Consider the following 115,343-nt stretch of genomic DNA (forward strand, 5'->3'; position numbering starts at 1 on the left):
GTAAAACTTTCGGTATCTCACAAGACGCTTGACGATATGCATCCCGCCGATATCGCAGACATTATCGAGCGTCTCGATCCACGCTTGCGTGGTCAAGTTTTTGCTCAGCTGGATGATGAGCAGGCCGCCGATGCAATGGCAGAAATTGATGAGGACAAGGCTGCTGAGATTATGGGGGACCTGGACGAACGTTCAGCATCTCGCATGCTATCCGAGATGGACCCTGATGACGCAGCTGAACTTGTAAGCGAACTTGATTACGATAAGGCAGAAAAACTTCTTGCCTTGATGGGCATCAAAGAACAAAAGGCGGTACGTCAGCTGTTGGGATATCGCGAGGATACCGCTGGACGTATCATGACCTCAGAGTTTCTCTCGCTGCCTGAGGATGCAACCGTTGCTGATGCAGTAGAGGCGATGCGCGGACTTGACGAGGACTTTGAAACCATTCGCTATCTTTATGTCGAGGATGAGGAAGGTTTGGTCACAGGCGCCATCTCGCTCAACGATCTCATTGTTGCAACAGAGGGTACTCATCTCAAAGATCTCGCTTCCGATGAGCTCATCACCGCCAACCCCGATGACGACCAGGAAGATGTTGCCGAAGGTATTGCCAAATATAATCTCCTTGCAATGCCTGTGGTGGATGACAAGGGTAAGATGTTAGGTGTTGTCACCGTTGACGATGCACTTGATGTTATGGAAGAGGAGCATGCCGAAGACCTGCAAATTGCTGGTGCTCCGCGTAGCGACACAAGCGACCGTCCGCAAGACCTCTTCATTATGCTTGTACGTAATCTTTGGCTTCCTTTTTGGATTGCAGGTATTGTCGCCTGTATTGCGCTTTTTGGTGAGAGCCTTGGCATGCCTGCTGCGCTTGCATCAACAACCGTCTTGCCCGCAGCGCTTATACTCGCCGACGCTGCAGCGAGCTACGCAACGAATTTCTTTCTTAAGTACAACTCTGATGACGAAGACAGCCCTTCTGTTGTGGGCTTCTTCCTTAAAGGAATCGGAATTGGATTGCTCTTTGGCTTGGTATTAATAATAACGAGCAAGCTTTTGCTGCCTGCACTTCATCTCACTCATGAGTTTGCAATTCTTGGTGATGCCGTTGGCTATAGTTTTGTTGCAGGTGCTGGCACGGTCATAGCATCTTTTGCACTTTCCCTCGTTTGGTTACTGATTTTGCGGCACCGCGATAACAAAAACGAAGAAACTTCGGGGCTCGCACTGAGCGTAGCTGCGCTGAGTGCGGCGCTCATTATGTTCCTTGCCCTCATCAATGTGTGCGGCGTAGGAATTGCGGGGTAGCGTATGACAGAAGCTATCAAGCAAAGAAAAAATTCACAGCACGATCTATCTGGCGAACATAGCGAGTCAAGCTCTAACAGCAATGCAGCAAGCACAAACAAGGCTAGTTTGGCAGCAATTCTTGCTGCCATGGGCCCCGGCATACTTACTTCACTTGCAGGTATGGATGCGGGTGGTATTGCAACTTTTTCGACTGAAGGTGCAAGTTATGGCTTTGGAATGCTTTGGTCGATTCCTATAACCTGTCTGTTGTTAATGGTGGTACAGGAGACCTCAGCACGTATGGCCTGCGTCACTGGCAAGGGTTTTGCAGCTCTGGTGCGTGAACGATTTGGTATCCGCATCTCTGCGGTCGCAATGGCAGCAACCATCATCTCTAATTTCGCCGTTACCCTATCCGAGTTTGCAGGAATTGCCTCGGGAATGCTGCTTTTTGGTGTGCCTCTGCAGTTGTCGGTACCGGTAGCCGCTATCGCTTCTTGGTTGCTTGCAATGTCAGGATCCTACCGTCGTATTGAAAAAATCTTACTAACTATTTCTTGCGTTTTTGTAACCTACATCATCGCTGGATCCATTGCCTGTAAGGACTGGGGCGGAGCACTTGTCAGTACCGTCATTCCGCAGATGTCAGGGGATCCCGCCTACATCTCACTATTAGTTGCCAGTATTGGTACTACTATCTCGCCCTATATGATCTTTATGGTCTCAAGCAACGTGGTCGAAAAAAACCTTGATGCGCGCGATATCCCCGGTCAGCGCGCTGATAATGTCTCTGGTGCTCTTGTTTCACAAATCATTGCATGGTTTATTGTGCTCACCACCGCAAGCGTTTTGCCTCTAGGTACGCCCGTTAATGACGCGGCAAGCGCCGCTGCGGCGCTGGTGCCTTTTGCTGGTCGCTATGCCATGATTATGTTTGCGGCTGGCCTTGTGGGGGCGTCATTTTTGGCAGCCTGTGTACTTCCTGGCATTACCGCAAGTGCTGTATGTGAGGCATTTGGCTGGGAGCGTGGAGCCGACCGTAGCTGGGCAGAAGCTCCCGCTTATCGCAGCATCATTACAACAATTACTCTCCTTTCTGCCGGCATTGTTTTGATTCCTGGTGTCAATCTCTTCGGCATCATGATGGCTGCACAGGTTATCAACGGCGTGCTATTGCCTGTTTTGCTTCTTTGCATGGTAAATATTGCAAGCGACCGTCACATTATGGGAAAACATGTCAGTGGCAAGGCATGGACACTCTTGACGTGGTTTACCATTATTACGGTCATAGTTTTGACAGCAATAATGTTTGCGCTGCAAGCGGCAGGTGTGTAGCGTCCCCACAAAGCTGGGACCGTAGGCTTTGTGCGGCAGAAAACTTTGTTTTTCTTTAGGATAGAAGCGCACGCAGCTCTTTGAGAGTCATCTTTATTTAGATGACTTTTTATATTCGTCCGCAAACGAGCCGAACATCGAGCCAAATTTGCCCAGTTGACGACCTACCGCACGAGCGGCTTTATCACTGGATTTCTTATCCGGCTTACGGGTATGAGAAGCCTTTTTTTCCTTAGAGGACTTTTCAGCAACAGCCAGTGAATCTTGCGCCGCACGCTTGGTTTGGCCAATCATCTTGCCTAAGGCATGCGAGCCTTTATCCACCGCCTGAGTTGCTTGTTGCCCTAGACGTTTACCCGCTTCCTGTGCCGCTAGACTTGCGCGAGCTGTCGCCTCACCTGCCTGGGCAGCAAGACCACCGTTAAGTCCTAAATGCGCTGCTTCCTCATCAACAATCATGAAACCTTTTTGATAACCGCAGAGCATCTCAAGAGGGATTTCGACCGACCCTACCAAAGAGCGTGCCGCGCCGCTATCACCTACAAAAAAAGTTTTAACCGCACCGGTGTGCTCATCAAAGGCGATATCGTTGGCATAGCCCAGCTCTCGACCCGTATTGGTCTTAACATCCATGCCTTCCCAGAGAATGCAGTTATCCCAATCAAGACCTAAGCGGCTCCGTGCCTTATCATCAAAACTTTCCATTACTCGCGTGACATAAATACCATCTGCGTAAAACTCACAGGAGTCCAGCGCCAAAAAGACGTCCTCACGTTTAAACATCATTGCCACATCGCGACGTTTAACCAAAAACCCCACCAAGCGCTTGCCACCAGGCGCAAATACCGCCATATGAACCTTGCCCATACGTAAAGGTTTTTTATCGGAGGCGTTTTCGGGCGTCGTCAATTTTCCACGCTCATCGCGAGGAATATAAACCGCTGTGTTATACAGCTTGTTTGCCTGAAGCATGGGGGCTCCGTTCAAAAGTACACATCAAAGTAAATGGAGAAAGGGACACCATCGCTCGATAGTGTCCCTCAGTTATTTATGAAGCAAAACGCAGGCTAAAATCCAGCTGTTTACTCGGCGTCATCCTCTTTGGAATCCTCATCCTCAGAAACTACCTCAACGTGAACGCCCTCGGCAGCAGCCTCAGCCTCAGCAGGCATATCCGCTGCGGCAGCAACCTTGTCCTGAACAGTGTGCATGACATCTTGAACCTGCTCAGAGGTGCTGCTTACGGCACTTGAGAGTGAATCGCGAATCTGGTCCATGCGCTGACGGGCCAAATCGACCTTAGCACGCAGCTCATCTGTCGCAGCTCCTGGATCAGCCTTGGTGCTTGCCATCTTCTCGTTGACAATACGAGCACCGCGCTCATAGGAATCAACAGCGGTATCCCACACGTCATTTACGGCATCGGCTGCCATGGCGCGGCTTTCAGCGCCCGTACGGGGAGCCAGCAATACACCAGCGGCAAAGCCAGCAGCAGCCCCAACGAGGGTTCCGCAGAGAAGACTTGCAACGTTTTTAGCACTCATGGAAGTTCCTCCTGTCAGTAAGCCCCCTCGGGACTTATTCTCAAACTCCAAAATAAGTATACCCACGTTGGAATAAATCAGTAGCCTTAACGTAAAATCCGAGGTTCAGGCATTGAGTCCAGCAGATCATCAGCAGAGGTATTTTTTTGCTCTGCAAGTTCTGCGTCCTCATCTTCCTCTGGCTCAGAATCCTCATCGTCCATCGCTTCGGGATTCGCGTCCTCATCTTCCTCTAGCTCAGGCTCCTCATCATCCATCGCTTCGGGCTCTTCTTCTACAGACTTCGACTCCTCCTCAACAACACTCTCGTCTTCATCTGTCGTATCGAGGCTTTCAACCATAGCAATCAGACCCTGAACAGTCGCCTTAACATCGGGCTTAGGATCTGAACCATCGGTGTATGCCCATTGCAATAACCAAGAAGCACTCACCAAAGCCCCTGCAACCAACACGTCATCTGTACAAACGAGCTCGATGTCCCAAGCACGCGGATCGTCAGGGACTGCAAACGTACGACCTGAGAGCGTGTCTCCTGCAATATCAGTCTGCGCAAGCAGCTCTACTGCTGTGTGCTCCAAAAGATGTGCAAGTTCGGTATTGCCCATCACATCCTTGAAAGTTTTGCTGCTATCACCCAAACATACATGATCAACAATGTGGGGAAGCAGGTAGTACACACGAGCAGTGCCTTCAAGGTCGTCGCTCGTCATCAGGGGGGCATCGTCAGCAAGATGCACACGCGCAGTAAGCTTGCGCGAACCCACCTCGACGCGCGTAATCTCAAAGAACTGTGACATATCGTCTCCTCGCTATTTTTGATAACTCTTCGCTACTGCTTCAGTGCACACCATCTATCTCTGTCGTTATTGTAGTGCTTGGGTTGCCTTCTCATCTGTTGAGCTTGCCATCTTGCCGTCAACGGAAGTGTCTTTTTGTGGAGCTTTCACGCGCAACATCGAGACACGGCGCCCGCGCGTAGATTGCACGCGGAAGACATAGCCTTCCAGCTCGAGTGTCTCGCCAGGATGAGGCAGGCGATCGAATTGCTCGATAACAAAACCTGCAACGGTCTCGTACTCCTCTGAGTCTTCAATAGGCCATCCCAAATCAGCGGCATCCTCAATGGAAAAACGACCATCTACCAGCCATTCATTTTCACTCAACTGCGTTAGATATTTGTTGTCGGGATCAAACTCATCTTCAATCTCACCAACAACTTCTTCCACTATGTCCTCAATAGTAATCACGCCCGCCGTGCCACCATATTCATCCACAACGATGACCATTTGATCGTGACTAGACTGCATTTCAGAAAGAAGCGGGATGATGTCTTTCGTATCGGGCACAAAATTAGCCGAACGAATAAAACCTGAGATGGATTCGTCTTCAGCAGACTCATCAATAATGGGCTCAATAATATCTTTGATGTGCGCAATGCCAACGATACGATCAACTGTGTCGTGATACACGGGAATGCGAGAATAGCCTGTACGGCGCATAACCTTAAGCACTTCGCGCAGGCTCGTAGTATCCTCAAGCGCTGTCATATCTACCCGCGGTACCATAACCTCACGAGCAATGGTGTCACCTAGATCGATTACCTCATGAATCATCGACTTTTCTTCTTCGGTGAGCTCATCGGAGTCGGTGACCATATAGCGAATCTCAGCTTCAGAAACATCAAGACGATCGTCAGCAGATTTGATGCCAAAAGCAGTTGCAAGCCCATTGGCAGAAGCCGAGGTAAACCATACGAGCGGTTTTACCAGCTTGGAAAACCCATTAAGAAAGCCAACCACACTTTTAGAAACCTCTACGGCATTTGCCATTGCCATGCGCTTGGGAACCAACTCACCAACAACAATGGAGAGATAAGAAACCACCAAGGTGATAAGAACGGGTGACAAAACCCTCGCGGTGGATGCCACAAGTCCACGATCTACCAACCAGGCTGCAAAGGGCGTCGACAGATTGGTTGCCGCAAAAGCAGAGCTTGCAAAACCCACCAGTGTAATTGCCACCTGAATAGCAGCCAAAAAATCGCCCGGATCTTCAATGGTTTTAGAAACCTCAGCCGCGCGTGTATCGCCCTCTTCTGCCTCATGGTCAAGCACGGCTTTTTTAGCAGTCGACAAGGCCATCTCTGACATCGAGAAAAACCCATTGACAAGCGTCAAAAGAATGGTGACAAAAATACTAAGCGCAATATCCATATAGGGGGCCTCTAGTTCAAGGGGACGATGTGGTCGGGGTCCTTAAAAATGTGGTTAGCAGGAACAAAGCCGCGCACGCGCGAGAGCGGATAAATACGCGAATGTGCACCAATAACCGTACCAGGATTGAGGACACTATTACATCCCACCTCAACCCAATCACCCAGCATGGCACCAAATTTGCGTAGGCCGGTTGCGATTTGCTCGTCATCCGCCTTGACTACCACGTTGCTGCGATCACTCTTAAGGTTGGAGGTAATGGCGCCTGCACCCATATGAGCATGCCAACCCAAGATGGAATCGCCCACATAGTTGTAATGAGGAACTTCTGCATTATCAAAAATGATGACGTTTTTAAGTTCGGAGGAATTGCCTGCTACAGAACCTTTACCCACAATGGCACTGGTTCTCACAAAAGCGCAGTGGCGCACTTGTGCCTCATGATCGATAATGGTCGGTCCCCCCAGAAAAGCGGAATCGAACACCTTGGCATCACGAGCAACCCATACGTGCTCTGTAATCTGCTCGTATTCACTGCTTGGCAATTTAGAGCCCAACTCAAGAATAAAGTCCTTGATACCTGCAAGAGCCTCCCAAGGACACTTAAACTTTGCCAGATAATCTCCCGCAATACTATGAGACAAATCAAATAGGTCCGAAATGCGAGCTTGCATTTTGGGTTCCTTCCCTTTTCCTTACCACTTACAAAGATCTACAGTGCTCAAAGCTTAAATAACGACTAATCCTCAGGCTTGATAACTTCAAGTCCACCCATATAGGGGCGCAGTGCCTCGGGAATCGTAATGGAGCCATCAGGGTTTTGGTAATTTTCCATAATGGCTGCCATCGTACGACCAACAGCAAGGCCGGAGCCGTTAAGGGTATGAACAAAACGCGTGCCCTTAAATTCCGCCGGATCCTTATAGCGAATGCCAGCGCGGCGAGCTTGGAAATCCCAGCAGTTAGAGCAGCTGGAAATCTCTTTATAGTTGTTGTAGCTCGGTAACCACACTTCAATGTCATAGCATTTACGAGCAGAAAATCCGATATCTCCCGTGCAGAGGGTTACTACGTGATAGGGCAAGCCTAGCAGCTGTAATATTTGCTCTGCTTCCTCGACCATAGATTCCAGCTGGTTCATAGAATCTTCGGGTCGAGCAAATTTGACCATCTCTACCTTGTCAAACTCATGCACACGAATGATGCCACGAGTGTCACGACCAGCAGAGCCCGCTTCTTCACGGAAGCAAGGAGTAAAGGCGGTGTACCACAGGGGTAATTTAGAACCATCCAAGATTTCACCACGGTGAATGTTGGTAAGCATGACCTCGGCCGTAGGAATCAGATACATTCCGCCTGAAACATGAAAAAGATCCTCATCAAATTTGGGTAGCTGACCGGTGCCAAAAAGCGAATCATAGTTGGTCAGAACAGGTGGCCACCACTCTTTAAAGCCTGCCTTTGCATGAGTTTCTAGCATGAAGTTGATTAACGCACGCTCCATGCGGGCGCCCATGCCACCCAGCAAATAAAAGCGCGAGCCAGCAATCTTGACGCCGCGATCAAAATCGATCATACCCAGCTCGGGACCTAAATCCCAGTGAGCTTTGGGGGTGAAGTCAAATTGCCTGGGCTCTCCCCATTTGCGGACCTCAGGATTGTCGGAGTCATCTTTACCATAGGGAACACTGGGGTCTGGAATATTGGGAATAGCAGCAACCAAGTCAAAGAGCTGCTTTTCCACGTCCCCACGATCTTCGTCAAGTTGTGCGATACGATCCTTGTTTGCAGCAACAGCTGCTTTCGCAGCTTCGGCCTCTTCGCGCTTTCCTTCACGCATAAGAAGGCCAATTTCTTTGGAACGAGCGTTGCGTTCGGCCTGTAAGCCTTCAACCTCAGAAATCAGCGAGCGGCGCTGCTCATCCAATTCAAAAAACTTTTCGCGGTCCCAGTGAGCATTCTGTCTATCTGCGCAAGACTTATCTACCGCGTCAGGATTTTCACGAACAAATTTGATGTCGAGCATCGCGTCCCTCTCGTCCTTCTTTTTCTTGCAAACTCAAAAACTGCAAGCTTATATCTCTCGTGCCACGTTACTGCCAACAATCTAGCGATAAAGCCGCACTATGCTGTCGTGGCATATTCTTTCCAAGTATATACTTGTAGGCGTCCAGTACGTCTATGGGCATATATGCTAACAACGACAACATGCGATTTATACGAGTAGATAACAGATTTTGAGCTGTGTTGACATAGGAGGTTATTCCATGGATGCCGTTTCTCAGTTTTTTACTTGGCTCTTTAACGACAAGGCTGGGGTAATCTGTCTGCTTTTGGGTGGCGTGGTGCTTTTCTTCATCATTGCGTGGTTCCTTGAATCTAAAACGCGCAAGCAGTACTTCAACCATGCAAAAAGCAAGGATGACTGGAATCTTTTTGACGGCGATGATGACTCCGAGAGCGGTTGGTCTGCTTTTGACGAGGATAATAAATAAACCTTCTAAATGCGTATATTCATTAATCTCGCAGCTAACAAGCAGGCCGTCTCATCTGAAACGATGTGTGACATTTGACACGCACTGTGCTGCGGAAGCAAGTCGATGCTACGCTGTCCATCAGTTCATTACATAGCAAAAGACCCCTCGAAAAAGGGGTCTTGATTATTCATGGTGCGGGCGAAAGGACTTGAACCTTCATGAGATTGCTCTCATACGGACCTGAACCGTACGCGTCTGCCAATTCCGCCACGCCCGCGTGCGTAGGGATAATACTACGAATACCAGCAGATGGCAAGAAACTATTTAGCGAAACTCCGGTCCTACAAGGGCGGTAATCTCACCTAACACGCTTTCAAAGCTCACACCACGTAGCTCAAAGTCTGGCTGATGGCGAGTCATACGCATGGCATCAACAACAAATTGACCCGCAAACTCAACTGCTGCACGTAAGGACTTATTACACATAATCGCAGCTAACAAGCTTGATGCATAAAGATCTCCCGTGCCATGAATCATAAAGGGCAGCAGCTCGCTCTCGAGCTCTTCGCCCTCAAAATCACGGCCACAAACAAAGTTGTAAATCTTTTTATCGCCACGCACAGCACCCTTTATAACCACATTTTTTGCACCCATCTCAAGCAGAGCGTCTGCCAGGCGGGAAGTGTAGCCAAGAGAAACATCCTGACCCTCATAGTCAATACCCGTTAATATAGACGCTTCCGTCAGGTTGGGAACAAGCAAATCAGCTCCATCAACCAAACTACGAGTGGCCTCGCACATTTCATCGGTATAGGTGGGATATTTCTCTCCTCCATCACCCATCACAGGATCGACAATACGCAAAGCACGAGGATATTCGCTATAAATACGCTGGATGGCGCTCACCTGCTCGGCAGAGCCCAAAAAACCCGAATACACTGCATCTAAATCAACGCCATGAATTTTCCAAGCATCAAGATAACCTTTAAGCATTGGGGTGGTGTCATACCTATAAAACTGAGAAAAACCCGTATGAGCTGAAAAAAGCGAGGTAGGCACTGAACATACATCACAGCCAGCCGCAGATAAAACAGGGATAGCTACCCCAAGTGAACATTTTCCATAACCACACAGGTCGTGGACGGCAGCTATGCGCGGAACGTAGTTTCCAGAACGCTGATACAAAATCAAATCATTTGCGTGTGCCATAAGATGCTTCCTTTCACGTGGACTGATGGACCTACGCTGCAGGACAGAATAACCCAATAGTAGAACCTGTCGCTAGTTTTGATGAGAAAATTTTTACTAACGATCAACGTCAGGGTTTTCGGCAGTAGCCGTATTCTGCTCATCGGTAGAATTGGCCGCACCATCTCCCTGTCCAAGGTGGGCAAAAGGTGTATAGCTCGAGGTAATCTTTTTACGCAGTGCTTCTTGAGTTTTGGAATCCATACCCTCAATCGTGCAGTTATAACGCACGCCGTTTGAGGTGTTTTCTTTGGTCCAGATAAACGTCATAAAAGGATGCGTCTCACCGGTTGGTTTGATAAAGTTAAAAAATTGCGAGGTGAGCAAGTTCCCCTTGTCATCCATATACACATTCACATGATAAATAACGGTATTAATATTGGGGTTCAACAACGCGTTAACCGAAAGTGCTGTAGCTTGAATCTGAGAACTAGAAAAGCAGGTCAAAACATTTTTTGATGTGGTGTCATGCACAGACACTTCAACGCGATGGGTATGCTGATCGGCTTCTTGAACGGTAAAGTCCTCAGGAAACTGCGTAAAGCCATTACCCCACTCAACGCCACCACGAAGTGCAGAGGCAACGGTTACCACGCTGACATCTTGAGAAAGATTGGCGGTATTGACACGCCTTATCACACCACAACTCACCTGCGCCAAAATAACTACCGCAAGCAACGTCATCACAAAACCGATGGCGGTTCTGCGAATACGCAGTTCAACATCAGAACCAGAAGGATCGGCATCTGATAGTGGGTCAATATCTACCCCATGACCTTTTTCGTGACGACGCTTGCGCTCACGAGCAGCACGCTCACGATTGCTATGGCCTGTTTCATCTACCGTTGAAAAAAGCTGCTCTGCCTCTTCATGGCCGAGGGTGCCTTTGGCCGGACGACGCCCCAAAATCGTACGTTGCCTTTGTGCCATAACACCCCCCCACTTCTTTGCCAAGCAAAACTTAGCAGCAATTTACGGAAATAACGACAGTTCAGCTTACTTAGCTTAGACGATGAGCTACCGCATCACAAACAAGGGTAGCAACTACCGTCTTTGCATCCTCAATGCGCCCATCCAGCACGGCATCAATAAGTTCTTGCAAAGGTACAAGATCAACGTTAATAAACTCATCAGCATCGGGGCTTGAGCCACACAGATGCAAACCTGTTGCCATATAGAGATGTATAAGCTCGTCAGCAAAACCACAGGATGTGGCAATAGTCGTCAAAAAGGCAATGTTATCCGCTTCATAGCCGGTCTCTTCCAAAAGCTCACGACGAGCACAATCCAGCGGATCCTCACCAGCATCCAACTTGCCAGCAGGCACCTCAACGGTCACACGATTAAGAGCGACACGATACTGTCTCACGAGGCAAATCCTACCATCATCCGTAAGGGCAACAACAGCAACCGCGCCGGGATGACGCACAACATCGCGAATAGCGTGACGCCCATCGGCAAGAGATACTTCCATGCGGTTGACATCAAAAATGCGCCCATGCCAAGCAACATCCTCTGAAAGAATGTGCTCCTCAAGAGCAGCATCACGTTGATCACTACCACCTAACACTAACTCACGCGCTTCGGGCAAACCAGAGCTATGAGCAGCTCCGCTACGATCGCCGTCATAGGTATATGCCTCGGCTGACTCTAACAAATCAGCAGCTCCATTGGTATTTGTCGTGGTAGCGTTTTTACTATCGTTGTGCTCGCTTGATGAACCCATGTTTAGTCCTTTGTTACGACAAACTTTCGAGAGCATGATGGCCAATATCACTACGGCACTGCTTACCCTCAAAGTGGATAAGATTGGCCGCTTGATAGGCAAGCTTACGTGCAGCGGCTAAGGTTGGTGCCACCGCCGTCACATTGAGCACGCGACCACCAGAAGTATAGGTACGTCCATCCGCACCAAGGCAAGTGCCTGCTTGATATACTGTCACGCCTTCAAGCTGTTCTGCTTCTTCAATGCCTTCTATGAGTTTGCCTTTTTCATAGGATCCAGGATAGCCCGCGCTGGCAAGCACAACGGTCATTGCCCAGTCGTCATTCCAGGAGACCATTGATGCGTCAAGTGTACCTTTGTCGCAGGCGAGAAAAACATCAACCACATCTGCCTGCATGCGCGGCAACACCACTTGAGTCTCGGGGTCGCCAAAACGAGCATTAAACTCCAATACTTTGGGACCTTCGGCGGTAAGCATAAAGCCACCATAGAGACAGCCTGAATAGCAGATCCCATCGCGACGTAGCTGATTGATGACCTTTTGTTCCATTTCGCACATTTGAGCAAGTTGCTCTGCAGTCACGCTTGGCACAGGAGAATAGGCACCCATACCACCTGTATTAGGTCCGAGATCGCCATCGTAGGCGCGCTTGTGATCTTGACTCGTGGCGAGCGGTACCAAGGTTGTACCATCGGTGAGAGCAAGCAAAGAGCATTCGGGGCCTTCGAGCATCTCTTCAACAACAACCGTTGTTCCCGCATCGCCAAACGCCCCATCAAAGCATTCTGCAACACCAGCAAGTGCTTCTTTGGTGCTTTGGGCAACAATAACCCCTTTACCTGCGGCAAGACCATCGGCTTTTACCACGACAGGACCTGCCACCTCACGCACATACGTCTCGCACTCAACACGATTCGTAAAGCTGCGGTACGCCGCAGTTGGCACACCAGCACGTGTCATAACATCTTTAGCAAAGCGCTTGGAGCCTTCCATTTGAGCTGCTTTTTTGCTGGGACCAAAACAAGCAATACCTACAGCTCGCACTGCATCAGCTACACCTGCTACTAACGGTGCTTCAGGTCCAATCACCACCAGACCAATCTCATGCTCCCGAGCAAAACGAGCCACATCCTCGGGACTATCTTGACTGCAATCAGCTAGCTCCGCTTCGACAAGCATGCCCCCGTTTCCTGGTGTCACCCATAATTTGCCCGCACGAGGAGACTCTGCAAGCTTGCGTAGCAAGGCGTGCTCACGACCGCCTGAACCCAACAGTAAAATGTCGATCGTTTTGGCTGCGCTCTCCATATTTTATCCTTTCAAAGGCAAATTCTGGCTTAACTACCTATCGGTCACTATCGCCCAAAAGATCGCTTACTTCCTCGGGCGTAATAAGCGACTGTGGAGCAAATGCAACACCTGCTGCAGAGGCACCCACCATAACCACAGAAGTGGGACGTATGGGTAAAATACCAGCGCTCACATGCTCAAACTCATTGGTATTGAGAGGACGCTGCAACTTGGATAGCGTAGTTGAATCTACTGACTTTGCCTCAAGAAGTGTCAGTGGACCCACCTGCTGAGAGTACGTACTCATCTCGCGGGCAAGAATGCCCGCAAGCAAATCAACGCTTTCACTGCGGCGTTCAACTCTGACAGTACCACCAGGATTAATGGAGGTATAAAGCCAGCCTCCTGACACACGCATGCCCAATGTCTTGAGAGAACGGCGAAGACCGCGAATATCACCTAATATACAAGCGCGATCGAGGTCAATGCCTGGGGGTAAGAGTGTCAAAAGACGTGTTTTGCTTGCCATCTCATCGGCACGTTTAATCGCTTCTTCTGCACTTAACCCTGCATTGCGATCGGCCACGAGGCGCAGTACCACCAAAGCCAACTGTACAGATACTGCTTTAGTATCAAGAACAGTGACTTTGGTATCTACATACTGAGTTGCTGCTTCGATAGCGGAATCATAGGATCCCACCAGCGCCGCTGAGGGCGCTGGTACCACAATCTCTTTAACGCCACGATCGACAAGCTCATCAAAAGTTGCCTCAAAACTATCGCGACCAGGAGCTGTAACGCGTGCGCGAGCACGTGCGGCCAATACGTCTAACGCATCGTCCATCGTCATATTGCGATCAAGCAACTCATCGCCAGACAACGATAGACGCTGCGATACGAGTTCTACTCCCAGTCTCCGACAAAGCTCTGGTGACAGGTCGCAAGAGCTGTCACAAACAATTGCAAAATCAGGCACACTACCCTACTTCCAGTAGCGGTCAATTGACTGATCGCGATCGGGACCGACTGTGATAATCGAAACGCGGACACCAGCAAGCTGCTCGAGAAAATCGATATAGTCCTTTGCTTCCCGGGGCAACTGATAGAAATTACGGACACCAGAAATATCACACTTCCAGCCAGGAAGTTCTTCGTAAACCGGAGTAGCGTGATAAAACACTGATTGGTGTTCGGGGACGGTGGTATAGCGGACACCGTCACACTCATAGGCAACGCACACCTTAATGCTGTCAAGGCAACCCAATACATCAAGCTTGGTAATAGCAAGATCAGTCAGACCGTTGATACGTGCAGCATAGTTCACAACCACTGCATCATACCAGCCACAACGACGTTTGCGACCTGTGGTTACCCCGTATTCATGACCAACTTCGCCCAGTAAATCGCCCGTCTCACCAAAGAGCTCTGTGGGGAAAGGACCAGAACCCACACGGGTAAGGTATGCTTTGGCCACACCGAGAACGCGGTTGATGTTAGTGGGGCCGACGCCAGAACCTGTTACCGCTCCGCCAGCTGTGCAGTTAGAAGAAGTAACAAAGGGATAGGTGCCGTGATCAATATCGAGCATGGTTGCCTGAGCGCCCTCAAAAAGAACGTTCTTACCGGCTTCAAGCTGTTCATTGAGATAAAGCGATGACTCAACGATATAAGGACGAATACGCGATGCCATCGGCAGGTAGGTCTCACAAATTTGGTCTACCGTATAGGTAGGCAGGTCATAGACTTTGGAGAGAATGGGGTTTGTGTAGGCAAGCGCTGCATCAAGCTTTTCGCGGAAAATCTTTTCGTCAAGCATATCTTGGATACGCAAGCCTGTACGGTTCATTTTATCCATGTAGCAAGGACCAACACCACGCTTGGTAGTACCAATGAGGTTCTTGCCTAACTTTTTTTCATGGGCGCCATCAAGATCTTTGTGATAGGGCATAACAATGTGTGCATTACCCGAAATCTTAAGGTCATCACAGCTAATTTCAGATTCAGCCAGCATATCAATCTCAGAGAGCAAAATCTCAGGATCGACAATGCAGCCATTACCAACAATTGGAGTTGTTCCTGGATACATAACGCCTGAGGGCACCTGATGTAAAGCAAGTTTTTTACCATCGGCAATTACTGTATGGCCAGCGTTTGCACCACCGGCATAGCGACAAACTACGTCAAAGTCACCTGCAATAAGATCGGTAACCTTGCCCTTACCCTCATCGCCCCACTGGGTTCCTACGAGCACTGATGCGGGCATATGCCCTCCCTCTTGTTAATGCCGCTGTTTATAGTGCGACGGCTTTCGGACCAACCTCTTTAGTATAAAGCAGGACAGGCCCAACCCCCTTGGAGTGCGCCTGTCTCACAGCAGCTGCAGATACGTGTGTAATACGACTCTTGTTAGTTTCCGCCACCTGCTGGGCGATACACCTCGACAAAGCGTGTTGAATTGGCGAGGAAGGTAAGGTCGACGGTAGTTAAAGGACCAGAACGGTTTTTCGCAATAATAAACTGTGTGACACCCCAGTCCGGACGGTCACTTCGCTCTGCTTCTTCTTGGGAAGTAGAGCGGTCAAGCAAAATAACCACGTCGGCATCCTGCTCGATAGCACCAGATTCACGTAAATCGGAAAGTTGCGGTCGTTTGCCTGTACGTCCTTCGACAGTACGGTTGAGCTGTGACAAAGCGATGACAGGAATGTGTAAGTCCTTTGCCATAACCTTGAGACCTCGGCTCATTTCGGAAACCTCAGTAGCACGACTATCCGCACGCATGCGTCCAGGTGGAGGTGAGACCAGCTGTAAGTAGTCGAGGATTACTATGCCTTTTTCTTTGTCATGCAAAAGGCGGCGCGCTTTGGCGCGAATCTCGGTGACCGTTGTACCTGCCGTATCGTCAATTTGTACATCAAGTTTTGAAAGCTGAGCGGTTGCTTCCAGCAGGGTTGGCCACTGGTTGTCTTGGATTCGCGCACCACGGATATCTGAAAGCGGAATGCCTGCCGTTGCCGAAAGCAAACGTTGAGCAATCTCTATTTTGCTCATCTCGAGTGAGAAAAAAACCACTGATGCACCATTTTTTGCTGCGTTTATGCAGAGATTAAGAGCAAATGACGTCTTACCAACGCCAGGGCGAGCACCAACAACAATCATCTGACCGGCACGCATGCCCTGTAATGCCCCGTCGATATCACGGAAGCCCGTCTTGACACCAATAGCTTCTTCATCAGCCGCAGCCATTTCACCAAGCTGTTCATAAAGCTCGCCCATTATTTGAGAAAGCGTTGCTGAGTTGTCGCGCACATCCTGACCAGTTACATCAAAGATTTGCTTCTCTGCATAATCAACAACATCACGCGAATCTTCAGGCGCATCAAATGCCATTGCCTGAATACGCGCTGAGGCAGAGATAAGACGTCGCAAAGTCGCATCGCGCTTGAGCATCTCAACATGATGTTGCCAACTAGCCAGTGCAAGAGAGTTTGATCCTAATTCCACCAAGTAAGAAGGACCGCCAATTTTTTCGAGTTCACCAGCGCTTTTTAGGTGGTCAGCTAAAGAGATTGGGTCTACTGGCTCACTATGGTCGAACATCTCGGCCATAGAAACAAAGATCTGCTTGTTAGCATGCAGATAAAAATCATCGGGTTCTAGACTAATCAGGCATTCCTGCAATACATTCTCAGAGAGAATCATTGCTGAGAGGACAGAACGTTCTGCAGCGACATCTTGCGGCATCGAAACATCGCCTGGAAGCGCAGTAAGTGAAAAATCACGTTCACTCTTAAGACGGCGTCCCCAAGACTGTGTTTTTTCCTTCTCGGGCACGGTGTTCTCCTCTCAAGTCCCACGTCCGATAAACGCAAGCGCAGTTGTAAATAAATTTACAGCTCAATTGCCTCAATGCCTGAGCAAAGCATAGTACCTCATGCACGTAAGCTTTGCAGAGTCAAAAGTTCGCAAATATTGTTATCGATATGCTGATGTAGAAACTAATTATCCTCAACCTGCAGTTTTGCAAGTTTTCTACGTTTTCAACAATTTTTGGACGTTTCGACGAACGGTGTTTTCAACATGTACAGAACTCATATGGATATGCTCTGAGCACAAATTCAATCCAGCAATTTTGCATATCTCACTCATTTAATTTCCTGTTTTCGCAGGTAGATTCAATTAAATATTCATTTAAATAAAAAATCCCTCCATTCCGCAGAGGGTTGGAGGGATGTATACGAACGTTCGTTGCATGTTGCATCTATATTAATTCTGAGTACTACCTGCAACTTTTGTTGAAACCTGCAGGTATTCCACTACGAACAAATAGACGCACATGATGAACTGGTAAAACTACTCAGCGGCCTCGAGCTCCGCTTCGGTTTCTGCCTCAGTCTCATCAGCTGCCTCTTCAACAGGCTCTTCAGCTGCTGTCTCAGCTTCGGGACCAACCTGAACGATAACCTTGGCATTAATCTCACGATAGAAATTAACCTCGATCTCGTGAGCACCGGCAGTCTTGATAGTGCCGCCGCGACTAATGCGCTTGCGATCGACCTCAACTGCCAGCTGGCTCTTGAGAGCCTCGACAATCTGAGCCGAGGTGACCGAACCAAAGAGCTGACCGTCCTCGCCAATGCGAGCATCAATGACAATCTTCTTGCCATTGAGTTGCTCTTTCAGCGCGTTAGCGTCAGCAACACGCTTCTCCTCGCGCTTCTCAATATTGTGCCTACGCTCTTCAAGCTGCTTAATGTTGCCAGGGGTTGCGGGCTGGGCAATCTTGTTGGGGAACAGGTAGTTCTCCGCATAGCCCTGGGCGACCTCAACGATGTCGCCTTCTCCGCCCTTGCCCCTGAGCTCACCCATAAGGATGACTTTCATGGGACGCTCCTTTTCGTTGAATGCTTCCGTCCGCTTAGCCGCGGTTGCGACCACCACGGTTGGAAACCACGGGCACAGCGTACGGGAGCAGAGCCATTACGCGGGCGCGCTTGATTGCCACCGCGATATCGTGCTGATGCTGCGTGCAAGCGCCAGTAACGCGACGGGGCTTAATCTTGCCACGATCAGTCGTAAATTTGCGGAGAAGCTGCGTGTCCTTATAGTCGATAAAATCGACATTTTCCTTGCAGAACTGGCAGTACTTGCGATGCATGGGGCGCTGCTCTTCGCGGCGCTGCCTCTGCCTCTGCTTTGCCATTAGATACCTCTTTTCAATTCCTAGAACGGTATATCCTCGTCATAAACGTCGCTGGGAGGCGGCGCCTGGACGGGAGTCGTTTGGGGTGTAGCTGCGGGGGCGGCATAACTCGCTTGGTTATACGTCGGCTGAGGAGCCGAGTACTGCGGCGCTGGCTGAGATTGAGCTTGGGGCTGCTGCTGTTGGTAGCCACCCTGCTGCTGAGTATTCTGGCGAGAGGAAAGGAATTCCAACTCGTCTACGATAACCTCCAGCTTGCTGCGACGCTGACCATTGGACTCCCAGGAGCTGTAGCTAAGCCTGCCTTCAATAGCAACCTTCATGCCCTTGTAGAGGTAGTGTGAAAGCGACTGGGCACGATTACCAAACATAACACAGTCGACAAAGTTGGCTTTATCTTCCCACTCGCCTTGTGCATTACGACGGCGGTCGTTGACAGCTACGCCAAAGGTCAAAACCTGCGTGCCACCATTAGTGCTACGCAGCTCAGGATCACGCGTTAAGTTGCCAGTAATAATTACCCTGTTAATGCTCATAGTTCCCACCTCTCTTGCGAGTCTCCTCGTCCTTCCATATGTGGTCGGTACTTAGTCCTTGTCGGGACGACGCACGACCATGTGACGCTTCACGTTGTCGTTAATACGCAGAACTCGATCGAGCTCGGTAATCTGCGTGGGGTCAGCATGGAAATTGATAAGGATGTAATCGCCCTCGGTGAGGCCGTCGATCTCATAGGCAAGCTTGCGCTTACCCCAGTCTTCGACGCTGTCGATCACGCCGCCATCAGTAGTAACAGCCACCTCGATACGCTTCGAGACGCCTGCGCGAATCTCCTCAGTTGCTGTGGGATCGACAAAATACAGTAGTTCATAAGCCTTCATCTCTTCACCTCCTCTGGACATATGGCCTTGGCAAATGAAGGTGCAGCCAAGGCAGGAAAGGCTAAGGAATGATAATATCACAGCTTTAGATGCTTTTATAGGACAATTATGACAAAACGCATCCCACACCTTCCCCACACGCAAAAAAATAAACCCATCAACTTGGATTTAGCTTGGAAGGTCTCTGCCCTATAGCTGCCTTATACTGCTGCTTTCTTTAAATTATGTCTGTTTATCCAGCTAGATCACTATGTTTTGCCGCGGTAAGTGTGGTTGACCCAATCCAGGGGAGATAAAATAATTTTTTAGCTTTTTCACACTCATAAAAGCTTCATAAGCTTTAGCATACAGAGGCACAATACCGTTACGTTATGGGCTTTTATGCCACTACTTTTTCTCTTCAAAAATCTTGTTACTCTCTTGCCAAGTGGGTACATCAAACTGACGCAACCAAAGTCCCGTCGCACACATTTGAATCATCTGAACGAACGAAAGGCCAAGACTGCTAATAAAAGCTGCAATCGCGCAAGGCAGAGCATTTGCGGCAACAAGCCGAAGAAGGTCAGCTGTAGCGTACATAACATAGGAGGCAGTAACATCCTGCAACACATCACTATACGCCAGCATGAGATAACTATCGCTTAGCTGACTTGCAATTAGGATAAAAATTGCCATCCATACAAGAGAAAGTATCAGGCCAACCACCAGTTGAAGCACAATGGAAAGACGAAAAAGACGCCAGGCGCTTTTATGGTCTGCTTTAATTAACGACCAAATCCTTTTGATTTGCCATCCTGCCTTAAAATCGTGATAGATGGTGGCATGTAAGGCTGCAACAGGAATCAAAAAAGGTGCGATAAAACTTAAAAGTAAGCTAAAGGTGCTGGTAACAGCTCCTTCTTTAAGCACTAAGGTAAAGAGCAGATTGAGCACATATACCGCAAGCCCTACCCATAAAGCCCCAATAAAGGCACGCCAGCCTGCAGAAATACACCCACCTATACGGACGTTCCGCTGTTTTGGCGCAGCATCTACTCCCCACGCAATCAAACGAGCCCATTCAACAGCATAGCCATTACAGCCTAAAGGCCCTGCAATAGGGACAAGATTTGCGGCTGCCATTACTAATAAAGGTTTAACCCATCCATGGTCATGGCGAAGTAATGCGAGTGACTTTTTATAGTAGTGTCCATCGTCTAACATTTTCTTCTCCTTGACTCAAAATAAAAAAGTCGGTCGCAGCTGCGGCCGACCTGACTCATCTGGCGGAGAGGGTGAGATTCGAACTCACGTACCCCAAAGGGTAAACGGTTTTCGAGACCGCCGCATTCGGCCACTCTGCCACCTCTCCAGATATAGACGTGGCACCCTCAGGTGCCACGAAGAATACTCTGGCGGAGAGTCAGGGATTTGAACCCTGGAGACGCTTTAGGCGCCTACACGATTTCCAATCGTGCTCCTTCGGCCACTCGGACAACTCTCCAGAAATTGTGCAACGGAAAGTATACAAGAAAGCGTTAGTTTACGCTATCTGTATTTTTTATTTTTGCAGATAGTTTGAGTAACGCACAACAAAGTCTTGAAAAACGTAGGCTTTCTTGTAGCTTTTCTCCATTTGTACTGCTACTTTATGAGCTTGATATCTCACAAGAAAAGCTTTGTTTTCCCTGGTATTTTTGTGACCAAGCCTGATAAAGTTTTTAGGCCAGATGTGAGGGGAGGTCGCAGTGCATAATTTTTTCTTTACACCTTATGGTGGCATGGACATCACAGGGCTACCTTTGCCAACATGGCTGGATCTCTCTGCGGTTATCGTGGGCGCTCTTGCAGGTGTTTTTGCTGCGCGCCAACGCAAGCTTGACCTCGTAGGCTATGTCGGTCTCGCTATGATTTGCGGTCTTGGCGGAGGATTAATCCGTGACACCATCCTCCAAAAGGGTAGCGTCTACATGATGGATTCCCCTTACGCTATCCCTATGGCAGTACTAACTGGATTGATTGGGTTTTTCTTCCCTGGGGCTACCAAGCGTTTTTCTCGCTTTTACGAATGGGTCGATATTGTGTCGGTATCCCTCTTTGCAGTTGCTGGCGCTGACAAGGCAATTATGTTTCACACAAGCGGCGCTGCCGTTATCTTGCTCAGTACTATCACGGCTGTAGGCGGCGGCATGCTACGAGATGTCTTTTTGGGGGAAGTGCCTCAAATTTTCCGCCGCTCTAACCTCTATGCAATCTGCTCGGTTGTAGGAGGAGCACTCTACTACAGCACGGTTTGTATGTTTGGGGTACGCAAACTCTGGGCATTGATTATTTGCGTCTTTGCCATGGTTGCCATGCGTCGTTGGTCTCTCAAATATAACGTTTTATCCCCTGACAGCATCGACCTCAGTCCTCGGGCAAGCAAAGCTATTCGTGTGGTCTATACCGCTGCTAGAAATGAAGGGCGTCGCCGCGGTGAAACCATTATCAAAAAACCCGGCAGCCATAGACAGTGAGCTGGGCTTGTAGTGTCTCAACCCTCCACAGCTGGTTCGAAAGCGCCTCTCCTCATGAATAAGTCAAACAAAATACGGTTTATTTCTTGACCATGCCATGACGAACAGCCCATTTACGACGATCCGTATCGTTGAGAATGCGTTTACGCATACGAATATGCTTGGGCGTCACCTCAACAAGTTCGTCATCCATGATGTACTCCAACGCTTCTTCCAAAGAGAAGGTTTTGGGAGGAGTGAGCTGTACGGAAATATCTGCTGTCGAAGAGCGTTGGTTACCAAGGTTTTTGGTGCGTGCAATATTGACTACCATATCGCCTGGACGGCTGCGCTCCCCCACCAACATGCCTTCATAGCACTCGGTACCCGGCTCAACGAAAAGACTGCCGCGTTCCTGCAAGGTACCCAAAGCATATGCCACAGCTTTTTCGGTCGACATTGAAATCATGGCACCGTTGTCGCGGCTGCCAATGTTACCAGCAAAGGGTCCATACTCGAGGAAGGTATGATAAAAGACCGCATCACCATGGGTGACATTCATAATTTTGTTTTTAAGACCCATAATGCCGCGCGTAGGAATAGTGAACTCTAAATGCGTCTGGGTATTACCAGCCTCCATACTGCTCATCGTGCCGCCGCTGTTGCCAAACACCTCAATAACCTTGCCAGAAAACTCACCGGGGCATTCAACAACCGCCTGCTCAATAGGCTCGAGGCGCTCACCATCAGCAGCCTTTTTAAACAAAACACGCGGACGACCCACCTGAAACTCAAAACCCTCACGACGCATTGACTCCATGAGCACCGAAAGGTGCAGGATACCGCGTCCCGCAACCTCAACACCGGTTTTATCGGGCAACTCCTCAATACGCATGGTGACATTGTTCTCAGCTTCTGTCATCAAGCGTTCTTTAAGCTGACGACCACCAACGATATCGCCATCGCGACCCACTAAAGGTGAGGTAGATGCTTCAAATACAATGGAAAGCGTAGGAGGATCAATTTCAATGGGATCAAGTTCAACAGGATTTTCGGGGTCGGTATACACATCACCAATATCAGTCGAATCAATACCCACTACAGCAGCGATATCGCCTGCGACAACTTCTTTACATTCTTTGCGGCCAAGGTAATCAAAGGTAAACAACTGCTTGATTTGAGCCATAGCTCGCGAGCCATCATTTTTGACGACAAGTATCTTGTCCCCGTTGTGAATGGTTCCAGCATACACACGACCAATGCCAATACGACCGACATACTCAGAGTGATCGATGGTGACGCATTGCATCGCAAGCGAGCCAGTAGGATCGACGTCGGGTGCAGGTAGAGAATCAACAATCATGTCTAACAACGGCAACATATCATCATTGCCATCATCAGGATCTAGACGAGCAAAGCCATTCACTGCCGAGCAATACACCACGTGCTCCATTGCAAACTCAAGCTGATCATCGCTTGCGCCCAAATCCATCATCAAATCGAGGCACGCATTTAAGGCGTTTTCAGGATTTGCTCCATCACGGTCGATCTTATTGATAACAACCATCACCGCAAGGCCTGCATCAATAGCATGGCGAAGTACGAAGCGTGTCTGCGGCATAGGGCCTTCTGCGGCATCAACAAGCAAGAGAGCTCCATCTGCCATCTTGAGTACACGCTCTACTTCACCGCCAAAGTCAGCGTGCCCTGGAGTATCAATGACATTGATTTTGACGTTTTTATAATCAATAGAAATATTTTTGGCCAATATAGTGATGCCACGTTCGCGCTCCTGATCATTGGAGTCAAGAATTCTCTCTTCTACCTGTTGGTTTTCACGAAATGCACCACTTGCCTTGAGTAGCTGATCGACCAAGGTGGTTTTGCCGTGGTCAACGTGGGCAATAATTGCAATATTACGGATGGATTCTTGAAGCATACGTATCCCATCTATCAAGACGGCCGCAAAACGGCACATAACGTTGGAATGTCGGGCAGGCGCCCAAATAAAAGCTAGAGCAGGGGCTCAACTTCACCAGCAGCAGCAGGCTCGGTCCACTGAAATTTATCGCCTGTTCCCCGCCCTTTTACGTAGCTATAAGCCGAATAACTTTTATAGCCTTTTTCACCAAATTCTAGAAGTAACGCATCCTGATAGCTGCCATCATCAGCTGCAATTGCGCCTTCATAGGCGATAGCATAACGGACGGGCATACCAAGGCCAGCTTCTTTGTCTCCCCTGTGGTGATTGATTTCTTTAACACGCGTATAAGCCTCATCAATCAAAGCTTCTGGGCCGTCGTCGCAAAGTTCATAGCTCGCAGTATTGCCTTGGTCATCTTCTATGACAAGCAGAACGCCCATTTGCGCACTTGTGGCAAGAAGGTCTAACGCATCTCCAAAAAGCTCAGACGAAAGCTGGTCTGTCTCAGCTGAGATGCCATCGCGGCGATTGTTATGGTTAAAACGAGTCATGCACATCTTTTCTTTGAATCTAAAGTTTCTTTGCGATGGTAGCGCACTTGAACAATGTGCGTATGGCTCTAGACAACATGCACTTCTTGACCACAAAAAATCGCCAGATGACTCTGGTAGCTAATCTTTTGACTGAGATTGGTTTTGAAGCACAGTAAGGTGCTGAACAGCTAGCGTGAAAGGAAGCGCGACTTCTACGGTAGATGATGGCTCGTCTATCACTCCAAGTAAGAAAGACAAAAAAGGCCAGAGCCGAAGCTCTGACCTGTTAGTTTTGGTGGAGACAATGGGGTTCGAACCCACGACCTCAGGCTTGCAAAGCCCGCGCTCTCCCAGCTGAGCTATGTCCCCGGCTAATAATCGCCCCAACGGCGACTCGGCTATCATTGGGGCGATTATTGACGAATGTGTGGTGGGCCCGACAAGGTTCGAACTTGTGACCTCCCGGTTATCAGCCGGACGCTCTGACCAACTGAGCTACGGGCCCAACGCAAGAATGTATCCTATTACAGCTACAGGCCTCTGTCAACAAGAATTCACATTTCGCCTGAGATTAATTTTGAATATGAACTATTTTTGAACTTCGTCACATGGGGTACCATAACCGGTCAATAGAAGGGAATTCGCGTGTTAATTCGTATGGACATAAAGGCAATTGTTGTCGGCGGTGGCCCCATCGCTTCGTTGGTAACTCTCACACCACGCAAACCCTCTGAGGGTCTTGCTACCGAGCTACCTATACGTATTGGGGTGGTTGAAGCTACCTCTATCTCTATGGGTATTGCAGCCCACGAAATACGCCCCAAGACTCATGATCTTATGCTTTCGGTACTTGATCGCCTAGAAGCAGAGCTGGTAGGGGTCGCTATTGTTGCTGTTCATGGGACTACTTTCTTTGCAAATCTCATGTTGCGTGACTATAACGGCCAAACTTTTGATGTGGACAGTCGTCCTTCTGATGCAATCGCTTTGGCTGTACGTGCTGGGGTGCCTATCTATGCGGATGATTCGGTGCTTGCTACCGCAACAATGCCTAACTTTGACGCCGTAGAAAAAGAAGAAAAATCTCGAGAGCTTGAAGAATTCCACGATTTTGTTGAAAGTCTCTCTGCTGACGATTTTAATGAATAAATACTTCTTTGCTTAGTAAAAAAGACGCAGAAAAAGGCGTTTTTATCCCTTTGTGGCTGAGCGTTTTAAATTGGATATCTTAAACGTCAATTTTTCAAAGAACCCGCCTGACGTCGCTCGTGCCCGAAAGGCGGGTTCTACCCTATATAGTACAAACAATATGCGCAATAAAAAAGGGTGCCAAATAGACACCCTTAATGTTTATTCTTCGTCGTCAAGAAGATCCTCGTTAAGCTGCTCTTCACCACCAACGTCAACTGGTTCTTCATCGTCAGCATCACGCGCACCAGCCGCTGCTAAATCGAGTGTTGCCTGTCCGACCACCCCTGCGCGAGCTGCCTTTTTCTTATGAGCAACCATGCGGGCTACCGCAGAAATACGATCGCCGTCAGCAAGGTTCATAACCTTAACGCCAGTGGTTGCACGACCCAGTCGAGAAACATCAGTTGCCTTGACGCGAATCATCACGCCGGCCTCTGTCACAATCATCAGTTCATGCTGAGGGCCTACTACGCGACAACCCACAAGGGCGCCCTTCTTTGCATTCATTGAGATGGTAAAGACGCCCTGACCACCACGGTTGTGGAGTGGGTACTCCTTAATCGGCGTGCGTTTACCATAACCCTTCTCGGTGATAACAAAGAGGTCTCCTTGGCCGTTGGAAATTTCCATGCCTAAGACCTTGGCTTCTCCACGCAGCGTAATACCCTTTACACCAGCGCTTGCACGACCAGTAGGACGCACAACCTCCTCATCAAAAACAATGGTCTTGCCCAAATCAGAGGTTAAAATGACCAACTCACCCTTACGAACACGACGGACGCTCACAAGTTCGTCGCCAGCCTTTAGGTTAATAGCAATCAGCCCATCACGTCGACTGTTATCGTAAGCACTCATGGCCGTCTTTTTGACCATGCCTGACTGCGTTGCAAACATCAGATACTCATCAGAGGGAAATGCGCGACAGACCATAACAGCTGACAGGCGTTCGTCCTCAGACAATGTCTTAATAACATTTGCCAAAGCAGAGCCGCGCGACTGACGCGAGCCAATCGGCAGTTCATGCACCTTAAAGCGATACACCTTACCTTTGTTGGTAAAGAACATCACATAATCATGGGTCGAGGCAACAAACAAATCCTCAACGAAGTCGCTTTCTTTGAGCGACAAACCCTGAATACCCTTACCGCCACGCTTTTGACTACGATAGGTTGCTACAGGCAAACGCTTGATATAGCTACCGTGAGTAACGGTCACAACCATATCTTCTTCGGCAATGAGGTCCTCAACATCAAGATCTTGAGCGCCAACCTGAGAAATCTGAGTACGACGCTTATCAGAGAAGCGATCGGAAATCTGACGGAGCTCGTCTTTGATAACGCTCAAAATCTTGTCATGGTGAGCAAGCAAATCTTCAAAGTAGGCAATACGGCTACGGAGCTCCTCAATCTGTGCCACAAGCTCCTCGCGTGCAAGACCGGTCAAACGGCGTAGACGCATTTGAAGAATTGCTTCTGCTTGGATTTCATCAATGCCAAAACGCTCGTGCATACGAGACTTTGCTTCAGTATCGTCATGAGAGCTGCGGATGATATGAACAATTTCATCGATATTATCGACCGCAATAAGCAGACCCTCACGAATATGCAAATCTTTGCGCGCTTTTGCAAGGTCATACTCAGTTCTGCGTGTCACCACATCAACTTGATGGTCAATATAGTGACCAATAATCTGACGCAGGGTCAGTGTGCGAGGTACACCATCTACCAGCGCGATATTGATGACATTGAAGTTTGACTGCAGCTGAGTGCGCTTGTAAAGGTTATTGAGAACAACCTGAGGCACAGCACCGTTTTTGAGATCAAGAACAATACGCATACCCTTGCGGTTGGATTCATCGCGCATATCAGAAATGCCCTCGATGCGCTTTTCGTTCACCTGCTGGGCAATACGCTCCTGAAGTGTGCCCTTATTTACCTGGTAGGGAATCTCAGTTACTACTAGGCGCTGGCGACCGTTTTTTCGTTGCTCAACATGAACCTTGGCGCGCACCGTAATTGTTCCTCGACCAGTTTCATACGCATCATGAATCCCGTCAGTGCCCATGATGGTGCCACCTGTGGGGAAGTCAGGACCTGGCAACACTGTCATAAGCTCTTCCGTGCTTACCTCAGGGTTGTCAATCATCGTGCAGACAGCATTGGTCACCTCTGCAAGATTATGAGGAGGAACGTTGGTTGCCATACCAACAGCAATACCTTGGCTACCGTTTACCAAGAGGTTAGGAAAACGAGCAGGTAAAACCGCAGGCTCTTGCAATGACTCGTCATAGTTTGGCTGAGAGTCAACTGTTTCTTTATCCATGTCGCGCAGCATTTCCATTGCGGCATACGTAAGGCGGCTCTCGGTATAACGCATTGCTGCGGGAGGATCACCATCGATAGAACCAAAGTTACCGTGACCATCTACCAACTGCAGACGCATAGAAAAGTCTTGAGCAAGACGCACCATTGCATCGTAAATGGACAAGTCTCCATGGGGGTGGTATTTGCCCATAACTTCGCCAACAGTCCAAGCGGACTTTTTGTGAGGACGGGAAGGCACAATATGTGCCTCGTTCATCGCATAAAGAATACGACGCTGAACGGGCTTTAAGCCATCTCTTACATCAGGAAGAGCACGAGCAACGATAACTGACATCGAATACTCAAGAAACGATGCTTTCATTTCGGTAGCCATATCAGCGGGTTTGAGTGTACCACCATGAATATCTACCAAAGAAAGACGTGTACCCGCCTCATCAGAGATGGTGGGATCAAGACCTGCTCCTCCACCAAGCGTTGGTGTCACCGGTGGATTGTCTTCGTCATAATCCTCTACGAGATCAACATCCTCATCGTTTTCTTCTGTCTCATCAATATTTTCATCCTCATAAGCATCATCGTTAGTCAAATCGACAAAGTCATCCTCAGGAGGAGTGTTGTGATCATCTGCCATAAAACCTAGGCCTTTCTATCAGACGTGTATGGATGCTTAAGTTCTATCAACGATTCGTGCATTAGATGTCGAGGAACCTGACGTCCTTTGCATGCGTCTGGATAAAGTCCTTACGCTTTTCTACTTGTGTGCCCATAAGATCAGCAACTGCACGCTCGGCTGCCATGCCATCTTCAATAGTTACCTTAAGCAAAATACGGTTTTTGGGATCCATAGTGGTTGTCCAAAGTTGCTCGGGATCCATCTCACCTAAGCCCTTGTAACGCTGAACTGTATATTTGCTCGCGTCCTCAAACTTACTGGCTTCAAGTGCTAATTCCTCATCCGTATAAATATACTTTCCGTGCTTTTTACCCTTAGGTTTTAGCTGGTAGAGAGGCGGCTGAGCAACATAGATATAACCCGCATCAATCATAGGTCGCATAAAGCGATAGAAGAAGGTAAGCAGCAAAATACGAATATGTGCACCGTCAACATCAGCGTCTGTCATGATGACAATCTTGTGGTAACGCGCCTTAGAAACATCAAACTCGGGGGGTACACCTGTACCAATGGCAGTAATCAAAGACTGAATTGTCTCAGAGCTCAGTGCACGATGCTCTTGTACGCGTTCAACGTTCAAAATCTTTCCGCGCAGAGGAAGAACTGCTTGAATGGAGCGATCACGTGCCGATTTGGCAGAGCCTCCTGCAGAGTCACCCTCAACAATGAAAAGTTCTGTCATCTCAGCATCACGCACAGAACAGTCGGCAAGTTTACCGGGAAGACTTGCGCTTTCAAGCAGTCCTTTACGACGTGTTGCTTGCCGTGCCTTTTGAGCAGCCATACGACCTTTAGCCGCCGAACTGGCTTTTTTAAAGATTTCTTTTGCTTGATTTGGATGTTCTTCAAGATAGTCGGTCATGCCTTGAGAGACTACCCTGTTGGTCAGGGTGCGCATGTAAGAACTACCAAGCTTTGCCTTGGTTTGACCTTCAAACTGTGGGTCGGGAAGTTTAACTGAAATAATAGCCGTTAAGCCTTCGCGAAGGTCGTTACCTTGGAGGTTGGGATCTTTATCTTTAAGTAGTTTATGAGAACGAGCATAGTCATTTACTACCTTAGTGAGAGCAGTTCTAAAGCCCTCAAGATGCATACCACCCTCTTCAGTAAAAATGTCATTTGCAAAACTCATCACGTGCTCAGAATAACCTTGATTCCACTGAATTGCAACTTCTACCTCGCCTTTTTGACTAAAGGGGGCATCCGGGTCAGATGTACCCTCGATATAAATAGGAGTTGCACATCTTTCAAGGACTTTTTGCTCGTTATTGAGATATTTAACAAAGTCTACAATGCCGCCGGCATAGCAGAATTCAACAGTACGCGGCGTTAATTCACGCTCATCTATCAAAATAATTTTAAGATTTTTATTTAAAAAAGCCGTTTCTTGGAGACGATCACGCAAGGTGTCAAAATCATACGTTGTCGTCTCAAAAATCATGTCATCGGGCCAAAAAGTAATAGTGGTACCTGTGGCTTTGGACTTAGCTATTTTTTCCATCTTTTTGGTGGTTTTACCACGAGAAAATTCCATCTCAAAGATGCCACCATCGCGCTTAACCTGTGCAACAAGGCGCTTGGAAAGAGCATTGACAACAGATATACCTACACCATGCAAGCCACCGGAAACTTTATAGGCGTTGTTATCAAATTTGCCGCCTGCATGCAAAATAGTCAGAACGACCTCAAGAGTTGGCATACGTTTTTTGGGATGATTGGCGACAGGGATACCACGGCCGTTATCTTCAACCGAAATTGAATTATCGGGATGAATGGTAACTTTAATTTTATTACAAAAACCAGCCATCGCCTCGTCTACAGCGTTATCAACAATCTCCCAGACGAGATGATGAAGGCCAGCTGAACTTGTCGTACCAATATACATACCCGGACGCTTGCGAACAGCTTCAAGACCTTCAAGAATTTTGATGTCTGTTGCTTCGTAGTTGTTAGTGGTATCGTTTTTTTTGCTCGTGGGCACAAGTCCCCCTTCCAGGGTCGAAACATCCCTTTTATTTTACTCCATTACTGTATATTTTCTTTCAGGCTGGAAAGAAAATATACTTATTTCTACTTTTACATAGTTCTTTTAGGCACTCAGATACTCAATACTGCCGTGTAATTATTTTGTAAGGGTAAAATATCATAAATGGGCAATATCTATCCTAAATCTAGCTAACAGCTCACTCATTATGTTCTATTTTTTATCAGGAAGGCAAGCATTGCTTGCTGTACTTGTTCTTTTAACTCAGGAGGAACCTCAGATGTCGCTTCTTCTACATATGCAAGCTCAGAAGAAGTAGGTTTACTAGCTGATTTATCACTATACACACTCTTATTCTCTCGAAAAAATTCAGTTTCCGCCGAAGCTCTTCCTGCTGCTCTTGAAAGACGAAAATCTATATGAGAGACTTCAAATCCCCAATTAGCGAGGCGCGCCAGATAAAGTTCAGTATTAGTTTTGAAATCCGCAAGCAAAACATTTGAGTCAACATATACGACGAGTCTTGGTGTACATCCATGAGCACGGGGTGGGGCTAAAAATACTGCTTTTGTATGAGCACGTTCACGGTCACCGTTTGCTTCATTCCAAGCCTGAGTCGCTCTCTTCAACTGATTTGCACGAGAAAATACACTCGTACCGAGTACTTGCTCAAGGAGATGACTAACTTCGGTAGGTTGAAACTGTGGATCTTCAAGACGAGCATATTCTTCATAGTTGGGGCTCAAAATGAATAACCTCCGCTTGCTCAAGTAACTCGTCGCTAAAATATCCCAGATTCGTCGTCGTTACTACTGTTTGAATATCCTTTTTAACAAAGTTCACCACCGCTAGACGGCGCGTTTCATCGAGTTCACTCATCACATCATCAAGAAGTAAAAGGGGTGTCGATCCGACGATCTCTTTTGCCACTTCCACTTCAGCCATTTTCCACGCAAGTACGACCGAACGTTGTTGACCTTGTGATCCAAAGTTACGTGCTGAGCGTCCACTTATTTCAAACAATACATCATCACGATGAGGACCAATAAGTGTCTGTTGACGCCGAAGATCATCTTCTCGTGATTGTTGAAGCGCACGCGTGAGCTTGTCCACAAGTTCGTTTTTTGTCAACTCTTCCACTTTCACGTCATTATCGTCATTTTGGGAAAGTGAAGAAATATAGTGACAACTGAGTTCTTCTCCATCAGATATTTTTTGGTAGATAGGAATCATTTTCTTACAAAGACGTTGAAACATGCGGAGCCGCGCATAAAGAAGGGATGCACCACCAAGGGCAAGTGAAGCATCCCAAGCTTCTAAAAGCGAAAAATTTGGATATGTATCTTTGAGGAGGCGATTTCTCTGCTCAACTGTACGTTGATAGGCACTCAATAAATTGGCATATCCTACTGCTGCTTGCTTACCGAAATCATCCAATTCATCACGGCGTAATCGAGCAGAGCCTTTGACTAAAGATAAATCGTCAGGATTAAAAAGAATAGACATAAGAGAGCGGGGCATATCTCCTGCTTTACAAGTCTTATTGTTAGTAAAAAAACTCCGCCTATTTCCTTTGACCTGACACACTACATCGATAAGGCGTCCATCTCCTGTAAGCTCTGCAGCAATTTGTGCACTGTCCGTATCTTGTTTAATTAATTGCGCAGGCGTAGGTTTACGAAAAGAATATCCCGCTGTGAGCAGCTGTAAGGCCTCAATAGTGTTGGTTTTTCCTACGGCATTCGGTCCCACAAGAACCGTTACCCCAGGAGAGAAAATAAACTCTTTTTCTTTAAAACTACGCCAGTCTTGCAGTTTTAACCTATGTACCTTGAGTCCCACGCGTATCCCTTAGAGTCTGACAGGCATCAAGAGATAGAGGTAGTTAATAGTGCCATAACTCTTAAAGACACCAGGACGCATGGACCCTTCAAGCTCTAAAGATAAGGCATCATCATCACCTACCGCACTCACGCAATCAGAAATAAAGCGATGATTCAGGGCTATAGCAACATCTTCTCCTTCAGCTTCAATAGGAAGGGTCTCATGAGCTTCACCTTGATCAGGCGTAGATGCAGTCAATTGTAAAATACCTGCGGCAACATCGACGTCAAAGCGCACAGAAGGATTAGTAAGAGCAACAACTGATACCCTTCGAAGAGCTGCATTGAGGCGTTGAGTTGAAAGTTTAAGTTTGGTGGTACAAGACGATGAGATTAACTGTTTATAGTTGGGAAAATTACCCTCAATTCTACGAGAAATAAAGGTAGTATCGCCAAAAATAAAAACTACTTGATTTTCAGTAGTGCCAATCATCAACTTATCAGTCATCGAGGGTAAACTTAATACCTCATGGAAGGTAGCTCCAGGAACGATTGCAGAAAATTTTTCTTCACCTGTTTCGGTGTGAGTATCACAAACCGCCAAACGATATGAGTCAGTAGCTACCAAACGAATAGTGTTGTTATCAACGGTGAGTTGAATACCTTGCAAGATTGCACGAGACGTATCTCTTGAAGCCACACGATAGACTTTGTTAACCATTTGCCCCAAGGTATCACTGGGCAACTCAAGAGACTTTTGAAGTTCAAATTCAGGAAATTCCGGAAAATCTGCAGGCTCAAGCGCATAAAGATTAAAATTTGAACGATTACAACTGATAGTCAAACCATGAGGTGTTGCTTCAAAATTTACCGCTGCATCGGGAAGATTTTTCACAATGCTCGCGAGCATTTTTCCTGAAACAACCGTTTCTCCTGGTTCTTCAACATTAGCCGGAATATTATGACGTATTGAAATAGTAAGATCCGTTGTCTGAAGAGTTAAGGTGCCTTCATCAGCTTTAAGATATATTCCCACAAGTATAGGAAGAGTTGAATTTGTCGCTAAGCCTTTTGAAACTACTGAGAGAGCTACATCTAATGCAGACTGACTAACCGAGAACCTCATGTCAAACCTCCCACACCTGAGTACTTATATATATCTATATAAATAAAAACTAATAGAATTAGTAATGCCTGTAGAAAAGTAGAAAACCTTACAAACTACCAGTACAAAGCTAATTTTTTTAGTTACAAATCCTTACAATCTTTCTTCATCATCAACAAAAAAATACCCTGTAGTAAAAATGAGGGAAATTTTTTACTTCTTCAAACCTTCCTTTAACGTAGTTTTTTACAAACCGCCTTTATGAGCTTTTATGCCTTGTCGCTAATGTCATTTTGAAGTGAGTCAACACGGTCATGGAAAAGGCGATCTTTTGTTTTTATATCTTCAACCCACGCTATGGAGTGTTTAACAGTTGCATGAGTGCGATTGCCAAATTTCTTGCCAATATCTGCAAGCGTGTTGTCTGTCATCTCCCTTGTGAGCCAAATAGCTACATGCCGTGGTTCCATCAACTCTTTATTTCGCTTTGAACCAACTAAATCTTCGTGAGAAATATCGTAATAGTTTTCCACAGCTTTTTGAATGTGACTGACGGTGACAATCTTTTGCCCTGTCGGCCATTTTTGTTGAGAGGCACGAATAACATCTTCACGACTGAGCGCTCCCCCACGACTCTCTTTTTGATGTGCAAGCATAAGAAGCGACTGTACGAAACCTTTAATGAGTCGAATAGAAGTTCCAGCACGATCAGCCATTAAACGACGAAGGTCTTCAGAGATTGTTCCATCCATCCCCTGAATATGTTCTTCAGACGCATCTGAGCGCATACTCTCATAAAACGCGTTAACGAGGTTTAATTTGAGCTCATAATCTGGCACCTGAATAGATACAGTGACACCTGAATCCATACGGCTCGTGTCGCGCTCGTCAAATTTACTTTCACCCATACCTAATTGCGAGGGGCTGCGGTCAGCTGCTAATACAATTTGCTTACCGTGGCTTACCAATGCATTAAAGGTTTCAAAGAAAAATCTAATAGTGCCTGCAGCGGTCTGCATATTTTGAATATCGTCAATAATCAACACATCGACGTCTTGATAACTACGCGCCAAAGCAGATCGAGGGGGCGCAGAAGGATCATTCATTGAAGTGCGATAATCTTCAACAAACTGTGATGCTGAGCGATAAACGCAAAGTCGCGTGGAATCATTAGCAGCAATATAATTTTGGATCGCACGGAGTAAGTGAGTTTTTCCTAAGCCGCTCTTCCCGTAAATAAAAAGAGGGTTATAGCTCTTATTAATGCCATTTGCGACTTGTTTTGCCGCCTCAAATGCCAAAATATTTTCTTCGCCAGCGACAAAACGATCGAAGGTGAGTTTTGAATCAGTTTCAGGTATGTCCTCCGCCAAGAAATTACTTGGTCGTGTTTTTTGATTTGCCATATCCGGAACATATTCGGGTTGGTTTGAGGTGATAAGAATAACAGTAGGTTCCGATTGAGACTCAGAAAGATTAAGAGCAGAACTTTGTTGCGAATTATTGTGACCCAAACGTACAGTGAGTGTTAAAGGTTGAAAAGCAGCAGCACTTAAGCATTCTTCAATTAGTGGTTGTTCACGCTCGATTTTGCGGCGTGCAAAAGAAAGCTCAGTTTCGATGATAAGAGAGTCTTCAGTGAGATCTGCTGGGGTGCAACTGCGTAACATAGCAAGAGTGGCTGCATTCATATCACGCTCTTTAAGGAGCGTAATGACATCAGCCCATAATGCCTCAGCATCAGTCATTTTTTCCTCACTCATGGGTCCCCTGTCTAAAAAATTTGTTGAAAAGTACCGCTAGTATAGGCTAAAAAGGACGGTTAACCCTCAAAATTGTTGAGAAGTCGGTGAGCTGTTGCAGTTAATAGTCGTTTTTGTCCACCTCGCTGTTTATAGGTCAAACCACTTTCATCAAGGGTTTGTAATTCGCGCGACCAGGTAGATACTGAACGACCATAAGCGTTTACCAAATCAGTAGGACCGACGCTTTCATGAGTTTTAAGATATGTCAAGATGAGTTGTCCTCGATCCGAGATACGAGGACGAGGGGATGTACTGTCTGGTGCAACGTCCTGAACATACGCTTGTGTATGGTTAGGATTTATTGGCATTGGTACTTGGCGCGGTTGTGGGCGAGAAAGATCTTCTTTACTGATAGCAGTACCCATAGAGATGGTAACTATAGTGCCACGGCCCATATTATCTTCTATAAGAAGAGAACCACCTTTATCCAAGAGATATTGTTGAACATAAGGCAAGCCGGAACCAACACCACGAATATATTTTTTCATCTCATCAGTAGCTGATGTGGTGCCGTACTCCATAGCCCTTTCTTTTTCTTTAATGCCAGGCCCCTGATCAGAAAAGCGAATGGTATTACCACCAGGCAAAATAGAGATTGCAGGTTCAATGAAGTAAGCATGAATAAGGTTTTCAACAACTTCACGTATAACCATAAACGGGATACTGCCACCTTGTTGATGGGAAAGCTGTGTCACCTCTTTTGTTATCTCTTCAAGATAGACACGTACATCGGCAGGTTCAATAATCACTACACGTGGTGCTGCTGCTGCATCGTCATATACGGCTATTCGTGCAGGAAAATGTACTTCAGAAAAACTCAATACATCTTTTTCTTCAAGGTTTTGCTGGGATGGATTCGCAGAAGACTCCACGTTCTCCACGAATGGGTAGAACGCGTGTGACATATGCTCTCCAATCCTTATAGGTAATAATCAACATTTTTTCTTCCATGGTTGAAAAGTTTCATTCAAGAAAAAATATGAAAGAAAGTTTTCATCAATTAAGAAACTCTGTTGATAACCTCTTGTAATAAAAGTAATAAGTGCTGAAAAATCATATCATTTTGCAGATAAATTTTCACCTTTTAGCACGTATTTGGAACTTTTCTTGCAGGGCATAAAAAAATTTTTCTTGAAAAGAAGTGCGTAATGCAAGGAATACTTGTGGTTTGTTTGACACACGTGCAGGTAGACCCTACAATTTGAAAGCTCATTTAGTTTTGTCGATTTGGCCGCTTGGCCTTGGAAGGAACATCATGAAGCGTACGTATCAGCCCAACAAGCGCAAGCGCGCCAAGACTCATGGTTTTCGTGCTCGTATGGCTACTAAGGGTGGCCGTGCCGTACTTGCTCGTCGTCGTCTCAAGGGACGCAAGAAGCTCACTGTCTAATTACTGATGGATACCATCAAATCCAAGCAGGAATTTAGTACGGTGTTTTCTTCAGGTCGTCGTTATACTGGCAGACTTGTGAGAATTACCGTCTTAAAAGGAGATGAAGGCGACCCATCTAAGGTCGCCTTTGTTGCAGCAAAACGGCTAGGAAACGCTGTTCATCGCAATAGATGTAAACGTGTATTACGAGAAGCAGCAAGGCTTTGTGGCCTGCCTCGCGCAGGTGCTAGAGTAATTCTATTTGCTACTGACGCTACTGCCGATTCTCATCCTGCAGATATATCTCACGAGCTCACGGGTCTACTTCGTAAGTCTGGAATATAGGGGATACCCACAATGAAAAGAGCATTTCTTTTTATCATTGGTTTTTATAGGCGTTTTATCTCTCCCCTTCTTCCAGATGCATGTATATATAGCCCAAGCTGCTCTGAATATGCGATGGTTGCTATTGAACGTTATGGAGTTCTCAAAGGCGGATGGCTTGCACTGCGGCGTATTCTTCGTTGTAACCCCTTTTATAAAGGTGGATTTGATCCTGTGCCCTAAGCGATGCTCGGAGGAAATATGTGGGATTGGTTCGTTAGATTTTTATACCAAATCTTAGACTCACTTGCCGGACTTACTGGTGACTGGGGTATTGCAGTAATCGTCTTAACGGTCATTATTCGTATTATTTTGGTACCACTGATGACCAAATCGACCGCATCTTCTGCAAAGATGCAAGCTCTCCAGCCGCTCATGAAGGATATTCAGGAGCGTTATGCTGATGACCCCGAGCGCCAGGCAAAGGAAATGCAGAAGTTTTATGCCGACAACAAGTTTAATCCGCTTGGAGGCTGCCTTCCTATTCTTTTGCAGATGCCGGTATTTTTTGCTTTATTTACGGTAGCGAGACAGGTACCTAAGACAGCTCACTTCTTAAGTATTTTGCCGTCGCTTTCTGCGTCTGCAGCTTCCACCTTAGCCTCGGGCGGTTCTTCGGCTGCAGCTATCTATATCTTTTTAGTACTACTTTTTGGTGTACTAACACTTGTACCGATGTTGATGAATGCGGGTAATACTCCCGAAGAACAACGCAATCAGATGATCATCATGGGGGTTGGTATGGCACTCATGATGGTATGGGTTGGTTGGGGTCTGCCTGCTGCAGTTATTTTGTACTATGACACATCTGCTATTTGGCAAGTTATCCAGCAGAAACTCGTGATGCAGCGAGTAATGGATCAGGTTAAAGCAGACATGCAAGCAAAACTCGAAGCCCAAGGTATTCAAAATAATATCTCAGTTGTACGCCGCGAATACAAACCCCGTCAACATAAAAAATCTTAGTAATTTCTCGTATATGCGTTTTTATTTTTAAGTATAGATTGCTGTTAATCCAGGTTTTTATCCTGGGTTTTTGCAGGAGGATTCAATGGAAGAAGAACTTGTGCAGAGCTCAGATACTGTTGATCAGTATGCAAGTCTTAAAGAGCATTATGAAAGCGGAAGTGCTCTAACTGAGTCTGATCTAGATACTATTGCCGATATCGCAGTTTCATATGTGCGCAGTCTTCTTTCTTTCTTTGGTGAAGACCATATTGCCATTGATGAATATGAAGGTGCTGAAGGTGAGCTAATTCTAGATGTCAGCGGTGGCGACCTGGCAGTATTGATTGGGCGTCATGGTAGGACGCTTGAAGCCCTACAATCCCTGCTTACCGCATACCTCAGCAATATTTTGCATTTTCATTATCCCGTAGTTGTTGATATCGAGGGCTATAAGTCTCGCCGTCGTGCAAAACTGCAATCTCTTGCTCATAATGCTGCCGCTCGTGCTAAGCGTCAGCATGGACGCGCCTCTCTACCTCCTATGTCTGCGTATGAGCGTCGTATCATACATCTTGCGCTTGTTGCCGATTCTGAGATTGCTACTCATTCTGAAGGTGACGATTTTGATCGCCATGTAGTTGTTACCTATGTAAAAAACGGGATATAAATCCAGTACATACATACAAGTAAAAAAAGACCCTTCTTTTGGAAGGGTCTTTTTTTGTGGCACAATAATTTTATTTACAAACGATTTGATGTTTTGACAATAATCCTTGTTGTACAGATTTTTGTCATGAGATATGAGGTTTCAAATGACAGAGCAGGATATTCAAACGCTTATACAAGAGGCACAACAGTATGAGATAGAGTTGAGTAATGAGGAAGCTAAAAAGCTCCTGAAACATCTTGAGTGCGTTATTGAGAGAAATCAGTTTGTAAATCTCACACGTATAGTGGGCTGGCAGGATGGTATTGATAAGCACATTTTGGATTCTTTAACATCCCTAACCACACTCCAAAAGCTAGGATTAGCTAAAAAATCTCATTGTTTAGATATTGGTACGGGAGCTGGTTTTCCTGGTATTCCTCTTTCTATCTGCACGGAATCCCAGTTTATGCTCATTGATTCCACAGCAAAAAAAATCAAAGAAGTACAACACTTTATTGATAAGCTCGAACTGAATAATTGTTCTGCTCAGGCAATACGTGCTGAGGAATTGGCAAAAATACAGCCACAAAGTTTTAATTTCATTTTAGCCCGGGCAGTATCTCAGCTCAGCACCCTTATTGAATACGCTTCGCCCTTACTTTCTTCATCTGGCTATCTTGTTGTTATGAAAGCGGTACCCTCTGAAGAGGAATGCAAGGCATCACTCTATGCAGCCGATCTATGTGGGATGACGTATGTTTCACGTGAAACACTTGCACTTCCACATAATGCAGGATTTCGTAGTATTTTTATCTATCAAAAGACAGGAAAAGCAAAAATAAAATTACCAAGAAACGTGGGAGTTGCTCAACATCATCCTTTATGTCCAAAAGAATAAAAAGTAAACGTTTCACGTGAAACAATTAAACAAAAAAGTTCAGGTATCTATTACTATAGTGAGAGAAATATGTTTCACGTGAAACAGTATTACTTTAAACGAGCACTAAATACAGATTAAAGGAGGAAAGGTGCCTTTTAAAGATGTAAAAAGAGCTTTTCCTGATAGAGCCGCCAAGGTCCTAGCGATTATCAACCAAAAAGGCGGCGTGGGAAAATCCACAACTGCAGTCAATCTAGCAGCGTCTCTTGGGGAACAAGGAAAAAAAGTATTACTTCTTGACCTAGATCCTCAAGGAAATACCACGAGCGGCTATGGTATTGAAAAAGATGACCTTACAGAAGATATTTATGACGCACTTTTACAAGATTTCCCTATTGAAAAGCTTATACACGATACAGTTGAGCCAAAAGTGTTTCTCATTCCCTCAACAATTCAACTCGCTGGTGCTGAAATCGAACTTGTTTCAGCTATTGCACGTGAATCTATTCTCAAAATGATACTTTCTGAGATAAAAGATGAGTTTGATTACGTGTTTATCGATTGTCCTCCTTCACTTGGTTTGTTAACCATCAATGCATTAGTTGCTTGTGATTCATTACTCATACCTATTCAGTGCGAGTTTTACGCACTTGAGGGTGTTACAAAGCTTCTCGAGTCGATGAAGATGGTAAAAAATCGTCTTAATCCCAATCTCGATGTTTTTGGTGTTGTAATGACGATGTATGACCGCCGAACAACCCTTTCCAATCAGGTAGTTGAAGAGGTACGAAAATATTTCGGGAATAAAGTATTCAAAACCATTATTCCGCGAAACGTTAAGCTTTCCGAAGCCCCTAGTCATGGACTTCCCGTATCTATGTATGCTCATCTGAGCACTGGTTCCCTTGCATATTCAAAATTGGCACGAGAGGTGGTGCGCCGTGGCTAGAAAGTCAGGACTCGGTAGAGGTTTAGAATCACTTATGGGAGAAGCAAATGCAGAAGTTGGTACTATTCCTACAACTGAACTCCCATTAAAAGATATAAAACCCAATAAGAATCAACCAAGAAAGAACTTTGATGAATCTGCATTGCAGGAGCTCGCCGATTCGATTGAAAAAAATGGTATTTTACAGCCGCTTTTAGTACGTAAAAAAGGAACTTACTATGAGATCGTTGCTGGTGAACGCCGTTATCAGGCTGCAAAACGCATCGGTCTTAAAGACCTACCTGTAGTTATCCGCGAAATTAGCGATGATGAGGTATTTAAATTAGCACTCATCGAAAATTTACAGCGCTCTGATTTAAACCCTATGGAAGAAGCGCAGGGATATCGGAAACTTATAGATAAAGATGGATTAACACAAGAAGAATTAGGAAACATCCTTTCTAAATCACGTTCTGCCATTGCTAATACCTTGCGTCTTCTTGATTTACCAAAAGAAGTACAGGACATGATGGCAGAAGGATCGTTAACCGCAGGGCATGCTCGTGCAATTCTTGCAGTTCCTAATGAAGATGGCAGGATTAGGCTTGCTGAAAAAATCATAAAAGATAATTTGACGGTCCGTCAGACAGAAAGACTTGCACCGCTTTTTTCCGGCAATACTGAAGCAAACGTTGTGCATCGCCAACCGACACCCCAATCTTTTAAACGTGCAGCGCGCCAATTACGATTAGCACTTGATATGAGCGTTAAAGTAAAGCGTGTTCGAAATAAAAATAAGATTGAGATAGAGTTTGCCTCCGAGGATGATCTGGCGCGTATTGTAGAACAGCTAAGTCGCAGTGCCATGGTGGGGGAGAATCATGAGGAAAACTAAACTGAGAATTTGGACCCTAGTTATTTTTGGAGCATCTACATTTGCTGCTTATCAGTTGCTCCTAACACCTGAAGCAAAAGAGCAGGCAAAAAAAACAGCGAAAACAGTAGCTGAGAGCCTTGCGGAAATAAAAAACTCAATAGAAGAGCGACAGGGAATTGTCGTCGAGGAATCAGATCCTGAAAATATAAAAAGAACCCAAGCTCAATGGGAAAAGCTCGGGTTCTAAATAACAGAACATATGTTTGTATTAACGGTCTATGGAGTGACTCTCTACAGACCGTTATTTATCGTAATTTTGACGTAGTTGTCCACATGCTGCATCAATATCAGCACCTCTGGAATTACGGATAGTCGCTTCAACACCAACCTTGTTGAGAGCACGAACAAATTCTTGCGCACGAGCCTCGGATACAGGAGCAAAACGAGAACCCTTAACTGCATTGAGTTGAATAATATTGACGTGTGCTAGATTATCGCGACAAAAATCGCAAAGCGCACCTAATTCACCATCGCTATCGTTAATGCCCTTAATAAGAGCGTACTCATAGGTAGGACGGCGACCAGTGCGGTCAACATACTCACCCATAGCATCATAGAGACGCAGAAGTGAGTATCGTTTTACATGAGGCATCAACATGTTGCGCGTACTTTGGACTGCAGAGTGTAGGGAAACAGCCAAGGTAAACTGCTCAGGCTCTTTAGAAAACCTGATAATGTTGGGAATAATTCCGCAGGTAGATACCGTTAAATGACGCGCTCCTATACCAGCACCATCAGGGGAGTTAAGCTTGCGTAAAGCAGCAAGGGTTGCGTCGTAGTTTGCAAACGGTTCACCCTGGCCCATCATAACTACACTGGTGACGCGGCTGCCAAAATCATCGCGAACATGCATAACCTGCTCATAAATCTCAGATGAGCTCAAGGAGCGCGTAAGGCCTGCTGCTCCTGTTGCACAAAAGGCGCAACCCATACCACAGCCCGCCTGTGTAGAAGCACAAACAGTAAGACGGCCGCGAGAAGGCATGCCTACACACTCGACGGAGACTCCGTCGGAAAAACGTAGTAGATATTTACGGCTACCATCACCGGAAAGCTGACGCGCTATCACAGAAACACCGCCAAGAGTGCAACGCTCTTTCAACGCCTCGCGTAAAGTCTTTGGCAGGTTGGTCATTTCATCAAAATCATGAGCGTTTTTCTCCCAAAGCCACTCTTCAATTTGTTTTACTCGAAAAGAAGGTTGACCTAGGTCTGTAAGTAATTTCTGCAACTCACTATGGTCTAAGGAACGAATATTCGTCTTTGTTATGGGGTCTTGCATGTTTTCTTGCCTCACAGCTTCGCTTGGCACCGGTCGCTGGCTTGACAGGAGTATGCTCTAACATTAACTGCCCGTCCGCAGCGCTTGCGTACGATGGCAGTCTAATGCAAGCTGGGTAGCGTGAGGGTATATGAGGAGTTATCTTCATGGATAAGAGAGATGTTTTGGATAGTCGAGTAGCAGTTCTTGCTGGTGGCTGGTCAGACGAACGAGAGATTTCTCTTGATTCGGGTCGTGCTTGTGCACAGGCTTTGCAACAAGCAGGCTTTGCCCGGGTTGAACTGTTGGATGTTGCTGAAGATGGCTTCGTAGAGCGTCTATCACGCGGTGGTTTTGACGTTGCGTTCATTGCTATGCATGGTCATTTTGGCGAGGATGGCTGCATTCAGGGGTTGTTAGAGATTCTTCATATGCCTTATACCTTCTCAGGTGTGCTTGCATCTGCAGTAGGTACCGAGAAAGACATGGCAAAAGACGTATATCGCTCAGCCCATATCCCTTGCCCCGAAGGTGTAGCTCTTGCACATAAGCTCATTCCCACAGAAGAACAACTAAATCAGCTGGTAGAAAAGCTGGGCTTGCCACTTTTTGTCAAACCAGCAGCAAATGGTTCGAGCTACGGCATAACTCGCGTCACAGCCGCCAACCAGCTTGCTGCAGCTATTGAGCTTGCTGGCAAACAAGGCGATCGCGTATTGGTTGAGCAATGCATCGAAGGTATAGAGATTACCGTGCCTGTCATTGGCAATGCTCAAGCTCGTGCGCTGCCTGTAGTCGAAATCGTCACCGGTGCTGAATTTTATGATCTCAAAGTCAAATATGAGCCATCCTCAATGCACCATGTGATTCCTGCTCGTCTTGAAGCTGCTGTCTACGCACGTGCTCAAGAGTTGGCCGTTGCTGCTCATAAAGCGCTCGGTTGTCTAGGTGCGTCGCGTAGTGACTTTATTGTGCGTGCAGATGGCACCCCAGTCATCCTTGAGACCAATACAATTCCTGGTATGACACAGACGAGTCTTCTGCCTGATTCCGCACGTCATGGCGGAATTGAATTTCCGGATTTGTGCCGCTACTTTGTTGAGTTAGCCTTTGAGGCGCACGCAGATATGACAAGCAGAGCGCAAGCGTAAGCAAGATACCAAAACTTGTAATAGAGCTGGAGCATAGAGTGCCACAACCCCACGAAGAGCGTGTGCGAGACCTGTTAATCCCAGGTACCCCTGAGCGTATCGCACAGAAATACCTTAGTCTTGAAACGCGCGCCAAAAAGGCAAGCTTTGGTCTGCTCGAAGAGGATATGGTTGTACTCGATACTGAGACAACAGGGTTGTCTTTTCGTGATTGTGAGCTTATCCAGATTTCTGCCGCACGCATCTCGGGGCGTGAGATAGTAGAGCGCTTTGATACCTTTGTGCATCCCAAAAAGCCCATCCCACCTGAAATTGTTAAGCTTACACATATCACAGCGGCTGATGTTGCTGATGCTCCTCATGCAAAACAAGCAGTAGCAGAGCTCGCGCGCTTTGTTGCGGGGCAGCCTGTGCTGGCACACAATGCCGTTTTTGACCGAACCTTTATCGAGAAGGTTCAAGGCGGCTATCAGGTAAGTAATAACTGGATTGATACGCTTGCGTTATCAAGAATTGCACTGCCACGTCTCAAGTCGCATCGTTTACAAGAAATGGCAAAAATATTTGGTTGTGATGCGGTAACGCATAGGGCAACCGACGATGTTGATGCTCTTTGTGGGCTTTGGCGTATCTTGCTTTTGGCATTATGTGATTTACCAAAAGGCCTCTTAGCGCTTTTTGCAGACATGCATGAAGAGGTGGATTGGCAATACAGACCAATCGTAAGGCACCTAGCCCTTGAGCAGGAACAGTCCTCCTTTCATCTTAAAACTGCACGCATGGATTTGCTTGATAGTGAGTATATGCAGCTACATGAAGATGCAGCAGAGCTGCTCGAGCTGCATCCTCTTAATGAGGGCGAGGTAGAGGCTGCCTTTACTAAAGATGGTATTGTGCCACGGATGTATGACAGCTATGAGCAGCGACCCGAGCAAATAATTATGGCAAAAGAGCTGGCAGCAGCTCTGTCAAGCTCTACTCACCGAGCCATTGAGGCTGGTACAGGTGTAGGTAAGTCCATTGCCTATCTCTTGCCTGAAGCACTTTTTGCACAGCGTAACCATATCAGCATGGGTGTTGCTACCAAAACAAACGCCCTTACCGACCAGCTGATTTCTCACGAACTACCAGCTCTTGCAAAGGCTTTACCCAATGGTTTGAACTACACAAGCCTCAAAGGTTACGAACACTATCCTTGTTTGTTGTGTCTTGAGCGAGCTACAGGAGGTAATTTGCCCGTAGATGCCGTTGTTCAAGCTAACAAATCTACGCAGACAAGCGCTTCAGAGATGCTGACAGCGCTTGCAGTGACCTATAGCTACTCTTGTCAATCTCCTGAAGGAGACCTGGACTCTCTTGGTATACGCTGGCGTCTTGTTCCACGGCAAATGCTTACAACGAGCTCATCGCGTTGTTTGCGCAATCGCTGTCCATACTACCCCCACGAGTGTTTTGTTTTTGGCGCTCGGCGTCGTGCTGCGGCGGCAGATATCGTGGTAACTAATCATTCGTTGTTGTTGCGTGACGTAGAGGCAGAAGGGCATATTTTACCTCCTATTCGCCACTGGGTTATTGATGAGGCACACGGTTTTGTAGATGAAGCCCGTAAGCAATGGGCAAAGGAAGCCTCTTACGAGGAGATACGTACTTCGTTTGAATTGTTGGGCAGCTCACGTACAGGGGTTATCAAAGCCTTATTGGCCAAGGCGGGACAAATCGAAGACCCCGCTTTGTCTATTCGCCTGCTTACAAAACTGTCAGCCATCGCAGCTCGTTGTGCAGTAACGATATCGGCACTTTTTGAGGCAGTCGGCGCGCTGAGCCGTTCGGGAAATTCTACCGAAAGTATGTATGAGCGCACAAACGTTTGGATTGATGAAAAACTCCGCGCGGGTAAGCTTTGGAAAGAGATTGATGCGACAGGCACTATAGCCATCGACACGCTTGACGAATGCACGCGTGCAGCAAAAGCAACTGTAGATGCACTAATAGCATCCGACGCTAAGGCAGGAGCTGAACTTGCTGAGGCAGTGCGCTTTATTCCCGAGTTGTTTGAAACGCTCAAGCTCATTTTGGCGGGGACAGATACCAGCTATGTCTATTCTGCCGATCTGCCTAGTCGTAAGCGTGATGCAGGAACCGAGCGTCTACGTGCAGAAAAACTTGATATCGGTGCAGATTTAGCAACGAGATGGCTACCCGAGATGAGCTCCGTGAGCTTTACTTCTGCAACAATGACCATCGGCTCTTCTTTTGAGCATTTTGATTGTTCAGTAGGGCTCGATTGTATTCCCAAAACCGCTCATCACAATGTCCAAATGCACTCAAGCTTTGATTTTGATCGCAACATGGCTGTTGTGGTAGCACAAGACATGCCCGCACCAAACGATCTCGGCTATATCGACCGTCTTTGTGATTTGCTTTTTGATGTCCACATAGCCATGCGTGGTTCGACACTTACCCTTTTTACCAATCGTCGCGATATGGAGGCTGTTTTTGACAAACTCAAACCCCGTTTGGCGTCTGAGGGTTTGGATTTGCGCTGCCAAGAGCGAGGAACTTCAGCCAGGCTTTTACGGGATAACTTCCTTGCCAATAAGCAGCAATCATTACTTGCCCTCAGGTCCTTTTGGGAGGGGTTTGATGCGGCGGGAGACACTTTGCGTTGTGTCGTTATCCCTAAATTACCTTTTGCCAATCCACGCGACCCATTAGTGCAAGAGCGTGACCTTCGAGAAGAACGCAGTTGGTGGCGACACTCTCTTCCCGAAGCAGTGTTGACCGTCAAGCAAGCGGCAGGACGACTTATACGTACAAAGAGTGATACAGGAGTGCTGGTATTAGCGGACTCGCGCCTTGTGAGTAAGCGTTATGGCAAGCAATTTATAAACTCTTTGCCTTCTCATAACGTGCAACAGCTTTCGACTGACAATGTGGGACGCTTTATTAAAACATGGTGCAAAACTCATGAGGACAACTGAGAGTTTGCTTGCGCAAGCAGTTCTTTAGCACAATGTCTCATCGCAGCGTTGAGCTGGGCATTATCTGTCTTAACCTGCTTTTTGCAGGCAAGAAGCCTTCGGGGAAGCCAATTTGAATTTTTATACCAAGGAATACTTGCTCTTATTCGCGATCCACGACGAGACTTAATCTTGAGTCCTGGCCAGGTAAACAGGTTGAGACAGGTCTGGTCGGTAAAGACGAGTTCAACCTGTTGAGGTGTAGTTGTAGGAATAAATTTTTTGTTCCAGCTGCCTTCAGTAGTGACCGGCATACTCATTCGGTCAACTCTAAACGAGCGTTGAGCTGCTCTATCTAAGTCAAACGCATCAAGGTACCAACGTTGTTGGTTATAACGCAAGGCAAGCGGGCCAACGCGGCGCGTATTATCTGTGATGGTAGAACCATGTACTGCTCGGTAGTTAAATTCCAAGGCAACCTGAGCAACGATGGCCTCAGAAATAGCGTCAAGACGCTCAGATAGATCATCTTTCAGGTAGATTGTTGTAGGAGCGCTGCTTGTTTGGGTAATCGCTTGAGGGTAGAAAGCCTCAGTAATTTCTTTACGTATAAAATCTTGCTCACTAAGCCCAATAAGTTCAAAAGCAGCATCTAACGCGTGTGCCTCATGCTGAGTGAGACGTAAAGGACGGCCATGGACCGCACCAGACAGAGGACTAAAAAGCTCAACTTCTCCTGCTTTGGTGCTGACAAGGGGAAGTATCGTTTGAGAGTTCTCTCCACCAGCCAACATGAGCAGTTTAAAAAGCCCCTGAACTTGTGCAATTGATAGCCCCAAGCGTGAAGCAACTACTTGAGCATTGAGACTGTCGCCATGGTTTTTTAGCGCTCCTGCAAGCGCTACCAGTGAGCGAGTTTGTTCCAAGGCTCCTTGGTGTTGTACAGAAGCCATTATGCGAGCGCCTCCTCAAGTAGTGCTTTCCAACAGGATACGAGTTCGGAGGGCTGTTGAGGGATAAGGCCCTCGGCTATACTCCAGCGCGCTGCTGCCTCAAGGTCAGCTGCATCTATCGTCCAGACAAGGCCTCGTTCAGTGGAGGTGTATGTTCCGTAGTTTTGAGCAGCGTGCAATGCCTCTTCTCCCGCACCAGGCCCAAGGAGCAGCTGGACCTCAAAGCTTTTGTTGCCAATTTGAAAGGGGAGTTTGCGCCATTTGACTATATTAAAGTCGCGAGGGATGTCATACGTTTTACTACGTAGCTCACGAACCTTTAAAAAACGATCATCCCGGAAGGTATGTGGTTGTGCTTCGGTTGGTGTTAAGTCTTCATCGAGGTCAGCGGCTACAAAATAGACATGACCCCGCAAGCCAAATTCGCCATAAATTGCAAGAAGACGTTCAGTTTTTTCACCTAAAGCTGATACATAGCTCACCTGAACTGGATGACGTTGAGTTGCGGCATGCAAAAGTATATTGAGCTGCTTGTTTTGCTTGGCAGCAGTAAAAGAAAAACGAGCTACAGAAAATTTCGAATAATCCGAGTCTATCTTTGCTAACGCATACCGGAGATCGTTGCTTTGAGGAAACTCTGAATCATCAGTGAGCTGTGACAACGTTAAATCCAGAGCCAATAGTTCATCCGGATACAAGCTGACTTCTGTTGCAAATGAAGTTTCATCTGCAACCCACCAACCCTTTTTAGCCTCGTGGAGCAGTAGCCCACATGCAAGCAGACGCTCGCGATCCCTATGAAACTGTCGTCTAAAACTTTCAGTCGAAAGTGTTGGGTAATACTCTTTTTGCACATAAGCGGAGCTGAGAGGGGACGTCGCATTGGAAAAAGCAAGAACAAGCGAGAGCAGGCGCCGTGCCAGCTCCTCATCCGCACTTAGTTCATACGAGACGTTTTGCTCGTCCTGCTTTTGACTATCATCAACTTTCTTCATAGGTATGCCTCCTCTCATATAAGCACCCTACCATGAGTGGAAAAGCAAATTTGGTAGAGACGTAAGAAAAGCCACTTGTTGTTTCTTTAGGACATTTATTCCCATAGCTTACATTTATCAAATGCGAGGGGAGGTTTTCCTGCGTAAGACGTATAATTTAGGAATCAGTGTCTATTCGTCACCCACAAAGGATGAGCAGTATGTCAACTTCGCGCGATTATCTGGAGTATCTAAACCAAAAGGTCGATATCGCCCCAGTAAACAGTGAAGAAGAATATCAGGCTGCGAGTACCATTGAGTCGTTGATGCAAAGCCACGGCCTTGAGACACGTATGCAGGATTTTGTGGCGCCTGGTCTCGGAAAACTGCCATACCGCATCGTGGGTATCTTGCTGTTTGTCGGTGTCTTTTTGTCGGGCTTGTTGGGTACGCCAGCAATGGTTGCGGGTATCCTTTTAACACTCGCTACGTTTGTCCTGCTTGCCCTGCATCATGCAGGTGTAGTTGACTTACTGGGTGGCTTGGGTAGAAAGATTCAAAGTCAAAACGTCATTGGTATCCACCGTGCTACAGGTCCGCTGGTGGTCAAAGGCAATCGCCCCATTGTGATTGTTGCCCACTACGATACGCCTCGTGAGAATCTGCTGTGCAATGAGCCCTTTGCGCGTTGGCAGCCCTTACTGCGCAAGTATTCTCCTCAAGCAAGTTGTCTTGCGGTGTTTTTTAGCGTTGTGCAATCCTTTGCTTTTATTCCTTCTGCCGCACGTCACATTATGTGGGTCGTTGCAATTATATGTGCGTTGCCCCTGTTGATGATTGGCGTTGCCGATTTGCAGCAGCGCTTTGCTCCTTGTACAGAAGGCAGCAATGATAACAAGTCCGGTGTGGCCGCCCTTCTTGGCGTGATGTCTATGGTGCATCCTGGCGATGATGAGGCAACAGGTTATGGCGAGCAGCGCGAGCGTCGCGATCGCGATGCTGCTGAGCGCGCACGAATTGCAGAGAGGGAGGCTGCTGCCGCAGAAGAAGCTGCCCGCAAGGCAGCTGAAGAAGAGGCACAGCGCTTGCAAGCAGAGGCTGAGCTTACAGACGCTGAAGAAACGCCTACCGATGAAGAACGTACAACCGCCGCTCAAGAAGAAGCAGTCCAAGACACCGCTGGTGTCGCTGACGAAGATGCTGAATACGATGACGACTACGATGAAGACGAGTATCTCGATGCTGAACCCGTAGAGGGTGAGGAGCTCGAAGACGAACCTGAATATGTCGATGAGCTTGAAGAGCAGGAACCTGAAGAAGAGCCTGTGGATGTTGAGACGGAAACCGATGAAGATGACGAAAAGTTATCCATGGAGACTTCAGAAGAACCTGCAGCTGCAAACCCCGCGGCTCCTATTGAGCATCTCTATGAAGAACCGATTTCAGCTGCTCGAGTTGTGACCCGCGAAGCAAAGGGCGAAGAAGTTCTTGGAGTCCGCCACGGTCAAGAGACTCTCGAAGCATTGCACATTCTTCCTGAGGGTTGCGAGATTATTTATAAGCTGTCCGAGGTGGCAGAGACTAACAACGATGAGGATATGCAGGAGAATGAAGCTACCTCTGACGCACAGTCTTATCAAGATGCAGAAGAGCCCTACGAAGAATCAGAATTTGATACTGAAGAATATGACGAAGAGTATGACGACGAAGAAGACGAGGGGTATCTTGTGCCCGATGAGGTCCAGCCGCAAGGTGTGGCCGCTCGCATTCAGGGATTCTTTGCGCATATAAAGGATAGTATTTCTGCGCACAAAGCTGTTGAACCCGAGCAATATGAAGAAGACTTGGGCTACGAAGATGCTTCTATAGATGAGCAAGGCGAGATTCAGGATAGTAATGTGGCTGCTGAGGATGAGTACGCCGAAGATGCCTACCCCGATGAAGATCTTGGATCAGAGGAAGATTTTGATTCAAGCAATTATGACTATGCTGATGCCGAACAACCTGAACCTGCGACTCGCCAGCGTGAAGAGAACGATGACGAATATCAATATCTTGACGCCATTATCGAGGAAGAAATTCCCGAAGACGAAGGCATTATGGAAGAAGCAGCGTCTGAACAAGCTGCTGAGGCTTCCGATGACGTTGTTGACGCGAGCGACGAAGTCGAGGAAAGAGCTACCGACGAGACAAGTGCTGCAGTTATAGAGGACTCAAGCGCTGCAGTTGCAGATGAGGCAATCGACGAAGTTACAGACGAGAAAGTCGACGATGCCACAGATGAGGCAAGCGATGAAAATGCTGCTGAGGAAGAGCCTAAAGAGGCCTCTATGACCACTCGCGTGATGCCACGTATCCAGGAAGATGTTGATGGTACTCTGCCGTTTGTTCCTTTAGGTCAACTGGCAGATGGCCAAGAAGTTGATGAGCACGCTGACACTAAAGATTCGTCGGGTTTGGACACCTTAGCTCCGGACGTGACAGTTATTTCTTCCAGGCTGCCTGACGAACATGCCGAACCCGCAACCCTCGATGATCCCGACTGGGGTAAGTCTAATTTCAGACCACCCGTAAGCAGCGTTGCCCGACGCGCTATACTTTTTGATTTGCCTGATCCTTTAGGGGATGAGGACGAAGTCGATCCTTTAAGTGATGAGCTTGAATCAACCGCAAAGACATCTCGTCGTCGTATGAGTGAGGCTGGTCAGCAGGCTCGCGCAGCGATAGATGCTGCTGTTCAACGTACAAGCGAAGCGCATGTAGACGCGCAGGAGCAGGACGTCGTACCTCAATCACTAACGACCCTGCACACTCCAGCTCCTCAGGATGAGAAGCCTAAAAACAAGCGTCGACGTGGCCTATTCCACCGCACCAAGAAAACCGAAGAGGAGCCTGAATCTTTGGGTGACTGGCTAGGCGTTGGTGATGATTACGATGCTAAAAAGGATGGTCGCGCCATCGGTAGCTGGGAAAACTTTGATGATGACGAGGGCGGCAAACCTCACCCCAACAATAGTTGGAAGGGTGGCGCCACAAGGCGTGACGGCAAACGTGCCAACGAAGATGATGTGCGGGTACAAGAAGAGCTCCGCGATAGCATTTTGGCTATGGGTGATGACGAACTGCTTGCCCATGACATCTGGTTTGTGGCACTAGGTGGCTCGTATGCAGACCATGCGGGTATGAAAGCTTTCCTTGCAGAAAATCGTCGCAATGCGCGTGGTTCCTTTGTAATAAATCTCTCTTGCGTTGGTGATGGAGAGTTGACACTGTTGACTGAAGAGGGTCAGGCAAATTCTCGCAAAGCCGACCGTCGTCTTACTCGTCTCATAGGTCAGATCGCCGATGATCTTCACATTGAGCTTGGTCGCAGCAGGCACAATTGGGAGGATACTGACGCCACACCTGCCATGCGTGCGAGAATGCGTGCCGCAACCATTTGTGGTCTTACCCCTGATGGTATTTTGGCGCTTTCTCAGGTGCCCGACGATGATCCTGATGAGGTGGATCCCGCACAAGTCAATTCGGTTGCCGAACTTGTCGCAGAAGTTATTCGCAGATCATAGCGCTGCGCAGCTGTGAGTGTTTAACTTCTCTATTGTTAGTACGCTTTGACCTCCAAGCTCTTTGTTTGAGAGCTTGGAGGTTTATTAATAGCACCAAACAATAGGCTGTGCGCTCGACCAGCGTGTCCCACCCCTAGATGTATGGCAGACCTACAAGGATCCCCACCACGCAAGCTCGATTTATAAAAAGGTAGGCGAACTGTATTACGCCTGTGTTTTTGTAGGCTTGCCTTTTTTCTTCCACACTCGATAGCAATAAACATAGCTATTCTCCTTTTGTTGGAAAGATGACTCTACACCCTCCAACTTGGATTTAGCTTGGATGATAGCTGCCTTTAACTGCACAAACGCTGGATAATTGCTGGTGGTAGTCTGCAAACATCCAGTATCTCATCCCTGCAATTGGCGTGGCAATCACGTGCGTTTGGCCGAAAACTTACGCGAGCTCCTCTCCTTGTGATAAAATTTCCACGCAATGCGGGCATCGCCAAGTGGTAAGGCAATGGCTTCCCAAGCCATCATCCGCGGGTTCGAATCCCGTTGCCCGCTCCATACATGTTATCGGGCCCTTCGGGGCTTGTTTTGTGTCTACGGTAGTTCGGTAAGGCGTCTAAGTTTTGAGGCACACGAGTAATGGGAAAAGAACCATCGGAACGAAAGGTTAAGAGGGGAGAAGGAGATGCCTGATATCCCTATGACCTCGCAAGAGTGCAGGCGAGCAATCGAGGGTCTTTCGCAGCAAATTGAAAACTATGCAAAGCTTTTGGTTCGTGTAGGCTGTGCGATTAGGCCAGGCCAAGAGTTTGTGGTTTCTACTCCTGTTGAGTGTGCTGACTTTGCTCGTCGTGTAGTTAAAGCGGGTTATGAGGCCGGCGCTGGTCACGTTACAGTGATTTGGGCTGATGATGTGATTGCGCGTATGGAGTACGAAAACGTCGATATCTCCTGGTTTGAGCGTACACCAAGCTGGAAACGCGAGCAGCTCAATAGTCTTGCTGAAGCGGGCGCAGCATTTCTTTTTCTTGAAGGCTCCGATCCTGCAATACTAGCAGGTATAGATCCTGCGAAACCAGCTGCTGCGCACCGTTCACGCAACCTCGAATGCAAAGCATTCCGCGATGGTATGGACTTTGGGCGCAACGTGTGGTGTATCGCGGGTGTACCTGTTGCGGCATGGGCAAAGAAAGTCTTTCCTGGGGTTTCTGCTGAAGAGGCAGTCTATCATCTGTGGGTAGCAATTCTATCCGTTGCTCGCTCCGATGGCAGTGACCCTCAGGGTGCTTGGGAAACGCACAACGCCACCTTTGAAAAGAACAAGCGTCTGCTTAACGCCGCAAAATACGACCGGCTGCGTTATCGTTCTTCAAACGGAACCAATTTAATTGTGGGCCTGAATCCAAATGGGATTTGGGAGGGCGGTGCAGGTCGCACCAAGGACGGTACGGTTTTCTTTCCTAATATTCCTACCGAGGAAGTCTTTACGACGCCTGATCGCATGCGTGTTGATGGTATCGTCTACTCTGCCTTGCCACTGGTTCATGCGGGCCAAATTGTGCGTGATTTCTGGTTGCGTTTTGAGGCCGGTCGTGTTGTTGAGTTTGATGCTGCTGAAGGCAGAGAGGTGCTTGAGCACATCATCAAAACGGATGAAAATGCCTGCCGACTAGGGGAGTGCGCATTAATTTCTAAGAGCACGCCCATCAGGCAGTCAGGCCTGCTTTTCTATGACACGCTTTACGATGAGAATGCTAGCTGTCACCTTGCGCTGGGTATGGGCTTCCCCGAGTGTATTGAAGGTGGTCTTGAAATGGACAAAGAACAACTTCTCGCTGCAGGGGTAAATCAAAGTGCAACTCACGTAGACTTTATGATTGGCTCTGACGACATGGATATTTGGGGCGTGAGTAAAGATGGCTCTGAAACCCCCATTTTTGTTTATGGTCAATGGTCTTGGGAAAGTTAGAGTTACCACAACACCACGGAGGTGCGTCATGCGTGCTTATGAAAGGCTATTAAAATACGTAAGCTACTCAACTGGATCTAATCCTGAAGCAACCGAAGTACCAAGCAACCCCGACGAGTTTATTTTTGCTCGTGATTTAGCTGCCGAGATGGAAACTTTGGGTTTTGTGGATGTTCATGTCGATGAGCACTGTTACATACGAGGCACCATCCCTGCAAATATTGAGAATTACGATGGCCCCGTCCTTGGCCTCATTGCTCATATCGATGTATCGAGCGCAGCTGCTTATACCGATATTAAACCTCAGGTGATTCACTATACCGGCGGCGATCTCGTACAAGATGCGGAAAAAGGCTATGTGGTAAGTCGCGATGACTACCCCTTTTTAACTCGCTATGAAGGGATGGATATTGTAACCTCCGATGGCACTACCTTACTTGGCGCTGACGATAAAGCAGGCGTGTCGGAGATTATGACTCTGGCCGAACAGTTACAGGCTGATCCTGCCATTAAGCACGGCACTATTGAGGTGTGCTTTACTCCCGATGAAGAAATCGGTCGAGGTAGTGATTTCTTTGATATTGACGGATTTAATGCTGATGTGGCTTATACCGTTGATGGAGAAGCGTTTGGTGAGGTGCAGGGCGAGACCTTCAATGCATTGAGCGCGACTGTGCGTATCAATGGCTTTAGCATCCATCCTGGGTCAGCAAAAAACATGATGAAGAATGCTTGCCGTATTGCCTGCGAGTTTGATGGTCTGATTCCTGACAGTGAAACCCCTGAGCATACCGAGGGCTACGAGGGCTTCTATCACCTGATCGAAATGAAGGGCGATGTTGAGCGGATGGATTTGGACTACATCATCCGTGATCATGACTTTGCTTTAGCACAAAGTCGCGCCGAGCATATGCATAGAATCGCTGAGTTCCTCAACAGTAAGTATGGCGACGGCACCGTTGAGGTCGATATTGAAGAATCCTACAGAAATATGATTGAAATTATCAACGAACATCCCCGCCTCCTAGAACTACCTATTGAGATTTTGAAGGAAATGGACGTTGAGGCAGATACCAGCCCTATTCGCGGTGGTACTGATGGCGCAACTCTTTCCTTTAAGGGCTTGCCGTGTCCCAACATCGGCGTTGGTGGCCACAACTTCCATGGGCGCAAAGAGTTTGCGGTTGTTCAGTCAATGGACTCTGTTGTTGAATTGCTTATCCGCTTGGTTCAAGCAATTGCCAAGGAACCCAAGACTTTGTAGTAGGTTTACACGAAAAAAATTCATATCAAGCTAGTTGTTCGTATCATAAAAGTCTTCGGCGTGGTAAAATCGCCACGCGTGACAAAACGCAAGGGTCGTTAGCTCAGTTGGTAGAGCAGGGGACTTTTAATCCCAAGGTCGTGGGTTCGATTCCCACACGACCCACCAGAAAGTACAAGGTCAGGGTTTCGACTCTGACCTTTTTCTTTAGCGAAGTGACATAGAGTGACAAAAAAGTGACACATAGCAGTAGAGAGGGAAAATGTGTGGTCCCCTCCAGACGCACTGCCTCATCAATGGCGAGCGGGTGAAAACTACTCAAAAGTGAACTAGGCCTTTAGTCATTTCCCCCGTAAAAGGCTGACTACTCATCATCTGCTCCTGAAAAATTTCTCACTCGATCGGTGCAACGAAAATGTCGAATAAACATCCACACTATTATTGATGTATCTGGTATTTCACCAGTTGGTAAAATAAATTAGTAAATTATATAGTTAATAGTGTGTATGTTTTTACGATCAAAAACAAAAAATAAATTTCTCAAGACAGCTACTCGTGCAGGTCAGAGGTGTAAGAATTAAAGCATTTTTTAATCCTGTAAGTAGAAGCACTCATAAACCTGCAGATAAAAGGGGTGTTATAAAGTCAGATTTCTCTATCGTGGAGATAGGGCATTTTTTCGTATTTCGGTATTTAGGTACGAGATGTCGCAGCGGGTGCTTTGTGCCCCTCAAACGCGCTCTGAGCGCTTGGTTTTGTGCGGGAGCATCGCCGTATACGTGAGATATGTGTCGCCATCATATTCATGCTGGGCTTTGCATATAGGATGTGCCGCTTTGTCTCGACTTTCCGTTTGCTGCGCTAGAATTAATACGCGGAACACCTCGGTGAAAGGATGCACATGATTGGTCGCTATACTCGCCCTGAGATGGGGGACATCTTTGAGCTTGAGAACAAGTATGCCATCTGGCAAGAAATCGAAGTGTTGGCCTGCGAAGCTCAGGCTGAGCTGGGGGAGACGGGTATTACACCCGAAGAGGCTGCCTATATCCGCGCTCATGCAAAATTTAATCGCGAAGAAGTAGATGCAATTGAGGCTGTTACCAACCACGATGTCATTGCATTTTTAACCAATATGGGATCCTATATTGATAGAGATGTTCCCAACGGCGAGCCAAAGCCAAGTCGTTGGGTTCACTTTGGAATGACGAGCTCCGATCTTGGTGATACTGCGCTTTGTTATCAGCTAACCCAAGCCACTGACCTGCTCATTGAAGATGTGCGTCAGCTGGGTGAGATTTGCCGTCGCCGCGCTTTTGAAGAGCGAAACACTCTTTGCGCTGGGCGCACTCATGGCATCCATGCCGAACCAATGACGTTTGGTATGAAGTTTGGTAGCTGGGCGTGGGAACTTTATCGCGATTTACAGCGCTTGCAAGACGCGCGCGCCAATGTTGCCTTTGGTGCAATTAGCGGCGCTGTGGGTACATATTCTTCCATTGATCCTTTCGTAGAGCAGTATGTCTGTGAGCATCTTGGTCTTACTGCAGACCCTCTATCCACTCAGGTGGTTAGCCGCGACCACCATGCATATCTTGCTGGTGTTCTTGCGACTACCGCAGCTACTTGCGAGCGTATTGCTACTGAGGTTCGAAATCTTCAAAAAACCGATACGCTGGAAGCAGAAGAGCCTTTCCGCAAGGGACAAAAAGGTAGCTCAGCAATGCCACACAAACGCAATCCTATTACGGTTGAGAAGGTGTGCGGTCTTAGTCGCGTTGTCAAAGCAAATGCTCAAGTCGCTTTTGATAATGTGGCACTTTGGCACGAACGCGATATATCACATAGTTCTGCTGAACGTGTCGCAATGGCGGACTCTTTTATTGCGCTTGACCATATGTTTCAGTGCCTCATTCGCATCATCGATGGCTTGATTTTGTATCCAGAGCAAATGAAGGCAAATCTCAACAAAACACGCGGACTCATCTATTCTTCCAAAGTTCTGCTTGCTTTGGTGGAGACGGGTATTACGCGCGAAGCTGCCTATGCGATCGTTCAGCGTAATGCTATGGATACCTGGCATGATGTACAGCAGGTGCGCCATGGCCCTAGTTTTCGTGAACGCCTTGCGGCTGATTCTGAGTGCACACTGAGCGCAGAGCAGCTTGATGCCATCTTTGATCCAAGAGCATTTCTTAAGCGCTCTGACATCCTATTTGACCGTCTGGAAGATTTGAGCTTTTAGTTTTTTTGGTAAAAGGGGAGAGACATGCCTTTCAAAAAATGGCCCGGCATTACCCGCCGCGGCCTATTTAAAGCAACTGCGGTTACAGGCGTGACCGCAGGAGCCATAAGCATTCTTGCTGGCTGTTCTCATCCCGGCGATGAGGATGCCGAAGCTCCTGTCATCGTAGATAAAAATAAAGCTCACTATGTTATCAATCCTGAAACGAATGAAAGCGTCTATTCTGTTACTGACCTGCCTATTAGCGAGGATAAAACCTATAACCTACCTCTTGGTAGCGTGCTGCGTCCAGGCGATGGCGATTGGCTTGCGATGACTTCGGTGGGCACTACGTCAAAGCCCGCAATTTTAGGTGCAGCCCTCAGTGTATCTGCAGGCACTGTGTCCAACGTAGTCACCTCTACCGTAACAGACGATACGCCAAGTATTGCAATTTTTGATGTGCGCTGTTCTGATTCGACGTATGCCTGGGTCGAGATGGATTTGCTTACCAAGTCCTGGGCGCTCTATGCGGCACCTTTTTCTAACGGAGAGCTTACCGGTAAGAGTACAACCTTATGGAAGGTAAACTCAAACTGGGACCCTCCTCGTATGGCGGTCGTTGGGGATAAGGTTATTTGGCAGGTTATGCCGTCCAAGACTGGCAAAAAAACAACAGAGAATTCTCGCTGCTACTTATGGAAGCTCGGCTCATCAGAAGCCCGCGTGGTGGTTGAGTCCCCTGGCCGTTTTGCAACAGGCCCTGAGGTTTCAGGCAATACCGTTACCATGTCGCCGCGTGTGCATGCATCCAAGGGAGTTTTTTATGGCATCACGGCATATTCCCTCGAAGACAATCTCAAAACTGTCGTAGATCAGCTAGTTCTCCCCCAAAGCGTAAATCCTATGTTTGCGGTACGTATAGGCGAGAAATTCGTTTTCTCCATTGAGGCAAGCTATGCTGCAGGCGGTCTTCTTGCATCAATGGGTACCTATATTGGTTCAAGCGATGGATCTTTTGTCGTATTGCCACGCGAGCCTGCTGCGGAGGTTGCGGGAAAAGATGGCCTCTACATTGTGAAGAGTCGTTCTTCTTACTTTGTTATTGATACGGAGAAAGAGCGCTACTCAACACTATCAGCAGCGGATCGCACGGTAGACTACGGTGATTTTCCTGCCCGCGATGGAGAGTGTAAGACCTTCGTAAGTTTCGCGACGGTCAAAGATGCCACAACAGGGTATCCCGCTTCGGTGGCAGTGCGGACTTTTCAGCTTTAAATTCAGTTAGCTTAAGCTATCGCTTAGAAAAATTTGTAGGATTATCACGAGGTGTGTCTTTCCAGGGATGCTGAGGCGTGCTAAGATATGTGGTAATTATGTGGGTGTTTTGCGAAGATTGGTGCCTGGGACGTGTTTACATCAACCAAGGCTTAACAAATTGAAACTGAGGGGAGCAACATGGCAGCTGACGAAAAGAGGATTCTACTCGTTGAGGACGAGAAAACCATTCGTGACGCTGTTGCGGCATACCTTGAGCGCGAAGGCTATGCTGTACGCGGTGTGGGCGATGGTCAAAGTGCCCTTGAGGAATTTGAGAAGCATTCCTTTGATTTGATTGTGCTCGACTTGATGTTGCCCAAACTTTCAGGCGAACGTGTTTGCCGTACCGTCCGTGAGACCTCCAATGTGCCCATCATTATGTTGACGGCAAAAGGTGAGGTAGAGGACCGTATTATTGGTCTTGAGCTCGGCGCGGATGACTATCTGATTAAGCCCTTCTCACCGCGTGAGCTCGTTGCTCGCGTGCGTGCCTTATTGCGCCGTGCGCATGCCGAAAATGAGCCTGCGCTTGAGGTGCTTGACTTTGGAGATTTGATTATTGATATCACGGGCCACAAGGTGCTTATTGAAAATCAAGAGGTGGACCTGACGGCCTCTGAGTTTAAGTTGCTCACCACGCTTGCTCGCTTCCCTGGACGTGTATATACGCGTATGGAATTAGTCGAGAAGGTTCTAGGTTACGATTTCGAGGGTTACGAGCGCACCATCGATTCTCATGTCAAGAACCTTCGTGCCAAGTTGGGTGACGACCCTCGTCATCCTCGTTGGCTCTATACCGTTCATGGTGTTGGCTATAGGTTCGAAGCGCCAAGCAAGCCTAGTGACGAGGCGGCGAACTAAGCTTTGTCAGACCTCTTTGACGTAGGCAGAGGTAATGAAAGCAGGTCCCACGATGATTCACGTCATGGGACCTACAATACAATGCGCCCCGAACCACAATCGCGTCCTTCGGGGTCATTTCAACTACGTACTGCAGTACTCTTCGCTGTTACTGCCATCATGACGGCGGTTGTGCTTTCTATGGTGCTTGCCTATGTATGGGAGGATCAGTTCCAAGGTTACGCACGTAGTAATATGGAGCGCATTGTGCGTTCTACAGCAGATACGCTTGGTGCTCACTATGATCAAGTGGGTGGCTGGAGTGCCGATTCAGAGAGCTTTATCAAAACCATCGTTGGTGAATACGGACAGATTGGCATTTTGGTACAAGATTCTACAGGGCGTAAAATTTATGACAGCGTCGACAAAAGCAACAGCAAAATAAAGAATGAAAAAGTCACCAAATCTTTGAGCACTGTGACTGCAAAAGTAAAAGCCAGCAGCGGTCGCGAGGTGGGCACTGTTCATATGTGGGCAAGAGACTCAAGCTCTTTGCTTACCGAGACCGATGCACGATTTCGTACGGATTCCTATAACGCAATTGTTTGGGCAGCACTGATTGCTGTGGGAATTGCCTTGGTTATGGGTGTGTTTTTCTCACGTTCGCTCGTGCGACCGATTAACCGCATTACTTCGACAGCACGCCAAATTCGCAACGGCGATCTTACTGCACGTACTAAGCTTTCAGGGGACGACGAGATTGGCCGCCTCGGTGAAACTTTTGATGAGATGGCAACAGGTCTCGAGCGTGACATCAAGCACGAGCGTCGTCTTACGGGAGATGTTGCCCACGAGCTGCGTACGCCTTTGATGGCAATTCAGGCTACGGTGGAGGCGATGCAAGACGGTGTGTTGCCTGCTGATGAAGAACATTTACAGACGGTGGATGATGAGGTGTGCCGGCTGTCTCGACTAGTTGATGCTATGCTGCATCTTTCGCGTCTTGAAAACGGCAAAACACGATTCCATCCTAAACATACTGATATTGTTTATCTGGTACGTAGTTTGATATCGATGCAGGAGCGTCTCTTTGCTGGTAAAGGCCTGCGTCTTGCTTTTGACGACAAGACAGCACACCACGAGCTTTATGCCGATGTAGATCCTGATGGTATCCGCGAGGCGATTACCAACCTTATGTCCAATGCTATGCGCTATACGCCTGAGGGCGGTTGGGTGCTGGTGACAGTGGAATCCGACCGCGATGACGTGCTGATTTCTGTGCGTGATACCGGTATTGGTATTGCTAAAGAAGAGATACCTAAGATCTTCTCACGCTTTTGGCGTTCAGCCGCGGGACGTGAGCGCGCCTCAGGAGGCCTTGGTGTTGGGCTTGCTATCACCAAAGGCATCATTGACCTACACAACGGCACTATTTCTGTAAAATCCGAGCTGGGGCATGGCACCACCTTTACCATGCGTATTCCCACTGATCAGTCTCGCCATGGTCGCAAGCAGGATTCTACTGAGGAATAGGAACACTTCACTAAGAAATAGGAAAGCTGCAAAAAAAGCTGCGTTGCAAGCTGTTTGCAGAGTAAGAGTGCATACAAAAAAGCAGGTCAGACGTATTGCCTGACCTGCTGTATATGCTGGTGACCCCGGGCGGATTCGAACCGTCGACACCAGGTTTAGGAAACCTGTGCTCTATCCCCTGAGCTACGGGGCCGTGCGTAAGGGTCATTTTATCACCTGTTGGCAAGCAATACCGCCACGGCTTTGACCCAAATGAGAACTACTTCGTGCCTTTATCCTTTTTGTCACGCGTCGACTTCTTGGGAGCATCCTCATCAAGGTGTGTCGCAGCATACTGCAAAATACGCTTGTCTGACATACGCGCAACTTCAGCATCGGCGGCATTGCGCATGGGACGTACAGAGCGCCAGTCAAAGACAAAACCAGCAATAATCAGCGCATAAGCAGCTACCAGCGTAATTACGCTTAATGTGGCACCAAAGCTACTTTTTTCGGCAGGGAAGAAGCGACCCAACACTAAAGACAGTACCGTCATGCCCATGCCGCCACCAAGCAAGACCCACCAAATATGCTGACTACGCTTATAAGAAGCGTGGCCATTCAAAATGGATCGAGCGACGCGCGTGCGAGCGTCAGCGATGTTGCGCTGACGGCGACGTTCAGCCTTTTGTTCTTCTTTGGTCATTTCAGACTGAGCTTTCCCCGTCTTGCCGAGTTTGTAATCTTCAGAAGATACAACACGGACAGCGGCGGCAGCCTCGCGACTGGGCTTCGCACGAGCAGCAGAACTCTTGTATTGACCAAAACTGCTTTTCTTTGCCGCGGAATTGTCTTCTTGTTGATCTGCTGTTGTGTCGGTTGCGCTCTTAGCGAAGGGATTGCCATTGAGTGCGGCTTCTTCGCGCGCGCCAGCTAACGTATCACGCAGTGACATGAGTCTCCTTCATGGGGATAAAACTTTCTCCAGTAATAATTTGGTATGCCTCTTGATAACGCTTGGAGGTACCCTCAATCACCTTGGCGGGGAGGTGAGGAGGCTCACCAGTCATATCCCAGTTGGCACGCAGCCAATCACGGACGTATTGCTTGTCATAGCTTGGTTGAACGCTACCAGCAGCATAACCCTCAGCAGGCCAGAAGCGACTGGAGTCAGGGGTAAGGCATTCATCAATTAAGGTCAGCTCGCCATCAACCAAACCAAACTCAAACTTGGTATCAGCAATAATGATGCCACGCGTTGAAGCATATTCGGCAGCAGCACGATACAGTTCCAATGAAGCATCGCGAAGTTGGGCTGCCATGCTTTCGCCGACAATTTCTGCACAGCGCTCAAATGAGATATTTTCATCATGGTCGCCGATAGCTGCCTTGGTCGAGGGTGTAAAGATGGGCTCGGGCAGCTGAGAAGCTTCGACAAGACCTTCGGGTAGCTTGATACCGCAAACCGTGCAGTCCTGATCGTAGGTCTTTTTACCGGATCCTGTGAGATAGCCGCGCACAATGCACTCAATAGGCAAAGGCTGCGCTTTACGAACAAGCATAGAGCGTCCAGCGAGATAATCCGTATATCCTGCATATTCATCGGGCAGGGCAGCAGGATCAATTGAAACCATGTGATTGGGAATCAAATCCTGGAAACGCTTAAACCAAAATGCCGAAATGCGGGTAAGAATTTCACCTTTGTAAGGAATCTCGTCAGGCAAAATAAAGTCATAAGCGCTGATGCGGTCACTTGCGACCATAAGCAACGTATCACCGCAATCATAGATGTCACGCACTTTACCTTGGGAGTCAGGGCGCATATCCATCGATTCCATGTGAAAATCTCCTTAATACTCAAGCGTAAATCATCGTCATTTACGCACCGCATATCGTACAAACGCGCTGATTATACGAGAAATGAGCGCAGAGTTTGTGAGTCTTTTATCTAGTGTTAAGAGTTATCACCTTGAGCGGATCCAGTCGAAACAGTAATGGTAATAGTGGAGCCCACAGAGGCGCTACGGCCACCGCCTGGACTCTGTGAGATAACCTTACCCTTCTCCACGCTTGAGCTAGATGCGGTCTCTACACTGACCTCAAAACCCACATCGCCCAGAGCGCTCTGAGCTTCTTCTTGAGTAAAGCCTACGACAGATGGAACATCAATAGAAGAAGGACCAGAGGAGACGGTGATGACAATCGTGGAGCCTTTATCGGCCTTTTCCGTGGCAGACTGACGGAACACAACGCCTTTGGCAACCTCGTCAGAAGCCTCCTTGCGGACATCCACCTTAAAGCCAGCATTGCTTAAAGTCGCAGTTGCATCGTCTTGACCCATACCAGTGACGTCAGGGACTTTGACCGATTCAACACCCAAAGAAAGCTGGTAGGTAACACTGTCGCCAGCTTTTGCTGCAGTGCCTGGTTTGGGATCTTGAGAGACAACTTTGCCCGCTTCTACATCGGGGGAGTATACACCGTCGCCAGCCTTTGAAACGAGCCCCCTACTCAGCAGAGCATCCTCGGCTTCTTTGGCTGTCATATTGGTGAGATCGGGAACAGAGACATCTTCAGCTGGCTTTTCGCCCTTAGAGATAGTGATATTAATTTCGGTATCTTTGGCAAATTGCTTGTTTGCGGCAGGATCTTGGCTCATGACACAACCAGACTCTACCGTGTCGCTGTAGCCCTCACGAACCTCACCCACTTTAAACCAATTTGTGGACTCGATGGCCTCAATGGCATCTTCGCGTGAGAGGTTTGAGAGGTTGGGTACCGCCTTGGTGCCACCGCCAGCAAAGATCGTGGTCCAAAGAATCGCAATAACGGTAATAACAAGCGCAATAGCCCCCAGTACACCAAGAATAGTGCGACGACCCTTTCGGCGCTCTTCAGTTTCTTGCCGTTCGCGTGCGAGCTCGGTAGCTGAAGTCTGGCGTGCACGTGCAGATGTGGTGCGTACAGGTGTTACACGTTGGGTGGCAGTAGTAGATGGGGCGCCAATTTGTGCAGTAGCTGTAGTGAGTGGTAATACGGCGGTTGCATTGTTGACTTCCTGAAGCCTACCCGCGAGATAGTCGTGCAACACGCGCACCAACTCGTCGGCGCTCTGGAAACGCGCATCAGGGTTTTTTTGCATGCATTTGAGAATAATGCCCTCAAGCGAAGGGTCAATCGCAGGATTGCGTTGGCTTGGCGGCTGCGGAGTTTCATTGACCTGCTTGAGTGCAACAGATATTGCATCATCTCCATCAAAGGGCACGCTACCTGTTGCAGCTTCGTACATAACGACACCAAGTGAGTAGATATCCGTGGTGGGACCCAAAGGCTTGCCCTGAGTTTGTTCCGGAGATACGTAGTGAGCTGTACCTAGAACAGAATTATCAGTTGTCAGATGGCTGTTTTTTGCACGCGCAATGCCAAAGTCCATGACCTTGATATTGCCGTCAGGCTGCACCATGATATTTTGCGGCTTAATGTCGCGATGAATGATGTCATGACGATGGGCTACGGAGAGAGCCTGTGCAATCTGTGAGCCAATCTGAGCAACTTTCTTGCCATCAAGCGCACCATGTCTCCGGATGCCGCTCTTGAGGTCGGTACCGCGTAAATACTCCATCACGATGTAATAGGTATCGTTATCTTTACCCCAGTCGTAGACCGAGACGATATAGGGACTCTGCAAAGCCGCCGCCGCCTGAGCTTCCTGCTTAAAGCGAGCAGCAAAAGATGGGTCGTTAGCATACTGCGGCAGCATTGTCTTGATAGCGACCGTACGGCCTAACACACGGTCGAGACCGCGGTAGACAACCGCCATTCCACCTGCCCCGACCTTATCTTGAACTTCATATCGTCCGCCGAGTGTCCTACCTGGCATTTGCAGCTCCTATCTTGCTCGCAGCACGCTTACTGCGCTCTTACATAATCTCATAAGCTTCGCTCTTTGGGCGCGAAGCTACGCTACTCACACAGATCAACTAGCACCTGCCGCCTGTACATTGAGACAAGCGGCGAGTACTTCTCCTGCCACAGTAGTGGCAACGCCGTGAACAGAATTATCATCGACCTGCTCAATGACTACCGAAATAGCCACAGTAGGATTTTTATAAGGAGCAAAACCGATAAACAGTGAGTTAGACCATTTGCCATTATTAGTTTCGGCGGTACCTGTTTTGCCGGTTACTTGGACTCCACGGATGGCAGCGCCGCCGCCCGTACCTGATTCAACTACGCTGAGCATTGCTTCTTTGAGCTGGTCTGCGGTAGAAGCAGAAAAGACCTTACCTAGGGAAACTGGTTTAGTCTCAGAGGTAGTCGTACCCTCATGAGAAACAATGTGGTCAATAACATAGGGTTGCATGGCTTCGCCACCATTTGCAACCGCTGCCGCAAGCACCGCGTTTTGCATCACAGTGGTATAGGGACCATTGTTGCCCTTATGTTGTCCCACAGGTTGGCCTGCTGCCGCCCAAGCGGTTTCCCATTCGGACATCTCGTCGGCCGCAGGCATTGTAGAGGGCAGAGTTGAGAAGTCCTGACCAATAGAGCTGCCATAGCCAGCTGCTTGAGCATAAGAAATGAGATTTTTGGCCCCAACTTGACTACCTATCTGTGCAAAGACGGTGTTGGCAGAGTTTGCAAACGCATCCTTGGCGCTGAGAGATTCCCAGGAATTGTTTTCAAAGTTAGTGACCGCAGCTCCGCCAAAATCCATTGAAGCGGGAGCGGGATAGGAGGTTTCAAGCGTTGTGCGCTTGAGGTCAAGAGCGGCTCCTAGAGTGAGCGTTTTGAAAGTGGATCCTGGTGCATAGAGTGCGCGAGTGGTCCTGTCAACAAGGGGCGAGTTCTTATCGTCGGCTACGATATAGCCGCTTTGATCATAAGAATAGGTGGGTGAAGAGGCCTTTGCTAATACAGCACCTGTTGAAGGGTCGAGAACAGTAATAGCTCCCACATATCCTTCGAGTGCACGTTCAGCAGCACGCTGCATTTGTGAATTAAGGGTAAGCACAACAGACGAGCCCGCGTTGGGTACTCCTGCTAGCGAAAGCAGAGCGTTATGCAGATTAGAAAAGTCTGCGTCACCCTTGAGCGCATCATTTGCTGCGAGTTCGACTCCGGTAATCTCTCCGGTAGAAACAAAGCCAACGGTATGTACCGCTAAAGAACCCTGGGGATGGTTGCGCTGATAGCTACCATCAGCTTGCAAGACCGACTCTGCGAGCGTGACCTCATCGGAAGTCACAATTGAGCCACGTTGGACACGACGAGCTTTGAGTGCGGTATGGGTGTTGTATTGGTCGTGCTGTAGGGTTTCGGCATGAATGACCTGCACATAAGTGAGGTTTGCAATGAGCGCGGCAAACATGAGGGAAAACACGGAGACAATCACAGTAAGTCGCTTACCCAGAGCAACACGGCCAAGTACGCCAGATTCAGGTGTGAGCATGCTATAGCGTCCACGGGCGTGTGCACCATGCACTACTGAAGAAGCAGTGCGCGCACCGCTGAGGGCAGGATTTTGGGTGGTATTAAATTTAATTGAGTCAGAAGTTTCTACCTGGACGCCATGTCCTGTACCTTCATCACCCGCACGTAGCAAAAGACCAATAATGATAAAGCTTGCCAGTAAAGAGCTGCCACCCTGACTCATAAAAGGCAAGGTGACACCTGTAAGCGGCAACATTTTGGTGACACCGCCCACAATAACAAAGGCCTGAACGGCAATAGCGGCGGTCAGTCCTGCTGCGGTAAATGCGGAGACATCAGAACGTGCACGTGCCGCAGTAGCAAGGCCACGCACCGCTAGGAGCAAATAACAAATCAGTACAGCGGAGGCGCCCAGAAGCCCCAGCTCTTCTCCGATAGCAGCAAAAATAAAGTCAGATTGAACAAAAGTAACAGTCTGGGCTGCCAGACCCTTACCAATGCCTGTACCTGCCATGCCACCGTCTGCCAACGAGTAGAGCGATTGCAAAATTTGCATACCGCTACCCCAGCGATCTTGGGTGGGGTCAAGCCACATATGTACACGAGTTTGTACGTGACCAAAAAACTTAAAGCAAAAAACGCCACCAATAGCGAGTAACAAAAAGAAAAAAATGACATAGCTTGGACGTCCTGTGCAAACAAAAAGCATGAGCACAAAGAAACTAAAGAAAAGCAAAGCGCTGCCTAGATCACGTTCAAAGACCACTACCAAAAGCGAAATGCCCCACATGACCAACATAGGCGCCAGCATGCGCGGGCGGGGGAGAGCAAGGGGTCCGATATGGCGCATGGAAGCAGAGAGCATTTCTCGATTTTCTGCGAGATACGCGGCAAGGAATAAGATAATGAGAATTTTTGCAAGCTCACCTGGTTGGAAAGAGAGAGGCCCCAAACGTAGCCAGAGGCGTGAGCCGTTGATTTCAGTACCAAAAATCATTGGAATAAGGAGCAGCACAATACCTGCAATACCTAGGGTAAATTTGTATTCTGCCAGCTGGTCGAGGCTGGGTACAAAATAGAGTGTGGCTACCATTGCAGCAACCGAGACAAAGAGCCATATGACTTGGCTGTTTGTCTGTCCTCCCGTGAGACGTGATACAAAGGTAATACCAATGCCTGAGAGCACAAATACCAAAGGTAAAATTACAGGATCTGCTGCAGGGGCAAGCCTGCGAACAGCAAGATGTGCGCCGGTAAAAGCAACAAGAAGACCTAGCGGTACAGCAAACGCTGAGATACTCAAAGCAACCTTGTCAGAGACCAAATACATGGCATAAAGCAGGCCTACCGGTACGGCAGCAAGTAGCAGTAAGAGCAACTCTGTATTGCGTCTACCGTTGATTTGTTGTTCCCGCATCCTTATTCACCTGCCCCAGAAGTATTTGTGTTGCTTTCTTTATTTTCCTCACCCAGAGGCACCGCGGGATTGTTGGGAGAAATGCCCTCTTGTTCGACTTTCTCCTTGGTTTTCGCCGTTTGGTCAAGAGTTTTTGTGGTGCTTTCCATATAAGCATTTATCTTCGCGTAGGCATCTTTGTAGCTTTCTGCTGCAACGCCCTCATGCTCTAAGCGAGTGCGCGTTGCTTCATCAGTAATTTCGGAGGTCTGTACATCTGATGTTTCCACCCATTCATTAAGGGGAAGGCCAAAAACGCGGTCATTCCAACCTCGGTAAATAGCAATGCGTCCGTTATGATCTTTGAGAAAGTAAGACGAACGGATTATCAAAGTCATTGACGCCAACATCAACAGTACGAAGCCAAGAATACAAGCGGTTACCCGTAAGATATGGCGTTTCTTTTTTGTCCAGCGCTCCTCTTCCAAACCATCATCTTCGATATCTACTACCAAAACAGTAACGTTGTCATGACCACCCGCAGAAAGTGCTTCGGCAACCAAGCTATCTGCGGCAGACTGAGGGGTGGTACAGGATACGGCAATTGATTCAATTTTTGAATCTTCAATCATGGATGAGAGACCATCAGAACACAAAATTAGACGATCTCCGGTAGAAACATTGATGGTGAAGTGGTCGGCATACATTTCGGGGTCAGAACCCAAAGCGCGTGTGATAACCGAGCGCGAGGGGTGAACCCGTGCCTCGTCAGCGGTAATCTCACCCGCATCGACTAACTCCTCCACGTAGGAGTGATCATGTGTGAGACGTACGAGTGTACCCGCATGCAAAAGATAGAGGCGCGAATCTCCCACATGCGCGATTGCCATTTTGTCGCCAATAATAATGACAGAAGTGCAGGTAGAACCCATGCCGGGTTTACCTTTACCCTCTTTAGTACCGTTGATAACAGCAAGATTTGCTGCTTCAACGGCAGCACCTAAGTACACATCATCCGCTTCATGAGGAGCTTGTTCAGCAAGCGTCTGAGCAGCAATAGAACTAGCTACTTCACCCGCAGCATGTCCGCCCATACCATCACAAACAGCAAACAATGGTGCACGAACAAGAAAAGAATCCTCGTTATGCTCACGTACGAGACCCACGTCAGATCGTACACCCCAAGACAGACGCGTGGTCGAGCCGGTGGTAGTTTGAGAATCTTCCCGTGAATCCAGGCAAAGCATATCGTGCCCTGGACTCGTCACCGGAGCTTTTTTCTCTTGGGCGCTCCGATGGAGTGAGGGTCGCTTTACCGAATTTTTTAGCATGGATAGATTCATATGGACATCTCGCTAGCGTCGGCTAATACGCATGATGGCATCGCCTACCTGTACCTCATCTTCGTCCCTCAGCGTCACTGGCTGGTCGATGGGGTGTCCATTTACAAGAGTGCCATTGGTTGATTGCAAATCCTCAAGCACCAAGGCAGGGCCCTGAAGGGTATAGCGTGCATGCGTAGCTGAAACAAAGGGTTCATCAATAACGATATCGGATGAAGGTGAGCGTCCCATTACGACTGGTCCTAAGATATCCACACGAAGGCCGCGTAGATTGGAAGGCCCTTTCTCAACACTCACGGTCCAAATCGCAGCATCCTTGCGCTGTCCGCGCACAAGACCAATACCTGTCTTCATTGTGGTAAAGAGGAACAGGTAAAGGAAAGCGACAAGCAAAAGTCTACCGACGAAAAGGACAAGATCAATCATCTTTAGTTCTCCCGAAACTCGAGATTCATCAAGCCAACGGTAATAAGGTCACCGTCGTGCAGAGCGCATTCTGTAATGTCTACATCATTTACCAGCGTGCCGTTGGTAGAGTGTAAATCTTTAATACGCCAGCCGCGACCATCCCAAGAAATCTGGGCATGGCGGCGAGAAACGTTGGGATCACGCAACACCACAGCGCCTTCACTACGTTCACGACCAATGATGGCGCTGGGAGCAGAGGCAATATAGCTACGTCCCGATTGATGGTCAATGAGCGTGCAGGTGTAGTTCTGCTCGGATTGAGAAACTGGTGCAGTTGCGGGTGTTGCTGCGGGAGCGGGTTGTGCCTGAGGACGCCTTTGAGTCACTGGTATAGACACGGGCCGTGCTGTGGGTGCAGGGCTGGGGGCTAGTGCATCGGCGTACTGACTATCGACATAGTCTGTAGGGATAACACCTAAGCCAATGGAGTCGTCAGTCAAAGGAGATCCTGATATGGGGATTGCTACAGGGTCAGGCACAGGAATAGCGCGCATATGCTCGGAGGCAATGCCAGGCACACGAGAGACGAGCGGCGAAGCAGGCTCTGCTGCAGGCTCAGGCTCGGATAGCGCAACCGGTACAGGAGCAGCAACGGGAGTAGGTATTACTACTGGAGCAGGTTTAACTGCGGGAGCCGGCGTAATGGCATCATCTTCGTGCGTCTGAGGCTCAGGAACAGCCATCGGAGCCTCTACGGGCTGCTTGAGAATAGCGCGCTTTTGGCGCTTTTTGCTACGAGGAATCTCGACAGCCGATGCAGCCGCAGAAGCAGCTCCACCTAAGGTAGAAGCACCAGAAAGAAAAGCCTCTTCCTCAATACGTAAACGATTGAGCGTGCGTACATCAACGTTTTCTGCAAAGACGGCAAACCTACCGCTGCGTAGGGAGGGATCAACCATAAATCGAGCAAGTGGCTTACCAACAAATACATAATTGTGCCGCTTGCCTTCCTGTTCGACCAAATCAGACAGCTCCGCGGTGAACTGAGGATACAAAGCTCGCATTGTTGCATCGTCGGCAGAGGATACAAGGATGGTATAGAGAGCAGGGGCAGTATTGACCCCGTCAACTACGAAAGTCTCTGCTTCCATCTCACGGGCAGCACGGCGGGCGAGCTTGCGAAGAGATATAGGAGCTGTAAAGCCCTGAGGAGCAGCGCCAAAAATACTGTTCATGCGCTGCTCGAAAGTTTTGAAGACGTTCATCTGGACTCCTCGTCCTCGAAATGTCGTGACTCTTGCAAAGCACTGATAAGAGACACAAATATAGTTAAGAGTACCGCAACACCTACCGTTTCCCACGTGGGGGCCGGCCATATGCCGCCATTCTCCATTCGAGCCGCTACAAGCTGGGAAAAACATACTATGCCACAGCAGCTAATTTGGCCAATTATAAAGCGCGTTCGAGAGGCTTCGGGACGTCCGATAATACTTGCAAGACAGGCTGCAAGTATGCAGCCGCCAAGACGAATGAGTGAGGGGAAAGAAATGAGCAGCGGTAGCTTTGTGCTGGCTTTTGCAAGTTGAAAACCTACAGGTATTAATAGGAGTTTGAGCTGAGTGAGCAGCCAAGCAAAACCAGCACTAATAGCTGCCCTGGGGACATCTGAGTTACAACCTGCAACTGCAGCAGCAGCAGCGTTTTGGCCTAAAGCAGGAGCGACGAGTAGTGCAAGCGACGCTGTCTGAGTATGGATTTGCTTGAACCACAGCGTGCCAAAACAGGCAATGATTGCGACGGCTAATAAAATAGACGGCCCGTTGCCTGCAGGCAAAAGAGCAAGCGCAAAGAGCAGGGGTATAAGGAGCCCTGCAAGTGGAGTCCAGCATGCTACTGCAGCAGCTACCGCCAAAACTCCTGGCACTATAGGAACGCTTTGAGTGAGGGGGATATGAGGTAGAAGCTCAGCGGTAAGCAGCGACGCTGCGATTGCCGTGAGTCCACGTACGACTGCCGATGCCAACCAAGGAAACCGCACTGCTAGTGGAATGCGTTCACCTTCCCACTCGTCATCATCTAGCCCGTCTTCCTGAGAGGTAAGAGAGGAGATAGATGCAGCACCTTCCTCAGGATCACCTAGGCCAAAGGCCATATCGTCGGCTACCTGATCGGCGTTTGTGGGACGAAGGGCGGGGTCTGCATCAAGACAGGCCATAATGGTCTGCTCGGTAATTCCCGCAAGGGTAGGATCTTTTTTGGAGAGACGGGGACGAATGCCGCGGCGAATGGCAAGAGCAGATTGCTCAGCAGTATCCGCGGCAAAAGGATTGGTGCCGGTAAGTGCCTGCACCAAGACAACTACCATCGAAAAAATATCAGCTCGTTCATCGACCGTACCACCCTCAATCTGCTCGGGTGGCATATAGCCTACGGTTCCACCGCGCGCATCTGCAAAACCTGCGGCAGAAGAAAGAGCGGCCATACCAAAGTCACAAAGTTTAATTTTGCCTTCGTGAGTCAGCATGATATTAGACGGTTTTATGTCGAGGTGAAGCACCCCCGCGTGATGCGCAAACGCCAGCGCTGCACCAAGTTCTTGTGCAAGGTAAGCCACTTCATCATGGGTGAGTGTGCCGCCCTCAACGCGGGAAAGCAACTCGGATAAAGTCATACCATCAACGTATTCCATAACGAGATAAGCAATTTGATTTTCAACTGCGAAATCATGTACCGCAACGATGCCGGGATGTTCGAGGCGGCTTGCAGTACGCGCTTCAGAAAGTGCTTCTTCTATGGTGGCATCAGCCTGCGCAATTGTGGCATCAGGAATTTGAGCGGTCTGATTGATGAGCGGTGCCAAACGCATTCGCTTGATTGCCACGCGACGTTGCAGGCGAGTATCCCAACAGGCAAGAACCGTGCCAAAACCACCAGTACCACAGCTACCCATCACACGATAGCGGCGCAAGATCATGGTCTCGGGCATATCGTTTTGTTCGACAACTTTTTGAGCTGCTGGATAACGTACATGTGTATGGGCATCAGCTATAGGCACGTTCGCGCAGTCCTTTCTATGTTTGAGCTTCATTTGAATAAGGCGCGTGTATGTGTCATGAGTATACTGTAAGGCGTAAATGACCATGAAAGGAGACCAGTTCACATGACTCAGACAGAAAAGCCTCTGGTGGGCATCATTATGGGTTCGAAATCTGATATGGCCGTAATGGAGGGCTGCACCAAGCAGCTTGAAGAGCTCGGAGTACCTTATGAGCTCATTATTGCTTCGGCGCACCGTACCCCTGCAAAAGTGCATGAATGGGCATCTACCGCAGCTGATCGTGGTATTCGTGTCATCATTGCAGCAGCTGGTAAAGCTGCTCATCTTGGTGGTGTTGTTGCAGCATATACGCCGCTACCCGTGGTTGGCGTACCGATGAAGACGTCTGATCTGGGCGGCATGGACTCCTTGCTGTCTATGGTACAGATGCCAACTGGTGTACCTGTGGCTTGTGTGGCAATCGGTGGAGCCAAAAATGCTGCTATCTATGCAACGCAAATCCTTGGTGCCGCTATGCCTGAATGGCGTGAAAAAATAGCGGCATTCAAGACAGCGATGGCAGAGGCATAGCGTGGCGCGTCATATGGGCAGCTCGTCTTCTGCCAGCAACAAAACAGTGCATATGGCTGCGTCGGTGGAGGAGCCATTGAGTAACCACGCGGTAAATCCCCTGCCTTCTCATGCAGGCGGTGTAAATGGTTTACCTTCACAAAAGCCAAACCGCGGATCTAAAGGTCGGCGCATTTTCTCAACCCTGTTGCTTGCGGTGGGTATTGTCTTGCTGCTGGTAGCGGGTGGCATGTTTGCTGTGCAGCAATGGGGCTACTACCAACAAGATAAGGTGAACAGCGATCTTGCTGCGCACGTCAAGATTGATGATGCGCCCAGTCAGGGTTCCGAGGTGGAAAAATGTCCCGTGACGGTAGACTGGGCCGCTCTCAAGAAGGTTAACGATGAGGTTGTCGGCTGGCTTTATGTGCCCGGCACCACCATCAATTATCCCATCTATCAGCACTCTGATAACGAGTATTACTTACACAATAATGCCGAGGGTACCTGGACTGTTGGCGGCCAGCTCTTTATGGATTATGAAAACACCAAGCCAGGTCTTGTGGACAATCAAAGTCTGATTTATGGCCATCACCTGCTTAACGGCACTATGTTTGAGCAAATTGCAGCCCTTGATGACCAAAAGAAGTTTGATGAGATGGGCACCATTTGGTATGTCACCGAGCAAGGCGCACATCGTTTGAAGCCCGTCTTTATGTATGACACGGCGCGTGAAGATATGGATGCGCGTACGACTAATTTTGCCAGCGCTGATGAGCTGCATAAGTTTTTAGCAAAGCGTCTTGATAAGGCGTTGACGCGTCGTGCTGATGCAGACAAGATTGTCTCCAAGGTAGATCATGTGATGACTTTATCTACCTGCATCTATTACTCCAAGTACGAAAAGGGACAAGGCCGCGGCTTGCTGGTGTGTGCTCCTGTAGAAGAAATCGATGCAGCGCTTGCTGCAACGAAATAAGGACTAGCAAACTAAGGCAGACGGTCACAGTTTCCAAACGGAAGGGTCTCGACATGAGCGATGAGAAGCACATCACCTACGCAGATGCCGGAGTCGATGTCGATGAGGGAGCGCGGGCGGTTGAGCTTATAAAACCTGCAGTTGCAGCGACCATGCGCCCCGAAGTGATTGGCGGGCTTGGCGGATTTGGCTCATTGTTTTCTATGGCAGGTTTTAAGGATATGCAAGACCCTGTGCTGGTTTCTGGTACCGATGGTGTGGGTACCAAACTTGCTATTGCGCAGTTGCTAGGGCGCCATAATACGGTGGGCCAAGATTTGGTTGCAATGTGCGCTGATGACGTGGTGGTTGCTGGTGCTGAGCCACTTTTCTTCCTAGATTATGTCAGCGTAGGCAAGCTGAGTGCCGAGTCCATGGCTGAGGTTGTAGGTGGAATTGCTGAGGGATGCCGTTTAGCAGGTTGCGCCCTAGTGGGTGGCGAGATGGCCGAGCATCCCGGTGTTATGGATCCTGATGACTACGATCTTGCTGGGTTTGTTGTGGGTGTGGTCGATCGCCCCCACATGCTTGGTCCCGACCGCGTAAAAGAAGGCGATGTTATTATCGGTTTGCCTTCCAGCGGTATTCACTCAAATGGCTATTCTTTGGTGCGCAAGGTTGTTATCGAAGGCAAGACAGTCGATGAGCTGAATACGCCGCTTGATGAGTTGGGTGGCAGGAGTTTAGCTGATGTTGTGATGGAGCCTACAACCATTTATGCAGGTTCTCTTACACGCATTCTTAAGGCAGGCGCGCCCATACATGCTATGGCCCATATTACCGGTGGAGGCATTACCGAAAACCTTAATCGCGCTCTGCCCAGCAATATCGATGCCTTAGTTGATCGCGGAGCTGATTACGGTTGCAGTTGGGAAGAGATGGGCGAAGGTCCCGCTTGGAACGTCCCTGCTGTTATTGATTATGTAGTCCGTGAAGCAGGACTTACTCCTGATGAAGCCTACAAAACGTTCAACATGGGTGTAGGAATGTCACTCATTTGCGACCCCAATGATGTGGATGAGCTTTGTGAGGCATTGGTTTGTGAGGGCTTTGAGTCTTTTGTGATGGGTGAGTGCATTGCTGGTACGGGAAAGGTTGCTTACCGATGACCATCAAAATTGGCGTTCTTATTAGTGGCTCGGGCACCAATCTGCAAGCAATTATTGACCGCATCGCAGCAGGTGCACTCGATGCGGAAATTGTGCTTGTGGTGTCTTCTCGCCCCTCTGCATTGGGTCTCAAACGCGCTGAGGCTGCAGGTATCCAAACGCTTACCCTTAGTAAGGATATCTATGCTGAACCCATTGTTGCAGATGAGGTGATTGCTTCTAGCCTTAAAAAAGCAGGAGCAGAGTATGTGGTCATGGCGGGTTATATGCGCAGGGTACATGGCCCCATTCTGGCATCGTTTCCCAATCGCGTTATCAATTTGCACCCAGCGCTGCTCCCCAGCTTTCCTGGCGCACATGCAATTCAAGATGCTTATGAGCGCGGGGTAAAAGTTACAGGCGTAACCGTACATTTTGCTAATGAGGATTACGATGCTGGTCCTATCATTGCTCAGCACGCGCTTGCCATAGAGGAAAGTTGGGGCGTCGATGAACTTGAAGAGCATATTCACGAGATTGAGCACGAGCTTTATCCCGATGTGCTGCAGATGATTGCCGAAGATCGCATAAGAGTACGTTCTAACCTAACGGTGGAGGTTGCTGCTGCAAACTAGATGCGTTTGTGTCGCTAACGTTTGCGTTGGCGACACAACATTGATGGCATCGTGCGACGTGGCAAAACACTTCAGAATCAATGCTCGATTGCTGAAGCTTTGAGAGACGGCGCTTCGCTAGTTGCTTTCATAGGTCTTTAGTTCCATCAATACGTCCGTATGAGGTAGATAAGTGATATCAGCCGATATATTGTCTTGGGGTTTCCACTTTTCTTTTTCTGTATCGTAGGTGTGAGAATCAATCTCGAACACCTTGATATCATTGCTTGCCGTGTAGCCTTGCACTTTGTACAAGATGGCATATTCATGATTAATGTCCTTTTCAAAGGTCACATAATCAAGATTCAAAGAGGCAGGATGAGCTATATACGGTAAATCAAGGACTGGAGCTTTTAATAAGAAAAAACCCCCCGCGCAAGCAATCACGAGGCAGATCCACCAAATGACGGTGTGTTGCCATTTTTCCTTATAAAAATAGCCAAAAGCCAGTAATACGCCGACTATTACAACGACAAAAAATCGCCAACTAATATCAGAGACATATCCGATTATGCCCTCATGAAAATAGCCAATACCAGCAGGAACAATGATAAATACTAAGCTTGCCATAAAGAGAATAAATAATATAAAAATACTGCCATAGGCAATTCTTCTTCTGAGGGGCATAGTTCCTTTATTGATTGCCATTGTCTCCATCGCACTTCCACCTCTTGATACAAAATTTTATATCCATACCTTTGACAAGAGATAAGCCTCAATCGGCTTCTCATTCAATTGAGTAACAAACAGCGAAGAGTACAATTTTGTATCCCTCAATATGAATTTTATTTACGAGTCTATTGTTTTCTAGCAGCGCTCATTCATCAATGCGGCAATTGCGGAGCTATCCTTGCCCTTACAGTGTTTTACCAACAGCTGTTTGAACCCTTACACACCCTTTTCAGGGATTGCCAGAAATCCGGCGCTGCGTGAAGTAAAATAGTAGCTTGTTGAGATATGCCTGCCGCTCCGTCACGGAATCGGCGAAGTCACGGAAAGTGGCGAGGACTGCGCGCCCGCCCCCATCTGCGTCGAGCGTCACCACATGGGGAAGTTGGGAAAGCTCCGCCCTCTTCGGGTTGATGATTGTTACGCGAGAACCATGGTCATCGGGCCCGACAAGAAGGGCTTGGAGAAGGAGTGCGATGATGCCTGTGGTCTTCCCACTCCTTGTCTTGCCTGCGACCAGCATGGACCCGGACGTCGAGAGATCGATGGAAGCACCCTTTTTGACGACGAGGATATGAGGTCTACCGGAGCGAAGTTCTTCCACGCTATCGCAATACAAGCTCCGGTCGATAGTCACGTCCTCAACGGTGAATGTTACAGAGTTGAACGCAACGTCGATGTCCGTCTGTGTAACGGCAAAGCTCCCGAAGCGTTTGGAGAGGCTTGCGCTGATGCTCGAAGAAATACTCGAGATATCTTTGACCCGCGCGGCAGCAATTCCGATAACAATCTCATATGATCCTTGCCCCGTCCCTCTGCAGTGAACGGGGGGGGGTAAAAGCTCCCCATCCTTTAGATGAAGCGGATTACCCATTGAGTAGTCAAAGAGACCCCTGCGCACCATGATTTGGATTCGCTGGGCATCGGTCAGCCTCCAGCGGATGACAGGCGCGAGCACAGCAGCCAAGAGCGCAGGCGTCAAAAGAACGTCCCCAACACCGTGAAATTTCCTCAGAGAACAGCAAAAATCTCAAAACTCGACAAGTCGCTCGGATCCGGCATCTCTATTGCCATGAGCGACAAATGATTATTTGCTGGACTATGCTTCTGCACTATTCGAGAAGGAAGTAAGTGAGAATTCACATATTTTCAAGTTCGGGGACCTTGTGCAGCTCGAAGATTCCGAGAGGGTGCCGCTGAATAGCCGAGATCGTGCTGCAAGACAGGGACCGTACCCTTACTACGGAGCCACGGGCATCATGGACCATGTAGATGATTACCTGTTTGATGGCATTCACATACTACTGGGAGAAGATGGTACGGTAATCACAGGCGACGGCTTGCCAATTCTGCAATATGTTTGGGGTAAGTGCTGGGTGAACAATCACGCACATATACTCAGCCCTAAAGCCGATTACTCATTGGAGATGTTGTATCTGGCGCTGCGAAAGACTAACATTACGCACATCGTAACCGGCGCGGTACAGATGAAGATAAGTCAAAAGAATCTTAACAAGTTGGAGCTAGTGCTGCCATCGCCCGATGCAATACCGTTGGTGGACGCCATATTCGAGGCATACAGAAACAGTGTTGAGGAGTCGGCGCATTTGTCCACACTTCGAGACAATCTGCTACCAAAGCTTATGTCAGGTGAGATTGATGTCTCGGAGGTGGAACTGCCCTAAGCCGCCGCTAAATAATCATTTACCGGAACGTAGGCCTGCACTTCAGAATTGTTTCCATCGAACCAGGAGGAAAGGAGCCCCCGATGGAAGCGATGATCAATATGGTCCTAGCTCAGATGCAGCCGGTTCTAGACTATCTGCAGTTAAAGCAATTAAAAACAGTGCTCGAAAGCACTCTGTACAGTCATGCCGAAAGCAGCGTGCCCAGCAACTCGAGTCTGCTCGGTCTCTTCCTTACCGCCAAGGAAGTCGAGGGGTGCTCTCCGAGAACAATCGCGTACTACGAAAGCACCCTCAAGCACATGGACAGCTCAATCGGGCAGCCATATACTCAAATCTGTAGCGACGATCTGCGCAAATACCTTAGTGACTACGAATCGAATCGTAGCGCGGGCAAGGTGACCATCGATAACATTCGACGCATCATGTCTAGCTTCTTTTCGTGGCTTGAAGACGAGGATTACATCGTTAAGAGTCCCGTCCGACGAATCCGCAGGGTCAAAACGGCAACGACGGCAAAAGAGATTCTAAGTGATGAAGACCTGGAGACCCTTAGGGACAACTGCTCGTTCCTGCGTGACCTCGCCATCGTCGACATGCTCGCATCAACCGGCATGCGTGTTGGAGAGCTGGTCGGCCTCAATATCTCAGACGTTAATCTGCAAGAACGGGAATGCGTGGTCACCGGCAAGGGCAACAAGCAGCGCCCTGTCTACTTCGACGCGCGGACCAAGTTGCATCTAACGGAATACCTACGCTCCAGGAATGACGACAGCCCCGCCCTTTTTGTGGCCCTGAGGGGAGGCGGGCAACGGATGAGTATCGGCGGCGTGGAGTCGCGCCTACGGAGTCTCGGCAAGCAATCGAGAATCGATAGGGTATATCCACACAAGTTCCGGAGAACGCTCGCAACGCACGCCATCGACAAGGGCATGCCTATCGAGCAGGTGCAAAAGCTCCTCGGCCATGCGAGAATAGACACCACCATGCACTACGCCATGGTGAATCAAAGCAACGTGAAGGCCTCGCATAGGAAGTATCTGGAATGATTAAGCGAGAACTCGGCAGTGTCTGCTCCCGTCTTAGCAGCGGGAAATCGATTTGCGCTGAGAATATAAACCCGATTGGGTCCTACCCGGTTATTGGCGGTAATGGACTCCGCGGATATACCGACAGCTACAACTTCGATGGAGAATGCGCAGTCATAGGACGCCAGGGCGCAGCCTGCGGAAACGTGAGGTATCACTCGGGCAAAGCATATATGACTGAACATGCAGTCGTCGTTTGCGCAAACGACGACAACGACACCCGCTACCTTTCCTACCTCCTTTCAATCCAAAATCTTGGGCGTCTGTCTGCGCAATCCGCCCAACCTGGCATTTCGGTAAAAACCCTTTCCAAACAGGAAGTCTGCCTGCCGCCTCTCGACGAACAGAAGCGAGTCTCCCAGCTACTTGGAACTATTGACTCAAAAATCAACGCCAACACTAAACTAAATGATTATTTAGCTGAGCTCCTCGACGCATTGTTCATGGATATGCTCAACAATGTCGACGCAAGCTGGGAACAACTCTCGCTCTTAGATATCGCAAGCTATAAAAACGGCCTCGCGATGCAGAAGTTCCGCCCTGCTCCGGACGACCCCGGCTTGCCTGTGCTCAAAATCAAGGAACTTGGACAGGGAGTTTGCACGCCGGATTCCGAACGCTGCACGAGTACGATAGACGAGAGCGTCAGAATTCATGACGGCAATCTCGTCTTCTCGTGGTCAGGAACGCTCTTACTAGATTTTTGGGCAGGAGGCAACGCCGGACTCAACCAGCATCTATTCAAGGTCGCCTCGGATAGGTATCCGAGCTGGCTCTACTATCTTTGGACAAAGCACCATATGGACAGATTTATCATGCTGGCAAAAGATCGCGCCACGACCATGGGACACATCAAACGCAGCGCGCTGGCAGAATCCGAAGTCCTCATTCCACCTGCAGAACAGCTAGAAGTTCTTACGCAGAAAATGCAGCCCATCGTTGACGAGCTAATCGTAAACAAAGTTCAGTCGCACAAGCTGGCAGACCTTCGCGACACCCTACTCCCTAGACTCATGTCGGGTGAAATTGACGTCTCAAGCGTCAAGCTTCCTACGCCGCCAAATAATCATTTAGGCGACTGTTAATGGCAATTTTTGAATCAAGATTTAACCCGATACTAGCAATTGCCCGCTGGAAGGACAGGTCTTCCGGATATGTAACCATAATTTCGTCTTGAAGCCGATTGCGATTCATCTCCGTTTGGCCCGTTGACCCTTCGGCCATCTGCTCAATCATAGCCTGTTTAGATTTGAGGAAGTAACCCAGATAATATGGATCGATTCCTTCACTTGCTCTTAGGGTTATCACGTGTCCATCGGTTGTGCAGAGTTGGCCGGGCTGTTCTACAACCTGTGCAACGCGGCCAGCGCTCCCAACACCAGTCGCGTTGATGAGTATGTCTCCTTGCTGAACAAGTTTTTCATTTTTAACGTGTTTAGCTGCTCCATCATGCAAACGCGCTTGCCCATAGTCAACGGTTTGATTGCGAACGCATCGCTGGCCGAGGACGACCATACTTCCACGCTGCTCGCTCTCAACATATTTCGGGATAATACCTTTCCCGATATAAGAGACGAGGCTCCTTAGAGATGCTGACAACCATCTAGAGCTCATATCCGATTGCCCCCAGATTCTTCTTGATCTGCTCCTGCAGTCGGTTGGACTCTTCGAAGCACTTGGCGATCTCACCGGTCAGCTGTGCCATCTTCTCCTCGAAGGGTTCGCCGTCGTCCTCGGCATCGGGAATACCAACGTAGCGACCGGGCGTGATGATGTAGTCCTGCTCCTTGATGTCCTCGACGGAGGCAATAGCGGAGAAGCCCTTCTCCTCTTCGAGTGTTCCCTCGCGAAACGCGTCGAACGCCCCGGCGACCTTGGCGATGTCCTCCTTGGTAAACTCGCGGAGCTTGCGTGACACCATGGTGCCCATGTTGCGGGCATCGATGAACAGGGTCTTTCCGGGCTGGGCTTTCTTCTTGGTGATGATCCATAGACTCACCGGGATACCCGTACTGTAGAAGAGCTTGTCGGGCATGGCGATGATGCCCTCGATCAGGTCTGCCTCGATGAGTCGTGCTCTGATCTCGCCCTCGTTGTTTGTCTGGCTGGAGAGCGAACCGTTGGCGAGCACCATGCCCATGCGGCCTGCGTGGTTGAGGTGGTGCACCATGTGCTGGACCCAGGCGAAGTTCGCGTTGCCCTCGGGCGGAACGCCATACTCCCAGCGCGGGTCCTCCTTGAGCTTGTCGCCTCCCCAGTCAGAGAGGTTGAAGGGCGGGTTGGCGAGGATGAAGTCGAACTTCTCCGTGCGGTGCAGGTCGTTGAAGAACGTGTCGGCGTTCCGCTTGCCCAGGTCCGCGTCGATGCCCCTGATGGCGAGGTTCATGGTCGCCATCTTCCACGTGGTGGGGTTGCTCTCCTGGCCGTAGATCGACAGGTCGTCGATGTTGCCCTGATGGCGCTTCACGAATTCCGCCGACTGAACGAACATGCCGCCCGAGCCGCAGCAGGGATCGTAGACGCGCCCATGGTAGGGCTCGATGACCTCGACGAGCGTCCTGACAATGCAGGCGGGCGTGTAGAACTCGCCCGCGTTCTTGCCCTCCGCCTCCGCGAACTTGGAGAGGCAGTACTCGTAGGTGCGTCCCAGGATGTCGCGCGTGTCGCCCTTCTCCGCCATCTGCACGTTGGTAAAGAGGTCCACGACCTCGCCCAGGCGGCGCTTGTCCAGCTCCTGGCGGGCGAAGTTCTTGGGGAGGATGTTCTTGAGCTTGTCGTTCTCCGCCTCGATCTGGCGCATGGCCTCGTCGATGACCTTGCCCACCTCGGGGGTGTGCGCAGCAGCAGCAATGGTCTTCCAGCGGGCGTTCTCCGGCACAAAGAAGATATTCTCCGCCGTATACTCATCGCGATCCTCCTCGAAGCCCTCTCCCTCGTCGACAAGCTCCTGGTGGCGTTGGTCGAACTTGTCGGAGATGTACTTGAGAAAGATGAGCCCAAGCACGACGTTCTTGTACTCGGAGGCATCGATGTTGCCGCGTAGCTTGTCAGCAGCGCTCCAAATCTGCTGCTCGAAGCCGATCTCGGCGGTGTTGTCCTTCTTCTTGCGTGCCATTTTCGGCTCCTATTCGTAGATCTTCGTGTCGGCCCAGAGCTCGCACTGCTCCATGACCGTCTCCATGGCGTCGTCGACGCCCTCGGGCGGGTACTTGTACTTGCGTAGGAGGCGCTTGATCGCGCGGCGCATGCCCGCCCGGGCACTCTCCTTCTTCTGCCAATCTATCGTGGCACTCCTCTGCAGGGTCTCGGTGAGCTCCCGCGTGATGGACACGAGCTGGTCGTTGTCGTAGAAATCCTTGACCGCCTCGGGCTTGGTTATGGCATCGTAAAAAGCCATCTCCTCGTCGTTCAGCCCGAGCTTCTCGGCGTCGGTCCTGTCCCTCATCATGTCCTTGGCCATCTTGACGAGCTCCTCGATGACTTCGGCGTTGGTGAGCATGCCATTGAGGTAGGAGTTGAGCGTGCCCTGGAGCATGTCGCTGAACTTTTGCGCCTTGACTACGCTCGTGCGCTGGTAGGCCCGCACACGCTCCTTGATGAGACGTTTTAGGCTCTCGACGGCGACGTTCTTCTCCTTCATATTGGCGACCTCGGTGAGGAACGCCTCATCGAAGAGGGAGATTTCGACGTCCTGGCTGTCGAAGAGGTTGAGGACCCCGTCCGCATGGACGGTCTGTTGCAGGATCTCGGTCACCTGCTTGTTGAACTCCGCGTAGGTCATGCCTCCCGAACCCCCGGATTTGCGCCCCGTGAGCCTAAGCACCTGGACGCGCAGGACCGAGAGGTATGCCGCCTCGTGCTGGTCCTCGTGCGAGACCAGGCTCTTGCACAGGCTGAGGGCCTGGTTCATGAGCTGGCATTGCTTGAGGAACTCCTCTGCGTCGTCATGCCGCTTGGGTTCGAGCAACCAGTCGACGCCCTCCGCGATCGCGCTCGCGAGCTCGGCCTTCTTGTCTGTGAAGATAAGCTTGCGGTAGTCGAAGCCATACATGAGGTCGCGGCACACGTCGAGCTTCTCCAGGAACTTGGGGTATGCCGTCGCGGCGACGTCCATGTTGCCGTAGTTTGACTGGTCGCGGTTGCTATAGTCCTTCATGGCCTGTTTGAGGGCACGGGCGATGCCGATGTAATCGACGACCAGGCCGCCCTCCTTATCCCGGCAGACGCGGTTCACACGAGCTATGGCCTGCATGAGGTTGTAGCCCTTCATGGGCTTAAAGACGTACATGGTGGACAGGCTCGGCACGTCGAAGCCCGTGAGCCACATGTCCACGACGATGGCGATCTTGAGCGGGTCGTCATCGTTCTTGAAGCGCTGCTCCATGTCCTTCTTGTGCTTGGAGCCGCCGCAAACCTCGAACCACTCCTCGGGGTCCTGGTTGGACATCGTCATCACGACGCCGACTTTGTCCTTCCAACTGGGGCGCAGCTCCATGATTTGCTTGTAAATCTTCATCGCGATGGGACGGCTGTACGCCACGATGAGCGCCTTGCCCGCAAGTACGTCGGCGCGGTTCTCCTCGTAGTGCTCGACGATGTCCCTGCACAGAGCGTCGATGGTCTCCGGAGTATCAAAGATGGCGTCCAGCCCGCCCAGGTCGCGCTTGGACTTTTGCACGGTTGCCTCGTCGGCCTGATCGGCGAACTCACGGTACGCGTCATCGATGCGCCCGAGCGCGTTCTCGTCGAGGCGGAGCGCCATCACGCGACTCTCGTAGTAAACGGGCTTCGTCGACTCATCCTCGACCGACTGTGTCATGTCATAGACGTCGATGTAGTCACCGAATATCTCCCTGGTGTTACGGTCCTCCAGCGCGATGGGCGTACCGGTGAAACCGATGTAGGAGGCATTGGGCAGCGCCTTGCGCACCACGCGGGCCGCGCCCACGCTGACCTTGCCGGAGGCGTCCATCCTCTCGGTGAGGCCGTACTGGCCGCGATGGGCCTCGTCGACCATAACGACGACGTTGCTGCGGTCGCACAGGGGCTCATCGCCGTCGGTGAACTTCTGCATGGTGGTAAAGATGATGCCGTTCGCCTCGCGCCCCTCAAGCAGGTCCTTGAGGTCCTTGCGGCTCTCCGCCTGGACCGGTGTCTGGCGGAGGAACGCGGAGCAGCGCCCGAACTGGCCGTAGAGCTGGTCGTCTAGGTCGTTGCGGTCCGTGATGACCACGATGGTCGGACTGTCGAGCCTGCTCTGGAGCAGGTGTGCGAAGAAGACCATGGAGAGGGACTTGCCGGAACCCTGTGTGTGCCAGAACACGCCAATCTTACCGTCGCCCTCTACGGCCTTTGCAGCCCGCACGATGGCCTTGCGTACGCCGAAGTACTGGTGGTAGGCGGCGAGGATCTTGACGATCCTGTCGTTGGAGTCGTTGAAGCACACGAAGTTGCGGACGATGTCGAGCAGCCGCTCCTTGGGAAGCATGCCGTCGAGCATCGTCTTCCACGTCGCGGCCTTGGTCTCGGAGTAATCCCCGTCCACGGATTTCCAGGCCACGAAGCGGTCCTCGTCCGCCGTGATGGTGCCCACCCGCGTCTCGGACATGTCGCTCATGACGCAGAAGACGTTGGGGACGAACATGCTGGGAATCTGGCGCATGTACTGACGGAGCTGCTTGTAGGCGTCAGAGGCATCCGTCTCTTCGCGAGAGGGTGACTTGAGTTCGAACATGACAAGCGGCATGCCGTTGACGAACACGATGACATCAGGACGCTTCTCGGAGTACTCGACGAACGTCCACTGGTTTACGACATGGAAGTCGTTGTTGCCGGGATCGTCGAAGTCGAGCAGACGAACGATTTCGTCCCGGTCCTGCTCGCCGTCGAAGTAGCGCACCTCGACGCCCGACTGGAGGTAATCGTTGAAGGTCTCGTTGCGCTGTTCCAAGGTGTCACCCTCGACGTTCGAAATCTTGAGGATGGCCTCATCGATTGCAGCGGAGGGGAGCCCCTTGTTGATTCGCGCCAGAGCGTCGGGCAATGCGTCGGGAAGGAACACATCGCGGTAGTCATCTGAGGAGCGGCGGACGTCCGGCCCATAAAGATGGTCGTATCCGAGGTTGTCGACGAGATGCTCGACGATAACCTGCTCGAACCAGTCTTCATTGATTCGCGATGAATCGTACTCTATATAAGCGTGCTTCATGCTGATACCTTAGGTAGCTTTGCCATGTCGTTAACGACGACTAACAGGCGTTATTCTACCATCAGCAATTTTTGGTGAACTGGATGGAGTCCCTTCGACTGAAGATGGGCCGAATGGTCGATGGGTTACCGTAGAAGATGGGAACTCTTTAGCTGCGCTGTTTGATAAAGAGAGGGGCCGAGAATTCCATCTTGGCCCCTCTATCGTTTGCGAAGCTCCCCGAGGTGTAAAACTGGAGTACGGAATGTCTCGAGATGTCAATAAGCCTTCATTTGTCAGGCGCTCTAGCTCTCGTGGCAGATGTTGCCATGATAAGCAAAGATTTAGAAGGTGTCCCCATATATAACTACGAGCCAGGACACCTTTCGTGTTCTGGTCCAGCTTTTCGACATCGGCAGTTCTTCTTTAGATAAAGATTGAGAGCGCTGTCCTTAACTACCTAGCTTGCGAACGTGTTATTTGAGCTCCCACTCAATCGTTACCGTATCGCCCACATCGATATCATCGGCTTCAATATCGATATCATACGATCTGCCAGCTGGGGGAGCACAAGATTCTGCCATGAACTCAAGAGGGCGAGAAACAACTTGTAGCTCTCCCCATGAATAATCAATGCGTTCAATTTCTCCCAGCGCTACCCCCGCAGACTCGGCCAAAATCTTTGCTTTTGCTCTGGAATCCTCCACGGCTTTCTTGAGAAGCTCGTTTTTAACATCTTCCGGATTGGAGACGGTGTACTGGATGGTAAATTCTACTTCCACAGGACAGCATGACAGTTCATACAGTGTGCGACCGAGTTGCTGATTGTCATTTGGGAATTTAATTTCGGTCTCATGCTCAAACTTATAACCTACAAATCTACTTTTATAATTATCGTTCTCATCCAGGTAGCGTTCATATTCGGATTGAATTGAAAAGTGTGTCGTTTTGAGATCTGTTCCTGAAAGACCAGATTTTTCCAAGGCCTTCCTCAGCAACTTTGTCTGGTGTGCAGATTTTTTTATCGTTTTTGCATAATCAGAATAAACTCCATCAGCCTCGATGAGCAGGCAAATGATATCTGGTTTAACGGAAAGATTGCCTTTTCCCGTGACTTTGATAATTCTTCCCATCGCCGCTCCTTCTTTTGACTGATTCAGTGCTTATTTTCCACCTTAGACATCAAAGCGACCGTTTCTACATGGATTGAGTGAACGGGTAGTATGTCTACACTTTTTTGAGTGAACAGCATGGATATTGGGCGCACCTTTTAACGATAGGAAAAGCTATCGTTAAAAGGTTTAAGACTCACTTGGCAGTGCGTTACATTACAATTGTTCCAGTTGCGTAGACTGATCTCTTCTTACATAAATAACTGCAAGTATTTGGACTTCTTTTTTATTCTCATCAACCCAAAAGTAAATGTAATAATTTTTTACGCGTATTTTTCTAAAACCAAGCTCACCCCATGGCTGCTCATCTATACACTTCACACGATAAGGCATTGTCTGTAAAGACATCATTTCCGTCTTCAACAGCTCGAGCATTCTTTTAGCTACTATCGGCTCCTTTAACTCAGTGGCAATATATTCTCGAATAAGTGCAAGATGCCCTTTCGCCTGACGAGTAACTTTTATCTTATACTCACCCATTAAAGACCTCGGTCAAGCTCTTCAAAAACATCATCTATCGGATAACTATCACCACGAACCGCCTGATCATAACCTTTAGCCATCAACGCGTTAAACGTTTTCTCATCCATATCATCTTGTGCCGGAAGCGACTTCGGAATAGTAAGCGAAAACGGAATACCCTTATTAAGAATGATTTGACGATAAAACATGTCAATAGCAGTAGCCCTAGGAATTCCAATAGTTTCCAGAATCTTCTCCGCCTGCTGCTTAATATTTGCTTGTATTCTCACATTCACATTCGCTGTTTTAGTAACTGCCATATCAATCAACCTCCATATTCATACCATACATAATTGTGTCGCATATTGCAATACAATTTACATGAATAGGATTCTCCGACTGATATATACACTTATAGTAAATATGGCGAGGAAAAGAAATGGTATGGATCCTCTGTTGACTGCGCTAATTTTGCTTCGCAGATTCTATACGCCGGTGGCATATCAATGGGCCCAATATTGATCAAAATAAGGGGTGGTGGTGGAAATCGAAAGGAAATCGCTTTATATCATGGATGAATGCCAATGTTTTCAAGAGCTACATGGTGTCTAGCTATAGCGCAAAGTACTGGAATAGTCTCGTGTCTAATGTCCGTAGCGGAGATTTCATTGCTGTAGACTTCACAAGTGATGGCACTATAAATCATGTGGGCTTCGTCCACACCAAGAGTGGTGGAAAGTTACGGTTTGTCCAGCATACCAGAAGCTACCTTAATTGGGATGGTGGATGGCTGGACTCAAATAGAAAAGGAACTACTATCGTGTACGCCGTTAAAGGGAATAGGTTACAGCTAGTACCTCTACTAGCTGTGCTGGTAGGCCTAGTAATACTAGTTTATCGCTTCTGGTGGAACACCTCTGCTCTGTATGCTCCGTTTTGCGCTCTTATGGCGTGTGGGGTTGTTGCTGCGTTGATCCAGTTATTGGTTGCCATGATAACTACTTCTCAGCGCAGCAGAAAGATTATAGCTATCGTGGATACGACAGTGATTATAATAACGCTGTTGACCATCGTCTTTGGCGAGTATATATGCTGCGATGTGCTGAAATTGCCTGTTATTAGCTATGCTTGGAGCCCTGGAACGCAGATTAACACCGTTGCTACAATCTTGGCCGGTGCCGTGGTGACACTACTAGTGTTCTGGGAACAATGCAAGACAAGGCGGCAGTAAAACCATATAAAAATCTACAGCTTTCAACACAAGCGAAGCGTGTTATCCATCCTGTGCACCCGACCCTACACCGTCGACATGTTTCCTCAAACAGTCAAAACACGCTCAAAAATAGCGAAAACCCAGCTTAAAACAGCCGTTCCTTAAACCTTTTAACGATAGTCCTCGCTAAGCTCCGTTACACAAGGGCAAACTTGCACCCACCTAATCAGCCTTTGACATCAACACAACACTCTCGACATGCTTGGTGTGAGGGAACATATCGACAGCGGTTAACTGATCGAGACGATATCCAAGCTCACGAAGTATGCGCAGGTCCCGTAGCTGTGTCTGAGGATTGCAGGAAATGTAGACGATACGCTTAGGCTGTGCCTGGGAAAGCGCGGTGAGAAACTCCACAGTAGACCCTGCGCGTGGTGGATCTAGCAAGGCAATGTCAAAATTATTTTGTTGAGGCTTACGTGTAGTGAGCCAATTCGTTGCATCTGCTGCATAAAAGTGGCAGTTATTTTCTAGGAGATTAGCCTCAGCATTGCGTTTAGCGCAGCCGATTGCCTCGCGCACTGTTTCTATGCCAGTGATTTTGATGTCTACCTTATGCGCGCGTGCCTGAGCTGCTGCACAAATACCAATAGTGCCTGTGCCGCAGTATGCATCGAGTGCCTGCGCCCCCTCCTCAAGCTGTGCCGCATCAATCGCCAATTGATATAAAACCTCGGTTTGTGCCGGATTGGTTTGGTAAAAGCTCATAGGACCAATTTCAAAACGACAGCCGAGTAGCTCGTCATGCATAACACCACTGCCCCACAGCACGTGATTTTCTCGGCCGAGCATTGCGTTGGTGTGGCGCGTGTTGACGTTTTGAACGCACGAGGTTACTTCGGGGCACATACGTTTTAATTCATCGGTAAAGCGACTAAGCCTGCGAACTTCTCGTCCGTTGGTGACAATGGTAAGCAGTACGTCTTTGCTCTTCCAGCCCATGCGAACAATGGCATGGCGGAGGACTCCCTGCCCCGTATCTTCGTTGTAGGCAGGAATGCGCAGGCGTGTTGCTACGTGGGCAACTTCTTGCAAAATATGACGTGCACGAGGATCTTCGACAAGACAAGTATCGCAGGAAACAATACGGTGGGTTCCTGCTGCATAAAATCCCGAGCGGAGGCGTCCTTTGGCTGCTGGTGCAAAAGGAGTCGCTGCCTTATGTCTGTAGGCAAGAGGTTCTCCACGTACACCGACAATGGGTGAGATTTCGGTCTTGTCTTGTTTGGTAAGGTCGGCGAAAAGCCGCTCAATCCACTCCTGCTTGCGGCGCAGTTGCACAGGATAGGGGACCGCGAGCCATTCGCAGCCTCCGCACGAGCGAGCTATTGGACAGGTGTATGTCTTGTATCCCATGCTCATCAGTGTAGAGTACCTGCCCGCAATATTTAAGCTCAATGCGCAGCACAGAAAAAAAGTTGTTCGTCATCACGAGTGAGCGAGTGCGCACCGTTCATAAAAGCACGGCTCCGGCCACAGGAAATGTCATGGCTTCGAACACAAAGCTACCTCAGGCGAGATTGCGCCAGAGCTGTCATTGGGGACAAAAAGATGCTGTTGGTGACATTGATCAACACAGACAGATAAATGCTCGCGACCATAAAGCATATAAAAGGATTTTTATTCGTATAGTCGCGCATTATCTGTCTTGATGCTTGCTTGGCGTTCTTGCGCGGCGCGCTCACGGGACGGAGGCCACGATGGTTGTTGCGGTCTACGATCCACATAGAGACGCATGCAGGCAGATTGTAGATCTGTTGGCAGAGATAGGGCGCGCGAGCAACTCAGGTATTTTAGCGAGGGTCATGCCAAGTACGAAGGTGCTGTTGCAGATTGCGTGTGACTCATTGATGCCACCAGATTTGGTGTTGATTGATAGAGATTTGCCGAATGAGAGTGGAATTGAGTTAACAGAAACTCTGCGGCAAAAAGGCTACCGTGGACCAATATGCATCACCGCATCAGATGCGGATTCAGTCTTTGATGCACTGGATGCTGGCGCTACAAATTATCTGGTTAAAGGAAGCAACGATTTTGCAGAGCGTCTTGGTAAAGCAGTGCATACTACACGGGTATGCATGCTTGACGATCTGCAAGGATGCAGTATTCGACTGAGGGGGAGCGAAGGCGCTCATCCAGTACCACTATCTCAAGTGAGATATTTTTCGGTTGATCGTCACACAATTTGTGGTCACTGGGGACAGATGGTTGAGAGTTTAGAATACCGTTCGACACTCGACGATGTTCAGGAGCAGTTTGCAAATTTAGGCTTTGTGCGTTGCCACCGCGGCTATGTGGTCAACACAAGCTATATTGCGGATGCCCGCCAGCACGAGTTGACATTGTTGAGCGGCGAGCAGCTCCCCGTGGGTCGTCGCTATCGTACAGCCTTGGAGCGCCTCAAAACATTTCCACGCGCACGCTTTGGTTGAGCCGATGTGCCCATGACAGCTTGACATCTTTCGCTAGGGATTTTGGCACGCTTATAACTCGCGATTTTTCAGCTTTAGATTTTGGTTCTAGAGAGAAAGGTGATGAGGTGCGTGCGCTCGTAGCTGATAAAGATAACGTAATGCGCAGACGAACGGTGCAGATGCTGCGCGCAATTTCTGCGGAGCAGATGTTAGGCGTGCGTGTTGTTGTGGTGAGCGGTTCCGAGGCTCTGTATCAAGCAGTATTTAAACGAGGTCCAGCAGATATTCTCTTTTTGGATACCAATTTGCCGTTAGGTGGAGGTATTAAGATAAGCAAAGATCTGCGTCGTTTAGGGTATCAAGGGTTTATTGTTGTCAGTTCATGCGATGCTGAGGAAGAATATCTAGCTTATTTGGCGGGTGCATCTACCTTTCTGTACAAACTTGATCCAAACTATCTCGTGCGTTTGGGAATGTGTTTGCGCGCTGCAGCGCAGGTAAAATTGCAACTTCAGCGTGAATACCTACATACGCACTCGGGCACGGAGCACTTTGTTCTTGCCATTCGGGAGATTCGCTACTTCTCGGTTGAAAGTCATTATGTGACCTGCTATTGGGGACCCGAACTGCATACAACGAGCTATTCTAGTTCGCTCAGACAAATTCAGTGTGATCTAGCTGAACATAACTTTGTGCGCTGCCATCGAAACTATCTCATTAACTGCGATTTTGTAGAAAAGATTGATAAGCAAAGCGTGACGTTACAAGGTGGGATTTGCTTGCCTGTGAGTCGTCGATACGTAAAAGAACTGCGCTTTGCTTGCCAAGAACTGGCTGGGTTAAACCATGTCTTTCTATAAAAGAGGAGTTAGCAAATGATGATTTTTGCTGAGTTGTCCTTTTAGCGGGAGGCTGCGCTTGCATTATGGCAGGACTCTGGATTTCTTTGCACAAAAGATAAAAAACTTACGTCTGCCGCGTTGCTGCAGCACTTGCCCGAGGAGTTGTTTATACGAGTCCATGCGTAGGTTATTGTGTGCCCAATGGCGCTTTTGCGCCCTTTCTTCGCCATTACTTCAATAGAAGGAGGAACCATGGGCACAGATTCAGGAAAGGTCAGGAATGTAGTCCTTGTGGGCCAAGGCGGCGTGGGAAAGACCATGCTGGCCGAGGCTATGCTTCACTTGACGGGAAAGACGAGCCGTCTTGGCGGACATGCTGGTACCAAACCCACGCTGGATTACGACACCGAAGAAGGTTCGCGTGGTTTTTCGATTTCCACGACGATTGCCCCGGTCGAGTGGAATGGCATGCGGATCAATGTCCTCGATGCCCCTTGCTATCCCGACTTTGTTGGTGATGCATACACGGCGATGAGCGCTTGCGAAACCGCTGTTTTTGTCGTGGATGCAGCCTCTGGAGCTGGTGCAATTACTACTCGTCTGTGGTTTGCTGCTGAAGAGCTGAGTCTTGCCCGTGCGTTGTTTATTAATCGTCTGGATCGTGCAGAAACCGATTTTGATACGGCTCTTGAAGAGCTTCGTGAGCATTTTGGCAACAACCTTGCTGCGGTAACCCTTCCCATGGGTACGGGCAATGACTTTGCTGGCATTATTGACGTTATTCGCATGGAAGCGCGTCATCTTGAGAATGGCAAGCCTGTTACAAGCGAGATTCCAGCTGAGTATCTCGAAGAGGCTCAGAAGGCTCATGAAACCTTGACGGATTTGGTCGTTGAGGCTGATGACGAACTGATGATGAAGTACCTCGAGGGTGAACCCATCACTACTGAGGAAATTGAGGGGCTGCTTGATAAGGCATTGCGTGAGCGCATATTTGTTCCCGTCTTTGCGGGCTCTTGTGTCCGCGAAGAGGGCATCATTTCCTTTATGAATGCTGCTGTCAGCTGGTTTCCTGCAATGGCTGACTTTGGTCGCGTGCCTCTTGTTAATGGTGAGGAACTTGATATTTCACCTGATGATGACCGCCCTGTTGCCTTTGTGTTTAAGAGTCTCAATGATCCGCAAAATGGTCGTCTTTCTTTCCTCAAAGTGTTGGCGGGTACACTTACGCCGGGTCTTGAACTCAACAACGCGCGTACACGCAAGAGTGAGCGCTTAGGCCACCTTTATCTCATGACTGGCAAGGAGACGACCGATGTTAAGTCTGTGGCTGCAGGCGACATCTGTGTTGTGCCCAAGCTGGATGCCATGACTGGCGATACTCTTTCTGCAACAGGCAAAGTTGAAGCTGCGTCGTTCCGCTTCCCCAACTCGCTGTATCGCATTGCTATCGAGCCTGATGCTCGCGGCAATGAGGGCAAGCTCTTTGCCTTCCTCGAAAAGAGTGCTGATGCAGATCCTACGTTGCGTGTCGACCGTGATGAGGAGACTGGCCAAACCGTTATCTCTGCTATAGGTGAGGCGCAGGTCAGCGTGCTGCTTGGTCGTCTGGAGGAACGTGCAGGCGTTACGGCTCATACAGTCAAGCTGCGTATCCCATATCGCGAGACTATTCGTCGCATTGCTTCTGCTCAGGGTCGTCATAAGAAGCAGACCGGTGGCGCAGGTCAGTTTGGCGATTGCTGGTTGCGCGTTGAGCCCAATCCTGGTGCTGGCTATGAGTTTGTCGACGAGGTTGTTGGCGGGCATATTCCGCGTGGTTTTATCCCCGCTATCGACAAGGGCATTCAGGAGACCCTGCGTGACGGTGTTCTTGCAGGGTATCCAATGATTGATGTTAAGGTTGCCGTGTATGATGGCTCGTATCACCCCGTCGACTCTAACGAGATGGCCTTTAAGACTGCCGCACGCATTGGTTTCCAAAAGGCCATTGAGCAGGCGGAACCTGTCATTCTTGAGCCCATGGCACATCTAACCATTACCGTTCCCGAGAGCTATGCTGGCTCTATTATGGGTGATGTATCGGCTAGCCGTGGCCGGGTTGAAGGCATGGAGGCGGGCTCTGGCAATCAGCTGGGCTCCACTATCGTGGAGGCGACGGTGCCCTATGCCGAGGTAACCGACTATGCGACGCGTTTGCGTTCACTGTCTCGCGGTACCGGTGAGTTTGAGATGGAAATTACCAGCTATGAGCAGGTGCCTCACGATGTCCAGGAGCGTTTAGCTCAGGAATATCGTGATCGTCGAGCTGAAGGTCGCTAGTTCGTAGCGAAGATATCAATCTTGGCATGTGAAATGAAGAGGGGTTGCGCTGGCAGCTCCTCTTTTGCGTAGCGGGCTTAAAAATACATTGAGAAGAACATATGTACTATTTCTTGTAATAATGTGATACATTTGTTCTATATTTTGACTAGGGAGGACGCTATGCTAAGGGAAAAAAGTCAATGTATCCATAAGATTGATATGGGTGGCGGCGAGTATCGCGAGCTTGGCTATACGCAAAGCGAAGACGGGATAGAAATATATGAAACTTCCTGGGGTCCAGATACACAGGCGCTTTTTGGCGATCCTTCTCATACACAAAAACTTATTTTGAAACGCTCCAGTTTGAAAGTGTGTACAGAATTTGAAGAACAGAATTTTTTAACTAGATTCCTTTTTGCTGGTGAGCTAGGGGATATTGAGTGGCTCTCCGAAGTGCAAGATCGTCTTGATAGGGCGGAGCTTCCCTATGTTTATATGGCGTTTGCTCACGATGGACAGCTTTATCGGCCATTTTGTGAAGCCTAATTTATAGTGAGCGCTTTTCTTGCTTAGACCTTGAGGGTTAAGCGATGATTTTTTCCAATGGGTTACGAGTGATATTGATTGCAAGTTTTTCTTGACATCATTTGAATGGGATGTCATAGTACTTCTTGCACGCGGCGTTACCTCAGCTGGATAGAGGGTCTGACTACGAATCAGAACGTCACAGGTTCGAATCCTGTACGCCGCACCAGCGAATATTACAGGCACCTTCGGGTGCCTGTTTTGCTATAGATGGTTTTTTCTCTCCTGCGCAGCAAATATTTCGATAGATGGTTCGTTTCTCGAACTGCTTACCGAAAGATGGTTCGTTTCTCGAGCAGTTTGCTGAAAGATGGTTCGTTTGTCGGACGAGCGTAAATTCTGACCTGGTCTTTTGTGACGTGCGACTTCGAAAGTCGAACCATCTGTGATTTGTATCCCACCTGCGTTTCAAATAGCGGAACTCATGCGCTCAAAAGTGGCTTTATGCGCCTTATACGCAATTCCTACACATTTAAATTACATAAAATAAGACCCCTACCAGCGGAAACGTTGATAGGGGTCAGTAATGTTCTGGCGGAGAGCTGGGGATTTGAACCCCAGATAGGGTTAAGCCCTATACACGCTTAGCAGGCGTGCGCCTTCAGCCACTCGGCCAGCTCTCCATGTGCTAGAGCATGTTACCGCATTTTTGGCTTTTGCATAGTGTGACAATGCGCAAATTATCGATAAATGCCTAAGCTCTGCAGGACTTCATCATTTATGACAATATCGCTACGATGGTTTCGAAGCGTATCCCAATCAAAATATTGACATAAATCCGCAGGTAAGGCCTCAATTCCTGGTGGTGCAAGTCCAACGAGCGCTGCTAAGCCACCTATCAAACGCGCGGAGCTCACTCCTTTTGCACGTAAAAATCCCACATCTAAATCTTGTTCACGTTTTGAAAGGCGTCGTCCATCAGAAGCAATCAACAGGGGAACATGTGCATAGCGAGGAACGGGCAGTTCCAAAAGCTTTGCAAGATACGTTTGCCGCGCTACCGAGCCCAGCAAATCTCGACCACGCACAACCAAATTAACCCCTGCAGCCGCATCATCTACAACAACCGCCAGTTGGTAGGCAAAAACCTCATCACTTCGGCGAATAAGAAAATCACCACAGTCTTGTGCAAGGTGTTCCTCTTGATGGCCCCAGATCAAATCATCAAAACCGACCAGCTCTTTTGGATTACCTAACTCAGGTACGCGCAATCGATACGCAGGTCTTTTGATGTGAGACTTGTCCGCAATTTCAGCAGGGGAGAGATTGCGGCAGGTTCCCTGATAGATGTAGGTGCCATCAGACGTGTGGGGAGCTTTTGCGGCGTGTAGCTCTGCTCGACTGCAAAAGCAGGGATAGACAAGCTTGCGACTTTTGAGTAACTCAAGAGCGCTTTCATAAATTTGCTTGCGCTCGCTTTGATAAGTGGGACCTTCATCCCAGTCTAGGCCCAACCAGTGCAAATCATCCATTAACAGTCTTGCAAGCTTAGGCTGCTGTGCGCGCGGGTCAAGATCCTCAATGCGCAACACCATTTTGCCACCAGCACTACGCACAGCAAGCCATCCAAGTAAGGCAGAAAACACATTACCCAAATGCATGCGTCCCGAAGGGGTTGGCGCAAACCTCCCTACAAGTTTGGATGGCATAGCTGCTGTTGCGTCAATAGTGTCTGCGCTTTCTGTTGTGGGAGCAAATTTGAGGTTTTGATGAGAAGAAAAGCCTGTCATTTTTCACCTTAGTCTTAATTGAACAAAACATTTTTGCATAGACTAGGCTGTAGGTGCATGAAATATTTCTGTAACATTTATTACAATGCATGATTATCTATATATATCCATTCACTAATTCAGCGTTATGCCCAACCACCATTAGGATTGCAAAATATACCGTTTAGAGAATGCGATATTATCGCCACATATCTTTATGGATTGCGCGCTAATATTGCGCAGTCTGTTAAAGTCTGCAGCAATTATTGCTGTTGTCTACACGCGCTAGAAGGAGAGAACATGAGCGAGAAGTATGGTAAGCCCAACCGCGTTGTTATCGCCCTTGGCGGCAACGCTCTCGGCGATACCCCCGAAGAGCAGATTCGTCGAGTTCGCGAGGCTGCTCCCACCCTGCTTAAGGTTATTGAGCAGGGCAATGAGATCATCATTACCCACGGCAACGGTCCTCAGGTTGGCATGATTCAGAAGGCATTCACCTTTGCAAATCAGACTGACCCCAAGATCCCAACCATGGATCTGCCTGAATGCGGTGCTATGTCTCAGGGCTACATTGGATATCACCTGCAGCAGGCTATTGGTGCTTCCATGCACAAGGCTTACAAGCGCTGGCATGTTGCTTCCGTCGTGACCCAGATTGAGGTCGATCCCGACGACCCCGCGTTCCAAAACCCCACCAAGCCCATTGGCGCTTTCCTTACCAAAGAGCAGGCAGATGCCGAGAAGGCAGCTCACCCCGATATGGTCTTTGTTGAGGACTCTGGCCGTGGCTATCGTCGTGTGGTCGCATCTCCTGAGCCCAAGAAAATTGTTGAGTACGAGAGCATTTTAAATCTGCTTGACAATGGCTTCATTGTCATTGCTTGCGGTGGCGGCGGCATCCCTGTTGTCCGCGACTACAGTGACAAGGGCGCCTACAAGGGACAGGCTGCTGTTATCGATAAGGATATGGGCGGCGAGCTCCTCGGCGAGGATTGCTCTGCTGACGTCCTTGTGTTGCTGACCGCTGTTGATCACGTTGCCATTAACTTTGGTAAACCCGATCAGAAGGATCTCACCGACATTACGGTTGAAGAGGCCAAGAAGTATGTCGAGGAGGGTCAGTTTGGCAAGGGTTCCATGGAGCCCAAAGTCAAGGCTGGCATCAAGTTTGCAGAGAGCCGCCCGGGCCGCGTCTGCATCATTGGCTCCCTCGAGAAGGCATCTGAGGCAATGGCTGGTCTTTCCGGCACGCGCATCCACGCATAAGTTTGCGCTCTCATACCTCTCCACGCCCCGCCGCCTCCCCCGCGGCGGGGCTTTTTGTAGCTACGGTGAAGGCGGTGGAGATGTACAGCACTTAAAACGAGAGACTTTCGTCCTCAAAGTTGTAGCCATACAAGAAGTACCCGTCTGATTGCAGGGCGGTAGGCGAGTCATTATGTCGCTCAGCCAAACGCGTAAGCCCTAGATGGTCGTAGAAGCTCCAGTCGCAATCGGTATCAGTGACAAGATGGGCACTCTGTGCTCCCGCCGCGCGCAAGTAGTCAAGCGCTCCGGTAAAAAGCTTCTTGCCAAGACCAAGTCCACGCGCTGCAGGATTTACTACAAGCAAGAGCACGCTGTCATCCTCTTTGAGTTGCGCTTGAGCAAGCATCTGGCGATATGCGTCAATCTCGCATTGATAGCCTTCCTCATCGGGAATGGCCGCCAACACTTCACCGTATTGCTGGTTGACCAGCGCTCGTGCTCTATCCCAATTTGCCTGTTGAGTGGCACTTGGCAGACCATGGCGAGCAAATGTAAAGCCGAGCAGCTCTTCATTGCGCCATGCGCTCACTGCAAATGTTGCTCGTACGAGGTAAAAACAGATTTCATCGCCCGAGAGGGCTGCAGCAATTTTTGGCTCTACGCCACGGTACCAGGTGAATCTCATAAGATTCCACGCCGCATCAAAGTCATGCTCTACATCAAAAGCGCGAATGACGACGTCTTGTTGTGTGTCCATGAATAATCCTCTTGAGAAACTCGTTCTTATCACATCATGCTCTCATCTTAGCTGAGAGCAAAGAGGCTGCCAAAAATACAATCCATCCCTGGCTCTGAGATCTCTTTACCTTCACCTGTCATGGTGTCCAAGCATTATTTTGGCTCTTAGAAAGCCAAGCGATTGTATTCGGTGTATCTTTATTTTGTCGCTGTCAGCACCAAAACTGGGGAGGGTCTATGTCAGAACGTCCCATCAAAAGGGCGCTTGTATCAGTAACCGATAAAACGGGCGTGGTTGAGTTTGTCAAAACGCTTGCCGACGAGTTTGGCGTTGAGGTCATCTCCACGGGAGGTACTGCAAAAGCGCTGGTGGATGGCGGTGTAAAGGTTACCGCCATCGATGACTATACGGGCTTTCCTGAGATGATGGGAGGTCGTGTCAAAACACTGCATCCACGTGTTCATGGTGGCCTGCTCTGCCGCAGAGACGATGAGCAACACATGGCAGATGCCAAAGCCAATGGCATCGAAATGATCGATATGGTTGTCGTTAACCTCTATGAGTTTGAGAAAACCGTTGCCAAACCCGACGTTACCTTTGCAGATGCCATCGAACACATTGATATCGGCGGCCCTTCCATGCTGCGCTCTGCCGCAAAAAATAATGACTTTGTGACGGTGGTGTCTGACCCTGCCGATTACAATCGAATTCTTGATGAGATGCGTGCACATGATGGCGCTACTACACTTGAAACCCGCCGTCAGCTGGCTCTCAAGGTTTTTCAGACGACCTCGCGTTACGATAGTGCCATATCAGAATATCTCGCAAGCCAAGTATCGAGCGACAACAAAGTTGCGAGTTTTGATAGCTCAATTGAGTTTGATTTTCCGCAGACATTGACGGTGACCGCCACCAAACAACAAAGCTTGCGCTATGGCGAGAACCCGCAGCAGTCCGCAGCGGTTTATCATCTGCCTGACGCCCCAGCCCACTCCCTCGGTATGGCTCGTCAGATTCAGGGCAAAGAGCTGAGCTACAACAACTTCTTGGATACTGATGCTGCCTGGGCTGCTGTGCGTGAGTTTGAGGATCCTGCTGTTATCATTCTCAAACACCAAAACCCCTGTGGTTCTGCTGTAGCAGCTGATGTAACTACAGCTTACGATCGTGCCTTTGCCTGTGACCCCAAGAGCGCCTTTGGCGGAATTATTGCGGTCAATCGTGAGGTTCCTCTATCGCTGGTTGAGCATTTTGCCGATGTGAACAAGCAGTTCGTCGAGGTGCTGATTGCTCCTAGCTACAGTCCCGAAGCCCTTGAGCGTCTGTCAAAGCGTAAAAACCTCCGTGTGCTTGAGACGGGCGGTGTTGATGCGGGTGTCTCTCTGGAGATGCGTACGATTGACGGCGCTTTGCTTGTCCAAGAAACTGACCGTGTTGATGAGGATCCTGCGACCTTCGAGGTGCCTACCAAGCGCAAGCCAACTGATGCCGAATGGGATGATTTACTTTTTGCTTGGAAGGTGTGTAAGACCGTTAAGTCCAACGCAATTCTTGTTGCCAAAGATCGTGCGGGTATTGGTATGGGTCCGGGCCAACCCAACCGATCTGATTCGGCGCTGATGGCATGCGAGCGTGCTGAGGCAGCTTGTGAGCGCATGGGTGTTGCTCCTGAAAATCTCGTGGCCGCCTCTGATGCGTTTTTCCCCTTTAGAGACAGTGTTGACTTGCTTGCTCAACATGGGGTGACGGCGATTATTCAGCCAGGTGGCTCCATTCGTGACGACGAGTCCATCGCTGCTTGTGATGAGTATGGCATCACGATGGTCTTTACGGGCAGACGCCACTTTAGGCACTAAGCTTTACCAAGAAACGCAGGGCGGAGCTGTGATGTGTGGCTTCGCCCTTTTGCATGACAAGAAATACGCTGCAAGAGGCATGACCTTAGCTGCGGGATATTCGCTGCAAGAGATGCTGTTTGAGATGTAGGAGCTAAATATGGCATTTGAGTTAGGAACACCTTCACTGATTTGCCGTTGGCGCTTGGCAAATGGAGGCCTGCCACTCGAAAATCGTCATCTACGCGCCTTTTCCCAACGCGGCGTTGATCCTGCCTTGGTTTCTTGGGCAAAACAGCACATTGAATGGACCTTGGCTGATGGAGCCGCAGGCAATCTCGATGGGGTGCTCATGGTAGTAGTTGACGAAGAGGGTCAGGCTGCGATGAGTGTGGGGCCTTACAAAGCCCTGGGTGACACCAGCATCAATGCTTTGCTCCAGCGTGCGATGCAGGCTCAGACAGAGGCTTCACGTACAGGTGTTGCACCTGAGACTCTCTGGGCGGTAACAGCAGGGCAGATTACCTCCTATCTTGATCCAGCCGAGAAGCTTGCGGGTGCCAGCTCTTTGGTAAGCGACCTCATGGTGGCTCACCACCTGCAGTTTACGTATGAAGCACAAATTTCTGATGCCCAAGCCCTTGCCGCAGCTGACGAGGTATTTTTGGTGTCCGATGAGCACGGTGTTGTTGCTGCCGCCGGGAAACTTGGAAAGTATGCCAAGCAAATGGCGGCAGACTATCAAAAATTGCTGGCAAGCTTTAGTTAACTTTTTTCGCGATTCAGATTTCCTTCGCAAAGGCTGCATATTGTTTGAGCGGATTTTTGCTGAATGCAAGCAGACACGCTGGGAACTTTTTAATTCCTACTAAATATAGGGCATTTAACAGGCAAAATATTCTCATGTAAAGCGCGGTTTAGGCTTTAGCTGAGGTGCAAAATGGTTTATTACATTATTATGTATATATACAGCGCACATATATAGTGCAGGCAACTCAGGCACGTAAGAGTAGAAGCGTTTCTTGTGCGTCCTGTATATGTAGACACTACGACGGATATCGTAGTGTATGGGGGATTAGGCCGGGCGAATAAATAGTTCGTTCGGATAGTACTAGGAGAGGAGTACCATGGCTCGATCTTTTAAGTCTATGGACGGTAATGAGGCGGCGGCGTGGGCGTCGTATGCCTTTACGGAGGTAGCGGGCATCTACCCGATTACCCCGTCTAGCCCTATGGCCGACCATGTCGACCAGTGGGCAGCACAGGGTCTCAAAAACATCTTTGGCTCCCCAGTCAAGGTTATCGAGATGGAATCTGAGTCCGGCGCTTCTGGCACCGTTCACGGTTCTTTGGGCACCGGCGCACTGACGACTACCTATACGGCATCGCAGGGCCTGTTGCTGATGCTTCCAAACATGTACAAGATTGCTGCCGAGCGTCTGCCGTGCGTTTTCCATGTCTCTGCTCGTCAGGTTGCAACGCATGCCCTGAACATCTTTGGCGATCATTCGGACGTTATGTCTACACGTCAGACTGGTTTTGCTCTGCTCGCCGAGAGTAACGTCCAACAGGTTATGGACCTCGCTCCTGTAGCTCACCTTGCAGCCATCAAGGGTGGTCTGCCATTCCTAAACTTCTTTGACGGTTTCCGTACCAGTCATGAGATTCAGAAGGTTGCTACTTGGGACTTCGCTGAGCTTGCGGATATGGTAGATATGGATGCTGTTCAGGCATTCCGCGATCACGCTCTGAACCCCGAGCACCCCACCGCACGTGGTAGCCACGAGAATGGCGATATCTACTTCCAACATCGCGAGGCAATTAACGGTGCCTATGATGCACTGCCTGCCATCGTTGAAGACTATATGAAGCAGATCAACGCCAAGCTCGGCACAGATTACGGCCTGTTTAATTACTACGGTGCCGAGGATGCTGACCGTGTTGTTGTCTGCATGGCCTCTTTCTGCGATACGCTCAAGGAAGTCATCGATTATCTCAATGCGCACGGCGAGAAAGTTGGCTTGGTTGAGGTCCATCTCTTCCGTCCCTTCTCCATCAGCCACTTCACCAGCGTTCTTCCCAAGACAGTCAAAAAGATTGCTGTTCTTGACCGTACCAAGGAGCCCGGCTCCATCGGTGAGCCTCTTTATGAGGATGTTGTTACCGCTTTGTATGAGGCTGGCATGGCTAATCTCACGGTTGTTGGCGGCCGCTATGGCCTTGGCTCCAAGGATGAGCCTCCTGCGGCAGCCTTCTCCGTCTTTGAAGAGCTCAAGAAGGATCAACCTGCACGTGAGTTCACCATTGGCATTGTTGACGATGTCACCAACCTGTCTCTTCCCATGGATCCCTACGCTCCCAATACCTCAGCAAAAGGCACTATCGAGTGCAAGTTCTGGGGCCTTGGCGGCGACGGCACTGTTGGTGCAAACAAGAACTCCATCAAGATTATTGGTGACCACACCGATAAATATGTTCAGGCTTACTTCCAGTATGACTCCAAGAAGACCGGCGGCGTTACCCTTAGCCACCTGCGCTTTGGTGACAACCCCATTCGTTCGCCCTACTACGTTACCAAGGCAGACTTTGTTGCTTGCCACAATCCCAGCTATATTGACAAGGGCTTCAAGATGGTCCAGGACGTCAAGCCTGGCGGTACCTTCCTGATTAACTCTCAGTGGGCCCCTGAAGATTTGGGCAAGCATCTTGATGCAGCAGCAAAGCGCTACATTGCCGAGAACAACATTCAGGTTTATCTGATTGACGCTATTGACCTTGCCGCGAAGGTTGGCATGGGCAAGCGCACCAACACGACGCTACAATCTGCCTTCTTTGCACTGGCTAAGGTTCTTCCCGCCGAGGATGCCCTCCAGTATATGAAGGACGCTGCTACAAAGTCTTACTCCAAGAAGGGTCAAGCTATCGTCGATTCCAACCACAAAGCAATCGATGCTGGTGCTACCGCCTTTGTGAAGTTTGATGTTCCTGCAGATTGGGCCAACGCCACCGATGACGCGCCTGAGGCTCAGCTGACTGGTCGTGACGCAATCGTCGCTCAGGTCAAGGCTATTACTACGCCAGTTAACCTCATGGATGGTGACAGCCTGCCTGTTTCTGCATTTATGCCCTACGCAGATGGTACGTGGCAGACTGGTGCTTCTCAGTATGAGAAGCGTGGCACAGCAGTTATCGTGCCTCACTGGGACGAGACCAAGTGCATCCAGTGCAACCAGTGCGGCTTTGTATGCCCCCATGCAACCATTCGTCCGTTTGCGCTTAACGCCGAAGAAGTTGCAGCTGCACCCGAGACCATGCGTATGGCTGATGCCAAGGGCAAAGGTATGGATGGCTTGAAGTTTGCCATCACCGTGTCTCCGCTTGACTGCATGGGCTGCACCAACTGCGCTAAGATTTGCCCGGTTGATGCTCTTACGATGGTGCCCCAGGCTGACGAGGCTGTTGAGCAGGCAAGCTTTGACTACGGCGTGGCACATGTTGCTGAGAAGCCCGAGCTCTTTGCAGATAACGTAAAGGGTAGTCAGTTCCACAGGCCTCTCCTTGAGTTCTCTGGCTCTTGCGCAGGCTGCGCTGAGACTTCTTACGCACGTCTTATTACCCAGCTCTACGGCGATCACATGTTCATCTCTAACGCTACTGGCTGCTCTTCCATTTGGGGTAACCCCGGCGGCGTATCTCCATATACCGTTAACGGTCAGGGTCATGGTCCTGCTTGGAATAACTCCTTGTTTGAGGACAATGCAGAGCACGGCCTTGGTATGTATCTCGGTTATCAGGCAATCCAGCAGGAGCTTGTAAACGATGCTGAGGCAATTATTGCTTCTGATGCTTCCGAAGGACTCAAGGCGGCTGCTCAGCTCTGGTTGGATAGTCGAGGCGATTATGAGACCAGCAGGTCTGCTGCTCGCGAGCTACTTGCCTTGCTTGAGAATGTGGATACCCCCGAGGCAAAGCGTATTATTGCCAACAAGCAGTACCTCACCAAGAAGAGCTTCTGGATCTTTGGCGGCGACGGTTGGGCCTATGACATTGGCTTTGGTGGCCTGGACCACGTTCTTGCTTCTGGCAACAACGTTAATGTCTTCGTCTTTGATACCGAGATTTACTCCAACACAGGCGGTCAGATTTCTAAGGCCTCCAACTTGGGCCAGCTTGGTCAGTTTGCCGCAGCCGGCAAGGAACTTAAGAAGAAGAGCTTGGCTGAGATTGAGATGACCTACGGCTATGTCTATGTTGCACAGGTTGCCATGAGCGCCAACCCCATGCAGCTCCTCAAGGTTCTCAAAGAGGCCGAGGCTTATGATGGCCCGTCCCTCATCATTGGCTACTGCCCATGCGAGCTCCACTCCATCAAGAAGGGTGGTATGCAGCACTGCCAAGAGGAGATGAAGCGCGCGGTCGAGTGTGGTTACTGGAACCTCTTCCGTTACAACCCCGCGGCTCCCGAGGGCAAGAAGTTCTCTCTTGACTCTAAGGCTCCTAAGGGTGGTTATCAGGAGTTCCTGCAGAATGAGGCTCGCTATGCAGGTCTGATGCGTTCGTTCCCCGAGCGCGCTGAAGAGCTCTTTGAGGACAACGAGAAGGCGGCCATGGCTCGCTATGATCACCTGCTTAAGCTCAAGGAGGTCTACTCCGAGGTGTAAAACTTCGCTGTAGCATCAGCTACGTTTGAGAGCCCCTCCCAGTCGGAGGGGCTCTTTTTTGTCTTGCTTACACAAGTGGATATATGCGCTACGGTGCCGGGAGCTGCCATGGGGCAGCAGGAGACTTCAGTAGTGTGTGCAGAATCGCTCGTATATACTCTACCTACCGATTAACGGGCTCTGTGGATATATAAAATGCAAATAACTCGTACTATGAGAATAGTGTCGGTGGGCGGAGAGGGGAACCATGGCAGGTTTTTTGAGCTTTAAATTTACGCGTGAAGAGCGCAATTGGGTCGGCTATGACGTGGGTAACTCAGCGCTCGTCATGCTTAATACCTCTGTTGTACCCATCTACTTCAATAGCCTCCTCAAGGGTGGGGACTCCGATCGCCTCGTAGTCCTTTGGGGTCTGGCCCAAACCATTGCTTCGCTGGTAGTAGCTATCCTGATGCCTCTACTTGGCTCGCTTGCCGATCGTCGTGATATGAAAATAAAGTTTTTCTTGGGCTTCTTTCTCACGGGTTTGGTGGGCTGTCTTGCCCTTGCAGTGCCTATGGGAGCAACGCCATTTCTTGTGGTGTTTGTCATTTGTACCATTGGATTGAATTCGTCCATGACTTTTTATGATGCAATGCTCACGGACGTTACTACCGACGAACGCATGGATAATGTCAGTTCTGCAGGGTTTGCTTGGGGCTATATCGGTTCTTGCGTGCCTTTCATTCTTTCGCTGGTTTTGATTTTTGCTGGTCCAAGTACAGGTTTGGTTGATACGGCGACCGCTACTCGTCTGAGCTTTATTATTACAGCTGCTTGGTGGTTGGCCTTTACCATTCCTCTGCTTAAGAGCTACAAGCAGATTCACTGGCGTGAGGCGCGCGAGACAGGGGTAACAGCAACTTTCCATGAGCTTGGTGTCACCATGCGCGAGATTGGTCAAAACAAAATTATCCTTACCTATATGCTGGCGTTTTTCTTTTATATTGACGGTGTACATACGGTGATTGCCATGGCCACGAGCTATGGCACAGCGCTTGGTATCGACTCAACTCAGCTAGTACTTGCACTGCTTATTACTCAATTTGTTGCTTTTCCCTCGGCAATTGCCTATGGCATGCTGGCGGGGAAGTATGGCACGCTTAAAATGATCCGTATTGCTGTCTTGGCGTACTGCGGCATTGTGCTTTTTGCGGCATTCTTCCTCAAGACTGCGCTTGAGTTCTGGATTCTCGCAATTACGGTCGGTCTTTTTCAGGGCGGCGTGCAAGCCTTGTCGCGCAGCTACTTTGGCAAGATCATCCCCAAGAAGAAATCCAACGAGTACTATGGCTTTTTCGATATCTTTGGCCGCTACGCGAGTGTTATGGGTACCGCTATTGTTGCTGGTGTGACTGCTGCAACAGGCAGTTCATCCATTGGCGTGCTCTCGATTGGTTTGCTGTTGGTAGTGGGGTGGCTCATGCTCAGGAAGCTTCCCAGCGAGTAAGGATTCATAAGACCCATCAGAGCTGCAACCTCAGCTTTATGTCGTGCGTAAGAGGCGATTCATACTCTAGAATAGGAGTAGTGATGAACCATACGGCTGAACAGAGGTTGTAGTCCTTGAACCCGGTCATTGTCATTCCCTCATATTGGACAGATGCCGATTGGCTGCCCGCAATGGGCGAAATTGGTAGCTATGATCATGCGACACATGTGACGAAACCCATGCCTGAACTTGAGCTTTGTCTTTCCAGCCTTGAGCAAGTGCGTGGTGTGTTGCGTGTGGTGGTTTTGCTTGTGGCCGATAGGCGTTGCGAGGAAGCGGCGCGCGCACGTGTGGAGAGCATTTGCCGTGCACATACCCGCTTGAATTTGTTGATTGTGGGCAATGCGGAAGCGCGCAGCATTCGCAAAGCGGTGGAACATATCGCACCGCGCATGCGCTCAGATTGCTTGTCGTTGCGCGGCTATGGTGCTATTCGCAATATGGGGTTGGCCGTAGCTGCAGTTTTGGGGCACGACACGGTTGTCTTTTTGGATGACGACGAAGTTGTTCTTGACGAGAATTTTTTGTTGGATGCGGTTTATGGGCTTGGCAATGCCAATAGGCAGGGCTTGCCAATTTTGGCAAAGACGGGCTATTACCTCACCAAAGATGGGTCCCCTTATGCAGATGAGGGTCGTACGCGTTGGTGTGATAAATACTGGGGTATGCATCGCGAGTTTAACCAGTGGATGCGTGACGCGCTCTCGGGTACCCGTATTTCTCGTTCAAATACCGTTTACGGTGGCTGCTTCTCTGTTGCTGCAGAAGCTTTTACAAAGGTTGCTTTTGATCCCATGATTACCCGCGGAGAAGGCCTTGATTACCTGCTGAACCTGAGGATGTATGGAATGGACGTATGGTTTGATTCGCAATGGTGCGTGCGCCATTTGCCGCCCCCCATTCCTTCTCATGCAGCCCTTTTTTTGCAGGATGTCTATCGTTGGTGTTATGAGGTTGCCAAACTCAAGCGCACTAATGCCACGATAGGCATGCGACAAATCCGCCCCGCTTCACTTATGCCGTATCCCGCGCCATGGCTTACCGAAGATGAGCTTTATAGCCGTATTGCCCATACGTCTTTGCGCCGCGCGATTACGTGCCGAGAACATCTGTCGTATTTTTTTATATGGCGCAGGGGTCTCAAACAAGCACAAGAGTGGGCACAAAACATATCAGGGCGTTACTTAGAGTTTCAGACGTATTGGCCACGAGTAATGTCCATGCTCTGGGACGATCATCTTATCGCTCGAAAAATTCTGCAGTCAGGTACCGTACAGTCATTACATCAGAAAATCTCAGACGATACGATGGCAAGCGCTCCGTTGACCTCTCGGGATTTGCTTCCCAATATTGAAGAGGAGCAGAGATGAGCGAAGCTCAAAATAACAAAATAGACTCGTTGCATAGCTCTGAATGGTCAGGTATTTCTAGTTGGTTTAGACGCAATCAAGATACTGTGGTGCACGGTACCTTTATTGCGGCGGCTGTCTTTTTGGTTATCTTGCTTGCGTGGGGTATCACCGCGGCAAATTTTGCTGCCACGATGATTGCGGGCGGCGGCTTGGCAGTGGCAATTGTGTTGGTGGGTACCTCGACAGCGATGCCAGATAATCTACGCTCTGAAGCCACTGAGCGCACCTTGCGTCTGGCATCCAAGACGCTCAACTATATGAGCGGTGGCCTGACAGCTGAAAATTGTGAACGCGTCTGTCGTATTTTGCTGCCCGAGACGCAAGCAAATGCAATTTCTATGACTGATACGCGTACTACTTTGGCATATATCGGAGAGGAGCGCGTAGATTTTCCCCTTGATATTCCCGTCTCTGGACCCACACAAGAAGTACTTGAGAGTGGGCATATGCAGACCTATGCTGATATTGATAAAGCTGAATGGGATGCCTCAGATTCTCCCCAAAAGCCCCAAGGTATATTGCCCCACCCCATTGGGGTTATTGTGCCTTTGATTGTGGCAAATCGCACGGTAGGTACTCTTAAGTTCTACTTCCGTCACGGTCTCGATGTTGATCGTACGCAGCTTGCCATTGCGCGTGGTTTTTCGGAATTACTCTCGATTCAGCTCTACAGCTATGAGGTAGACCGTCAAGCAGAACTTACCGCTCGTGCGGAGATTAAAGCATTACAGGCGCAGATTAACCCGCATTTCCTCTTTAATACGCTCAATACCATCGCATCGTTTACGCGTGTTGATCCCACCAAGGCACGTAATTTACTGCGTGAGTTTTCGTCTTTTTATCGGTATACGCTGGATAGCTCTCGCTCTCTCATTCCACTTTCGCTGGAGTTGGAACAAATACGACGCTACCTCAAGATTGAAAAAGCGCGTTTTGGTGCAGATCGTATTATCGAGACAGAACATATAGAAGCAGGTTGCGAAGCTATTCGTATTCCAGGCTTTCTCATTCAGCCCATTGTAGAAAATTCTGTCCGTCACGCTATGCGTGATGAAGGCCCATTGCATATTGATGTGCAGGTGGTGCGGGATGGCGATGACGTGATGATTGCCGTTGCAGACGATGGCTTGGGGATGGGCTCAGAGGTGGCTGAGCGCCTGTTGGATACTTCTGACAAAACGGTCACTATTGCCTCTGGCACCCATGGCCGAGGTGCTGGCGTTGCTCTTTCCAATGTTGCTGAGCGCATAGAGCGCTTCTTTGGTGTGGGTTCTGGAGTTGAGATTATGAGTCGAGAAGGTGAAGGTACGGTTGTCACTTTGAGATTGGTTAACGCTGCGCCTCATGATGATGAGAATGTGAGTGATGAGGGTAATGCCTTAGCTGACCTCATTTAGTGTGAGCTATCCCAGAGTAATTCGAACAAAAAATGTTCAAAAGTGACGTTTGGACGTTGTTGACGTACTATATAAAGACTCATGCACAGCTATGGCGCACAAGTTCGCACGGTTTTTAGCATTGGGCTTTACGCTGCGTCCAGCTATGCCAAATATAGAGAGGATGATTGCATGCTGAGCGCTTTGATTGTGGACGACGAAGCCCCTGCTCGTTTTGAGCTGCGTTCCCTGCTAGAAGAGACGGGCAAGATGGGCACCATCTCTGAGGTGTCGAGCGCATGCGAAGCTGTGGCCAGTCTGGTCAAGAGTCGCGAGCATGGGGGAGAGAATATCGACGTACTTTTTCTAGATATCTCAATGCCCAAGACTACGGGCATGCAGCTTGCTGACGCATTGCATAAGCTCAAAAATCCACCCGCAATTGTCTTTGTAACAGCATACAGCGAGTATGCTGTTGAGGCTTTTGGCGTTGACGCCGTTGATTACCTTATGAAGCCCGTTGAGATGGATCGTTTGCGGCAAGCCATTGCCAAGGTCGAGGCTCGTCTTAAGACTGCGGTGGTGCAACCTGCAAATAGCATCAATACCGAACGTATCCCTGTGGAAAAGGGCGGTCATAAGGTCTTAGTGCCCGTCAATCAGATTCGCTACGTTGAGGCCAAAGACGATTACTCCTGTATTTATACTGACACTGATCGCTATCTGTCGACAATCTCGCTAGCTAAGCTCGAGCAGCGCTTGACTCCCCACGGCTTTTATCGTGTGCATCGTGGCTACATCGTTAACCTCGATTTTGTACAGGATTTTGTCACTATATCGGGCGGCGTTGTTCAACTGGGTCTCAAGGACGTGGGGGACAAGAAGATTCCCGTGTCGCGCCGTCGTGTAGTTGCTGTTAAAAGGATGCTCGGCCTTTAAGCCGAAGTGGGGGAGCGCATAATGCACTATGCCATCATCTCCGATACCCACGGATGGCTTTCAGAGGAGCTGCTCAAGCAACTTCAAGGGGCTGATGTTATTGTTCATGCGGGAGATATCTGCTCTCCTTCTGACTATCGCACGCTCTTAAATATTGCACCCGTGCACCTGTGTTTGGGCAACAACGATTGGGATAATTATGGGCCGCGCGTGCAGAAGCAGGTGCATTTTGAGTCTGAGGGTTTCCGCTGGCAGCTTTGCCATTATGAATATCGCTTGGACTTAGACAGTTGCGATATTGCTGTCTGCGGGCACACCCATCGCCCCTTCATTGAGCGCGATCAGGCAACAGGCACATTGCTTATCAATCCAGGCAGTCCCACTTGGCCGCGCAACGGTTTTCCTTCTATGGTGCGCTTGACAATCACCCATGGCAAAATCACTGAGGCACGCATTATTAAACTCAGCAAGGAAGATTCATGATTAAGCTTGCACTCTCAGATATTGATGACACGCTTGTTCACTATGGCAGCGGAGCTACGGTAGAGGCAGTTGAAGCGATTCATGCTATGCAAGATGCAGGTCTGCATTTTGCTACGGCAACAGGTCGTGTCCCCTCGTCAATTCCCAGTCTGTTGCGTGGAGATCAGAGAGCAAGCGCAACGACCGTTTGCTGTAATGGTCAGATTGTTTTGCTTGACGGCGAAGTCATTGCTCGCGAGATTTTGCCGCATGACGCGTTGGTGCGTGTGACTGAGATTTTACGTGATGAGTTTGGCGCAGTATTGACTTTGTATGAAGAGGACGACGTGAGCTATGGCGTTGGCATCTCTGGTGAGGAACGTGCTGATTGCAGCGACATTTTTTGGCCGGAGACAGGTGTGCGTCCAGTAGTGCCTGACTATGAAATTGTTAAGGCCAATGTACATGTAAAGGGTACACGTGAGCGCATGGCATGCATTAAGGAAATATTGGTTTCTGAGGTACCTGAGCTGGACTTTGTCTATCCAAACCCCACGGCTCCCCTTATTGATATCTTGCCCCATGGCAAAAACAAGGCAACAGGAGCTGACGTTTTGCGCAAAGCTTTGGGCCTAGAGTGGGACGAGGTTTGTGCCTTTGGCGATGCAGAAAATGACCTCACGCTGCTTAATGCCGTACCACACTCGGTTGCCATGGCAAATGCCATGCCCGAAGTTGCTCGGATGGCTCGCTGGCACATTGGCTCATCTGCCGAAGATGCGGTCGCAGGCGCCTTGCGTGATATTGCACAAGCGTCAAAAACGGGATCCATGCCCAGCTTTATGAGCGAGGAGTAAGTCATGCTAAAGCCAGAGCGCCAAAATGCGATTGTCACCCTTGTGACCAAGATGGATTTTGCCTCGGTAAAGCAGATTTCGGAACAACTCGATGTGTCCGAGATGACCATCCGTCGCGATCTTGAGGAACTTGCTGAGGTTGGGCGCTTAACGCGCGTACATGGTGGCGCGCGTAGTATCGCAGGCCCTCATGGTACCGTAGCTCGTCGCGAATATACCACCAGTGAAAAGCATCGGCAGTACGCTATTGAAAAAGAACAAATTGCTCAAACAGCCGCTCGTCTCGTCCAAGATGGGGACACCGTTTTTTTGGGTGCTGGTACTACCTGTGAGGCGCTTGCGCGTGCCCTTGCTAATGTCCACCTGCGTGTTATTACCAATAGTATTCAGGTTTTTAGTGCGCTTAACGAATGCAATGCGCTCGACGTCATTCTTATTGGGGGAGAGTATCGTCCCAATACAGGTGCCTTTGTTGGGGGCATTTCCGAACGCTCTATTGAAGCTATTGGCATTAGCAAGGCGTTTGTGGGGACCAATGGTGTGCATGATGGACTGATTTTTTGTTCAAATTCTCTTGAAGGCAGTCTTTTTCGTATGGCGCTCAATCGTGCTGACGCTCGTTATGTAGTGACCGATTCAAGCAAGATGGGCAAACGAGATTTTTACGGTTTCTACGATGTGGTGAACCTTGATGGTATTGTGACCGATGCTGCAATCACAGAAAAACAAATAAAAGCCCTTTCAGAACTCACCGAAGTCATCTTCTAAAAAATGGGTGCGGCAGTGTTTGATTGGTCTTTTTGAGTTTAAAAGCACTGCTGTGCAACTGCCAATCAGCGGTATCAGAGCTGATTATTTTGTCTGAAAGCTTTTTGTTTGATTGCGTTCATGCTTTTTTGTTGAGAAAAGATTAACGCGCACGTCAGCATATCTGTCGGCTTTTAACGAGCTGATTTTGTACGTCCATAGTTCGCATTTATATGTTAATATGATGCAAAACAAACAAAAGTTAACAAAACAAACAAAACCGTTCACCGGCATAATACGACCGTTTACGATAATTCACAAAATATAATGGCAGTTAAACGTACATTTATACCGGGGGAAGTTCCAATGATAAAAAATGTGCGTGAGAGGAGAATTGCATGCTAGGCAAGGAAGTCATTATGAAAGAGCTTGCCGAAGTGGATCTTGAAGCATCCACGCCCTTTGAAGTTTTTGAGATTATGGGCAAGCGTTTCCTTGAAAAGGGCTATGTCAACGAAACCTATCTTCCATCTATTACTGAGCGTGAAAATAACTACCCTACCGCACTGCCTGTAGAACCCTATCCCATTGCGATTCCCCACACCGAGGGCGAGGCGATTGTCAAACCCTTCATTGCTCCCGTTCGTTTAAAAACCCCAATCCCTTGGGGTGATATGTCTGATCCCGATAACAAACTAGATGTGAAGCTCGCGTTTATGCTCGGTTTTAATGAGCCCGGTGCTCACATTATTTTGCTACAGATTTTGATGCACAATTTCCAGCGTCAAGATTGGGTTGATGCTCTGCTCAAGGCTCCCACGGCCGACGCTTTTTATGATGCGGTCATGGATATGGAATGGGTCTACGACGAGTAAGAGCTGCAAAAAGCAAGGGAAGTCCAAATTGAAAGGGGATTAGTTATGCCAGTACCTATTATCGTTGCGTGTGGTAGTGGAGTTGCCACTTCTCAGACTGTTGCCTCCAAGGTGAACCGCATGCTAAAAAAAGACAATATTGATGCTCAGGTGACTGCTGTTGACCTTAAGTCTGTCGAGCGTCACCTCAAGGACGCAGCAGCCTATATCACGATTGTTCGCGAGAAGAACAAGACCTATGGTGTACCCGTTATCGATGGCATCGCTTTTCTTACTGGCATTAACCAGCAGAAGGAGTACGAGAAGCTGCTGGGCTATATCAAGGATTACCAGAACGCTGCTAAGTAGCGCTTTCTGGTGATTTAGTGCTACGCCAGCTTTCCACTCTTCCCCATCTGGGGGGAAGCTTGGTGGGGAAGAGTGCGGAGTTGGTGGCGGGTTTTGCAAGTGTAGTTTCACGCGAACGAAGAGAGGGTGCCTAATGGACATTAGTACTGCTTCGACATGGATTCAAGGCTTCTTGAGTTCTGTCCCGTCGTACGTATTTGTACCTGCACTCATGATTATCATGGGTCTTATCGTCAAGATGAAGCCGTCTGAGGCTATAAGCTCTGGCTTGTTGTTGGGCGTTGCCTTTACGGGTATGTCCATGCTCATTTCTTATATGACGGGCATCATGGGTCCCATTGGTGAGGCCATGTTGGGTCGCTTGGGTATCAATTTACCCATCGTTGACGGCGGCTGGACAACCATGTCTGCCATCTCATGGACCTGGCCGTATGCCGTTTTGATGTTCCCTTTGATGATTGTTGTCAACATCATCATGCTGACCATCAATCAGACCGATACGTTTAACGCTGACCTCTGGAATGTCTGGGGCAAGATCTTTACCGCTGTCGGCGTTGTTGCTGTCACTGGATCTGTGCCCATCGCTTTTGTTGTTGCTGCTATCCAAATCATCTTTGAGCTCAAGATTGCCGACGTGTTCAAAGATCAGATTTATGAAATGAGCGGCATCCCTGGTGTTACCACTACTCACAGAATGGTATTTACTGCTGCATGGCTGTACCCTATCGATAAGCTTCTTCGCAAGATTCCTGCACTGAACACCAAGATGGATGCTGCCGCACTGCATGATAAAATTGGTATCTTCGCAGAGAACCATGTCCTTGGTTTTATCCTTGGCTGCTTCTTTGGTCTGCTTGCTGGCTATGATCCGGGCAAGCTTCTTGGCACTGGTGTTGAGTGCGCCATGTGCTTGACACTCTTCCCTGTTATCTCCAAGTACTTCATGGAGGCTCTCTCCCCCATTTCCGAGGCCGTTTCCGATTACATGAACGCTCGCTTTGAAGGCCGTCAGCTGGTTGTTGGTCTCGACTGGCCGTTCCTTGGTGGCGCCAATGAGATTTGGATTGCCGCTATGTGGGGCATTCCTGTAACCACCATCTGGGCATTCCTGCTTGCTGGTCATGGCAATGAGATTCTGCCCTTTGCAGGTATCGTCAACGTATCTCTTGCAGTTCCTGCATGGATGGTTACCCGTGGCAACGTACCTCGTATGTGCATCCTCTTTGTCATCGCTGTTCCTGTATATTTGTTCGTCGGTACGGCATTTGCTCCCTTCATGACCGATCTTGCAAACAGCACGGGCCTCAAGCTAGGTCTTTCTGCTGGCCAGATGATTTCGAACTCTGGTATGGATGCTCCTTTGCAGACCTATGCCTTTGCAGAGTTCCTTGACTGTCTCAAGGGTAACTTCCTGCCTTTGATTTGCTTAGTCATCTGGATTCTGGGCTTTATGTATACGGTCCATGACATCAAGAAGGGCGGCAACGCTGCTCCTGAGACCACCTCTGAAGAATAGCTTGTTTGGGCGGTAACACCAGCCACCCATCTGGTATCGCCGCCGCTCGTGGTCTTCCCAGCACGGACGGCGGCTTTTTAGTTAGGCTCTGTCTAGTTTTAGTTTCACCAAATAGAAAGGATCCAATAATGCTTGAGGATCTTAAGCTTCGTGTTATGAATGTTGCAAAGAGGGCTCAGCGCGATGGTCTGTGCAAGCACAAGTCCGGGAACTTCTCTGCACTTGACAAAGAAACCGGTCTCGTTGTCATTACCCCAACCAGCGTTGACCGTGAGGACCTTGTTGTCCCTGATATGATTGTTAT

The 115,343-nt window shown here is 49.0% G+C and carries 100 protein-coding genes, 10 tRNA genes and 1 pseudogene (2 of these 111 running past the window's edge); 55 read left to right on the forward strand and 56 right to left on the reverse strand.

Going from position 1 to position 115,343, the window contains the following annotated elements; genetic code table 11:
- Positions 1-1,314 carry the 3' portion of a magnesium transporter gene (locus BN4314_RS03855; RefSeq protein WP_068539884.1) on the forward strand. Its footprint begins 522 nt before the window's first position, so 1,314 of the gene's 1,836 nt are visible here — the last part of the coding sequence; the start codon falls outside the window, past its left edge; the stop codon is at positions 1,312-1,314.
- 3 nt (positions 1,315-1,317) lie between these two features.
- Positions 1,318-2,631, forward strand: coding sequence for an Nramp family divalent metal transporter (locus BN4314_RS03860; RefSeq protein ID WP_068539886.1), 1,314 nt, complete (start codon positions 1,318-1,320; stop codon positions 2,629-2,631).
- Between the two features lie 93 nt (positions 2,632-2,724).
- Here the strand turns inward: BN4314_RS03860 and BN4314_RS03865 are convergent, their stop codons facing one another.
- The 6 genes from BN4314_RS03865 to serS form a co-directional block, all read right to left on the reverse strand.
- Positions 2,725-3,603 (reverse strand): PRC-barrel domain-containing protein, encoded by an 879-nt coding sequence (locus BN4314_RS03865; RefSeq protein WP_148424856.1) that lies wholly within the window; start codon positions 3,601-3,603, stop codon positions 2,725-2,727.
- A 110-nt stretch (positions 3,604-3,713) separates the two neighbouring features.
- Positions 3,714-4,175 carry a YtxH domain-containing protein gene (locus tag BN4314_RS03870; RefSeq protein WP_068539888.1) on the reverse strand — a complete coding sequence of 154 codons (462 nt, stop codon included), beginning with the start codon at positions 4,173-4,175 and terminating at the stop codon, positions 3,714-3,716.
- An 86-nt stretch (positions 4,176-4,261) separates the two neighbouring features.
- Entirely contained in the window at positions 4,262-4,972 is a 711-nt protein-coding gene (locus BN4314_RS03875) for a hypothetical protein (protein ID WP_068539890.1), read from the reverse strand.
- A gap of 66 nt (positions 4,973-5,038) precedes the next feature.
- The gene (locus BN4314_RS03880) at positions 5,039-6,388 is read right to left on the reverse strand and encodes a hemolysin family protein (protein ID WP_068539892.1); all 1,350 of its coding nucleotides are present in this window, start codon (positions 6,386-6,388) and stop codon (positions 5,039-5,041) included.
- An 11-nt stretch (positions 6,389-6,399) separates the two neighbouring features.
- Positions 6,400-7,062, reverse strand: a complete 663-nt coding sequence (locus BN4314_RS03885; protein WP_068539893.1) for an LbetaH domain-containing protein — start codon at positions 7,060-7,062, stop codon at positions 6,400-6,402.
- Positions 7,063-7,127: 65 nt separating this feature from the next.
- Complete coding sequence (gene serS / locus BN4314_RS03890; RefSeq protein WP_068539894.1) at positions 7,128-8,414, reverse strand: serine--tRNA ligase; 1,287 nt, start codon at positions 8,412-8,414, stop codon at positions 7,128-7,130.
- A gap of 241 nt (positions 8,415-8,655) precedes the next feature.
- Here serS and BN4314_RS03895 point away from each other — a divergent pair, with 241 nt between their 5' ends.
- The gene (locus tag BN4314_RS03895; protein ID WP_068539895.1) at positions 8,656-8,883 is read left to right on the forward strand and encodes a DUF6724 family protein; all 228 of its coding nucleotides are present in this window, start codon (positions 8,656-8,658) and stop codon (positions 8,881-8,883) included.
- A gap of 172 nt (positions 8,884-9,055) precedes the next feature.
- On the opposite strand, the gene BN4314_RS03900 is transcribed toward BN4314_RS03895, so the two are convergent.
- The 15 genes from BN4314_RS03900 to BN4314_RS03970 all read right to left on the reverse strand — a co-directional run bounded on the left by BN4314_RS03900 (position 9,056) and on the right by BN4314_RS03970 (position 20,697).
- A tRNA-Leu gene (locus BN4314_RS03900) sits at positions 9,056-9,142 on the reverse strand.
- A gap of 47 nt (positions 9,143-9,189) precedes the next feature.
- On the reverse strand, positions 9,190-10,074 hold the full coding sequence (locus BN4314_RS03905; protein ID WP_068539896.1) for a bifunctional hydroxymethylpyrimidine kinase/phosphomethylpyrimidine kinase: 885 nt from the start codon (positions 10,072-10,074) through the stop codon (positions 9,190-9,192).
- Positions 10,075-10,170: 96 nt separating this feature from the next.
- The gene (locus tag BN4314_RS03910; protein WP_021734520.1) at positions 10,171-11,043 is read right to left on the reverse strand and encodes a hypothetical protein; all 873 of its coding nucleotides are present in this window, start codon (positions 11,041-11,043) and stop codon (positions 10,171-10,173) included.
- A gap of 70 nt (positions 11,044-11,113) precedes the next feature.
- A complete protein-coding gene (locus BN4314_RS03915) occupies positions 11,114-11,839 on the reverse strand; it encodes an NUDIX domain-containing protein (protein ID WP_021734616.1) in 726 nt (241 codons plus the stop codon).
- A 13-nt stretch (positions 11,840-11,852) separates the two neighbouring features.
- The gene (gene purD / locus BN4314_RS03920) at positions 11,853-13,148 is read right to left on the reverse strand and encodes a phosphoribosylamine--glycine ligase (protein WP_068539897.1); all 1,296 of its coding nucleotides are present in this window, start codon (positions 13,146-13,148) and stop codon (positions 11,853-11,855) included.
- A gap of 37 nt (positions 13,149-13,185) precedes the next feature.
- Complete coding sequence (locus BN4314_RS03925; RefSeq protein WP_021734715.1) at positions 13,186-14,106, reverse strand: DegV family protein; 921 nt, start codon at positions 14,104-14,106, stop codon at positions 13,186-13,188.
- A gap of 6 nt (positions 14,107-14,112) precedes the next feature.
- Positions 14,113-15,393 (reverse strand): adenylosuccinate synthase, encoded by a 1,281-nt coding sequence (locus BN4314_RS03930; protein WP_021734620.1) that lies wholly within the window; start codon positions 15,391-15,393, stop codon positions 14,113-14,115.
- A 143-nt stretch (positions 15,394-15,536) separates the two neighbouring features.
- Positions 15,537-16,964, reverse strand: a complete 1,428-nt coding sequence (dnaB, locus tag BN4314_RS03935; RefSeq protein WP_021734540.1) for a replicative DNA helicase — start codon at positions 16,962-16,964, stop codon at positions 15,537-15,539.
- 519 nt (positions 16,965-17,483) lie between these two features.
- Entirely contained in the window at positions 17,484-18,014 is a 531-nt protein-coding gene (gene rplI / locus BN4314_RS03940; protein WP_068539898.1) for a 50S ribosomal protein L9, read from the reverse strand.
- A 34-nt stretch (positions 18,015-18,048) separates the two neighbouring features.
- On the reverse strand, positions 18,049-18,333 hold the full coding sequence (rpsR, locus tag BN4314_RS03945; RefSeq protein ID WP_021625227.1) for a 30S ribosomal protein S18: 285 nt from the start codon (positions 18,331-18,333) through the stop codon (positions 18,049-18,051).
- Positions 18,334-18,353: 20 nt separating this feature from the next.
- Positions 18,354-18,869 (reverse strand): single-stranded DNA-binding protein, encoded by a 516-nt coding sequence (locus BN4314_RS03950; protein ID WP_068539900.1) that lies wholly within the window; start codon positions 18,867-18,869, stop codon positions 18,354-18,356.
- A 51-nt stretch (positions 18,870-18,920) separates the two neighbouring features.
- The gene (gene rpsF, locus BN4314_RS03955) at positions 18,921-19,214 is read right to left on the reverse strand and encodes a 30S ribosomal protein S6 (protein ID WP_068539901.1); all 294 of its coding nucleotides are present in this window, start codon (positions 19,212-19,214) and stop codon (positions 18,921-18,923) included.
- 387 nt (positions 19,215-19,601) lie between these two features.
- A complete protein-coding gene (locus BN4314_RS03960) occupies positions 19,602-20,417 on the reverse strand; it encodes a DUF4013 domain-containing protein (protein WP_068539902.1) in 816 nt (271 codons plus the stop codon).
- Between the two features lie 60 nt (positions 20,418-20,477).
- Positions 20,478-20,565, reverse strand: a tRNA-Ser gene (locus BN4314_RS03965).
- A 41-nt stretch (positions 20,566-20,606) separates the two neighbouring features.
- Positions 20,607-20,697 (reverse strand) — tRNA-Ser (locus tag BN4314_RS03970).
- Between the two features lie 244 nt (positions 20,698-20,941).
- On the opposite strand from BN4314_RS03970, the gene BN4314_RS03975 reads away from it, so the two are divergent.
- A complete protein-coding gene (locus BN4314_RS03975) occupies positions 20,942-21,709 on the forward strand; it encodes a trimeric intracellular cation channel family protein (RefSeq protein ID WP_021734529.1) in 768 nt (255 codons plus the stop codon).
- A 79-nt stretch (positions 21,710-21,788) separates the two neighbouring features.
- Here the strand turns inward: BN4314_RS03975 and typA are convergent, their stop codons facing one another.
- The 4 genes from typA to BN4314_RS03995 form a co-directional block, all read right to left on the reverse strand.
- Positions 21,789-23,627: a translational GTPase TypA gene (gene typA, locus BN4314_RS03980; protein ID WP_021734749.1), complete on the reverse strand. Its 1,839-nt coding sequence runs from the start codon at positions 23,625-23,627 to the stop codon at positions 21,789-21,791.
- Between the two features lie 74 nt (positions 23,628-23,701).
- Entirely contained in the window at positions 23,702-24,163 is a 462-nt protein-coding gene (locus tag BN4314_RS03985; protein ID WP_148424857.1) for a hypothetical protein, read from the reverse strand.
- Between the two features lie 275 nt (positions 24,164-24,438).
- Positions 24,439-24,514, reverse strand: a tRNA-Ala gene (locus BN4314_RS03990).
- Positions 24,515-24,573: 59 nt separating this feature from the next.
- Positions 24,574-24,650, reverse strand: a tRNA-Ile gene (locus BN4314_RS03995).
- A gap of 152 nt (positions 24,651-24,802) precedes the next feature.
- Between BN4314_RS03995 and BN4314_RS04000 the strand changes: the two genes are divergently transcribed.
- Entirely contained in the window at positions 24,803-25,294 is a 492-nt protein-coding gene (locus BN4314_RS04000) for a bifunctional nuclease family protein (RefSeq protein WP_035097719.1), read from the forward strand.
- Between the two features lie 201 nt (positions 25,295-25,495).
- On the opposite strand, the gene gyrA is transcribed toward BN4314_RS04000, so the two are convergent.
- From gyrA to BN4314_RS04035, 7 genes are all read right to left on the reverse strand, one after another.
- A complete protein-coding gene (gene gyrA, locus BN4314_RS04005) occupies positions 25,496-28,291 on the reverse strand; it encodes a DNA gyrase subunit A (protein ID WP_068539904.1) in 2,796 nt (931 codons plus the stop codon).
- A gap of 61 nt (positions 28,292-28,352) precedes the next feature.
- The gene (gene gyrB / locus BN4314_RS04010) at positions 28,353-30,314 is read right to left on the reverse strand and encodes a DNA topoisomerase (ATP-hydrolyzing) subunit B (protein ID WP_068539906.1); all 1,962 of its coding nucleotides are present in this window, start codon (positions 30,312-30,314) and stop codon (positions 28,353-28,355) included.
- Between the two features lie 209 nt (positions 30,315-30,523).
- Complete coding sequence (locus BN4314_RS04015; protein ID WP_068539908.1) at positions 30,524-31,063, reverse strand: hypothetical protein; 540 nt, start codon at positions 31,061-31,063, stop codon at positions 30,524-30,526.
- Positions 31,047-32,159: a DNA replication/repair protein RecF gene (gene recF / locus BN4314_RS04020; RefSeq protein ID WP_021734545.1), complete on the reverse strand. Its 1,113-nt coding sequence runs from the start codon at positions 32,157-32,159 to the stop codon at positions 31,047-31,049. Before recF ends, BN4314_RS04015 begins: the two co-directional genes overlap by 17 nt.
- Positions 32,160-32,168: 9 nt before the next feature.
- A complete protein-coding gene (dnaN, locus tag BN4314_RS04025; protein ID WP_068539910.1) occupies positions 32,169-33,266 on the reverse strand; it encodes a DNA polymerase III subunit beta in 1,098 nt (365 codons plus the stop codon).
- Between the two features lie 248 nt (positions 33,267-33,514).
- Positions 33,515-35,008 carry a DnaA ATPase domain-containing protein gene (locus BN4314_RS04030; RefSeq protein ID WP_068539912.1) on the reverse strand — a complete coding sequence of 498 codons (1,494 nt, stop codon included), beginning with the start codon at positions 35,006-35,008 and terminating at the stop codon, positions 33,515-33,517.
- A gap of 59 nt (positions 35,009-35,067) precedes the next feature.
- Positions 35,068-35,955 carry an ATP-binding protein gene (locus BN4314_RS04035; protein WP_035097570.1) on the reverse strand — a complete coding sequence of 296 codons (888 nt, stop codon included), beginning with the start codon at positions 35,953-35,955 and terminating at the stop codon, positions 35,068-35,070.
- 350 nt (positions 35,956-36,305) lie between these two features.
- Here BN4314_RS04035 and rpmH point away from each other — a divergent pair, with 350 nt between their 5' ends.
- The 9 genes from rpmH (at position 36,306) to BN4314_RS04080 (ending at position 41,335) form a co-directional block, all read left to right on the forward strand.
- Positions 36,306-36,440, forward strand: a complete 135-nt coding sequence (gene rpmH, locus BN4314_RS04040; RefSeq protein ID WP_021625248.1) for a 50S ribosomal protein L34 — start codon at positions 36,306-36,308, stop codon at positions 36,438-36,440.
- A 6-nt stretch (positions 36,441-36,446) separates the two neighbouring features.
- Complete coding sequence (rnpA, locus tag BN4314_RS04045; RefSeq protein WP_068539914.1) at positions 36,447-36,767, forward strand: ribonuclease P protein component; 321 nt, start codon at positions 36,447-36,449, stop codon at positions 36,765-36,767.
- 12 nt (positions 36,768-36,779) lie between these two features.
- The gene (gene yidD, locus BN4314_RS04050) at positions 36,780-36,989 is read left to right on the forward strand and encodes a membrane protein insertion efficiency factor YidD (protein ID WP_021734589.1); all 210 of its coding nucleotides are present in this window, start codon (positions 36,780-36,782) and stop codon (positions 36,987-36,989) included.
- A gap of 3 nt (positions 36,990-36,992) precedes the next feature.
- Positions 36,993-37,772 carry a YidC/Oxa1 family membrane protein insertase gene (locus BN4314_RS04055; protein ID WP_325062665.1) on the forward strand — a complete coding sequence of 260 codons (780 nt, stop codon included), beginning with the start codon at positions 36,993-36,995 and terminating at the stop codon, positions 37,770-37,772.
- A gap of 85 nt (positions 37,773-37,857) precedes the next feature.
- Positions 37,858-38,421, forward strand: a complete 564-nt coding sequence (locus BN4314_RS04060) for a Jag family protein (RefSeq protein ID WP_068539915.1) — start codon at positions 37,858-37,860, stop codon at positions 38,419-38,421.
- Between the two features lie 145 nt (positions 38,422-38,566).
- Complete coding sequence (gene rsmG / locus BN4314_RS04065; protein ID WP_068539916.1) at positions 38,567-39,301, forward strand: 16S rRNA (guanine(527)-N(7))-methyltransferase RsmG; 735 nt, start codon at positions 38,567-38,569, stop codon at positions 39,299-39,301.
- 130 nt (positions 39,302-39,431) lie between these two features.
- Positions 39,432-40,232 (forward strand): ParA family protein, encoded by an 801-nt coding sequence (locus BN4314_RS04070; protein ID WP_021734769.1) that lies wholly within the window; start codon positions 39,432-39,434, stop codon positions 40,230-40,232.
- Positions 40,225-41,106: a ParB/RepB/Spo0J family partition protein gene (locus BN4314_RS04075; protein ID WP_232309714.1), complete on the forward strand. Its 882-nt coding sequence runs from the start codon at positions 40,225-40,227 to the stop codon at positions 41,104-41,106. The genes BN4314_RS04070 and BN4314_RS04075 overlap by 8 nt, the downstream gene beginning before the upstream one ends.
- The gene (locus BN4314_RS04080; RefSeq protein ID WP_068539920.1) at positions 41,093-41,335 is read left to right on the forward strand and encodes a hypothetical protein; all 243 of its coding nucleotides are present in this window, start codon (positions 41,093-41,095) and stop codon (positions 41,333-41,335) included. Before BN4314_RS04075 ends, BN4314_RS04080 begins: the two co-directional genes overlap by 14 nt.
- A gap of 54 nt (positions 41,336-41,389) precedes the next feature.
- On the opposite strand, the gene rlmN is transcribed toward BN4314_RS04080, so the two are convergent.
- Positions 41,390-42,430 carry a 23S rRNA (adenine(2503)-C(2))-methyltransferase RlmN gene (gene rlmN / locus BN4314_RS04085; protein ID WP_068539921.1) on the reverse strand — a complete coding sequence of 347 codons (1,041 nt, stop codon included), beginning with the start codon at positions 42,428-42,430 and terminating at the stop codon, positions 41,390-41,392.
- A 146-nt stretch (positions 42,431-42,576) separates the two neighbouring features.
- Between rlmN and BN4314_RS04090 the strand changes: the two genes are divergently transcribed.
- Together BN4314_RS04090 and BN4314_RS04095 are read left to right on the forward strand one after the other, a co-directional pair.
- The gene (locus tag BN4314_RS04090; protein WP_068539922.1) at positions 42,577-43,560 is read left to right on the forward strand and encodes a D-alanine--D-alanine ligase; all 984 of its coding nucleotides are present in this window, start codon (positions 42,577-42,579) and stop codon (positions 43,558-43,560) included.
- Positions 43,561-43,598: 38 nt separating this feature from the next.
- Complete coding sequence (locus BN4314_RS04095) at positions 43,599-46,541, forward strand: helicase C-terminal domain-containing protein (RefSeq protein WP_068539923.1); 2,943 nt, start codon at positions 43,599-43,601, stop codon at positions 46,539-46,541.
- Here the strand turns inward: BN4314_RS04095 and BN4314_RS04100 are convergent.
- Positions 46,526-47,473, reverse strand: a complete 948-nt coding sequence (locus tag BN4314_RS04100) for a helix-turn-helix transcriptional regulator (RefSeq protein WP_068539924.1) — start codon at positions 47,471-47,473, stop codon at positions 46,526-46,528. The genes BN4314_RS04095 and BN4314_RS04100 overlap by 16 nt on opposite strands.
- Entirely contained in the window at positions 47,473-48,468 is a 996-nt protein-coding gene (locus tag BN4314_RS04105; RefSeq protein ID WP_068539925.1) for a helix-turn-helix transcriptional regulator, read from the reverse strand. Before BN4314_RS04105 ends, BN4314_RS04100 begins: the two co-directional genes overlap by 1 nt.
- Positions 48,469-48,668: 200 nt before the next feature.
- On the opposite strand from BN4314_RS04105, the gene BN4314_RS04110 reads away from it, so the two are divergent.
- The 9 genes from BN4314_RS04110 to BN4314_RS04155 all read left to right on the forward strand — a co-directional run bounded on the left by BN4314_RS04110 (position 48,669) and on the right by BN4314_RS04155 (position 61,157).
- The gene (locus BN4314_RS04110) at positions 48,669-52,013 is read left to right on the forward strand and encodes a hypothetical protein (RefSeq protein ID WP_068539927.1); all 3,345 of its coding nucleotides are present in this window, start codon (positions 48,669-48,671) and stop codon (positions 52,011-52,013) included.
- 477 nt (positions 52,014-52,490) lie between these two features.
- Positions 52,491-52,565 (forward strand) — tRNA-Gly (locus tag BN4314_RS04120).
- A 127-nt stretch (positions 52,566-52,692) separates the two neighbouring features.
- Complete coding sequence (locus BN4314_RS04125; RefSeq protein ID WP_068539929.1) at positions 52,693-53,976, forward strand: aminopeptidase; 1,284 nt, start codon at positions 52,693-52,695, stop codon at positions 53,974-53,976.
- Between the two features lie 28 nt (positions 53,977-54,004).
- Entirely contained in the window at positions 54,005-55,240 is a 1,236-nt protein-coding gene (gene pepT, locus BN4314_RS04130) for a peptidase T (RefSeq protein ID WP_021734786.1), read from the forward strand.
- A gap of 92 nt (positions 55,241-55,332) precedes the next feature.
- Positions 55,333-55,408, forward strand: a tRNA-Lys gene (locus tag BN4314_RS04135).
- A 733-nt stretch (positions 55,409-56,141) separates the two neighbouring features.
- Positions 56,142-57,485: an adenylosuccinate lyase gene (purB, locus tag BN4314_RS04140; protein WP_068539930.1), complete on the forward strand. Its 1,344-nt coding sequence runs from the start codon at positions 56,142-56,144 to the stop codon at positions 57,483-57,485.
- A 24-nt stretch (positions 57,486-57,509) separates the two neighbouring features.
- Positions 57,510-58,742, forward strand: coding sequence for a Tat pathway signal protein (locus BN4314_RS04145; protein ID WP_068539932.1), 1,233 nt, complete (start codon positions 57,510-57,512; stop codon positions 58,740-58,742).
- 180 nt (positions 58,743-58,922) lie between these two features.
- Positions 58,923-59,645 carry a response regulator transcription factor gene (locus BN4314_RS04150; RefSeq protein WP_021734644.1) on the forward strand — a complete coding sequence of 241 codons (723 nt, stop codon included), beginning with the start codon at positions 58,923-58,925 and terminating at the stop codon, positions 59,643-59,645.
- A 3-nt stretch (positions 59,646-59,648) separates the two neighbouring features.
- Positions 59,649-61,157 carry a sensor histidine kinase gene (locus BN4314_RS04155; protein WP_068539933.1) on the forward strand — a complete coding sequence of 503 codons (1,509 nt, stop codon included), beginning with the start codon at positions 59,649-59,651 and terminating at the stop codon, positions 61,155-61,157.
- A 117-nt stretch (positions 61,158-61,274) separates the two neighbouring features.
- On the opposite strand, the gene BN4314_RS04160 is transcribed toward BN4314_RS04155, so the two are convergent.
- From BN4314_RS04160 to BN4314_RS04200, 9 genes are all read right to left on the reverse strand, one after another.
- Positions 61,275-61,350, reverse strand: a tRNA-Arg gene (locus tag BN4314_RS04160).
- Positions 61,351-61,416: 66 nt separating this feature from the next.
- Complete coding sequence (locus BN4314_RS04165) at positions 61,417-62,091, reverse strand: hypothetical protein (protein ID WP_021734460.1); 675 nt, start codon at positions 62,089-62,091, stop codon at positions 61,417-61,419.
- Positions 62,078-62,974, reverse strand: coding sequence for a phosphoribosylaminoimidazolesuccinocarboxamide synthase (locus BN4314_RS04170; protein WP_187369541.1), 897 nt, complete (start codon positions 62,972-62,974; stop codon positions 62,078-62,080). The genes BN4314_RS04165 and BN4314_RS04170 overlap by 14 nt, the downstream gene beginning before the upstream one ends.
- Positions 62,975-63,090: 116 nt before the next feature.
- Positions 63,091-65,016 (reverse strand): Stk1 family PASTA domain-containing Ser/Thr kinase, encoded by a 1,926-nt coding sequence (gene pknB / locus BN4314_RS04175; RefSeq protein WP_068539934.1) that lies wholly within the window; start codon positions 65,014-65,016, stop codon positions 63,091-63,093.
- Between the two features lie 96 nt (positions 65,017-65,112).
- Entirely contained in the window at positions 65,113-67,986 is a 2,874-nt protein-coding gene (locus tag BN4314_RS04180) for an FtsW/RodA/SpoVE family cell cycle protein (protein WP_068539936.1), read from the reverse strand.
- A gap of 2 nt (positions 67,987-67,988) precedes the next feature.
- The gene (locus BN4314_RS04185; protein WP_068539938.1) at positions 67,989-69,212 is read right to left on the reverse strand and encodes a Stp1/IreP family PP2C-type Ser/Thr phosphatase; all 1,224 of its coding nucleotides are present in this window, start codon (positions 69,210-69,212) and stop codon (positions 67,989-67,991) included.
- Between the two features lie 108 nt (positions 69,213-69,320).
- Positions 69,321-69,734 carry an FHA domain-containing protein gene (locus BN4314_RS04190; protein ID WP_021734568.1) on the reverse strand — a complete coding sequence of 138 codons (414 nt, stop codon included), beginning with the start codon at positions 69,732-69,734 and terminating at the stop codon, positions 69,321-69,323.
- Positions 69,735-69,736: 2 nt separating this feature from the next.
- Positions 69,737-70,981, reverse strand: a complete 1,245-nt coding sequence (locus BN4314_RS04195; protein WP_068539940.1) for an FhaA domain-containing protein — start codon at positions 70,979-70,981, stop codon at positions 69,737-69,739.
- Complete coding sequence (locus BN4314_RS04200; RefSeq protein WP_187369542.1) at positions 70,978-72,804, reverse strand: serine/threonine-protein kinase; 1,827 nt, start codon at positions 72,802-72,804, stop codon at positions 70,978-70,980. The genes BN4314_RS04195 and BN4314_RS04200 overlap by 4 nt, the downstream gene beginning before the upstream one ends.
- A 72-nt stretch (positions 72,805-72,876) precedes the next feature.
- Between BN4314_RS04200 and purE the strand changes: the two genes are divergently transcribed.
- From purE to purN, 4 genes are read left to right on the forward strand one after another with little or no spacing between them, the layout of a single operon-like run.
- Positions 72,877-73,344 (forward strand): 5-(carboxyamino)imidazole ribonucleotide mutase, encoded by a 468-nt coding sequence (gene purE / locus BN4314_RS04205; RefSeq protein WP_021734461.1) that lies wholly within the window; start codon positions 72,877-72,879, stop codon positions 73,342-73,344.
- 52 nt (positions 73,345-73,396) lie between these two features.
- The gene (locus BN4314_RS04210; RefSeq protein ID WP_068540805.1) at positions 73,397-74,302 is read left to right on the forward strand and encodes a class B sortase; all 906 of its coding nucleotides are present in this window, start codon (positions 73,397-73,399) and stop codon (positions 74,300-74,302) included.
- A gap of 53 nt (positions 74,303-74,355) precedes the next feature.
- Complete coding sequence (purM, locus tag BN4314_RS04215; RefSeq protein WP_068539942.1) at positions 74,356-75,450, forward strand: phosphoribosylformylglycinamidine cyclo-ligase; 1,095 nt, start codon at positions 74,356-74,358, stop codon at positions 75,448-75,450.
- Positions 75,447-76,064, forward strand: coding sequence for a phosphoribosylglycinamide formyltransferase (gene purN, locus BN4314_RS04220; protein WP_068539946.1), 618 nt, complete (start codon positions 75,447-75,449; stop codon positions 76,062-76,064). The genes purM and purN overlap by 4 nt, the downstream gene beginning before the upstream one ends.
- A 117-nt stretch (positions 76,065-76,181) precedes the next feature.
- Here purN and BN4314_RS04225 read toward each other — a convergent pair whose 3' ends face one another.
- On the reverse strand, positions 76,182-76,760 hold the full coding sequence (locus tag BN4314_RS04225) for a hypothetical protein (protein ID WP_082911162.1): 579 nt from the start codon (positions 76,758-76,760) through the stop codon (positions 76,182-76,184).
- A 244-nt stretch (positions 76,761-77,004) separates the two neighbouring features.
- Positions 77,005-77,676 (reverse strand): FtsK/SpoIIIE domain-containing protein, encoded by a 672-nt coding sequence (locus BN4314_RS04230; protein ID WP_148424860.1) that lies wholly within the window; start codon positions 77,674-77,676, stop codon positions 77,005-77,007.
- 187 nt (positions 77,677-77,863) lie between these two features.
- On the opposite strand from BN4314_RS04230, the gene BN4314_RS04235 reads away from it, so the two are divergent.
- The 3 genes from BN4314_RS04235 (at position 77,864) to BN4314_RS04245 (ending at position 80,630) form a co-directional block, all read left to right on the forward strand.
- The gene (locus BN4314_RS04235; RefSeq protein WP_068539949.1) at positions 77,864-78,457 is read left to right on the forward strand and encodes a restriction endonuclease subunit S; all 594 of its coding nucleotides are present in this window, start codon (positions 77,864-77,866) and stop codon (positions 78,455-78,457) included.
- 83 nt (positions 78,458-78,540) lie between these two features.
- Positions 78,541-79,506, forward strand: a complete 966-nt coding sequence (xerA, locus tag BN4314_RS04240) for a site-specific tyrosine recombinase/integron integrase (protein ID WP_068539952.1) — start codon at positions 78,541-78,543, stop codon at positions 79,504-79,506.
- Positions 79,503-80,630 (forward strand): restriction endonuclease subunit S, encoded by a 1,128-nt coding sequence (locus BN4314_RS04245; protein WP_068539954.1) that lies wholly within the window; start codon positions 79,503-79,505, stop codon positions 80,628-80,630. The genes xerA and BN4314_RS04245 overlap by 4 nt, the downstream gene beginning before the upstream one ends.
- Here the strand turns inward: BN4314_RS04245 and BN4314_RS04250 are convergent.
- The 6 genes from BN4314_RS04250 to BN4314_RS04275 all read right to left on the reverse strand — a co-directional run bounded on the left by BN4314_RS04250 (position 80,596) and on the right by BN4314_RS04275 (position 87,686).
- Entirely contained in the window at positions 80,596-81,159 is a 564-nt protein-coding gene (locus BN4314_RS04250) for a restriction endonuclease subunit S (RefSeq protein ID WP_068539959.1), read from the reverse strand. The two genes, BN4314_RS04245 and BN4314_RS04250, sit on opposite strands and share 35 nt — an antisense overlap.
- On the reverse strand, positions 81,149-82,660 hold the full coding sequence (locus tag BN4314_RS04255; protein WP_068539961.1) for a type I restriction-modification system subunit M: 1,512 nt from the start codon (positions 82,658-82,660) through the stop codon (positions 81,149-81,151). Before BN4314_RS04255 ends, BN4314_RS04250 begins: the two co-directional genes overlap by 11 nt.
- A 9-nt stretch (positions 82,661-82,669) precedes the next feature.
- Positions 82,670-85,753 (reverse strand): type I restriction endonuclease subunit R, encoded by a 3,084-nt coding sequence (locus tag BN4314_RS04260; protein ID WP_068539963.1) that lies wholly within the window; start codon positions 85,751-85,753, stop codon positions 82,670-82,672.
- Positions 85,754-86,208: 455 nt separating this feature from the next.
- Entirely contained in the window at positions 86,209-86,865 is a 657-nt protein-coding gene (locus tag BN4314_RS04265) for an SIMPL domain-containing protein (RefSeq protein ID WP_068539965.1), read from the reverse strand.
- Positions 86,866-87,060: 195 nt separating this feature from the next.
- Positions 87,061-87,384, reverse strand: coding sequence for a type II toxin-antitoxin system RelE/ParE family toxin (locus BN4314_RS04270; protein ID WP_068539967.1), 324 nt, complete (start codon positions 87,382-87,384; stop codon positions 87,061-87,063).
- Positions 87,384-87,686: a type II toxin-antitoxin system RelB/DinJ family antitoxin gene (locus BN4314_RS04275; protein ID WP_068539969.1), complete on the reverse strand. Its 303-nt coding sequence runs from the start codon at positions 87,684-87,686 to the stop codon at positions 87,384-87,386. Before BN4314_RS04275 ends, BN4314_RS04270 begins: the two co-directional genes overlap by 1 nt.
- Positions 87,687-87,770: 84 nt before the next feature.
- Between BN4314_RS04275 and BN4314_RS08420 the strand changes: the two genes are divergently transcribed.
- The 3 genes and pseudogenes from BN4314_RS08420 (at position 87,771) to BN4314_RS08265 (ending at position 88,597) form a co-directional block, all read left to right on the forward strand.
- Positions 87,771-87,944 (forward strand): amidase domain-containing protein, encoded by a 174-nt coding sequence (locus tag BN4314_RS08420; protein WP_148424893.1) that lies wholly within the window; start codon positions 87,771-87,773, stop codon positions 87,942-87,944.
- Positions 87,941-88,117: pseudogene (locus tag BN4314_RS08425) on the forward strand (hypothetical protein); the annotation flags it as partial. The gene BN4314_RS08420 and the pseudogene BN4314_RS08425, both read left to right, overlap by 4 nt.
- 294 nt (positions 88,118-88,411) lie before the next feature.
- Positions 88,412-88,597, forward strand: a complete 186-nt coding sequence (locus tag BN4314_RS08265; protein ID WP_222859679.1) for a hypothetical protein — start codon at positions 88,412-88,414, stop codon at positions 88,595-88,597.
- Positions 88,598-88,801: 204 nt separating this feature from the next.
- Here the strand turns inward: BN4314_RS08265 and rlmD are convergent, their stop codons facing one another.
- A complete protein-coding gene (rlmD, locus tag BN4314_RS04285; RefSeq protein WP_068540810.1) occupies positions 88,802-89,995 on the reverse strand; it encodes a 23S rRNA (uracil(1939)-C(5))-methyltransferase RlmD in 1,194 nt (397 codons plus the stop codon).
- Between the two features lie 449 nt (positions 89,996-90,444).
- Between rlmD and BN4314_RS04290 the strand changes: the two genes are divergently transcribed.
- From BN4314_RS04290 to BN4314_RS04310, 5 genes are all read left to right on the forward strand, one after another.
- Positions 90,445-91,071 (forward strand): LytR/AlgR family response regulator transcription factor, encoded by a 627-nt coding sequence (locus tag BN4314_RS04290; RefSeq protein ID WP_187369546.1) that lies wholly within the window; start codon positions 90,445-90,447, stop codon positions 91,069-91,071.
- A gap of 107 nt (positions 91,072-91,178) precedes the next feature.
- Positions 91,179-91,913: a LytR/AlgR family response regulator transcription factor gene (locus tag BN4314_RS04295; RefSeq protein ID WP_068539973.1), complete on the forward strand. Its 735-nt coding sequence runs from the start codon at positions 91,179-91,181 to the stop codon at positions 91,911-91,913.
- A 234-nt stretch (positions 91,914-92,147) separates the two neighbouring features.
- Positions 92,148-94,217, forward strand: coding sequence for an elongation factor G (gene fusA, locus BN4314_RS04300; protein ID WP_068539975.1), 2,070 nt, complete (start codon positions 92,148-92,150; stop codon positions 94,215-94,217).
- Positions 94,218-94,379: 162 nt separating this feature from the next.
- On the forward strand, positions 94,380-94,745 hold the full coding sequence (locus BN4314_RS04305; protein ID WP_068539976.1) for a hypothetical protein: 366 nt from the start codon (positions 94,380-94,382) through the stop codon (positions 94,743-94,745).
- A 131-nt stretch (positions 94,746-94,876) separates the two neighbouring features.
- A tRNA-Arg gene (locus BN4314_RS04310) sits at positions 94,877-94,953 on the forward strand.
- 363 nt (positions 94,954-95,316) lie between these two features.
- Here BN4314_RS04310 and BN4314_RS04315 read toward each other — a convergent pair.
- Positions 95,317-95,407, reverse strand: a tRNA-Ser gene (locus BN4314_RS04315).
- Between the two features lie 57 nt (positions 95,408-95,464).
- Positions 95,465-96,514 (reverse strand): tRNA glutamyl-Q(34) synthetase GluQRS, encoded by a 1,050-nt coding sequence (gene gluQRS / locus BN4314_RS04320; protein WP_082911163.1) that lies wholly within the window; start codon positions 96,512-96,514, stop codon positions 95,465-95,467.
- A gap of 279 nt (positions 96,515-96,793) precedes the next feature.
- Between gluQRS and arcC the strand changes: the two genes are divergently transcribed.
- A complete protein-coding gene (gene arcC / locus BN4314_RS04325) occupies positions 96,794-97,759 on the forward strand; it encodes a carbamate kinase (protein WP_021734768.1) in 966 nt (321 codons plus the stop codon).
- Between the two features lie 91 nt (positions 97,760-97,850).
- Here the strand turns inward: arcC and BN4314_RS04330 are convergent, their stop codons facing one another.
- A complete protein-coding gene (locus BN4314_RS04330) occupies positions 97,851-98,498 on the reverse strand; it encodes a GNAT family N-acetyltransferase (RefSeq protein ID WP_021734467.1) in 648 nt (215 codons plus the stop codon).
- Between the two features lie 218 nt (positions 98,499-98,716).
- On the opposite strand from BN4314_RS04330, the gene purH reads away from it, so the two are divergent.
- The 14 genes from purH to BN4314_RS04400 form a co-directional block, all read left to right on the forward strand.
- Positions 98,717-100,336 (forward strand): bifunctional phosphoribosylaminoimidazolecarboxamide formyltransferase/IMP cyclohydrolase, encoded by a 1,620-nt coding sequence (gene purH, locus BN4314_RS04335; RefSeq protein ID WP_068539977.1) that lies wholly within the window; start codon positions 98,717-98,719, stop codon positions 100,334-100,336.
- A 139-nt stretch (positions 100,337-100,475) separates the two neighbouring features.
- Positions 100,476-101,084, forward strand: coding sequence for a hypothetical protein (locus BN4314_RS04340; protein WP_068539981.1), 609 nt, complete (start codon positions 100,476-100,478; stop codon positions 101,082-101,084).
- Positions 101,085-101,442: 358 nt separating this feature from the next.
- The gene (gene nifJ / locus BN4314_RS04345) at positions 101,443-104,976 is read left to right on the forward strand and encodes a pyruvate:ferredoxin (flavodoxin) oxidoreductase (protein WP_068539983.1); all 3,534 of its coding nucleotides are present in this window, start codon (positions 101,443-101,445) and stop codon (positions 104,974-104,976) included.
- A 247-nt stretch (positions 104,977-105,223) separates the two neighbouring features.
- Positions 105,224-106,465, forward strand: coding sequence for an MFS transporter (locus BN4314_RS04350; RefSeq protein WP_068539987.1), 1,242 nt, complete (start codon positions 105,224-105,226; stop codon positions 106,463-106,465).
- 116 nt (positions 106,466-106,581) lie between these two features.
- The gene (locus tag BN4314_RS04355; RefSeq protein ID WP_068539989.1) at positions 106,582-107,877 is read left to right on the forward strand and encodes a hypothetical protein; all 1,296 of its coding nucleotides are present in this window, start codon (positions 106,582-106,584) and stop codon (positions 107,875-107,877) included.
- Positions 107,874-109,316: a histidine kinase gene (locus BN4314_RS04360; RefSeq protein WP_082911164.1), complete on the forward strand. Its 1,443-nt coding sequence runs from the start codon at positions 107,874-107,876 to the stop codon at positions 109,314-109,316. The genes BN4314_RS04355 and BN4314_RS04360 overlap by 4 nt, the downstream gene beginning before the upstream one ends.
- Positions 109,317-109,487: 171 nt before the next feature.
- The gene (locus tag BN4314_RS04365; protein ID WP_021734677.1) at positions 109,488-110,234 is read left to right on the forward strand and encodes a LytR/AlgR family response regulator transcription factor; all 747 of its coding nucleotides are present in this window, start codon (positions 109,488-109,490) and stop codon (positions 110,232-110,234) included.
- Positions 110,235-110,255: 21 nt separating this feature from the next.
- Complete coding sequence (locus tag BN4314_RS04370) at positions 110,256-110,717, forward strand: metallophosphoesterase family protein (RefSeq protein ID WP_068539990.1); 462 nt, start codon at positions 110,256-110,258, stop codon at positions 110,715-110,717.
- Positions 110,714-111,553: an HAD-IIB family hydrolase gene (locus BN4314_RS04375; RefSeq protein WP_068539991.1), complete on the forward strand. Its 840-nt coding sequence runs from the start codon at positions 110,714-110,716 to the stop codon at positions 111,551-111,553. Before BN4314_RS04370 ends, BN4314_RS04375 begins: the two co-directional genes overlap by 4 nt.
- Before the next feature lie 3 nt (positions 111,554-111,556).
- Positions 111,557-112,321: a DeoR/GlpR family DNA-binding transcription regulator gene (locus BN4314_RS04380; RefSeq protein WP_068539993.1), complete on the forward strand. Its 765-nt coding sequence runs from the start codon at positions 111,557-111,559 to the stop codon at positions 112,319-112,321.
- Positions 112,322-112,698: 377 nt separating this feature from the next.
- Entirely contained in the window at positions 112,699-113,175 is a 477-nt protein-coding gene (locus BN4314_RS04385) for a PTS sugar transporter subunit IIA (protein ID WP_021734477.1), read from the forward strand.
- 45 nt (positions 113,176-113,220) lie between these two features.
- On the forward strand, positions 113,221-113,523 hold the full coding sequence (locus tag BN4314_RS04390) for a PTS sugar transporter subunit IIB (RefSeq protein WP_021734550.1): 303 nt from the start codon (positions 113,221-113,223) through the stop codon (positions 113,521-113,523).
- A 133-nt stretch (positions 113,524-113,656) separates the two neighbouring features.
- Positions 113,657-115,039: a PTS galactitol transporter subunit IIC gene (locus tag BN4314_RS04395; protein WP_068539995.1), complete on the forward strand. Its 1,383-nt coding sequence runs from the start codon at positions 113,657-113,659 to the stop codon at positions 115,037-115,039.
- Between the two features lie 128 nt (positions 115,040-115,167).
- Positions 115,168-115,343, forward strand: the start of a protein-coding gene (locus BN4314_RS04400; protein WP_068539996.1) for a class II aldolase/adducin family protein. 496 nt of this gene lie beyond the right edge of the window; 176 of the gene's 672 nt are visible here — the first part of the coding sequence; it begins with the start codon at positions 115,168-115,170; its stop codon lies off the right edge, out of view.

Source organism: Olegusella massiliensis (genome assembly GCF_900078545.1).
In the GTDB taxonomy this organism is placed as follows: Bacteria; Actinomycetota; Coriobacteriia; order Coriobacteriales; family Atopobiaceae; genus Olegusella; species Olegusella massiliensis.

Coding starts and splice junctions, on each gene's coding strand:
- BN4314_RS04090 (WP_068539922.1), top strand. CDS start 42,577: ATGGATAAGAGAGATGTTTTGGATAGTCGAGTAGCAGTTCTTGCTGGT.
- BN4314_RS04250 (WP_068539959.1), bottom strand. CDS start 81,159: ATGAGCTCTAGATGGTTGTCAGCATCTCTAAGGAGCCTCGTCTCTTAT.
- BN4314_RS03985 (WP_148424857.1), bottom strand. CDS start 24,163: ATGACTCGTTTTAACCATAACAATCGCCGCGATGGCATCTCAGCTGAG.
- rpsF (WP_068539901.1), bottom strand. CDS start 19,214: ATGAAGGCTTATGAACTACTGTATTTTGTCGATCCCACAGCAACTGAG.
- BN4314_RS03950 (WP_068539900.1), bottom strand. CDS start 18,869: ATGAGCATTAACAGGGTAATTATTACTGGCAACTTAACGCGTGATCCT.
- typA (WP_021734749.1), bottom strand. CDS start 23,627: ATGCTTCAAGAATCCATCCGTAATATTGCAATTATTGCCCACGTTGAC.
- BN4314_RS04380 (WP_068539993.1), top strand. CDS start 111,557: ATGCTAAAGCCAGAGCGCCAAAATGCGATTGTCACCCTTGTGACCAAG.
- BN4314_RS04260 (WP_068539963.1), bottom strand. CDS start 85,753: ATGAAGCACGCTTATATAGAGTACGATTCATCGCGAATCAATGAAGAC.
- BN4314_RS03960 (WP_068539902.1), bottom strand. CDS start 20,417: ATGTTAGACGATGGACACTACTATAAAAAGTCACTCGCATTACTTCGC.
- purM (WP_068539942.1), top strand. CDS start 74,356: ATGAGCGATGAGAAGCACATCACCTACGCAGATGCCGGAGTCGATGTC.
- BN4314_RS04365 (WP_021734677.1), top strand. CDS start 109,488: ATGCTGAGCGCTTTGATTGTGGACGACGAAGCCCCTGCTCGTTTTGAG.
- BN4314_RS04390 (WP_021734550.1), top strand. CDS start 113,221: ATGCCAGTACCTATTATCGTTGCGTGTGGTAGTGGAGTTGCCACTTCT.
- rsmG (WP_068539916.1), top strand. CDS start 38,567: ATGACAGAGCAGGATATTCAAACGCTTATACAAGAGGCACAACAGTAT.
- BN4314_RS04035 (WP_035097570.1), bottom strand. CDS start 35,955: ATGTCACACGCGTTCTACCCATTCGTGGAGAACGTGGAGTCTTCTGCG.
- BN4314_RS03860 (WP_068539886.1), top strand. CDS start 1,318: ATGACAGAAGCTATCAAGCAAAGAAAAAATTCACAGCACGATCTATCT.
- purN (WP_068539946.1), top strand. CDS start 75,447: ATGACCATCAAAATTGGCGTTCTTATTAGTGGCTCGGGCACCAATCTG.
- BN4314_RS04185 (WP_068539938.1), bottom strand. CDS start 69,212: ATGCTTTGCCTGGATTCACGGGAAGATTCTCAAACTACCACCGGCTCG.
- BN4314_RS04190 (WP_021734568.1), bottom strand. CDS start 69,734: ATGATTGATCTTGTCCTTTTCGTCGGTAGACTTTTGCTTGTCGCTTTC.
- BN4314_RS04180 (WP_068539936.1), bottom strand. CDS start 67,986: ATGCGGGAACAACAAATCAACGGTAGACGCAATACAGAGTTGCTCTTA.
- BN4314_RS04245 (WP_068539954.1), top strand. CDS start 79,503: ATGATTAAGCGAGAACTCGGCAGTGTCTGCTCCCGTCTTAGCAGCGGG.
- BN4314_RS04340 (WP_068539981.1), top strand. CDS start 100,476: ATGGCATTTGAGTTAGGAACACCTTCACTGATTTGCCGTTGGCGCTTG.
- dnaN (WP_068539910.1), bottom strand. CDS start 33,266: ATGAGGTTCTCGGTTAGTCAGTCTGCATTAGATGTAGCTCTCTCAGTA.
- purE (WP_021734461.1), top strand. CDS start 72,877: ATGACTCAGACAGAAAAGCCTCTGGTGGGCATCATTATGGGTTCGAAA.
- BN4314_RS04265 (WP_068539965.1), bottom strand. CDS start 86,865: ATGGGAAGAATTATCAAAGTCACGGGAAAAGGCAATCTTTCCGTTAAA.
- BN4314_RS04000 (WP_035097719.1), top strand. CDS start 24,803: ATGGACATAAAGGCAATTGTTGTCGGCGGTGGCCCCATCGCTTCGTTG.
- BN4314_RS04055 (WP_325062665.1), top strand. CDS start 36,993: ATGCTCGGAGGAAATATGTGGGATTGGTTCGTTAGATTTTTATACCAA.
- BN4314_RS04200 (WP_187369542.1), bottom strand. CDS start 72,804: ATGAAGCTCAAACATAGAAAGGACTGCGCGAACGTGCCTATAGCTGAT.
- BN4314_RS04150 (WP_021734644.1), top strand. CDS start 58,923: ATGGCAGCTGACGAAAAGAGGATTCTACTCGTTGAGGACGAGAAAACC.
- BN4314_RS03915 (WP_021734616.1), bottom strand. CDS start 11,839: ATGGGTTCATCAAGCGAGCACAACGATAGTAAAAACGCTACCACGACA.
- rlmD (WP_068540810.1), bottom strand. CDS start 89,995: ATGGGATACAAGACATACACCTGTCCAATAGCTCGCTCGTGCGGAGGC.
- BN4314_RS04275 (WP_068539969.1), bottom strand. CDS start 87,686: ATGGCAGTTACTAAAACAGCGAATGTGAATGTGAGAATACAAGCAAAT.
- BN4314_RS04100 (WP_068539924.1), bottom strand. CDS start 47,473: ATGGCTTCTGTACAACACCAAGGAGCCTTGGAACAAACTCGCTCACTG.
- BN4314_RS04225 (WP_082911162.1), bottom strand. CDS start 76,760: ATGGAGACAATGGCAATCAATAAAGGAACTATGCCCCTCAGAAGAAGA.
- BN4314_RS03905 (WP_068539896.1), bottom strand. CDS start 10,074: ATGGCACACGCAAATGATTTGATTTTGTATCAGCGTTCTGGAAACTAC.
- pepT (WP_021734786.1), top strand. CDS start 54,005: ATGCGTGCTTATGAAAGGCTATTAAAATACGTAAGCTACTCAACTGGA.
- BN4314_RS04305 (WP_068539976.1), top strand. CDS start 94,380: ATGCTAAGGGAAAAAAGTCAATGTATCCATAAGATTGATATGGGTGGC.
- purB (WP_068539930.1), top strand. CDS start 56,142: ATGATTGGTCGCTATACTCGCCCTGAGATGGGGGACATCTTTGAGCTT.
- BN4314_RS04145 (WP_068539932.1), top strand. CDS start 57,510: ATGCCTTTCAAAAAATGGCCCGGCATTACCCGCCGCGGCCTATTTAAA.
- BN4314_RS04110 (WP_068539927.1), top strand. CDS start 48,669: ATGTCAACTTCGCGCGATTATCTGGAGTATCTAAACCAAAAGGTCGAT.
- BN4314_RS04105 (WP_068539925.1), bottom strand. CDS start 48,468: ATGAAGAAAGTTGATGATAGTCAAAAGCAGGACGAGCAAAACGTCTCG.
- BN4314_RS04125 (WP_068539929.1), top strand. CDS start 52,693: ATGCCTGATATCCCTATGACCTCGCAAGAGTGCAGGCGAGCAATCGAG.
- BN4314_RS03875 (WP_068539890.1), bottom strand. CDS start 4,972: ATGTCACAGTTCTTTGAGATTACGCGCGTCGAGGTGGGTTCGCGCAAG.
- arcC (WP_021734768.1), top strand. CDS start 96,794: ATGAGCGAGAAGTATGGTAAGCCCAACCGCGTTGTTATCGCCCTTGGC.
- rnpA (WP_068539914.1), top strand. CDS start 36,447: ATGGATACCATCAAATCCAAGCAGGAATTTAGTACGGTGTTTTCTTCA.
- BN4314_RS04370 (WP_068539990.1), top strand. CDS start 110,256: ATGCACTATGCCATCATCTCCGATACCCACGGATGGCTTTCAGAGGAG.
- BN4314_RS04080 (WP_068539920.1), top strand. CDS start 41,093: ATGAGGAAAACTAAACTGAGAATTTGGACCCTAGTTATTTTTGGAGCA.
- BN4314_RS04255 (WP_068539961.1), bottom strand. CDS start 82,660: ATGGCACGCAAGAAGAAGGACAACACCGCCGAGATCGGCTTCGAGCAG.
- BN4314_RS04290 (WP_187369546.1), top strand. CDS start 90,445: ATGCCAAGTACGAAGGTGCTGTTGCAGATTGCGTGTGACTCATTGATG.
- rlmN (WP_068539921.1), bottom strand. CDS start 42,430: ATGCAAGACCCCATAACAAAGACGAATATTCGTTCCTTAGACCATAGT.
- BN4314_RS04195 (WP_068539940.1), bottom strand. CDS start 70,981: ATGAACGTCTTCAAAACTTTCGAGCAGCGCATGAACAGTATTTTTGGC.
- rpmH (WP_021625248.1), top strand. CDS start 36,306: ATGAAGCGTACGTATCAGCCCAACAAGCGCAAGCGCGCCAAGACTCAT.
- xerA (WP_068539952.1), top strand. CDS start 78,541: ATGGAAGCGATGATCAATATGGTCCTAGCTCAGATGCAGCCGGTTCTA.
- fusA (WP_068539975.1), top strand. CDS start 92,148: ATGGGCACAGATTCAGGAAAGGTCAGGAATGTAGTCCTTGTGGGCCAA.
- BN4314_RS03930 (WP_021734620.1), bottom strand. CDS start 15,393: ATGCCCGCATCAGTGCTCGTAGGAACCCAGTGGGGCGATGAGGGTAAG.
- BN4314_RS03865 (WP_148424856.1), bottom strand. CDS start 3,603: ATGCTTCAGGCAAACAAGCTGTATAACACAGCGGTTTATATTCCTCGC.
- BN4314_RS04165 (WP_021734460.1), bottom strand. CDS start 62,091: ATGTCACTGCGTGATACGTTAGCTGGCGCGCGCGAAGAAGCCGCACTC.
- BN4314_RS04360 (WP_082911164.1), top strand. CDS start 107,874: ATGAGCGAAGCTCAAAATAACAAAATAGACTCGTTGCATAGCTCTGAA.
- rplI (WP_068539898.1), bottom strand. CDS start 18,014: ATGAAAGTCATCCTTATGGGTGAGCTCAGGGGCAAGGGCGGAGAAGGC.
- BN4314_RS04270 (WP_068539967.1), bottom strand. CDS start 87,384: ATGGGTGAGTATAAGATAAAAGTTACTCGTCAGGCGAAAGGGCATCTT.
- BN4314_RS03910 (WP_021734520.1), bottom strand. CDS start 11,043: ATGGCACAAAGGCAACGTACGATTTTGGGGCGTCGTCCGGCCAAAGGC.
- BN4314_RS04330 (WP_021734467.1), bottom strand. CDS start 98,498: ATGGACACACAACAAGACGTCGTCATTCGCGCTTTTGATGTAGAGCAT.
- pknB (WP_068539934.1), bottom strand. CDS start 65,016: ATGCCAGGTAGGACACTCGGCGGACGATATGAAGTTCAAGATAAGGTC.
- BN4314_RS03895 (WP_068539895.1), top strand. CDS start 8,656: ATGGATGCCGTTTCTCAGTTTTTTACTTGGCTCTTTAACGACAAGGCT.
- BN4314_RS04060 (WP_068539915.1), top strand. CDS start 37,858: ATGGAAGAAGAACTTGTGCAGAGCTCAGATACTGTTGATCAGTATGCA.
- rpsR (WP_021625227.1), bottom strand. CDS start 18,333: ATGGCAAAGCAGAGGCAGAGGCAGCGCCGCGAAGAGCAGCGCCCCATG.
- BN4314_RS03870 (WP_068539888.1), bottom strand. CDS start 4,175: ATGAGTGCTAAAAACGTTGCAAGTCTTCTCTGCGGAACCCTCGTTGGG.
- BN4314_RS04350 (WP_068539987.1), top strand. CDS start 105,224: ATGGCAGGTTTTTTGAGCTTTAAATTTACGCGTGAAGAGCGCAATTGG.
- BN4314_RS04030 (WP_068539912.1), bottom strand. CDS start 35,008: ATGAGTGAGGAAAAAATGACTGATGCTGAGGCATTATGGGCTGATGTC.
- nifJ (WP_068539983.1), top strand. CDS start 101,443: ATGGCTCGATCTTTTAAGTCTATGGACGGTAATGAGGCGGCGGCGTGG.
- BN4314_RS04395 (WP_068539995.1), top strand. CDS start 113,657: ATGGACATTAGTACTGCTTCGACATGGATTCAAGGCTTCTTGAGTTCT.
- serS (WP_068539894.1), bottom strand. CDS start 8,414: ATGCTCGACATCAAATTTGTTCGTGAAAATCCTGACGCGGTAGATAAG.
- gyrA (WP_068539904.1), bottom strand. CDS start 28,291: ATGGCAGATGATCACAACACTCCTCCTGAGGATGACTTTGTCGATTTG.
- BN4314_RS04170 (WP_187369541.1), bottom strand. CDS start 62,974: ATGGAATCGATGGATATGCGCCCTGACTCCCAAGGTAAAGTGCGTGAC.
- purD (WP_068539897.1), bottom strand. CDS start 13,148: ATGGAGAGCGCAGCCAAAACGATCGACATTTTACTGTTGGGTTCAGGC.
- BN4314_RS03880 (WP_068539892.1), bottom strand. CDS start 6,388: ATGGATATTGCGCTTAGTATTTTTGTCACCATTCTTTTGACGCTTGTC.
- yidD (WP_021734589.1), top strand. CDS start 36,780: ATGAAAAGAGCATTTCTTTTTATCATTGGTTTTTATAGGCGTTTTATC.
- BN4314_RS04210 (WP_068540805.1), top strand. CDS start 73,397: ATGGCTGCGTCGGTGGAGGAGCCATTGAGTAACCACGCGGTAAATCCC.
- BN4314_RS04230 (WP_148424860.1), bottom strand. CDS start 77,676: ATGGTGCGCAGGGGTCTCTTTGACTACTCAATGGGTAATCCGCTTCAT.
- gluQRS (WP_082911163.1), bottom strand. CDS start 96,514: ATGACAGGCTTTTCTTCTCATCAAAACCTCAAATTTGCTCCCACAACA.
- BN4314_RS04375 (WP_068539991.1), top strand. CDS start 110,714: ATGATTAAGCTTGCACTCTCAGATATTGATGACACGCTTGTTCACTAT.
- BN4314_RS03885 (WP_068539893.1), bottom strand. CDS start 7,062: ATGCAAGCTCGCATTTCGGACCTATTTGATTTGTCTCATAGTATTGCG.
- BN4314_RS04385 (WP_021734477.1), top strand. CDS start 112,699: ATGCTAGGCAAGGAAGTCATTATGAAAGAGCTTGCCGAAGTGGATCTT.
- purH (WP_068539977.1), top strand. CDS start 98,717: ATGTCAGAACGTCCCATCAAAAGGGCGCTTGTATCAGTAACCGATAAA.